The 115,343-nt window shown below is 60.1% G+C and carries 98 protein-coding genes and 3 pseudogenes (1 of these 101 running past the window's edge); 49 read left to right on the top strand and 52 right to left on the bottom strand.

Annotated features, from left to right (window positions below):
• The 5 genes from fliD to WM40_RS06850 all read left to right on the top strand — a co-directional run.
• Positions 1-1,426 carry the 3' portion of a flagellar filament capping protein FliD gene (gene fliD / locus WM40_RS06870; RefSeq protein ID WP_260843849.1) on the top strand. Its footprint begins 632 nt before the window's first position, so only the last 1,426 of its 2,058 coding nucleotides appear in the window; the start codon falls outside the window, past its left edge; the stop codon is at positions 1,424-1,426.
• 299 nt (positions 1,427-1,725) lie between these two features.
• Positions 1,726-2,172: a flagellar export chaperone FliS gene (gene fliS, locus WM40_RS06865; protein ID WP_024904077.1), complete on the top strand. Its 447-nt coding sequence runs from the start codon at positions 1,726-1,728 to the stop codon at positions 2,170-2,172.
• Between the two features lies 1 nt (position 2,173).
• Positions 2,174-2,509, top strand: coding sequence for a flagellar protein FliT (locus WM40_RS06860; RefSeq protein WP_024904076.1), 336 nt, complete (start codon positions 2,174-2,176; stop codon positions 2,507-2,509).
• A gap of 92 nt (positions 2,510-2,601) precedes the next feature.
• A complete protein-coding gene (fliK, locus tag WM40_RS06855; RefSeq protein ID WP_162199045.1) occupies positions 2,602-3,993 on the top strand; it encodes a flagellar hook-length control protein FliK in 1,392 nt (463 codons plus the stop codon).
• A gap of 176 nt (positions 3,994-4,169) precedes the next feature.
• Positions 4,170-4,538, top strand: coding sequence for an EscU/YscU/HrcU family type III secretion system export apparatus switch protein (locus WM40_RS06850; protein WP_046152565.1), 369 nt, complete (start codon positions 4,170-4,172; stop codon positions 4,536-4,538).
• Between the two features lie 4 nt (positions 4,539-4,542).
• Here WM40_RS06850 and fliE read toward each other — a convergent pair whose 3' ends face one another.
• Complete coding sequence (gene fliE, locus WM40_RS06845) at positions 4,543-4,872, bottom strand: flagellar hook-basal body complex protein FliE (protein WP_036010727.1); 330 nt, start codon at positions 4,870-4,872, stop codon at positions 4,543-4,545.
• 518 nt (positions 4,873-5,390) lie between these two features.
• Between fliE and fliF the strand changes: the two genes are divergently transcribed.
• The 13 genes from fliF to fliR all read left to right on the top strand — a co-directional run bounded on the left by fliF (position 5,391) and on the right by fliR (position 17,474).
• The gene (gene fliF, locus WM40_RS06835) at positions 5,391-7,175 is read left to right on the top strand and encodes a flagellar basal-body MS-ring/collar protein FliF (protein WP_046152510.1); all 1,785 of its coding nucleotides are present in this window, start codon (positions 5,391-5,393) and stop codon (positions 7,173-7,175) included.
• The gene (gene fliG / locus WM40_RS06830) at positions 7,165-8,160 is read left to right on the top strand and encodes a flagellar motor switch protein FliG (protein ID WP_024904069.1); all 996 of its coding nucleotides are present in this window, start codon (positions 7,165-7,167) and stop codon (positions 8,158-8,160) included. Before fliF ends, fliG begins: the two co-directional genes overlap by 11 nt.
• On the top strand, positions 8,153-8,800 hold the full coding sequence (fliH, locus tag WM40_RS06825; protein ID WP_046152509.1) for a flagellar assembly protein FliH: 648 nt from the start codon (positions 8,153-8,155) through the stop codon (positions 8,798-8,800). The genes fliG and fliH overlap by 8 nt, the downstream gene beginning before the upstream one ends.
• A complete protein-coding gene (gene fliI, locus WM40_RS06820) occupies positions 8,797-10,251 on the top strand; it encodes a flagellar protein export ATPase FliI (RefSeq protein WP_279612247.1) in 1,455 nt (484 codons plus the stop codon). Before fliH ends, fliI begins: the two co-directional genes overlap by 4 nt.
• Entirely contained in the window at positions 10,248-10,697 is a 450-nt protein-coding gene (gene fliJ / locus WM40_RS06815; protein WP_024904065.1) for a flagellar export protein FliJ, read from the top strand. Before fliI ends, fliJ begins: the two co-directional genes overlap by 4 nt.
• Positions 10,698-10,830: 133 nt before the next feature.
• A complete protein-coding gene (locus tag WM40_RS06810; RefSeq protein WP_081764988.1) occupies positions 10,831-12,483 on the top strand; it encodes a flagellar hook-length control protein FliK in 1,653 nt (550 codons plus the stop codon).
• A gap of 308 nt (positions 12,484-12,791) precedes the next feature.
• Positions 12,792-13,280: a flagellar basal body-associated protein FliL gene (fliL, locus tag WM40_RS06805; protein ID WP_036010690.1), complete on the top strand. Its 489-nt coding sequence runs from the start codon at positions 12,792-12,794 to the stop codon at positions 13,278-13,280.
• 10 nt (positions 13,281-13,290) lie between these two features.
• On the top strand, positions 13,291-14,304 hold the full coding sequence (fliM, locus tag WM40_RS06800; protein WP_024904062.1) for a flagellar motor switch protein FliM: 1,014 nt from the start codon (positions 13,291-13,293) through the stop codon (positions 14,302-14,304).
• Position 14,305: 1 nt separating this feature from the next.
• Positions 14,306-14,716, top strand: a complete 411-nt coding sequence (fliN, locus tag WM40_RS06795; protein ID WP_024904061.1) for a flagellar motor switch protein FliN — start codon at positions 14,306-14,308, stop codon at positions 14,714-14,716.
• Positions 14,713-15,435, top strand: coding sequence for a flagellar biosynthetic protein FliO (fliO, locus tag WM40_RS06790; protein ID WP_052738206.1), 723 nt, complete (start codon positions 14,713-14,715; stop codon positions 15,433-15,435). The genes fliN and fliO overlap by 4 nt, the downstream gene beginning before the upstream one ends.
• A gap of 2 nt (positions 15,436-15,437) precedes the next feature.
• Positions 15,438-16,391, top strand: a complete 954-nt coding sequence (gene fliP, locus WM40_RS06785) for a flagellar type III secretion system pore protein FliP (RefSeq protein ID WP_024904059.1) — start codon at positions 15,438-15,440, stop codon at positions 16,389-16,391.
• Between the two features lie 16 nt (positions 16,392-16,407).
• Entirely contained in the window at positions 16,408-16,677 is a 270-nt protein-coding gene (gene fliQ / locus WM40_RS06780; protein WP_024904058.1) for a flagellar biosynthesis protein FliQ, read from the top strand.
• Positions 16,677-17,474, top strand: a complete 798-nt coding sequence (gene fliR, locus WM40_RS06775; protein WP_024904057.1) for a flagellar biosynthetic protein FliR — start codon at positions 16,677-16,679, stop codon at positions 17,472-17,474. Before fliQ ends, fliR begins: the two co-directional genes overlap by 1 nt.
• Before the next feature lie 154 nt (positions 17,475-17,628).
• Here the strand turns inward: fliR and flgL are convergent, their stop codons facing one another.
• From flgL to WM40_RS06720, 10 genes are all read right to left on the bottom strand, one after another.
• The gene (gene flgL / locus WM40_RS06770) at positions 17,629-18,852 is read right to left on the bottom strand and encodes a flagellar hook-associated protein FlgL (RefSeq protein ID WP_024904056.1); all 1,224 of its coding nucleotides are present in this window, start codon (positions 18,850-18,852) and stop codon (positions 17,629-17,631) included.
• Positions 18,853-18,970: 118 nt separating this feature from the next.
• Positions 18,971-20,959 carry a flagellar hook-associated protein FlgK gene (gene flgK, locus WM40_RS06765; RefSeq protein ID WP_046152506.1) on the bottom strand — a complete coding sequence of 663 codons (1,989 nt, stop codon included), beginning with the start codon at positions 20,957-20,959 and terminating at the stop codon, positions 18,971-18,973.
• Positions 20,960-21,106: 147 nt separating this feature from the next.
• Positions 21,107-22,618, bottom strand: coding sequence for a flagellar assembly peptidoglycan hydrolase FlgJ (flgJ, locus tag WM40_RS32440; RefSeq protein ID WP_051504512.1), 1,512 nt, complete (start codon positions 22,616-22,618; stop codon positions 21,107-21,109).
• Positions 22,618-23,778, bottom strand: a complete 1,161-nt coding sequence (locus WM40_RS06750) for a flagellar basal body P-ring protein FlgI (protein ID WP_024904054.1) — start codon at positions 23,776-23,778, stop codon at positions 22,618-22,620. The genes flgJ and WM40_RS06750 overlap by 1 nt, the downstream gene beginning before the upstream one ends.
• A gap of 15 nt (positions 23,779-23,793) precedes the next feature.
• Complete coding sequence (gene flgG, locus WM40_RS06745) at positions 23,794-24,582, bottom strand: flagellar basal-body rod protein FlgG (protein ID WP_024904053.1); 789 nt, start codon at positions 24,580-24,582, stop codon at positions 23,794-23,796.
• A gap of 110 nt (positions 24,583-24,692) precedes the next feature.
• Positions 24,693-25,448 carry a flagellar basal-body rod protein FlgF gene (flgF, locus tag WM40_RS06740; RefSeq protein WP_024904052.1) on the bottom strand — a complete coding sequence of 252 codons (756 nt, stop codon included), beginning with the start codon at positions 25,446-25,448 and terminating at the stop codon, positions 24,693-24,695.
• 71 nt (positions 25,449-25,519) lie between these two features.
• Positions 25,520-26,758 carry a flagellar hook protein FlgE gene (gene flgE / locus WM40_RS06735; protein ID WP_024904051.1) on the bottom strand — a complete coding sequence of 413 codons (1,239 nt, stop codon included), beginning with the start codon at positions 26,756-26,758 and terminating at the stop codon, positions 25,520-25,522.
• Between the two features lie 154 nt (positions 26,759-26,912).
• A complete protein-coding gene (locus WM40_RS06730) occupies positions 26,913-27,689 on the bottom strand; it encodes a flagellar hook assembly protein FlgD (protein WP_051504510.1) in 777 nt (258 codons plus the stop codon).
• An 11-nt stretch (positions 27,690-27,700) separates the two neighbouring features.
• The gene (flgC, locus tag WM40_RS06725) at positions 27,701-28,135 is read right to left on the bottom strand and encodes a flagellar basal body rod protein FlgC (RefSeq protein WP_024904049.1); all 435 of its coding nucleotides are present in this window, start codon (positions 28,133-28,135) and stop codon (positions 27,701-27,703) included.
• 89 nt (positions 28,136-28,224) lie between these two features.
• Positions 28,225-28,794 (bottom strand): flagellar basal body protein, encoded by a 570-nt coding sequence (locus WM40_RS06720; protein WP_046152505.1) that lies wholly within the window; start codon positions 28,792-28,794, stop codon positions 28,225-28,227.
• A gap of 121 nt (positions 28,795-28,915) precedes the next feature.
• On the opposite strand from WM40_RS06720, the gene flgA reads away from it, so the two are divergent.
• The 5 genes from flgA (at position 28,916) to WM40_RS06695 (ending at position 32,855) form a co-directional block, all read left to right on the top strand.
• Positions 28,916-29,836 carry a flagellar basal body P-ring formation chaperone FlgA gene (gene flgA, locus WM40_RS06715; RefSeq protein WP_024904047.1) on the top strand — a complete coding sequence of 307 codons (921 nt, stop codon included), beginning with the start codon at positions 28,916-28,918 and terminating at the stop codon, positions 29,834-29,836.
• A gap of 319 nt (positions 29,837-30,155) precedes the next feature.
• Positions 30,156-30,536 carry a flagellar biosynthesis anti-sigma factor FlgM gene (flgM, locus tag WM40_RS06710; RefSeq protein WP_236693417.1) on the top strand — a complete coding sequence of 127 codons (381 nt, stop codon included), beginning with the start codon at positions 30,156-30,158 and terminating at the stop codon, positions 30,534-30,536.
• 139 nt (positions 30,537-30,675) lie between these two features.
• Positions 30,676-31,143, top strand: coding sequence for a flagella synthesis protein FlgN (locus tag WM40_RS27740; RefSeq protein WP_024904045.1), 468 nt, complete (start codon positions 30,676-30,678; stop codon positions 31,141-31,143).
• 214 nt (positions 31,144-31,357) lie between these two features.
• Complete coding sequence (gene flgM / locus WM40_RS06700) at positions 31,358-31,681, top strand: flagellar biosynthesis anti-sigma factor FlgM (RefSeq protein WP_052738204.1); 324 nt, start codon at positions 31,358-31,360, stop codon at positions 31,679-31,681.
• Positions 31,682-31,835: 154 nt separating this feature from the next.
• The gene (locus WM40_RS06695) at positions 31,836-32,855 is read left to right on the top strand and encodes a DUF2891 domain-containing protein (protein ID WP_036010671.1); all 1,020 of its coding nucleotides are present in this window, start codon (positions 31,836-31,838) and stop codon (positions 32,853-32,855) included.
• A 48-nt stretch (positions 32,856-32,903) separates the two neighbouring features.
• Here WM40_RS06695 and WM40_RS06690 read toward each other — a convergent pair whose 3' ends face one another.
• The 19 genes and pseudogenes from WM40_RS06690 to WM40_RS30010 form a co-directional block, all read right to left on the bottom strand.
• Positions 32,904-33,644: an RNA polymerase sigma factor FliA gene (locus WM40_RS06690; RefSeq protein WP_036010668.1), complete on the bottom strand. Its 741-nt coding sequence runs from the start codon at positions 33,642-33,644 to the stop codon at positions 32,904-32,906.
• A gap of 14 nt (positions 33,645-33,658) precedes the next feature.
• Positions 33,659-34,696 (bottom strand): MinD/ParA family ATP-binding protein, encoded by a 1,038-nt coding sequence (locus WM40_RS06685; protein WP_052738203.1) that lies wholly within the window; start codon positions 34,694-34,696, stop codon positions 33,659-33,661.
• A complete protein-coding gene (flhF, locus tag WM40_RS32435; RefSeq protein WP_052738202.1) occupies positions 34,689-38,078 on the bottom strand; it encodes a flagellar biosynthesis protein FlhF in 3,390 nt (1,129 codons plus the stop codon). The genes WM40_RS06685 and flhF overlap by 8 nt, the downstream gene beginning before the upstream one ends.
• Positions 38,075-40,174: a flagellar biosynthesis protein FlhA gene (flhA, locus tag WM40_RS06675; protein WP_024904041.1), complete on the bottom strand. Its 2,100-nt coding sequence runs from the start codon at positions 40,172-40,174 to the stop codon at positions 38,075-38,077. Before flhA ends, flhF begins: the two co-directional genes overlap by 4 nt.
• Positions 40,175-40,581: 407 nt before the next feature.
• Positions 40,582-41,799 (bottom strand): annotated as a pseudogene (gene flhB / locus WM40_RS06670) (flagellar biosynthesis protein FlhB); the annotation flags it as partial.
• A 347-nt stretch (positions 41,800-42,146) separates the two neighbouring features.
• Positions 42,147-42,899, bottom strand: coding sequence for a protein phosphatase CheZ (gene cheZ, locus WM40_RS06665; RefSeq protein WP_081764985.1), 753 nt, complete (start codon positions 42,897-42,899; stop codon positions 42,147-42,149).
• A gap of 85 nt (positions 42,900-42,984) precedes the next feature.
• Positions 42,985-43,380 carry a chemotaxis response regulator CheY gene (gene cheY, locus WM40_RS06660; RefSeq protein ID WP_024904038.1) on the bottom strand — a complete coding sequence of 132 codons (396 nt, stop codon included), beginning with the start codon at positions 43,378-43,380 and terminating at the stop codon, positions 42,985-42,987.
• A 181-nt stretch (positions 43,381-43,561) separates the two neighbouring features.
• Entirely contained in the window at positions 43,562-44,665 is a 1,104-nt protein-coding gene (locus WM40_RS06655) for a protein-glutamate methylesterase/protein-glutamine glutaminase (protein WP_036010649.1), read from the bottom strand.
• Positions 44,665-45,543: a chemoreceptor glutamine deamidase CheD gene (cheD, locus tag WM40_RS06650; protein WP_046152504.1), complete on the bottom strand. Its 879-nt coding sequence runs from the start codon at positions 45,541-45,543 to the stop codon at positions 44,665-44,667. Before cheD ends, WM40_RS06655 begins: the two co-directional genes overlap by 1 nt.
• Complete coding sequence (locus tag WM40_RS06645) at positions 45,540-46,565, bottom strand: CheR family methyltransferase (RefSeq protein WP_024904035.1); 1,026 nt, start codon at positions 46,563-46,565, stop codon at positions 45,540-45,542. The genes cheD and WM40_RS06645 overlap by 4 nt, the downstream gene beginning before the upstream one ends.
• Positions 46,566-46,824: 259 nt before the next feature.
• A complete protein-coding gene (locus WM40_RS28660; RefSeq protein WP_082102480.1) occupies positions 46,825-48,453 on the bottom strand; it encodes a methyl-accepting chemotaxis protein in 1,629 nt (542 codons plus the stop codon).
• 165 nt (positions 48,454-48,618) lie between these two features.
• A complete protein-coding gene (locus WM40_RS06635; protein WP_081764984.1) occupies positions 48,619-49,152 on the bottom strand; it encodes a chemotaxis protein CheW in 534 nt (177 codons plus the stop codon).
• Positions 49,153-49,359: 207 nt separating this feature from the next.
• Positions 49,360-51,698: pseudogene (cheA, locus tag WM40_RS06630) on the bottom strand (chemotaxis protein CheA).
• Positions 51,699-51,903: 205 nt separating this feature from the next.
• Positions 51,904-52,317, bottom strand: coding sequence for a response regulator (locus WM40_RS06625; RefSeq protein ID WP_024904030.1), 414 nt, complete (start codon positions 52,315-52,317; stop codon positions 51,904-51,906).
• 30 nt (positions 52,318-52,347) lie between these two features.
• Positions 52,348-53,355, bottom strand: a complete 1,008-nt coding sequence (gene motB, locus WM40_RS06620) for a flagellar motor protein MotB (protein ID WP_046152503.1) — start codon at positions 53,353-53,355, stop codon at positions 52,348-52,350.
• Positions 53,355-54,227, bottom strand: a complete 873-nt coding sequence (motA, locus tag WM40_RS06615) for a flagellar motor stator protein MotA (RefSeq protein ID WP_024904028.1) — start codon at positions 54,225-54,227, stop codon at positions 53,355-53,357. Before motA ends, motB begins: the two co-directional genes overlap by 1 nt.
• Positions 54,228-54,816: 589 nt before the next feature.
• Positions 54,817-55,353: pseudogene (flhC, locus tag WM40_RS06610) on the bottom strand (flagellar transcriptional regulator FlhC); the annotation flags it as partial.
• 22 nt (positions 55,354-55,375) lie between these two features.
• Positions 55,376-55,696: a flagellar transcriptional regulator FlhD gene (gene flhD, locus WM40_RS06605; protein WP_024904026.1), complete on the bottom strand. Its 321-nt coding sequence runs from the start codon at positions 55,694-55,696 to the stop codon at positions 55,376-55,378.
• A 150-nt stretch (positions 55,697-55,846) separates the two neighbouring features.
• On the bottom strand, positions 55,847-56,368 hold the full coding sequence (locus WM40_RS30010; RefSeq protein ID WP_157685082.1) for a hypothetical protein: 522 nt from the start codon (positions 56,366-56,368) through the stop codon (positions 55,847-55,849).
• Positions 56,369-56,725: 357 nt separating this feature from the next.
• Here WM40_RS30010 and WM40_RS06600 point away from each other — a divergent pair, with 357 nt between their 5' ends.
• Complete coding sequence (locus WM40_RS06600) at positions 56,726-57,994, top strand: EAL and HDOD domain-containing protein (RefSeq protein ID WP_024904025.1); 1,269 nt, start codon at positions 56,726-56,728, stop codon at positions 57,992-57,994.
• A 69-nt stretch (positions 57,995-58,063) separates the two neighbouring features.
• Here WM40_RS06600 and WM40_RS06595 read toward each other — a convergent pair whose 3' ends face one another.
• On the bottom strand, positions 58,064-59,080 hold the full coding sequence (locus WM40_RS06595; RefSeq protein ID WP_024904024.1) for a 1-aminocyclopropane-1-carboxylate deaminase: 1,017 nt from the start codon (positions 59,078-59,080) through the stop codon (positions 58,064-58,066).
• Between the two features lie 199 nt (positions 59,081-59,279).
• Between WM40_RS06595 and WM40_RS06590 the strand changes: the two genes are divergently transcribed.
• Positions 59,280-59,780, top strand: a complete 501-nt coding sequence (locus WM40_RS06590; RefSeq protein WP_024904023.1) for an Lrp/AsnC family transcriptional regulator — start codon at positions 59,280-59,282, stop codon at positions 59,778-59,780.
• Between the two features lie 3 nt (positions 59,781-59,783).
• Here WM40_RS06590 and WM40_RS06585 read toward each other — a convergent pair whose 3' ends face one another.
• On the bottom strand, positions 59,784-61,103 hold the full coding sequence (locus WM40_RS06585) for an Nramp family divalent metal transporter (RefSeq protein ID WP_046152554.1): 1,320 nt from the start codon (positions 61,101-61,103) through the stop codon (positions 59,784-59,786).
• 219 nt (positions 61,104-61,322) lie between these two features.
• Between WM40_RS06585 and WM40_RS06580 the strand changes: the two genes are divergently transcribed.
• A complete protein-coding gene (locus WM40_RS06580; protein WP_046152553.1) occupies positions 61,323-61,982 on the top strand; it encodes an N-acetylmuramidase family protein in 660 nt (219 codons plus the stop codon).
• Here the strand turns inward: WM40_RS06580 and WM40_RS06575 are convergent.
• Positions 61,941-62,621, bottom strand: coding sequence for a TetR/AcrR family transcriptional regulator (locus WM40_RS06575; protein ID WP_046152502.1), 681 nt, complete (start codon positions 62,619-62,621; stop codon positions 61,941-61,943). The genes WM40_RS06580 and WM40_RS06575 overlap by 42 nt on opposite strands.
• Positions 62,622-62,869: 248 nt before the next feature.
• Between WM40_RS06575 and WM40_RS06570 the strand changes: the two genes are divergently transcribed.
• Genes WM40_RS06570 through WM40_RS06560 form a run of 3 tightly spaced genes read left to right on the top strand, consistent with a single transcriptional unit; the run spans position 62,870 to position 69,173 of the window.
• Positions 62,870-64,069, top strand: coding sequence for an efflux RND transporter periplasmic adaptor subunit (locus tag WM40_RS06570; protein WP_157685740.1), 1,200 nt, complete (start codon positions 62,870-62,872; stop codon positions 64,067-64,069).
• The gene (locus WM40_RS06565) at positions 64,066-67,431 is read left to right on the top strand and encodes an efflux RND transporter permease subunit (protein ID WP_024904018.1); all 3,366 of its coding nucleotides are present in this window, start codon (positions 64,066-64,068) and stop codon (positions 67,429-67,431) included. Before WM40_RS06570 ends, WM40_RS06565 begins: the two co-directional genes overlap by 4 nt.
• Positions 67,428-69,173, top strand: a complete 1,746-nt coding sequence (locus WM40_RS06560; protein ID WP_052738200.1) for a TolC family protein — start codon at positions 67,428-67,430, stop codon at positions 69,171-69,173. Before WM40_RS06565 ends, WM40_RS06560 begins: the two co-directional genes overlap by 4 nt.
• A gap of 105 nt (positions 69,174-69,278) precedes the next feature.
• Here WM40_RS06560 and WM40_RS06555 read toward each other — a convergent pair whose 3' ends face one another.
• Positions 69,279-69,731, bottom strand: coding sequence for a hypothetical protein (locus WM40_RS06555; protein ID WP_024904016.1), 453 nt, complete (start codon positions 69,729-69,731; stop codon positions 69,279-69,281).
• 119 nt (positions 69,732-69,850) lie between these two features.
• A complete protein-coding gene (locus WM40_RS06550) occupies positions 69,851-71,782 on the bottom strand; it encodes a hypothetical protein (protein WP_157685079.1) in 1,932 nt (643 codons plus the stop codon).
• Between the two features lie 61 nt (positions 71,783-71,843).
• On the opposite strand from WM40_RS06550, the gene WM40_RS06545 reads away from it, so the two are divergent.
• On the top strand, positions 71,844-72,266 hold the full coding sequence (locus WM40_RS06545) for a hypothetical protein (RefSeq protein WP_036010572.1): 423 nt from the start codon (positions 71,844-71,846) through the stop codon (positions 72,264-72,266).
• A gap of 105 nt (positions 72,267-72,371) precedes the next feature.
• Here WM40_RS06545 and WM40_RS06540 read toward each other — a convergent pair whose 3' ends face one another.
• Complete coding sequence (locus tag WM40_RS06540) at positions 72,372-74,468, bottom strand: hypothetical protein (protein WP_046152500.1); 2,097 nt, start codon at positions 74,466-74,468, stop codon at positions 72,372-72,374.
• A gap of 277 nt (positions 74,469-74,745) precedes the next feature.
• Complete coding sequence (locus tag WM40_RS06535) at positions 74,746-75,759, bottom strand: zinc-binding alcohol dehydrogenase family protein (protein ID WP_046152499.1); 1,014 nt, start codon at positions 75,757-75,759, stop codon at positions 74,746-74,748.
• Between the two features lie 127 nt (positions 75,760-75,886).
• On the opposite strand from WM40_RS06535, the gene WM40_RS31230 reads away from it, so the two are divergent.
• Positions 75,887-76,927 (top strand): LysR family transcriptional regulator, encoded by a 1,041-nt coding sequence (locus WM40_RS31230; RefSeq protein WP_024904011.1) that lies wholly within the window; start codon positions 75,887-75,889, stop codon positions 76,925-76,927.
• Between the two features lie 4 nt (positions 76,928-76,931).
• Complete coding sequence (locus WM40_RS27730) at positions 76,932-77,870, top strand: LysR substrate-binding domain-containing protein (RefSeq protein ID WP_024904010.1); 939 nt, start codon at positions 76,932-76,934, stop codon at positions 77,868-77,870.
• Positions 77,871-77,875: 5 nt separating this feature from the next.
• On the opposite strand, the gene WM40_RS06520 is transcribed toward WM40_RS27730, so the two are convergent.
• The 3 genes from WM40_RS06520 to WM40_RS06510 all read right to left on the bottom strand — a co-directional run bounded on the left by WM40_RS06520 (position 77,876) and on the right by WM40_RS06510 (position 83,123).
• A complete protein-coding gene (locus WM40_RS06520) occupies positions 77,876-79,618 on the bottom strand; it encodes a hydantoinase B/oxoprolinase family protein (protein ID WP_330218154.1) in 1,743 nt (580 codons plus the stop codon).
• 160 nt (positions 79,619-79,778) lie between these two features.
• Positions 79,779-81,926 (bottom strand): hydantoinase/oxoprolinase family protein, encoded by a 2,148-nt coding sequence (locus WM40_RS06515; protein ID WP_096349157.1) that lies wholly within the window; start codon positions 81,924-81,926, stop codon positions 79,779-79,781.
• A 132-nt stretch (positions 81,927-82,058) separates the two neighbouring features.
• A complete protein-coding gene (locus WM40_RS06510) occupies positions 82,059-83,123 on the bottom strand; it encodes a hydroxyacid dehydrogenase (RefSeq protein WP_024904007.1) in 1,065 nt (354 codons plus the stop codon).
• Positions 83,124-83,515: 392 nt separating this feature from the next.
• Here WM40_RS06510 and hutG point away from each other — a divergent pair, with 392 nt between their 5' ends.
• Positions 83,516-84,340 (top strand): N-formylglutamate deformylase, encoded by an 825-nt coding sequence (gene hutG / locus WM40_RS06505; protein ID WP_024904006.1) that lies wholly within the window; start codon positions 83,516-83,518, stop codon positions 84,338-84,340.
• A gap of 62 nt (positions 84,341-84,402) precedes the next feature.
• Here hutG and WM40_RS06500 read toward each other — a convergent pair whose 3' ends face one another.
• The 4 genes from WM40_RS06500 to WM40_RS06485 all read right to left on the bottom strand — a co-directional run bounded on the left by WM40_RS06500 (position 84,403) and on the right by WM40_RS06485 (position 90,652).
• Positions 84,403-85,647 (bottom strand): saccharopine dehydrogenase family protein, encoded by a 1,245-nt coding sequence (locus WM40_RS06500; RefSeq protein WP_024904005.1) that lies wholly within the window; start codon positions 85,645-85,647, stop codon positions 84,403-84,405.
• Between the two features lie 392 nt (positions 85,648-86,039).
• The gene (locus tag WM40_RS06495) at positions 86,040-86,297 is read right to left on the bottom strand and encodes a hypothetical protein (protein WP_036010568.1); all 258 of its coding nucleotides are present in this window, start codon (positions 86,295-86,297) and stop codon (positions 86,040-86,042) included.
• A gap of 49 nt (positions 86,298-86,346) precedes the next feature.
• Positions 86,347-86,793: an Lrp/AsnC family transcriptional regulator gene (locus WM40_RS06490; protein WP_024904003.1), complete on the bottom strand. Its 447-nt coding sequence runs from the start codon at positions 86,791-86,793 to the stop codon at positions 86,347-86,349.
• A 100-nt stretch (positions 86,794-86,893) separates the two neighbouring features.
• Positions 86,894-90,652 carry a DNA translocase FtsK gene (locus WM40_RS06485; RefSeq protein ID WP_046152498.1) on the bottom strand — a complete coding sequence of 1,253 codons (3,759 nt, stop codon included), beginning with the start codon at positions 90,650-90,652 and terminating at the stop codon, positions 86,894-86,896.
• 117 nt (positions 90,653-90,769) lie between these two features.
• Here WM40_RS06485 and WM40_RS30005 point away from each other — a divergent pair, with 117 nt between their 5' ends.
• The 13 genes from WM40_RS30005 (at position 90,770) to WM40_RS06425 (ending at position 104,769) form a co-directional block, all read left to right on the top strand.
• Positions 90,770-91,090 (top strand): hypothetical protein, encoded by a 321-nt coding sequence (locus WM40_RS30005; RefSeq protein WP_157685078.1) that lies wholly within the window; start codon positions 90,770-90,772, stop codon positions 91,088-91,090.
• 16 nt (positions 91,091-91,106) lie between these two features.
• The gene (locus WM40_RS06480) at positions 91,107-92,378 is read left to right on the top strand and encodes a dicarboxylate/amino acid:cation symporter (RefSeq protein ID WP_024904001.1); all 1,272 of its coding nucleotides are present in this window, start codon (positions 91,107-91,109) and stop codon (positions 92,376-92,378) included.
• Positions 92,306-94,516 carry an ATP-binding protein gene (locus tag WM40_RS06475; protein WP_236693416.1) on the top strand — a complete coding sequence of 737 codons (2,211 nt, stop codon included), beginning with the start codon at positions 92,306-92,308 and terminating at the stop codon, positions 94,514-94,516. Before WM40_RS06480 ends, WM40_RS06475 begins: the two co-directional genes overlap by 73 nt.
• 4 nt (positions 94,517-94,520) lie before the next feature.
• Positions 94,521-95,861: a sigma-54-dependent transcriptional regulator gene (locus WM40_RS06470; RefSeq protein WP_046152548.1), complete on the top strand. Its 1,341-nt coding sequence runs from the start codon at positions 94,521-94,523 to the stop codon at positions 95,859-95,861.
• Positions 95,862-96,068: 207 nt separating this feature from the next.
• Positions 96,069-96,395, top strand: a complete 327-nt coding sequence (locus tag WM40_RS06465; RefSeq protein ID WP_024903998.1) for a DUF3649 domain-containing protein — start codon at positions 96,069-96,071, stop codon at positions 96,393-96,395.
• A 29-nt stretch (positions 96,396-96,424) separates the two neighbouring features.
• The gene (locus WM40_RS06460) at positions 96,425-98,149 is read left to right on the top strand and encodes a PepSY-associated TM helix domain-containing protein (protein WP_046152547.1); all 1,725 of its coding nucleotides are present in this window, start codon (positions 96,425-96,427) and stop codon (positions 98,147-98,149) included.
• The gene (locus WM40_RS06455; protein WP_024903996.1) at positions 98,146-98,490 is read left to right on the top strand and encodes a DUF3325 domain-containing protein; all 345 of its coding nucleotides are present in this window, start codon (positions 98,146-98,148) and stop codon (positions 98,488-98,490) included. The genes WM40_RS06460 and WM40_RS06455 overlap by 4 nt, the downstream gene beginning before the upstream one ends.
• Positions 98,491-98,605: 115 nt before the next feature.
• On the top strand, positions 98,606-100,108 hold the full coding sequence (locus WM40_RS06450) for an MFS transporter (protein ID WP_046152496.1): 1,503 nt from the start codon (positions 98,606-98,608) through the stop codon (positions 100,106-100,108).
• Positions 100,109-100,211: 103 nt separating this feature from the next.
• On the top strand, positions 100,212-101,021 hold the full coding sequence (locus WM40_RS06445; RefSeq protein ID WP_081764981.1) for a TetR/AcrR family transcriptional regulator: 810 nt from the start codon (positions 100,212-100,214) through the stop codon (positions 101,019-101,021).
• Positions 101,022-101,263: 242 nt separating this feature from the next.
• Complete coding sequence (locus WM40_RS06440) at positions 101,264-102,649, top strand: MFS transporter (protein WP_157685739.1); 1,386 nt, start codon at positions 101,264-101,266, stop codon at positions 102,647-102,649.
• A gap of 541 nt (positions 102,650-103,190) precedes the next feature.
• Positions 103,191-103,517, top strand: coding sequence for a hypothetical protein (locus tag WM40_RS06435; RefSeq protein ID WP_046152495.1), 327 nt, complete (start codon positions 103,191-103,193; stop codon positions 103,515-103,517).
• Positions 103,517-104,437, top strand: a complete 921-nt coding sequence (locus WM40_RS06430) for a dihydrodipicolinate synthase family protein (RefSeq protein ID WP_046152494.1) — start codon at positions 103,517-103,519, stop codon at positions 104,435-104,437. The genes WM40_RS06435 and WM40_RS06430 overlap by 1 nt, the downstream gene beginning before the upstream one ends.
• On the top strand, positions 104,437-104,769 hold the full coding sequence (locus WM40_RS06425; RefSeq protein WP_024903990.1) for a hypothetical protein: 333 nt from the start codon (positions 104,437-104,439) through the stop codon (positions 104,767-104,769). Before WM40_RS06430 ends, WM40_RS06425 begins: the two co-directional genes overlap by 1 nt.
• 191 nt (positions 104,770-104,960) lie before the next feature.
• Here WM40_RS06425 and WM40_RS30000 read toward each other — a convergent pair whose 3' ends face one another.
• Positions 104,961-106,067 carry a serine hydrolase gene (locus tag WM40_RS30000; RefSeq protein WP_157685075.1) on the bottom strand — a complete coding sequence of 369 codons (1,107 nt, stop codon included), beginning with the start codon at positions 106,065-106,067 and terminating at the stop codon, positions 104,961-104,963.
• 50 nt (positions 106,068-106,117) lie between these two features.
• Between WM40_RS30000 and WM40_RS30885 the strand changes: the two genes are divergently transcribed.
• On the top strand, positions 106,118-106,375 hold the full coding sequence (locus WM40_RS30885; protein WP_162199043.1) for a hypothetical protein: 258 nt from the start codon (positions 106,118-106,120) through the stop codon (positions 106,373-106,375).
• A 282-nt stretch (positions 106,376-106,657) separates the two neighbouring features.
• Here WM40_RS30885 and WM40_RS30880 read toward each other — a convergent pair whose 3' ends face one another.
• Entirely contained in the window at positions 106,658-107,677 is a 1,020-nt protein-coding gene (locus WM40_RS30880) for a serine hydrolase domain-containing protein (protein ID WP_162199042.1), read from the bottom strand.
• A 113-nt stretch (positions 107,678-107,790) separates the two neighbouring features.
• On the opposite strand from WM40_RS30880, the gene WM40_RS30875 reads away from it, so the two are divergent.
• Entirely contained in the window at positions 107,791-108,297 is a 507-nt protein-coding gene (locus WM40_RS30875; protein WP_201779126.1) for a hypothetical protein, read from the top strand.
• A gap of 374 nt (positions 108,298-108,671) precedes the next feature.
• On the opposite strand, the gene WM40_RS06400 is transcribed toward WM40_RS30875, so the two are convergent.
• The 4 genes from WM40_RS06400 to WM40_RS06390 all read right to left on the bottom strand — a co-directional run bounded on the left by WM40_RS06400 (position 108,672) and on the right by WM40_RS06390 (position 112,324).
• Complete coding sequence (locus WM40_RS06400) at positions 108,672-110,807, bottom strand: F-box protein (RefSeq protein ID WP_157685737.1); 2,136 nt, start codon at positions 110,805-110,807, stop codon at positions 108,672-108,674.
• 331 nt (positions 110,808-111,138) lie between these two features.
• Positions 111,139-111,468 carry an FUSC family protein gene (locus WM40_RS29990; RefSeq protein ID WP_413783798.1) on the bottom strand — a complete coding sequence of 110 codons (330 nt, stop codon included), beginning with the start codon at positions 111,466-111,468 and terminating at the stop codon, positions 111,139-111,141.
• On the bottom strand, positions 111,393-111,569 hold the full coding sequence (locus WM40_RS32430; protein WP_413783797.1) for an FUSC family protein: 177 nt from the start codon (positions 111,567-111,569) through the stop codon (positions 111,393-111,395). Before WM40_RS32430 ends, WM40_RS29990 begins: the two co-directional genes overlap by 76 nt.
• Positions 111,570-111,640: 71 nt before the next feature.
• Complete coding sequence (locus WM40_RS06390; protein WP_157685735.1) at positions 111,641-112,324, bottom strand: hypothetical protein; 684 nt, start codon at positions 112,322-112,324, stop codon at positions 111,641-111,643.
• On the opposite strand from WM40_RS06390, the gene WM40_RS06385 reads away from it, so the two are divergent.
• Positions 112,323-112,538, top strand: a complete 216-nt coding sequence (locus WM40_RS06385) for a hypothetical protein (protein WP_024905122.1) — start codon at positions 112,323-112,325, stop codon at positions 112,536-112,538. The two genes, WM40_RS06390 and WM40_RS06385, sit on opposite strands and share 2 nt — an antisense overlap.
• 275 nt (positions 112,539-112,813) lie before the next feature.
• Here the strand turns inward: WM40_RS06385 and WM40_RS06380 are convergent, their stop codons facing one another.
• Both WM40_RS06380 and WM40_RS06375 read right to left on the bottom strand, forming a co-directional pair.
• Positions 112,814-114,181 (bottom strand): cytochrome c, encoded by a 1,368-nt coding sequence (locus WM40_RS06380; protein ID WP_046152487.1) that lies wholly within the window; start codon positions 114,179-114,181, stop codon positions 112,814-112,816.
• Positions 114,182-114,184: 3 nt separating this feature from the next.
• Positions 114,185-115,343 (bottom strand): GMC family oxidoreductase (locus WM40_RS06375; RefSeq protein ID WP_046152486.1); only part of this gene is annotated, 1,159 nt, incomplete at its 5' end.

Below are 115,343 nucleotides of genomic sequence, written 5' to 3'. Positions count from 1 at the left end.
TAACCCGTATCGCCTGGTGCTGAGCAACGACAAAAGCGGCGCCACGCAGGCGATGCAGATTACCGCCAGTGGTGACGATGCGGTCGGCAAACTGCTGTCATTCGATCCGACGAAGACCGATGCGCAAGCGATGTCGCAATCAACAGCCGCGCAGGATGCCAAGGTGTCGGTCAACGGTATCGCGTTGACGAGCCCGACCAATAAGGTCAGCGGTGCGTTGAACGGCTTCACGATCCGCTTGTCGCAGCCCGGCAAGACCACGCTGTCGGTCAGCAACGACACCAGCGCCATCGAGAGCAACATTTCGAACTTCGTCGACAACTATAACGAGTTGATCGGTTCGGTGTCGTCGCTGACGAACTACGACTCGACGGACCCATCGAAAAACGGCCCCCTGCTCGGCGACTCCACAGCATCGAATATCAAGGGTACGCTGCAACGGATGGTCTCCGGCTCGTTGGAAGGCGGCAATGGCTACAGCACCATGGCCGATGTCGGCATTACGTTCAACGGAGACGGTACGCTGGCGCTGGACCCGCAAAAGCTGAAAGAGGCATTGAACAAGAACCTGCCGGCATTTGCCTCGCTTTTCGCCAGCAATGGCACCACGTCGGACAGTGGCGTGAATTTCCTGGCTGCGGGCCCGAAAGCCGCTGCCGGCAAGTACGACGTGATCATTACGCAAGCGGCCACCCAGGGCGAGGCCAAGGGTGAAATGAAAGCCGACCTCGGCGCCGCCGCGAAGGCCGCGCTGGACCTCACCGTCACGCTGAACGGCAGCATGCAGAATATTTCCCTGGCCAAGGGGACATACGATACGCCGAAGGATCTGGCCACGGCGCTGCAGAAAGCAATCAACGAAAATAGTGGTTTCACGGCAAGCGGCGCGAGCGTCAACGTCAATGCGGACGAAGAAGGCAAGCTCACGGTGACATCCACGAATTACGGCAAGAGTTCGAGCGTGGCCATTAGCGGGAACGGCGCGGTTGCACTGTTCGGCAAGGATACGATCAAAGGCACGCCCGGCATGGATGTGGCCGGCACGGTGGGCGGTTTCAAGGCAACCGGCAATGGTCAGACGCTCACCGGACAGGCCGGCACACCGATAGACGGCGTGACGCTGCAAGTCCAGGGAGGGGCAAAAGGCGCACGGGGCACGGTGTCGTATTCCGTGGGTTTTGCCGCGCGCCTGGACAACCTCGTCAATGATGTGACCGGCATGACGGGGTCCCTGTCGACGGCGACAAAGGCACTCGATAGCCGAGTGTCCAATATCGACAAGCAGATCACGAAGTTTCAATCACATCTGGACGAGGTCCAGTCGAACTACCAGCAGCAGTTCACCCGCCTGAATCAGTTGTCGGTAAAGATGAAGACTGCATCGAACATGTTGAATGCGCAGTTCAATTGGACCAGCAGTCATTGATGGCGGGTCGCGCTCCGGTGAAAATGGCGCATACGGTGAAAGAGGACACCATTGCCGTAATGCAGTAGAGGCACCTGTAAGACTCATCGGAATCCGTGGTGGGCGCAGAAAATGTGCCCAAAACAGAAACCGGCTGCAAAACAGGGGTAAAGTCGCGGCCCAGTTGGCCGTTTACCTGAATGTAGGCGGCAACAACGGAAAGTAAGCAGAACGGCGCGCAATATGCACGCTTCCTCGCTGAAAATCCCCTGCCGCGAAGCCAGTTTCAGACAGCCAGGATTCTGAAGGAGAAACGCAGCATGTTTTCCACGAGCCAGTTCGGTGCCAATGCTTATGCCCGCGTGGGTGCGCAGACCGGTGTATTCGGCGCCAGTCCGCAGCGCCTGGCGGTGATGATGTTTGAAGCCAGCCGCGCGGCCATCGTCCAAGCCCGCCTGCATATTCGCGCGGGCCGGATGGCGGAGAAAGGCGTGGCCATCAACAAGGCCGTCAAGATCATCGGCGGCGGGTTGAAGGACGGGTTGGACATGGAGCGTGGCGGGGATCTGGCGGTTCGGCTGGCAGGTCATTACGACGCGATGCTGTCTCGATTGACCCAGGCGAATCTTCAGAATGACGAATTGCTGCTGACGGAAGTGGATCAGATGTTAGCGGCGCTTGAAGACGTATGGCGCAAGGCACCGTTGGATGCCATGCCGTCGCCGCAGATGAATGGACAGGCGGTCGCACAGGCCGTAGGAGTTTGAGATGCACGGTTTTGACCAGTTGATCGAGCATTACGAGGAAATTGCACGCGTGACGCGAGAAATGCGCGATGCGGCATCCTCGGAAAATTGGGACGACCTGCTGACCATGCAGGAAGAGTACTCGCGGCTGGTCGATATGTTGGAAGCGAATGATGCGCAAGCACCGCTGGATCCGCAGCAGCGGGCCCGCAAATTCGATTTGATTCGTCGTATCCTGGATGACGACGCCCGCATCCGTGATCGCCTCGAACCGCGGCTGGCGCGCCTCTCGGCGTTGCTGGCCAGCGGTCGCCAGGCACGTGCGCTGCAGGGTGCATACGGTCGCGTGGCCGAGTAACCGCACCCCCCTCGTTCAATGCTGGGCGGGACATTCCCGAGGGGCCAGGGCCTCCTTCAAAATGCGCTGTCATGGCGCTGGTGAACCAGACGATGAACGCGATCGATCGTATCGGACAAAACCCGGTCCCGCTTCGCGTCGACCCTATGACAACGGGTGCGGCGGGCAGTTTGAGTACCCGCACCGCCGGGACAGGCGCGGGTTCCGTCGCGCAGCAGCAGACCGGCGTCGCCACCGGTGGCCCATCGATGCAAGGTGCCGTGCGGCTCCCCCCGGCGCCAGCCCCGGTGGCGTCAACCTACGCCACCGTCAGCAGCGATGCGCGCGTCCTGGATGCGCTGGCCAAGATGCCGAGCGAAGAACCGCTGATCCTGTCTGACAAGCCACTCTGCCCCGTACCGCCCGCCAGCATGACCACGCAGACGGGCGAACTGCCGGTCGTAGGCAGTCAGTTCACATCCTTGCTGGCGAAGGCACTAGTGCAATCGCTGGAAAACAGCGGTCTTTTCTACGAATCCCACCTTGCGCAATGGGCAAGCGGGCAACGGCCGCTTGCGGCGATCGAGCGCGAACCCCAGGCGCGGCTCGCCTCGTTGGCGCCACCCGGACCCGATGTTGCGCACGAGGCGTTACCCGCGCACGACACCTTGATCGCCAATGCGTTGACGGCCTTTCAATCGAATCCCGGCGCACTCGCCGGCAACAACCCTGCGCCGGCCGGCGATTGGTTCTCCCGCGTTGCCGATGTATTGCAAAACACGTTGAACGGCAATGCGAACACCAGCGGCAATGGCGGCGCATCGCATGGCAATAACCCCGCAAACGGGGGGGCCGGGGCCAATAATGCAAGCGGACACACACAAGGTGGCCTCGCCGGCATGGCATCGCCACTGCTTGAAGCGCTGTCGCACCTGTCGCCGTTCTCGAACCCGTCCGCGCCGGCCGCGACAGGCACCGCCGGTCATCCCCATCCCGCAGGCATCGCGGGAGCGCACAGCGCTACCGGACTCGATCCGAATGCGCTTGACGTCAACGGCATGCCAAACGCGCTCGCCCATGCCATCCATCCGGACGCGCTGCCGACGGTACGGCAGCAAATGGAATTGCTGCAGAATCCAACATTACGATGGACTGGCGAAGCCTGGCCTGGAACGCAGATGGCGTGGGAAATCGAACGTCGTGAAGAACCAGGCGCGCAGGCCAACCATGACGGACAGACCGAACCGTCGTGGCGGATGCATATCACGCTTGACCTGCCACATCTGGGCCCTGTCGACGCGGAGCTGCAACTGACGGGCGATCGCCTGATCACGCGATTGAAGGCGGCGCCCGACTGCGCGGCTGCGTTGCTGCACGACAGCGATCATTTTCGAGAAAGAATCGCCGGCACCGGCCTGGAACTGAAAGGCTTTGCGATACGCGAGCTGCAAGCGCCGCATGGCACGAGCGAGACACCCGACCAGGCTGGAGACAAGGCATCATGACCGACCCCAAAGCCACGCCCTGGACGGCGGACGGTGGTAGCGAGCCGCGTGCGGTAAAGCGCCCGACGGAGGCGATCGACACCGATTATCAGGTCCGCAGCGAAACCACACGATTGGGGCGGCCGGCCCCACTGCAATCCTCGCCCACCGGTCCGGCGGAATATGGTCCCGCCGGTTTGCCGTCGGACACGGACGCCCCGGCCTACGTCGCGGCGGCGGATGGCCCCGACCCACGGCGCAGCGCGGTCGCGTTGTCCTATGATCGCGGCGGCACCGGTGCGCCACGCGTTGTCGCGAAAGGATATGGCTTGATCGCAGACACGATCATCGCACGTGCCAGGGCGGAAGGACTGTACGTTCACCAAGCGCCGGAAATGGTATCGATGTTGATGAATGTGGCATTGGATCGGGAGATTCCGCCCGCGCTCTATCAAGCCATTGCCGAACTGCTGTCTTGGTTATACCGATTGGAGTCGGCAAGCGGTGGGGACATCAAAGCCGCACCGGGACACCGAGGGCAAACCTTTACCCCCGCGGCCCGGTGATCGGCTAGACCTGCATCTGCATGACATCGTTGTACGCGGCCACCAGTTTGTTGCGGACCTGCACTGCTTCCTGGAACTGGATATTGGCTTTTTGCATGTCGATCATGACATCGCTCAGGCTCGCGTCGCTGGCACCGGTCTCGAAAGCATGCGCCTGATTCACCGCCTTGGTCTGGTCGGTGCTCACCTTTTGCAACGCCGATTGCAGGGCTGTGGCAAAGCTGCCACCCTCCACCGACGGCGCGCCCGCGCCGATGCCCGCCGCACCGTCCAGCGAGGCCTTGCCGGCCGCCTGGTTCGCCATGGAGCGTAACTGCCCGAGTTGGTCGGCCATGGCCGCGCCACCGCGCGTGCCGCCCACGCCGCCACTACCATAAAGGCCTCCCGTCACGCCGTTCAGTCCCGTCAGTGGTGCCGCCATCGCCGTCGCTCCCTCATTCGTTCGCCGTGCCATGTGACCCGGTCAGGTGGTCCCGCCCAGATTCACACGACGTCCTGGACCGCCTTTTCCACCAATGACCGGCATCTTACCTGTTGCATCGGGCCTGCGAACCGGACAATTAAGACCCAAAACCCCCGCTTATCGACTGATGGGCCGTTGTACCCCCCGGCCATAATCTGCTCCATGTCGAAATCGGTCCGACAAGCGTGGCGCGACGTTCCCGCCATCCTCGCAATCGGACTGACACGGCAAAGTATGGGCTCCGGACGCATGATGCCGCACAGCGGCGTGCAGCACACGTCATAGGCCCGGACCATGAACCCGTAGTGCTTGCCCCGACCGTCATCCATGGCCTTGCAACTTGATCTCCACTACCGCAGCACGGCGTTTGAAGCCGGCGCGTTCGCGCGATGAGCACGCCGCCTGTCGCCGCCGGAGCGGGTGCCATGCCGCAAGCCACGGCCGTGACTGCTCCGGTACGTCCGGGTCAGACCGTGGACGTTCAGCCGGTGCAGCAACCGCTGATCGACCGCCTGCGCGCGAATCCGAAGATCCCGTTGATCATCTCGGCAGCGTTCGCGGTCGCGATGCTGGCGGCGCTGTATATGTGGATGCGCACCCCGGACTACCGCGTGTTGTTCAGCAATCTGTCGGATCGGGACGGCGGTGCGATCATCCAATCACTGCAGCAAATGCAGGTCCCCTACAAATTTGCCGAAGGCGGCGGCGCCATTCTGGTGCCGTCGGACTCGGTGCATGACGTGCGACTGCGTCTCGCGCAACAAGGTCTGCCGAAGGGAGGCTCGGTCGGCTTCGAGCTGATGGACAACGAGAAGTTCGGGATCAGCCAATTCGTCGAGCAGGTCAATTACCAACGCTCGCTGGAAGGCGAACTCGAAAGGACGATCGGAGCCATTTCCGCGATCCAGAGCGCGCGTGTGCATTTAGCCATGCCGAAGCAGTCCGTGTTCGTTCGCGACCAGCAAAAGCCATCCGCATCGGTGTTGTTGAATTTGTATCCCGGTCGCGCGCTGAGCGATGCGCAAGCGAGCGCGATCGTTCATCTGGTGTCCTCCGCGGTACCGGACATGCCGACGGCGAACATCACGGTCGTTGATCAGAACGGCAACCTGCTGACCGGCTCGCAGTCCGCACAAGGTCTGGATGCGCGCCAACTGAAGTATGTACAGCAGATCCAGGACAACGCCCGGCAACGGATCGAAGCCATCCTGGCGCCGATATACGGTGCAGGCAACGTCCACGCGCAGGTCAGCGCCGACATCGATTTCGCGCAAAGCGAACAAACGTCTGAAACATATCGTCCAAACCCGGCATCGGATGCGTCCATCCGCAGTCAGCAGACGACCATGTCGTCAGACAGCAGCAATGGCGCGAACAGCGGTGGCGTTCCCGGCGCGTTGTCGAATGAACCACCGGCAAACCCGACCACGCCCATCACGAATGCCGGCCCGAACGGCGCCGGTGCGCAAGGCGCCAGTGCGGTCACCACCGCCACGAATCAGGCAAATGCCGCCGGTCCAACGAGTGTACGTCGCGATTCGACCACGAATTACGAACTGGACAAGACGGTTCGCCATTCGGATCAGCCGATGGGCGGTATTATTCGGATGTCGGCAGCGGTTGTCGTGAACTACATGCAGAAGGTCGACGCGAAGGGTGTGAAGACGTTGCAGCCGGCCACCGCGGACCAGATCACGCAGACCACCGCGTTAGTCAAGGACGCGATGGGCTTCGATGCCAAACGGGGCGACAGCGTCAACGTCGTGAACGCGGCGTTCGACGGTTCGGATGCACCGTTGGCGGCGGCACTGCCGCTCTGGAAGCAGCCAGGCATGATCGACCTGGGCCTGCACATCGGCAAGTACGTGTTGGGCGGCCTGGTCGCGATGTATCTGTTCTTCGGGGTGTTGCGTCCGTCGATGCGCAAGCTGTTCCGTCCGGAACCGCCGCCGACATCGGCTGCCGCCGCGCTCGAAGGTGGCGGCGGTGCCGACGGCGCCGCGGCATTGACCGCCGATGTGACCACCGGCGATCCGGACGCCCGTGTGGCGATCGAGCAGAACAGTAGTGTCCATGCATATGAACGTGACCTGGAGTTTGCCCGCCAGATCGCGCGCTCCGATCCGAAGGTGGTGGCAACCGTGGTCAAGAGCTGGATAAGTGATGAACGCTGAAGGACTTCAACGTAGCGCCGTACTGCTGATGTCGTTGGGCGAGGACGAGGCCGCCGAGGTCTTCCGCTTCCTCGCCCCGCGCGAAGTACAGCGCCTGGGCGCCGCCATGGCCGCGCTCAAGGCGGTGTCGCGCGAGGATATCGGCAAGGTGTTGGGCGACTTCGTGGAAACCGCGCAACAGCACACCGCCCTGAGTCTCGACTCCGGCTCGTATATCCGTGCGGTACTGACCAAGGCGCTGGGCAACGACAAGGCCGCGGGCCTGATCGAACGGATACTCGAGGGCGGTGACACCAGTGGCATCGAAGGCCTGAAATGGATGGACTCGGCCGCGGTCGCCGAATTGATTCGTAATGAACACCCGCAAATCATCGCCACGATCCTCGTTCACCTCGACCGGGACCAGGCATCGGAAGTATTGGAATGCTTCACCGAGCGCCTGCGTAATGACGTGGTGCTCCGGATCGCCACGCTCGATGGTATTCAGCCGCAGGCGTTGCGCGAACTGAACGATGTGTTGACGAAGTTGCTGTCGGGCAGCGAGAACATCAAGCGCAGCCCGTTGGGCGGGGCGAAAACCGCTGCGGAAATCCTGAACTTCATGGGTGGCGTCAACGAGGAATCGGTGATCGAGAACGTCAAGAAGTACGACGCGGATCTGGCGCAGAAGATCGTCGATCAGATGTTCCTGTTCGAAAACCTGCTGGAAGTGGACGATCGCGGCATCCAATCGATCCTGAAGGAAGTGGAGTCCGAGGCGTTGATCGTCGCGCTGAAAGGTGCCCCCACCGAGTTGCGCGAGAAATTCCTGCGCAACATGTCGCAACGGGCGGCAGACCTGTTCCGCGAAGATTTCGAGACACGTGGTCCGGTCCGAGTGTCGGACGTGGAAGCCGAGCAGAAACGTGTTCTGCAAACCGTGAAACGCCTGGCCGATTCGGGCGTGATCATGCTGGGCGGCAAGGCCGACGAAGCCTATGTCTGACGGACTTATTCCCAAGGAACGTCTAAGCGCGTATCAGCGCTGGGAGATGGCATCGTTCGACCCGGTGCCGGAGCCTATCGAGGACCCCCTCGAGGCGCCCCGTGCCGCCGCGCGGCTCGAAGGGTATGCCGCCGGTCACGAAGAAGGCCATGTCGCCGGCTTCGAGGCAGGTCGCAGCGAAGGCTTCGAACAAGGCTTGTCCGATGCACGTGCCCACGCCGCGCAACTGGCCGGCTTGGTCGCCGCTTTCTCCAGCGCGATTGAGACGCTGGACGAACAGATGTCGGAATCGTTGCTGACGTTGGCGCTGGACGTGGCCAAGAGCGTCCTGCGCCAAACGGTGGACCTGGACCCCACCGCCATGCTCGGTGCCGTGCGGGAAGTATTGAGCGCCGACCCACCACTGGTAGATGCGCCGGTGTTATTGGTCAATCCGGCCGATCAACCATTGATCGATGCCTATCTGGCCGGCGACCTGGCCGCGGCGGGATGGTCGGTGCGGGCGGATTCGGCCATCGAACGCGGTGGCTGCCGTGCCAAGGCCGTCAGCGGCGAGATCGACGCGACGCTGGCCACCCGCTGGGCGCGCGTGGCCGCATCGCTCGGTCGTGAACAGCAATGGTCGGAGAACGGTCGATGAAGCCGGCTCGGATGCCCACCCCGCAAGCGCTGGCCAAGGCGGCTATTCCGGCGTCGGCCGCCACGTTGTTGGCCTCGCATCGCGAGGGCCATCTGACACGCTGGCGGATGTCGCTCGAAGCCGCGCAATCGCGTAGCGCGGAAGCGTTGCCATTGCGTGCATGCGGCAAGGTGGTGCGCTCCGCCGGACTGGTGCTGGAAGCCACGGGACTGAGGCTGCCGATTGGCGCGAACTGCTATATCGAATTGCCGGGCATGCGTGCCGGCGCCCGGGCGGAAGCGGAAGTCGTCGGTTTCCAGGGTGATCGACTGTTCCTGATGCCTACCAGCGACCTCTCCGGCTTGACACCGGGGGCGCGGGTGTTCGCAATGGAATCCGCACCGGTGGTGGGAGCGCAATTGAATGCAAAACGTCTGCCGGTAGGCATGGCGATGCTGGGTCGCGTGGTGGACGCCGCCGGCAATGTGCTGGATGACAAGGGGCCGTTGAACAACGAGGCGTCGGCGCCGTTGACCGGCGACGTGATCAACCCGCTGCAACGCGAGCCGATTCATGAAGTGCTCGATGTGGGCGTGCGCGCGATCAATTCGCTCCTGACCGTGGGTCGCGGACAACGGATGGGCCTGTTCGCCGGCTCCGGTGTTGGTAAGTCGATGCTGTTGGGCATGATGGCCCGCTTCACCAGCGCACAGGTGATCGTCGTCGGTTTGATTGGCGAACGGGGCCGTGAAGTCAAGGAATTCATCGAGGAAATCCTGGGTGAAGACGGTCTGGCGCGCGCGGTAGTCGTGGCGGCCCCCGCCGATGTATCGCCGCTGCTGCGCCTGCAGGGCGCCGCCTATGCCACGTCGCTTGCCGAGTACTTTCGTGACCAGGGGCTGGATGTGTTGCTGATCATGGACTCGCTCACGCGCTATGCCATGGCGCAGCGGGAGATTGCGTTGTCGATCGGCGAGGCCCCTGCGACGAAAGGCTATCCGCCATCGGTTTTCGCGAAGCTGCCAGCGCTGGTCGAGCGCACCGGCAACGGGCCGCCGGGTGGCGGGTCGATCACCGCCTTCTATACCGTCCTGACGGAAGGCGACGATCAGCAGGACCCCATTGCCGACTCGGCACGGGCTATTCTGGACGGCCATATCGTGTTGTCGCGCACGCTAGCCGAGTCTGGGCATTATCCGGCAATCGATATCGAGCAATCGATCAGCCGCGTGATGAATGCGTTGGTCGGTGAAGACGAATTCGACAAGGTACGCAAGTTCAAGCAGATGCTGTCGCGCTACCAGCGCAACCGTGACCTGATCAATGTGGGTGCCTATCAAAGCGGGCGCGATCCAATGCTTGATCGTGCGATTTCGCTGTATCCGCGGATGGAAGCATTCTTGCAGCAACGTGTGCGGGAACGCTGCGATCATCCCGAAGCGGTTGCCCAACTGGACATGCTGCTGTCATGAAGCAAGCCCTGCCCTTCACCACGCTGATCGACCTCGCGCAGCAGGAAGTGGACGCAGCCGCGCAGGCCCTGGGCGCATTGCAAAGGCAGCGAGACGACATGTTTGGCAAGCGTAAGAACCTCGACGGCTATCGCGTCGAATACGAGCAGCAACTCGCGCAAGCCGCCCGTGATGGCATGACGATGGGGCAGCGCCGGAATTACCAGGCCTTTCTTGGAACATTGGGGACGGCCATCGATCAGCAGCAAACGCAGGTGGAGATGCTTGATCGGAAGATCGAAGTCGCCCGTCTCCTATGGCAGCAAAAGAAACAGAAGCTCAGCTCGTTCGAAACGCTGGAAACCCGGGCGCGGCAGGCGCAAGAACAACGCACCGCCCGTTACGAACAACGTATGACCGATGAATTCGCTGCCCGCCGCGCACGCGAGATGCAGCGCGGCTTCTAAGTGTCGGACGTTCCGCCAAGGCGGCGTTCGACAGGGAGTGGCAGTAGCAAACTTGTACCGTTATTTCATTTAACCGATTGATTCTGTTTTTACCAGCGGCCTTGTATCGCTGGTTCCGTGAAGGAAGAGTCCCATGCGCTCCGATACCGCCGCTTCCCCGTCCTCTCCGATGGTTTCGCCGCTGCTCACGCAACCGGTGCCCACAAGCCTGACGAATGCCGACGATCGTGCCATTTCTCGCTCCGGAGAACGCTTCCGTGATGCGTTAGACGCGCAAAAGCGCGCGGCCGATGAGGATCGTCGCGACGCGCGTCAGGCACAGGCACATGCTGACGAGGCATCGCGCCAACAGGACATTACCCAACAAAACGCCTCGCAAAACGCCCGCTTGCAGCAGCATATCGCCGACACGACCGCGTGGCAGGCGCAGGAAGCGCGTGCGCGCGGCGCGCAGCAACAAACGCAGCAAGCCACCGAAGCGCGCGCCGCGGCCGATCGCGCGCAAGACAGCGCCGACGTGCAATCCGACACCGAAAAGGCCGCCGCCCAGACGCAGCAAGCCGACACGAGCGCCGCAACGGCACAAGCGGCCGCCGCAGCCGGCGCGGCAGCACAGCAACAAAACGGCACGCAAGTCACGGATGGGGCGGCAAAGGCCGATGACAACGCCGCAAATACCGACGGTACGGCCACGGTTGCCGCTGCGGGCGGTACGGCCGCAGGCGACGGCGCCGACGCGACCACCGCGACCTACAACAGCGCGGATGCCACCACAACGGGCATCGGGTCGACAAGCGCCGGCGCATCGGCACAAACCCAGGGGGATGCCGACGCCGACGACAGCGGTGATGCAGGTACGAGCGCGGCGAATGCCCCCTCGCTGACGGCAACGTCGGGCACCGTTGGCGCGGGGGCGGCCGCAGGCAACGAAGGCGGTAAGTTCACCATAGGCAATGCATTCTCCGCAAATGCTCCGACGGGAAGCGCAGCCGGCGCGACCGACACTGTCGCCGATAAGACAGGCGGAACCGATGGCATGAAGTCGCGCGACGACAAGATGCTCGCAGCCTTGGCAGGTGGCGGAACCGCATCGGGTACGGCCGATATCAGCGCGCAAGCCAATGCCGCCGCGACGGCCGATACATCGGCGCTAGGCGCGCAAGCCAATGCGCAGCCGGATCCATCGGTCGCGGCGGCGGCAATGGCAACGCCGACGCAGCAGGGGCCGATGCAATCCGTCGCGCAGCAGGCGGTGGCGCAACAGTCGCCCGCCTTTGTGCCACAACAGCTCGACACGCCATTCGTGGACGCGCGCTGGGCCGATGCCTTCAACCAGAACGTGATGACGATGTCGCGTCCAGGCAACGAACAGCGTGCGGAGTTGACGCTGAACCCACCGAATCTCGGACCGGTGCAGGTGGTATTGAACGTTGTCGGTTCAGACGCACAGGCAACCTTCGTGTCGCAGCATGCGCACGTGCGTGATGCGATTGAAGCCGCCATGCCGGCACTGCGCGAACGCTTTGCGGAAAGCGGCATGCAACTGCAGACGAACGTCGCACAGACCAATGGTGACACGCAGGCGCTTGCCAACAGTCTTGCGAACGCCGGATCTGGCGGTGCGCAAGGTAATGGCCAGAACGGCGCTGACCGTTCCGCCTATCGCGAGTCGGCGCGCATCGGTGCGGCGGCGGGCCGCCCCGCCTGGGGCAATACCGGAGCGGCTGCGACGCCAGCCACGTCACGCGGCACCGGCGCCTTGTCCGGTGTCGACATGTTTGCCTGATCAGCCCTCTGCGCGGCTCAAGCCAACCTGGGGCGCATCGCGATTAGCGGTGCGCCAGGGTGACTGCCCTGGGCTGCAGGACCGTTGTCACCACGCCGCCAATCGGCCGCCGCCCATGACACGATGTCGCGGCACGGTATCCCCGCGAGGCTGCCGCAACCGGCAGGCTGTCATAAAACGCCAAACTGACGCACCATTGCCCGTCTGTTTGTACGTTGCATCTTGCTGAGTCTCAGGCATCATGCCAACTTGAAGATTGCGCGACACGCGATGGGCGTGATTGCGGGACAGTCATCGAGGTCAAGATTATGAGTTCATCCGCGGCGCAAGGTGGGAAGGAAGTCAAAACCGGCAAAAGCAAGCTGGTACCCATCCTGATCGTCCTGATCGTGCTGTTGCTGGCAGGCGGCGGCGGTGGCGGTTATTTCCTGTACAAGCGATCGAGTCAGCCGGCCGTGCCGGTCGTGCCACCGCCCGTCTTCTTTGCGTTGGACCCGTTCACGGTCAACCTCGCAACGGATCCGGACAGCGATGGCAGCGATCACTATTTGCACCTGGGCCTGACGCTGAAGATCGGAAGCGCCGATGAGGAGCACAAGCTGACCGAATACCTGCCAGAAATCCGCAGCCATATCCTGTTGCTGCTGTCGTCGAAGAAGCCGTCGGACCTGGCGACCGTGGCGGGCAAGCAAAAGCTGTCCGATGAACTGCGCACCACGATTGAAAAAACGTTTGACCATGACAGCCATGCGCCGAAGGTATCCGGCGTGTTGTTGACCGACTTTGTGATCCAGTAATCCCACGGCCATGTCGACCGAAGAGTTTCTGTCACAGGAAGAAGTCGATGCGCTACTCAAAGGCGTCAACGGCGAATCCGATGCAACCCCCGATAGCGGCGATGCGGCAGGCATACGCACGTACGACATCGGCACGCAGGAACGGATCGTCCGCGGCCGGATGCCGACGCTCGAAATCATCAATGAACGATTCGCGCGGCTGTTCCGTGGCGGTCTGTTCAATTTCATGCGCCGCAGCGCCGAAATCTCGGTCGGTCAGGTCAAGGTACAGAAATACGGCGAATTCATCCGTAATCTGCCCGTTCCCACCAACCTGAACCTTGTTCACATCAAGCCACTGCGTGGTACGGCGCTCTTCATCTGCGACCCGCAGCTGATCTTCCTGATCGTGGACAATCTGTTCGGCGGCGACGGACGGTTTCACACGCGGATCGAAGGACGGGATTTTACGCCGACGGAACAACGCATCATCCAGAAACTGCTGGACCTGGTACTGGAACACTACGGCGCCTCCTGGAAGCCTGTGTTCCCGGTGGAATTCCAATACGTGCGCGCGGAAGTGCATACGCAGTTCGCCAACGTGGCAACGCCGAATGAAGTGGTGGTCACCACGACGTTTACAATTGAACTGGGACCGGGGGGGGGCCAGTTGCACGTGTGCACGCCGTACTCGATGATCGAGCCGCTGCGCGACCTGCTGAGCAGCCCGTTGCAAGGCGAAGCGCTCGAAGTGGACAAACGCTGGGTGCGGCTGCTGTCGCAACAGGTGCAATCCGCGGACGTGGAACTGCGCGTGGATCTCGCCGAGATGCGCAGCACGTTCCGAAACATCCTGGCAATGCGGGCGGGTGATGTGATCCCACTCGACATGCCGGACCAGGTCGTAGCGAAGGTCGACGGCGTGCCAGTGATGGAATGCGCATACGGGATCTTCAACGGGCAACACGCACTCCGCGTGTCGAAGATGATCCGAGCCAGTGATTCGTCCCGCGAAGGCGGTGGCGATGGGCAAGACGAGGGCTGACATGAGTGATACCGATCAGATGGACGACTGGGCGAGCGCGCTCGCCGAACAGCAGCAAAGTACCGCCGCGCAGGCCACTGCCACCACCGCCGCGACGGCCGGGGCGGTGTTTCAACCGCTAATCAACACTAATACCGAAGGAACGGCGCCGAACGATATCGAGATGATTCTCGATATTCCAGTGCAGTTGACGGTGGAGCTGGGCCGAACCAAGATCGCAATCAAGAATCTGCTGCAATTGGCGCAGGGGTCCGTGGTCGAACTCGACGGGATGGCGGGTGAACCAATGGATGTGCTCGTCAACGGCTGCCTGATTGCCCAAGGGGAAGTGGTTGTCGTCAACGACAAGTTCGGTATCCGTCTGACGGACGTCATCACGCCGTCGGAACGGATCCGGAAACTGAATCGATGACGACCGATGCGGCATCGCGCGCCGCATCCGCCTCGACTCATGCGCCAACCGATGGCGCATCGACCGGCGCGTCGTCTTCAGTCGACGGCGACACGACACCGGCCAGCACCGGCGCGTCGGGTAATCCGTCCACCACCAACTCGGGTGTCATGGGGCCGGTGGTTGCGTCGCATACGCGCGTGGACAGCGCGCCCGCATTGCCGGTCAGTAACGGCACGGCGTCTACCGCCGTCATCGGAAGCGCCGTGCCGTCGATGGGTGCCGGTGCGATGTTCCAGGCCGTATTCGGCTTGGCCGTCGTTATCGCGCTCGTTTTTGCTTGCGGGTGGATCGCTCGCCGTCTCGGCCTGAAGCCGACCATGCGACGCAGCGGCATTGTCAAAGTTGTCGGCGCGGCCGCGCTTGGCGCTCGTGAGCGGGTGGTGGTGGTCGAAGTGCGGGACACGTGGCTGGTGTTGGGCGTGGCCGCCGGCAGCGTGCGCCGCCTGCATACCCTGCCCGCGCAGGACGCAGCCATGCATCATGGTACGACAACACGAGGATCCGGAAACGAAAGCAGTACGCCCGCCAATGACACCGAGGCATCCCGCGCGGGAACCCATGCAACCGACGACAAGCCGCATGATGCATTACCCTCTTTTCAAACGGCGCTCGCCCGCCAGCTGAAAGACCGCCTGCAAGGCCTCGGCCGCTCTGGCAACCCTGGCGGCAAGGATTGAACATGTCCGCAGTTTCGTTTTTTCGCGGTGTGCTGCAACGCATGCCCACTCTGGATGCGACGTCAACGGCAAGCAATCCGCGGGCGCCCGGCGACGACTCCCCTGTCCCACGGGCATTCGAACGTTTGAACACCCTGCACGCCACACCGCGCGGGACGGGGTCATCCCGGACCCATGCGCCGCGTTGGCTGCCACACGGTGGATGGTCATGGCTGCTCATAACGGCAGTGTTGTTGCTGCTGGGTGTAGCGCTAGCCGGCAATGCCGACGCACAGACCGCCACGCTGCCAGCATTGAACAGCACCCCCGGCGCCAACGGCAACACCACGTATTCGCTGTCGGTACAGACGCTGCTCGTCCTGACGATGCTGTCGTTCCTGCCGGCGATGTTGCTGATGATGACCAGTTTTACGCGGATCATTATCGTACTGTCGCTGCTGCGTCAGGCCATCGGCACGACAACCACGCCGCCGAATCAAGTCTTGCTCGGCCTGGCATTGTTCCTGACGTTCTTCATCATGTCACCGGTGTTGGACCGCGCCTACCAGGATGCTTACCAGCCCTTCTCGACCAATCAGATCACGTTCGATCAGGCGATCCAACGCGGCGGTGTCCCGTTCAAGCAATTCATGCTGCGTCAGACCCGTGAATCCGACTTGGCGCTCTTCGCGAAGATCGCGAAAGCGCCGCCGATGAACGGTCCGGACGACGTGCCAATGCGTCTGTTGCTGCCCGCCTACGCGACCAGCGAAATCAAGACCGGGTTCCAGATTGGTTTCACGATCTTTATCCCATTCCTGATCATCGATCTGGTTGTCGCCAGTGTGCTGATGTCGATGGGGATGATGATGGTCTCGCCGGCCACCATCTCACTGCCGTTCAAGCTGATGTTATTCGTGCTGGTGGACGGCTGGAATCTGTTGATCGGCTCATTGGCACAGAGTTTTCTGACGTGAAACGGAGGCATGCGAAATGACGCCGGAATCCGTCATGACAATGGCCCACCAGGCAATGCAGGTGGCCTTGTTGCTGGCCGCGCCACTCCTGCTTGTCGCGCTCGTCGTAGGACTGGTGGTGAGCTTGTTCCAGGCCGCGACCCAGATCAATGAAGCGACGTTGTCCTTCATCCCGAAGCTGATCGCGGTGTTTGTCGCGTTGGTGATCGCGGGCCCGTGGATGTTGAATATGATGCTCGACTACATGCGTGCCATCCTGACCGGCATTCCGGGCGTGATCGGCTGATGATCACCGTCACCTATGCGCAGTTGCAAGCGTGGATGGGTGCGTTCATCTGGCCTTTCGCGCGCTTCCTGGCACTCATCACCACCGCGCCGGTTCTTAGCGATAATGCGATACCGGTTCGCGTCAAGGTCGCGCTCGCCGCACTTCTGGCCATTCTCGTCTCGCCCACGCTCGGCCCGCTACCAGACGTTCCCATCGGCAGCGGGCCGGGGTTGTGGGCATTGGGTGAACAGATCGTCATCGGTGGATCGATTGGCGTGGCGATGCGGATCGTATTCGGCGCGGTCCAGGCCGCCGGCGAATATGCCGGGCTGCAGATGGGCCTGTCGTTTGCGCAACTGATTGCCCCTGGATCCGATGGCTCGACGCTGGCTTTGTCCCGACTGCTGGACATCTTCGCCATGTTGATATTCCTGGCGATCGATGGCCATCTCCAACTCATCGCAACACTGGCAGCCACCTTCCAAACCATGCCGATACGTGCGAATGCCGTCGGTTTGCTTGGAACGGCATCGCATTGGCGCATCCTTGCGGAATGGGGAAGCGTCGTTTTCTGGGCAGGGTTGATGTTGTCGCTGCCGATTGTCGTCGCGTTGCTCATCGCAAACCTTGCGTTGGGTATCCTGAACCGCGCGGCGCCGCAGATCGGGATTTATCAAGTGGGCTTCGCCATCACCTTGATCACCGGCTTTCTGGTATTGCAGCTGATTCTACCCAACGCAGCACCCTTCATACTCCGGCTGTTCAATATGGGCATGGGAACGATCAGTCGCCTGACAGGCGCGGAAGGACTCTAGCGCCTCTTCGTGGAAACCGGACGGCGACAACAACGCTGGAGGAACCACGGCGGTTGATGACGCTGACGCTCGCACAGTGCCTCGCCGCCAAGTACTGCATGTGCTCGGCCAAGGCCGGTCCGCTGCCGGCCTTGCATGCGCGTGGTTCCAACCCTTACTTGATCAAATCGAACAACGACAGGTTCTGGACCTGCATGAAAGTCTTCTCCGCGGCGGTCAGCGAGTTCTGCAGTTCACTGAACTTGCTGTACGTGGAGACAAAGTCGGAGCCGGTCAGGTCGTTCAACTGCGTTTGATACTGCGTACCGCTGTCGGTATTTTGCGTGCTGAGCGTGGCGACTTCCTGCTCGCGCGCGCCTACGCCGGCCTGCACCGTCAGTACGTTGTCCAACGCGTTTACCACTTGCTGGTTCGCCGTCGACAGTGCATTCGCCAACCGTGCGTTGCCTTCCGAACCCGACGTCGCGTTGCGGATCATCTTCGCGGCTTGCGTCAAGGTGCTGAAGATATCCATGCCGGCGCTCTGCGGACTTTGCATCCGCACCGTGTCACCAGGCTCGGGCGTGCCGTTGATCGTGATGCTTTGCCCCGCGAACACGATTGCCGAACCCGTATCGAACGGTTGGTCCTTCGCGATATCCGCTTTCGTCGTCTCGTCGTGGATTGTGTAGCGCAGTCCGCCGTCCTTGCTTTTTGCGAACGAGATCGAGAAATCGTCGTTGTACGCGGGATCGTTCATGTCGCGCGATGAAATGGGTGACGCCAGTGCGTTTCCCGTGTTCGACGCCGGTGCCGTCACCACACGCGACGCGCCTACCGAGACGCGTTGGAAAATATTGCTACCGACGTTGCCGATCGTGATCTGGCGCGTGTCAGTCACCTGTACCGCGCGCTGCCCCGGGCTACCCATGTAAATACCACGGCCATTCGCATCGGTGGAGAACGGTGCGGTACCGGTGTTGTAGCCACCGAACAGATAGTTGCCTTCGCTGTCCGTCGTATTGGCCATGCCCAGCAACTGGTCGCGCACTGATTCGAGTTGCGTCGCCAACGCGGCACGCGATGTCTTGTCCAACGACGTATCGCCCGCATTGACCAACAGCGTTTGGGCCTGCTGCACCAACGTCGTCACATTGCTGAGCGTGTTGTCCTCCAGCTGCAGTTGTGACTTCGCGATATTCAGGTTGCTGGCGTATTGCCCCAGTTTCGCCGTCGTCTCGGTCATGCGCACGGCGGACGCCGCGGCCTGCGGATCGTCCGCGGCCGTTGCGACGCGCTTGCCACTGGCGATCTGTTTCTGCAGATCCGCCAGCGACTTCTGTTGACTGTCGATCGTGTCGAGGCTGTTCGAATACAGCGTGTTCGTCGCGATACGCATGATTGTTTCTCACTGCCCGCCATCGCGGGCCTGCTTGCGGCCACATTCGCTGCCGCCCGTCCTGACCCCGATCGGGGAGGCACGGCGGGACTACCCCGTTGTTGTTATCGTCCGCCGCTTAACGCGCCAGATCGAGAATGGTCTGGAACAACGTCTCCGACGTCGAGATCACCTTGCTGTTCGCCTGATACATCTGCTGGTACTGCATCAAGTTCGCTGCTTCCTCGTCAAGATTGACCCCTGACACTTCCTGCTGCTGCGCTTTCAACTGTGACACCAGCGTCTCCTGCGTCGCGTGAGAGATCGATGTCTGCGATGCCAGCGATCCAACCTGTCCGACGTAATCAGCGTACCCGCGTGTCAACGTGTCCCCATTGACCAGATTCGCATTCTGCAGATTGCCGATCTTGACGATATTGCTGCCATCGCCGCTCAGCGCCGCATTCCGCGACACGTTAAACGTATCACCGTTACGCGGCGTGCCGTTGACCTGCATCTGCATGCCGCCGAAATCCAGCACCGCGCCCGCCACGAATGGCACGTTATTCGCGGGCGCCTTGAACGTACGCTTTTGTTCCGCACCGCCAGCACCCCCCGGTACCGTCACCGTCACGTCCGCGTCCTTCGGAAAACCGGAAAGCGATGCGACGCTGGCCCCGGTCTTTGGATCCGTCCTGGCTTCAACCGTCAACTTCACATCCGGAACGGCCCGGCCATTCAGACCTTCCAGCCCTTTCAATGCGATCGAACCAGTACCGTGGTTGCCGGTGGCGGCGGAGGTGACAACGGGTTGCGCAGCGGCAATTGCGCTGCCCTCGATGGTGGCCATCGTCAATTGCGTGCCGGCTGACCGCGTCGGCATGATCTTGAACGAATCGCCGGCCGCCATCGGGCCATGTAATGTGTACTCGACACCATCGACCGTCGCGGGCCAGTTGCTGACCTGCGTCTCCGTACCGGTACGAAGGTTGGCCAATGTGTAGGCGTGACCATCATACGACAGGATGTAATCATCGCCGGTCAGCTTGGTGGTATCGCCAAATCTGGCATCCAGCGTTGCGGCACTGCGATTATGTTCGTTCGCGGTAACGCTCGGCTTGTCCAGATTGAACAACGCGCGACCCGGGTGGCCGGTCATGTCCACGCCCTGGGCGTTCTGCTGGTTGACGCCGCCGGCAAACGCCGTTGCAACCCGGCCAAGCTGGCTCTGCGCCGGGTCCAGCATCTGCGAGCGGAACGTCAACAGGCCGCCCAGCTTGCCACCGGTCAGCGTGCTTTCATTCAGATAGCCGGGCTTGCCGTCAGTGCTGTCCGAACCCACCGCGCCACGGTAACCCACCGTCAATTCGGAGACATCGGTCGGCGAGCGCACCGCCGATAAAGCGAACGTCTGCGAGCCCAGCACCAGCGGCTGGCCGGTGCCAGTGAAGACACTGTAAGAGCCGTCGGCCTGCGTGGTCATGTTGACATTGACCAGCTTGCCGAGGTTGGCGAACTCCTTGTCACGTTCGTCCAGCAGCGTGTTTGGCGGCTGGCCCTTGGCGCTCTCCGCGGTAATCTGGCGATTCAGCCGCGCAATCGCCGTGGCGGCCAGGTTGATGTCGGATACCGTGCCTTCGATCTGCGTATTGATACTCGATCGCTGCACATCCATCTGCTCGGCGGTCTGGTGCACGGCATTCACCACGGCCTGCGCGCTGCCCATCATCGCGTTTCGCAATGCCGTATCCGACGGATTGCCGGACAACGCCTGCGCCGACGAGAAAAAACCACTCATCGTGTTGGAAATGCCGTTCGACGGATCGCCCACCAGGGCATTCAACGATTTCGCTTCGGTGTTGTAGGTTTCCAACGCGCTGTTCTGGGACTGCGCGGCATCCAATCGGGCAGACAACGCGTCACTGTAGTTCCGCTTCACCGTTTCGACGTCAACGCCGGTACCGACGAATCCGCCACCGGTATAAATGGTAAAGGACGGCTTCAGCAGTACCTGCTGCCGGCTGTATCCCGGCGTGGAGGCATTGCTAATGTTCTGACCCGTCGTGGTCAGCCCGTACTGTGCGGCATCTATACCGCTCAGTCCGATATTGGAGAGTGAATTGCTCATCGATCCATCCCGCGCCGTCGTTCGCCTTTTGCCGCCCTGGTTGCCATTCGCGCCAAATACGCGATGCCCGTGACGATGTATGACGACTCGACGGGCTCACCACCGTTATCGGCGGTGGTGCGCCGAACTTTAGGAAAAATTTTTCCGTCAGACCATTTGCTTGATGATCGCAAGCAGCTTACGTGCGTAATTCGGGTCCGTCGCATACCCGGCGCGCTGCATGCCATGCGCAAAACCGCTTGCGGTCTGCGAACCGCGCAGCGCCTGCGCGTAGCGCGCGTTGCCGGTCAAGACATCCGCGTAGTCTTGCAGCGCCTCCTTGTACGAACCATAGACCCGGAACTTTTCGTTCATCTTGTGCGGACGACCATTGATGTATTCGGTCGTCGTTGCCGTCACCGTCGGTCCCTTCCAGTCGTCACCCGCCTTGACGCCCAACACATTGTGCGTGCGCTCGCCACCGGCGCCGCGGATCTCACTCTTGCCCCAGCCGGATTCCAACGCGATCTGCGACAGGATGAAATGCGACGGAATGCCCGTTTCACGGCTTGCCGCCTCCGCCGCCGGCGTCAACCGCTGCAAAAAGGCATTCATCCGCTCCGAACCGTTACGGATCTGAATCGGTTTGGCTTCCTCGGCGTGCAATGCCGCGGGCGCCTCGGCGCCAAACGCCTGCGCATTGTCAAGCGACGCACCACGCGATACCGGGGCGTACGCCTGCGCACCGGCGGTCAGCGGACTCCCTTCGGTGTGGGACGGGCGCCAGCCGGCAGCAATGGCCGCGGCTTCCACCGCCGCCACGCGCTCCTGCGTCGACAGCTTCGAGCGGTCATACATATTCATGTCGGCAAACCGCGCCGAGATCGCCGGATTCGCCGCCGGGTTGATCATTGCCACACCGGGCCCGGCGCCCTGCATATGCAATGCGGTGGCGGCGCTCAGACCCATGCCGCCCATGGCCGCCATGCCCTGCTCGCCGCCCGCGTTGCTGCCTTCGTAGGCCGCGTTCGCCATGGCGGCGGCCTGCATCGCGCGCGACGCGGCCGCTGCCACCCCGGCCGTGCCGCTCGCCGACGGCATCGCGCCCACTTGATCGGGACGTTGCGCCGCGTGCGCGGCGTTGCCTCGCAGCGCCGGGTTGGCCCCGCGCGCCTGTTCCGCCGTTTGCGCGGCAGCCGGTGCGCCAAGCGCGCTGGTACCGGCAGCCGCACCGGCGCCCCGTAGGCCACGGGCGTCGAATGCGTCCGCGCTCTTCAGCCCTCCGGCAACGCGTTCGGACGCGCCATGGTTTTGCTTGCTGAGCTGCTTGAGCAGCGTGTCGGCCAGGCCAACGCCCTTGCCCGACAGATCCTGCGCGAGCTGCCCGTCGAGCATCGATGTATAGGTCTTGCCGTCCTGGCTGTCGAGCACGCCGCTTTGTGGCGTCGCATCGCGCATGCTTTTCAGCATCATCGACAGGAACGTCGCATCCACTTGCTTGGCGACCGCCTTTTCGGCAGCCGCCGGATCATTGTGCGCGGTCCGGCGCAGCGCATCGAAGCCCTGAACATCGAGCGAAAACCGTTGGGACAGATCGCCACCGCCGGCCGGGCTCATGGCACCCATCGCCCCCATCCCGCCCGTCCCACCGAGCACGCCCGACGACTTCATATCGTTCATCAGATGATCTCCAGATCAGCGTTCAGCGCACCCGCGGCCTTCATCGCCTGCAGTATCGACATCAGGTCAGCCGGCGTCGCGCCCAGCGCATTCAGACCCCGCACCACATCCGCCAGGTTCGCGCCGGCGCCGACGATACGCAACGCGCCGCCTTCCTGCTTTACCTGAACATTGGACTGTTGCGTCGTGACCGTGTTGCCCTGTCCGAACGCATTCGGTTGGCTGACTGCCGGCGTTGTATTGATGACCACCGACAAGTTGCCGTGTGTCACCGCGCAGGTCTGCAACGTCACCAGGCGATTCATCACGATCGATCCGGTCCGTGCGTTTAAAACGATCTTCGCGATGCCGGCGTTCGGCGTGATATCGAGGTCCTGGACGCCCGCGATGAATGCCACCTGCTGCGAGGAATCCATCGGCGAATGCAAACCGACCGTGCGCCCGTCCAACGGATAAGCGGTATTAGGACCGTAACGGCCATTCACCGCATTCACGACCTTCATCACATTTTCGAAGTTCGTGTCGTTCAATTCCATACGCATCGTGCCGTCGGCGGCCAACATCGTCGGTACGCCACGCTCGACGGTCGCGCCGCCACTGATCTTGCCTACCGCCAACTGATTGATCTGCACGCTGCTGCCGTTGGCACCGCCTCCCGCACCACCCACCAGCATATTGCCTTGGGCAACGGCATACACCTGACCGTCGGCCCCCTTCAGCGGCGTCATGATGAGCGTACCGCCCCGCAGGCTCTTCGCCGTGCCAAGGGACGAGACCGTGATGTCGATCGTCTGACCCGGCCGCGCGAACGACGGCAGCGATGCCGTCACCATGACCGCCGCCACGTTGCGCAGCTGCATGCTAGTGCCGGCCGGCACCGTCACGCCGAGCTGCGTCAGCATGCTCGACAAGCTTTGCGTCGTGAACGGTGTCTGCATCGTCTGATCGCCCGTGCCATCGAGGCCGACCACGAGGCCATAGCCGATCAACGGGTTGTCCCGTACGCCCTGGATCGTCGCCAGATCGCGCACACGTTCCGCGTGCGCCGGCGCGACGAACAGCGACAGCAGTGCCACCGATGCAGCGACCGACGCCAGCACGCGCGCGGCGAACCGTGCAAGACCGGAAATCGAAAACGAGGATGGTACGAAACGCGACATGATCCAGGCCCGCCGTCAGATTTGCATTTGGCTCAGCGTCTGCAACATCTGATCCGATGTCGTTACCGCCTTGCTGTTGATTTCATATGCGCGTTGGGTCTGGATCATATTGACCAGTTCCTCGACGACATTCACATTGGACGCCTCGACATAGCCTTGCTGCAGCGTACCGACTCCGTTGGCACCCGGTTGACCCACCTGCGGTGCGCCCGACGAGGCGGTCTCCGAGAAAAGATTGCCGCCGTTTGCCTGGAGACCGGCCGGATTGATGAAGGTCGCCAACTGCATCTGCCCGACCTGCGCGGTGGCGGCCGAACCCTGGTTGGTCACCGTTACGCTGCCGTCCTTCGCCACGGTGAACGAAATCGCCGTCTGCGGAATGGTGATGGCAGGGACAACCGGATAACCATCCGCCGTTACCAACTGACCGTTCTGATTCGTCTGGAAGGAACCGTCCCGTGTATAGCCGGTCGTGCCATCAGGCATTTGCACCTGAAAGAAACCCTGGCCTTGAATCGCCAGATCTCGCGAGTTGCCGGTCTGCTGGAGATTGCCCTGCGTGTACAGCCGCTCGCTGGCGATTTGGTGGACGCCCGTACCCATTTGCAGGCCGGACGGTACGGTGGAATCCGCGCTCGATGCCGCGCCGGGCTGACGCACGGTCTGGTACAGCAAGTCGCTGAACACCGCACGCGAACCTTTGAAACCTGTCGTACTGACGTTCGCCAGGTTATTCGAGATGGTATCCATCTGCGATTGCTGGGCGTTCATCCCGGTGGCGGCGATATACAGAGAGCGGTTCATGCTGGGACTTCCTCGCGGCGGGCCGCGTAACTATTCAATTCGTTCGGAACGCGGACAGGGTCCGCGCAACACAAAGCGCCGGCGTTATCGCCGATCACCGATGGCATCGATCAGCCGTTACTGAAATTCAGCAACTGATTGGCTTGCTGTTCGTTCGTCGACGCCATGTCCAGCATCTTCATATGCATCTGGAAACTGCGGGCGTTATCGATCATCTGCACCATCGCCGTTACCGGATTGACGTTACTGCCTTCCACCGCTTCCGGTATCACCCGAACCGTTGGGTCCGGATTCACCGCCTGGTTGTTGGCCGTGCGGAATAGCCCATCGTCGCCCCGTTTCAACTCCTGATCTTGCGGATTGACCAGTCTCAGCTTGTCTACCACCTGAATATTCGTTGGATCGCCACCCGGCGGCAGCGCGGACAGCGTGCCATCGGTGGAGATTTCGAGCCGCGAACCGGGCGGGATTGCGATCGGACCGGTTCGCCCCATCACCGAATGGCCCGAACTGTCCACGAGCTGGCCTGCATTGTTCACATGCAGGTTACCCGCGCGGGTGTACGCCTCGCTGCCATCGGCCGTCTGCACCGCCAACCAGCCGCTACCCGAAATCGCGACATCCATCGGGTTGCCAGTGCGCTGCACCGGGCCCGGCGTATAGTCGGTGCCGGGATTGGTCGTCAGCGCGTAGGTACGGGTAACGGCACCGCCCGACGTGGCCGTCTCCACCGGCACGGACCGGTAAGCGGACAACTGCGCACGAAAACCGGTGGTCGACACATTCGCGAGGTTATTCGCGATGGTCGCCTGCTGGTCGAGCGCTTGCGAGGCGCCACTCATCGTCACGTAGATCAGTCTGTCCATCTTTACGAATCCGGGTAGGTAGTACGCTGGGGTACGGCGCTTACGGCGTCAGTCAGGCACGCTGTTTATCGTTACAGGTTCATCAGCGTCTGGTCCACCGCCTGTTGGGTCTTGATCGTCTGCGCATTGGCCTGGTAGTAGCGCTGCGCCGTGATCAGCTCGACCAAGGACGAGGTCAGATCGACGTTCGCGGCTTCGGTCGCGCCGGACTTCAACGCGCCGAGCGGGCCGGTACCGGCAACGCCCATCTGCGGCTGGCCCGACGTGGAGCTTTGCGCAAACATGTTGTTGCCCAGGTTCTGCAGGCCATCGGCGTTCGCGAAGGCGGTAAGCGCCACCTGACCCAGCACCATGCTTTGGCCGTTCGAATAAGTCCCCGTCAATTTGCCCGCGTTGTCGATACCGAATGACGACAGCGAACCGGCGGCATAACCGTCGCTCGTGACCGACGTCGCGACGAAGTCCGCGCCGAACTGCGTCATTTTCGAGAAGTCGAGCTTCAACGGCTGGGTGGCGGTGGCGCCATTGTCCAGTTGCAGCTTGACGTTTGCGTCCTTGCCCGATACCAATGCGCCGCTCGTATCGAAGGCCAGATGATCGACCGGCTTCTGTCCGCCGGCCGTGCTTGTGCCACCTACCGGCTTGCCATCCAACGTCGCGTAGACATTCCAGGTGGACGCCTCGTTCGACGTCTTCTGGTAATACATGTTCAGCGTATGAACGTTACCCAGTGAATCGAACACCTGCGCCGTGGTGGCGTTGTTGTAGGAAGTGGTATCGGACGGGTCGAAATGCATGTTTTTCGGGACACGTGAAGCCGAATTCAGGTTGGCTTCCGCCATCACCTTCGTGCTCATCTTCGGATCCACCGAACCACTCGGGATCGACAACGGCACGGCCGTCGACGTATTGAGCAGACCTTTCTTGTCCGCCGCATAGCCCATCAGCTTCAGGCCTTGCGCATTGACGATATTACCGTCCTTGTTCAGCGTGAATTGGCCGTTACGCGAATAGTTCGTCGTACCGTTGTTCGACAACGTGAAGAAGCCGTTCCCGTTGATCGCCATATCCAGCGTCTGGCCGGTTTCCGTGATCGTACCTTGCGTGAAGTTCTGCGCGATCTTCGACACGCTGGTACCAATACCGGCTTGGTCATTCGTGCTGGTGTTCATCGCGTTCGCATACATCGCCGCGAATTGCGCCTGGCTTTGCTTATAGCCGACGGTATTCGCGTTCGAGATGTTGTTGCCGATCACATCGAGGTCTTGCGAGGCCGCGGACAAACCGCTCAGCGCCTGGGAGTAAGCCATGACTGCCGTCCTGGATACGTAGTTAATGCAAGTTGAACAAAACCGGACCGATGCGGGCGGCGCGACTGTCTTCAATCCGCGCGGTTCTTGGCATACGACCGGAAAATCTGAGGTGCCGCGGTACGACGGGTGCTACCGGTAATACACAATCGCCCTACAGAATCTGGGATACGCTCGACAAACTGGTGGTGCCGCCGTTATTCAACTTCAGGCCCGCCGACCCGTTCGGCTGGGCGATCACGCTTTCGACCTTGGCCTGGGACAATGCCTGGGCGGAAACCGGATCGTCGCCATTGGTGGCGCTGACCTTGAACGAGTACTTGCCATCCGGCAACGCGATACCCTGGTCGTTCTTGCCATCCCACGACAGGGTGTTCACGCCACTCTGCTCGCCCGACACCTTCATCGAACGCACCACCTTGCCGGTCTCGTCGGAGATCTTGACCTGCACGTCCTTAGCCGCCGCGTCCAGGTTGACGCCGAAGGCACTGGCCTTGCCCTTTTCCAACGCGATGTCATGCCCGTTTGCAATCACGCTCTTGCCGATTAGGTTGCTCGCCTGCACCTGTTGCCCCGCGTTCAACTGCTTGGCCAGCGAGGTCATCGTCGCGTTCAAGCCGGCAATGCCCGATACCGTATTGATCTGCGCCAGCTGCGAGGTCATCTGCGAGCTGTCCATCGGGTTGGTCGGGTCCTGGTTCTTCATTTCCGTCACCAGCAAGCGCATGAAGGTGTTCTGCAGATCCTCCCCCGTCTTGCCCGCGCCCAAGGCCTTGCCTTCCGCACTGGTTGCGGTCGCACCACCGGTGGCGACCGGTGCCGCCCCACCTTCGCCCGGTGCACGGCGACCGGCGCCGTTGACCGCGTCCAGTACTTGTGGCGAAAGACCGCCATTCGTGGCGGCCGAGGCCGCATTGGAAATCGTGTTCATTCGTGCTTTCCTTACTGACCGAGGGTCAACGTCTTCAACATCAGTGATTTGGCCGTGTTCATCGTCTCGACGTTGGCCTGGTAGGAGCGCGAGGCGGAAATCATGTTAACCATCTCGCGTACCGGGTCGACGTTCGGCATCGTCACATAGCCGTTCGCATCGGCCGCCGCATTCGATGGGTCGTAGACGACCTTCATCGGCGACGGATCGTTCACAATCTTGCTGACCTTCACGCCGCCGATATCGGCCGCCGGGTTCCCCGCGCCGCCGCGACCTTGCGCCAGCGGGTCCACTTGAAACACCACTTGCTTCGCCACATACGGCTTGCCGTCCGGACCGGCCACGCTGTCCACGTTGGCCAGGTTACTGGCCGTCGTATTCAGACGTTGGGATTCGGCATTCATCGCGGAACCCGCCACCCGGAAGATGTTCATCATCGAAGACATCGCACCACCCTCACCGTTTTTACGACCCAGACCGCTACCACGCCATCGCTTGCCGCCATCGCGCCTTACCGCCACGCGCATGCCGTCCGTCAACCGCCGTTACCGCCACTCACCGCCGTCAACATCGTCTTCAATTGCTGATTGATGACGGTCAGGCCCGTCTCGTAATGCAACGCGTTGTCCGCGAAGTTGACGCGCTCGCTATCCAGTTCCACCGTATTGCCGTCCATCGCCGATTGATACGGCGTGCGGTAGGCCGGCGTGCCGTACGTGACACTTGCCGCGGCGGCCGCGCCGGCAACCCCCGCAAGATGCCCAGGGTGGGTCGCATCCATTCTCAGACCGCCGTTGCCGGCCGCCCCGCCCATGCCACCATTGCCTTCCGGGCGCGCCATGGCCAGATAACCGGTGGTTGCCGCGCTACCGCTGTTCCAGACCGGCCCGGACTTGCCGGCCGCGTCCGTACCCAACGCACCCTGCAACGTTTTCGCGAAGTCGATGTCCCGCGCCTTGTAGTTCGGCGTATTGGCGTTGGCGATGTTGCCCGACAATAATTGCTGGCGGTACGCGCGCAAATCCAGCGCTTGTCGGCCGAAATTGAATTCCGCGTCGAGTTTGTCCACGTACCGCCCCTTTTCCTTTTCAGGTATGGAACGCATCGTACGGGGAAGGCGGTCTGGGCAATTCGAGGATAAAGGGGGGTTTGGCGCTTCATTTCGGCCGATACCCCGTTGCCCGCTCTCCCTACAATCCGCTCTAACTGAAAAACCGGAGCAGCCAATGCGCGCCGCTACCCCTGTTCACCTGATCGGCCAGACCCTCCACGCCTTGTTCGGCGCGAGGTCGGCACGTTTCACACGCACGGCACGCCGTGTGCACAGCGGGTCTGCCGCGATGGCCGCAGCACGGTTGACCGGCGCGCGGTCTGGACGGACGGCGCGTGCATTGCCGGTTGCCGCGGTACATCAAACGGGACGCTCACCGTTGTCATCGGGCGACGCGTGGGTAACGGCAGCGATCATGGGTGTCGCCGCGGCGCTGCTGGGTGTTGCACCGCACGCACACGCGCAAGCCGCCAGCGCGCAGGACCCCGCATTGATTGTCCAGGCCGCGGAACGGTTCCTGGTGCAGCAGACCGAAGGATTGCCCGGTCGCGTGACGATCGCCGTCACGCCGCCGCAGCCACAAGGCTTGGCGGCCTGCCCGGCGCTCGAAGCATTCCTGCCGTCAGGCACGCGCATGTGGGGCAAGGTCATGGTCGGGGTACGTTGTACAGATGCCCGTCCATGGACGATTTACGTGCAGGCACGGGTCGGCATCATCGGCAATTACTACGTGGCGTCCCATGGCCTGAATCCGAATACGGTCATCGGACCGAACGATTTAATGGTGCAGAACGGTGATCTGACCACGATGCCGACGGCGATCGTCACCGATCCGACGCAGATCCTGGGCACCACGACGATGAACGCCGTGATGGCGGGCATGCCATTGCGTACTGACTCTGTACGAGCGGCGGTCGCCATCCACTTCGGGCAGATCGTCAAGCTGATCGCCCAAGGCAACGGGTTCGCGATTTCGTCCGAAGGCAGCGCCATGGCCAATGCGTCCGCCGGCCAGCAGGTCAAGGTGCGTACGGCAAACGGCGCGATCGTCAGCGGCATCGCGCAGCCCGATTCCTCGGTCAATATTCCCCTCTAAACCGCGACCAGGCCGCCATCAATGTGCCCTCCCCCTTACCGGTTGTCGATGCCGATCAGCCCGCTTGCGACCACTGCCGCCATCGACACGCGCATGGCGGTCATACCCGCCCAATGCATGCGTGACCATGGTGTGTGGTCAGCGGGCGGCCTTGATTTCGCACGACAATTATTTGGCAGTCGCGGCTTTCCTGATACACTGGAGGCTCATTCAGGAGAGCACTGTTTGCCTGCCGCGTTGACGTCGATAGCTTTTCGGACGTTTTTCTCGGTGGCAATGCCTATATCAGGCGGTGCGAACCACGCTGATGGGAAATGCCGTGAAACTCAACGCGAATCCAAACGACGCGTCGTTGCGACAAGATACGCTGCAACGGCAAAACGCCCGGACGCGGTCGAATCCTTCCGGGGAGGCGCCTGCCAGTGCCGCCAATGTGTCGGCGCAACAACAGAATGCCGCACCGTTGAACACGGGTGGCACCGGTGCAACACGGACCATGGGCGGCGATGCCCGGGTATCGGGCCGCACGACCCAATTGATGGCAGCGGCGAACGATCCGCGCAACGACGTGGACATGGAGCGCGTCGAATCCATCAAGGCTGCGCTGGCGAACGGTACATATCAAATCGATTCATCTCGTATCGCGGACGGCATGCTTCGCGGTTCACGCGAATTGATGTCGCCAAGCGGCGCGATCTAACTACTCTGACGTTTGTTGTTATTCCCCAGCGGCCGATAGGGCCGCTGCAGGCCGTTGTGTTTTCGCCGCTGCCGCTCTTGCCCGCCTGTGCGTCGCATGTCACGCTGCCGCCCTTCCGTTTCCTGCCGGATTCCCTGTGATGACGCCGACACCCTCGCCAAACTACGCCACGCTTCTCATCATTCTCGATCACGAGATCTCCGCGTTGCGCCTTTTCGTCACGACCTTGCAAGAGGAACAGCAATTACTCGCGCGCAGTACCGATGTCTCCACATTACCGGATCTCGTGGCGCGCAAGACCGAACTGTATCGCCAGTTGACCGACCTTGGCCGCCAACGCACCTCATGGTTTGTCGCCGGTTCGCTGTCGGGCATGCAAGCCTTGCTGGATCGAATTCGAGAGGCCGAGCCGGCGGTTCACGCAGAAATCGCCGAAAAATGGGAAACACTGCTTGGACTTGCGCGTACCGCCCGCGCCAGCAACGAAACCAATGGCCGCCTCGTGAGGACGCGGATGGTGTACAACCGCTCGGCACTCGATGCCATCCGGATGGCCAGCGGCACGATGGCACCATCGACTTATGGTTCCGATGGACGGATGGGATGAGGGTCCCATCGCGGGACTGATGTATGAAAACGATTTTATCGTCCGAGACAAGATGTCACACACCGTATTTCTGCGTAATCAATCAGGCGTTCGTCAACCGTTAAATTACAAAATGTCTGCTCAATTAACGGCGTGTTGCTTAAATCCCCCGGAAATTACTAAAGTTCGCCTCAGGTAGGCCGTTACAGCAGGAAACGTCCCTTGGGGAACTGCTGTGAAACTCAATCCATCCTCGGCGGGCCAAACGCCCGCGGCCTTGCAAAAGCCGACTGTGGGCGGGCAGGCCAACTCGGCGGCGGCGCCCCCGCCGAGCCCTACCGTACTGGCAAGCACCACCGCGGCTAGCGGCAGTGTATCTTTCTCGCCAATGACCGCAGCGTTGTTGGCCGCCGCCAGCGACCCGAGCAATGATATCGACATGCCACGCGTGGACGAGTTACGGTCCGCCATCGCTAATGGCACGCTGCGCATCGACGCCGAGAAAATCGCTGACGGGTTGCTCGTCACCACCCAGGAACTGATTCAGATGCCGAGCTGATCAGCGCGCCAGCGGTGCTGCCGAACGCGTCGGGATTGCCCGCGCACAGCGCCGTGGTTCCAACGGCTGATGTGTGACCGCTTATCGCCCGGGGCACTCGGCGGTATAGTAGGCCTCTGACGAACCACCGCGCCGTGTGCGCCCTCGTGCCGAGATGCTAACTGCCGACGTCGCCTCCCAATTCTCCTCCATCGCGCTGCGCCATGTGACACGCGAATATCCCAATAGCCTGCTGCATGTCCTGGTCAATGACGACGACGCCGTCTCGCCGCGCCAGCTCCATCCGGTGTTTTATGGCAGTTACGACTGGCACTCGTGTGTGCATGGTTATTGGATGTTGGCGACGCTGCTCGACCGGTTCCCAACGCTGCCGCAACGTCATGAAATCCTCGCGACGTTTGACACGCATCTGACGCCGGCTCGCGTAGCCGGCGAGGTACGTTATTTCGAACGGCCAACGGCGCAAGGGTATGAGCGACCGTATGGCTGGGCATGGTTGCTGGCCTTGCACGGCCAATTGCATCGGATGAGCGGAACCGCTGACGCCGACGCGATCCGTTGGCGCGACGCATTGCAACCGCTGGCCGATCTGCTGGTGGCCCGCTTCACCGCGTTCCTGCCGAAATGCACCTATCCATTACGCGTGGGCACGCACTTCAACACCGCGTTTGCACTCGCGTTGGCGCTCGACTATGCACGGGACACCGCCAATGCGCCGTTCGCGGCGCTATTGAAAGATACTGCCGTGCGTTGGTACGGTGAGGACCGTGGATACCAGGGATGGGAGCCTGCCGGCGACGAATTCCTGTCACCCGGCTGGATGGAAGCGGAATTGATGCGGCGCATCTTGCCCGCGGACGCGTTCGTGTCGTGGTTCGACGCATTCCTGCCCAATGTACGGCAACGCCAACCGGCGGCGATGTTCGTGCCGGCAACGGTAACCGATCGCAGCGATGGCAAGCTGGCGCATCTGGATGGCTTGAATCTCAGCCGTGCATGGTGCTTACGGCAGATCGCGCAAGGGCTACCCGGCTCGGACACGCGCCGTGCGCTGTTGGCCGAGACGGCGAACGTGCACCTGACGCAGGCGTTGGCGCAAGTCGAAGGCGATTATATGGGCGAACACTGGCTGGCCACGTTCGCATTGCTGGCGTTATTGGCGGAGCGGCACTGAGACCAGCCATGCCGTACGTGCGCGCATGCGCGCACGCTCACTTTCGCCCTATGACGTCACCGGCGCGAAATCCCGCATTTTCGCGCGCAGCCGGCCCACGGCCTGGCTATGCAACTGGCAGACGCGCGATTCACTGACTTCCATCACCGCGCCGATTTCACGCAAATTCAAACCTTGCTCATAGTACAAGCTGAGTAACAGTCTTTCCCGTTCGGGCAAGCGTTCGATCGCCTCGATCAGGGATTCACGGAACGCGCCGTCCATCAAGCTTGCCAGAGGATCGGTCTTGTCCACGCAGTGACGATCGAGAAAAGATTCGTCACCGCCTTCGCGCTCGAAATCCTCGTAATAAAACAGCTGGCTACCGTGCAGGTCCTGCAGCATGGACTGGTATTCGCCTAGCGGCAGCTGCAAATGCTCGGCCACCTCGGACTCGGTCGCCGACCGGCCCACGCGCTGCTCGACCTCATGCACCGCACGCTCCACTTGTCGCGACGAGCGACGCAGGCTGCGCGGCAACCAATCGTTCTCGCGCAACTGATCCAGGATCGCGCCGCGAATACGTTGGCTCGCGTAGGTCTCGAATTGCGCCCCGAGTTCGCCCTTGTAGCGGTTGGCGGCGTCGAGCAAGCCGATCATGCCGGCCTGAATCAGATCGTCCAGATCGACGCTCGATGGCAGCTTGGCAACGATATGCAGTGCGATCCTTCGCACCAGCGGCGCGTAGCGTAACGCCGTATCGTGCATCGACTGCTCGTTTTGCGTTAATTTGCCTTGGGCAGTGTACATCCGCGACTCCTTCGTCACGCAATATGCGCAGGCACCGCGTGCCGTTGCGTCGCCGCGGCCATTGCCTGCGGACCATTCCCGTAATCCTGCTGCCGACCCGTCATGCCGTCATCTTGCTGCGCACCGCGCACGGGGGCATGCATGCCGTCCACCGCACCCACGCTTGCCTGGGACTGTTGCTGCCGCCCATTCCCGCTACCCTGCTCATCAGTCGCCACGGAGGATGCGCCGCCGTCAGCCGGAACTGCACCGCTCGACGCCAACGGCCGCCACGGCCAATGAACGATTTCCGCACCCACGCGGCGATAGTCGATCGCCGCCGGCGCGGTTGGATACGCCGTTACAACGCAACCGCCCAATGCATCGGCACGCCCCAATCGGTCCGCATCACGCGAGATGACGCCCGCGGGTGACAGGGAGATCGCGAGATACCGCCTGGCGACACCTGATAGGTTCTGGTAAGCGTTTTGCGCGTCGAGTGGTTTTGCCACTCGATTGAACAACAGCCGGAATTGCTGGATACCTTGTGCGAAATGCAGCCGCTTGATTAATCCATACGTACCCGGCATGGCCGCTGGATCAGCGTCGACAACGATCAGAACGTCGTGCGCCTGCGCCGCCAGAGGGGTCAGCGTACCGGTTTCATCAACGCGTGCATCCACCAACACGATATCGAGCGCGCCATTCATCGCCGCGGCCTGTTCATCGCCGCGCCAATGGCGCAATCCGACGGAATGGCCCTCCGCGTCAACCGGGGACCCAAGCGTCGGCACCCCACGTTGCGTTTCGTCATCGAACGGTGACAATACATCATCCAATCCGAACCGCTGCTCGACGACATCAGCGAGCGTGACGGGATATTGACCGACGCGCGCCTGTTCATCGATCACCAATGCACGCTTGCCATGAAAGCGCAAGGATGCAGCCAGATTGCGGGCGGCCGTCGTCGCGCCCGCGCCCTGCGCCGCGCCGAGAACGGTCACGATGCGCAGCGGACGGCCCGCCACCAGACGGCGTAGCCCTTCGGCCTGGTCGATAACGAACTTATCCATGCGAACTTCCGTAGTGTGCCTCGGCGGGCGACGGCTGGCCGGGCGAACGCGGACCATCGACGATTCCCTGAGTCGAGGTCGACCGTGCCGCACGGTCATTCTCACCAGCAAACAACATTTCCAATGCCTCCGCATCCGGCTGGAATGGTGATGTACGATGCGGATCGCTGAAAGCATTGTCGATCAAATAGCCACGGCGTGCCACTCGTAGATCCTCCGGCACCTTTTGTCCGTTGGACACGTAATGCACAGGCAAGCGGTGACGCATGACCGTGTCCAGCGCCGCGCCGATCCCGTTGGATTCGTCCACCTTCGTGATGATGCAGCCACTCAAGCCACCGTCCGCTTCCCCCGCATTACCGCCTGCCGCCGCATTGATCGCGGAACCGTAAGCACGAACCACCTCGTTCAACGTGTCGCCGTGGCTCGTCGCGTTCAGGAGCAGCAGGCGCTTGACCGGCATTTGCGCGCCCCGCAGCATCGCGACCTGTTCCGATACGGCCCGGTCACGCTGACTCATGCCGATCGTATCGATCAGCACCATATGCTTGTTCCGCAGTTCCGACAGCACCAGGCTCAGATCCGATGCATCCTTCACCGCATGCACCGCCACACCGAGGATGCGGCCGTAGATCCGCAACTGTTCGTGCGCACCGATACGATAGGAGTCCGTCGTGAGCAAGGCCACGCGGTCCGCGCCATGGCGCATGACCGCACGCGCGGCCAACTTCGCCGTGGTGGTCGTCTTGCCTACACCGGTCGGGCCCATCAGCGCGAACACGCCACCACGCTCCATCAACGCGTCTTCGTTGTCCAGCACCGGCAGGTTACGCTCGAATGTCGCCTTGACCCATGCCAGCCCTTCTTCCGGCGTGTGGACGGCCGGCAGTTTGTCCAACATCAGCCGCACGAGCTGTGCCGAGAACCCGCAGGCCAGCATCATTTGCGTGACGCCGTTGCGCACCGGGTCCCGGCGAATCCGCTCGCTTTGATCGATCGCCTCGAGTTGCAAGCCCAATGCGCCACACAGATTACGCATTTCCTCCAGCACGGCAGTTGCGCTGCGCGGACTCGGGTCATTCGTCATGGACGCCGTGATCGCAGGCGCGGATGCCGACGCTGGCGTCGTATCGGCAGGGATCGACGATGACGCATCGGCCGCGCTGTCACGCGCCTCCTCCACGTCTACGCCGAATGCGTCGTTCAGAAATGTTCCTGTCGCCGCCGACGCGGTGGCAGGTGCGGTATCGTCCGTGGCAACGCCCGCTTGCAAAGCCGGCGCCGCGGCAGGCACGGCATCCGCAACCGATGCGGTCGCCGCATCGCTGATATCACGCGATTGCGGTGCCGTTGCAAAGGACGCCGGCAAATCGGCGTTATCCGGCAAATGCGATGCCAATGCCGGCAACGACGGCGTCGCACGAAGGCCGCCTATCGGGTTACCGATCGCCGGGTTCGTATGGGGGAACGTGGCAAAAGACGCCTTGACACGTGTGTGCGCCGCGTAACGCGTCGCGCCGTATTCGCGTGCCGCCATCATCGGCGACGCTCCCTGTGATGTCACCGGCGTCGACGTGGCCGATATCGTCGTCCCCGCCCGGTCCGCGGCAGGTGCGGTATCGACATCGACATCATCGCGCATCGCGCTTGCCACTTGCCTGGCGACGTCGTCGTTCGACGCACCCACGCGAAGGCCCCCCGGTGGTGTATCACGCTCCATCAACGCGGATTCCGGCAGCGGCGTGCGATCTTGCTCTTCCCGCGGCATGCTCGCCGGACGCACCACCACCTCCCCCGGGTTACCGAGTCCTCGCGCCATGGCCTCGCTGGCCGTCATCGGCGTCGCCGCCGCGTCGCCATGGCTCAGGCCAGCCGCATCGCGTGCCGGCCGGATTGCCGTCGGAAGGACGACACTGCTGTCATCCCGTTCGGCACGTGACAGGCCGAGCACATTAGCCTGCATGGATTCCTCGCCATCCCGCTCCGGTCGCGCCAAGCCAGCCACACCAGACAAGTGCCGCCCGCGTTCGGCTGCGCGGGCAAACGGCACGACGGGTGCCGGATCATCCTGCGTCATGTGCGTCCCATCGGGTTGCGCCGCGTCTGCGTGCGAGACATGCCCGTCATAATAAGCCGCCTCGTCGTGCGCGGAGTGTTCACGACCACCGTACTCGTTCGTCTCAAAATTCGCGTAGGCGTCATGCCCGTAGTGCGCGGCGGCATCCTGTCCATCGCTAGCATCGCCGTAGGCGACATCACGCCTGATGTCATCCTCACGGCCATCCAACAGCGCGCCGTTCACCGGCGACGGATCGGACGACCACGCATCGGCCCCAGCAGATGCCGTGCGATCCGGCCGGCCAACGTCGGCTTCCGTGGTGACATTGTGCCCGGGTTGCCTGGGTGACCTCGCTTCGCCGGTCCAGCCGGCGTCAGCCATCCGTTCGGCCCCCGGTTGTCCCGGCCCTTCCGAAACATCGTTCGACAACCCCGCGGCGGCTTCCGCCTCCGCGCGTGCGCGACGTTGCTGAAGATACGCAGTCTGGGTCGCGCGGTGCACATACGCCAGCGCCGATGCACCATCATCACCCACCGCCTTCGCGGCCAGCACGCCTGGCAATGCACGCGTGCGATCACGGCCATTCGTATTGTCCGGATGCATCAACGGGCTATGCAGCCCCGGGGCGGGACGATATGGCGCGGGGGCGCGCGGCCCTTCCTGCACCGACACTTGCCGTGCGTCTTCCCGTGTCTCGACCGGACGCGCCAGTCGACGATCGCGGTCGCTGCGCTCGGCCATCGGCGCTTCGTCGCGCGGTGTAAAACGACGCCCCTGCTGACTATGCGACGGGCCCTCGAAAGTGGGTTGGAGCGTAGGGAACGCACGGCGCGCGAAACCACCTGGCAAACCTTCACTCGCCCCCGCCGGACGGGCCTGCTGCAACAGGCTGGCGGCCGCCATACCGGGTTGCCCGGCCGATCCACGCCCTGATTCGGGGGAAGGCAACGCACCAGACACCCCGCCACGTGAAGCAAACGCATTACCTTGGAACGGTGCGTGCGGCGCCGTGCCGAATGCGGACGGACCATAGCCCTCGAAGGGTTCGACATCGTCGAACGGATCAGCCTCGATCGGCAGCCCTGACGCGCCGCGCAGCGAGGGTTCAATGCGCACCGGCGTCTCGGACGGACTCACCGGCGCGGCGGAAGGCGCCGTCGGCGCCTCGACGATCCCGCTCAGGGTGTCTTCCGTCAAGGCGACCAGTTCCACGCCACCGTCCACCACGCGATTCGATAACACCACCGCGTCGGCGCCGAGTTCGGCGCGTACCAATTTCAGGGCCTCACGCGACGAGGGAGCGAAGAATTTACGGACTTTCAAACCTGACCTCCGATCGTGGTCGTCACGCGGATCGTACGGCTATCCGGTACTTCCGCATAGCTCAGGACCTTCAATTGCGGCATGCTACGGCGCAGGAAACGGGCAAGCAAGGATCGCAATCCGTGCTGCACCAGCATCACCGGAGGGAAACCTTGATTCTGCTGCTGCAACAACGCATCCTGCGTTTGCTGCAGCAGTGTATTCGCCAGCCCCGGCTCCAGGCCGCCACCGTTGCCATTCGACAACGCCTGGGACAGGATACGCTCCAATCCCGGCTCGAGCCCGATCACGTACATTTCGCCATTGCCCGGCGCAACTTGCTGGGTGATCGCGCGCCCCAGGGCCAAACGTACCATCGCGGTCAATTCGTACGGGTCGCTGACCTTCGGCGCGTGCTCGGCCAATACATCCAGAATAGTACGCATATCGCGAATCGGCACGCCTTCGTCCAGCAGCCCTTGCAAGACCTTCTGCAACGTCGTCAGCGTGATCACCTTTGGCACCAGGTCTTCGACCAGCTTCGGCGCGTCGCGTGAAATCCGATCCAGCAATTGCTGTACTTCCTGACGGCTCAGCAATTCCGATGCATGCGACGTAATCAGGTGATTCAAATGCGTTGCCACGACCGTACCGGCATCCACCACCGTATACCCCAGCAATTGGGCCTGCTCGCGCATGCCGATATCGATCCACACCGCCGGCAAGCCGAACGCGGGATCGCGCGTGGGCGCACCCTGCAACGGCCCGCTGACCTGGCCCGGGTTGATCGCCAGCCACTGGCCGGGAAATGCGTCGCCGGTTCCCACCTCGACGCCGTTCAACGTGATCCGGTAGGCATTCGGCCGCAATTCCAGATTGTCCCGGATATGCACCACCGGTGCCAGAAACCCTATTTCCTGGGCGAATTTTTTGCGAATGCCCTTGATCCGCTTCAGCAATTCACCTTCCTGGGCAGCGTCCACCAGCGGGATCATCCGATAGCCGATTTCAAGACCGAGCGGATCGACCAGTTGCACATCGTCCCAGCTGGCTTCCGTATTTTCGGCATTGACCGCATTTTCTATAACCGGCTTCGGTGCGGCAGCTTCCGCGGCGCGGCGCTCGGCAAGTTGGCGCATCTTGCGCGCCATGAAAAACAATCCACCACCTAGCAGGCCGAAAGCGAGGTGCGGCATGCCTGGAATCAAGCCCATCCCGGCAAGAATACCGCCAGTGATCGACAGCACTTTCGGGTTGGTGAACAACTGACCGGTGATTTGCGTGCCGACATCTTCCTCGGTCGCCACGCGGGAGACGATGACGCCAGCCGCCGTCGAAATCACCAACGCCGGGATCTGGCCGACCAAGCCGTCACCGATCGTCAACAGCGTGTAGTTCGTTGCGGCGTCGCCAATGGCCATATTGTGCTGGGCCACGCCGATGATCAAGCCACCGACGATATTGATCGCCATGATCAGGAGCCCGGCCACCGCGTCGCCGCGGACGAATTTCGATGCACCGTCCATCGAACCGTAGAACTCGGCTTCCTGCGCCACGGCGACACGGCGCTTACGCGCGTCGGTCTCGTTGATCAAACCCGCGTTCAGATCGGCATCGATCGCCATCTGCTTACCCGGCATCGCGTCCAACGTGAACCGCGCAGACACTTCGGCGATCCGGCCCGCGCCTTTCGTGATCACCATGAAGTTGATGATGACAAGGATAGCGAACACGATGATCCCCACCGCGTAATTGCCGCCCACGAGGAAGTGGCCAAACGCCTCGACCACCTTGCCTGCGGCATCCGGGCCGGTATGGCCTTCCATCAGCACGATCCGCGTGGAAGCGACGTTCAGCGACAGTCGCAACAATGTGGAGAACAGCAGCACGCTCGGGAACGCCGCGAAATCGAGCGGTTTCTGCGTGTAGAGACTGACCAGCAGCACCATCACGGCCAACGCGATGTTGAACGTGAACAGCAGGTCGAGGATGAACGCCGGCAGCGGCAGGATCATCATCCCCAGGATCATGATGATCAGGATCGGGCCGGACAGCGCCCGCAGATTGCTGCCGGCGCCACCCGCGGGAATGCCCAGCATCGCAGTGAGGCGATTCATGCGGCGCTCCGGGCCACGACCGGCATCTGTTCAGCACAGCGGGCGTGCGCGCGCGGGCGCCGGGCGCCGTGTGGCGTCTGTTCGGCATCGCGTAGGCTGGAATGGCGCACTGGGGGTTCTCCGCTGAGACGCTCAGGAGGGCGCGTTCCGCGACAATCGCGGGGTACCGCGTTCGACCGCGGCGTTAAAGACGCACTCCGACGGAATGCATTATTACGGCAGCGCGCTAGCAGCGATCGAACGATAAGGTGGCTGAAATGCCCTTACTTCTGCGGATCACGGGCAGACGCGCCACGAGAACCACCGCCTGCCGCGCCAGCTTCGCGAATACTCGCCGGATCGACATCACTGACGCCAGCGGCGGCGTCACCCATTCCTCCGGCAGTCCGTCCCGTCCGGCCCACCCCGGCACCCGCGGCGGTGCGGTTGCCAGCTTGCGTGGCGGCATCGAGGCTCGCATCGTCGAGATTGCCGTCGCTTCCAGACAACGACTCCGCGCTGACGGCCATTTCCTCAGGCACCACCACCGCGTCGGGTTGATCGGGATACTGCCCCCCTTCCGCATGCCAGCGCCGCAACTGGAACACCCAGGCCAGCACCTCCGCCACGGCCCCATACAGCGCCGCCGGAATCTCGCGATTCAACTGCACATGCTTGTACAGAGAACGCGCCAAAGGTGGCGCCTCGAGGACCGGGACGCCATTTTCCCTGGCAATTTCCTTGATACGCTCGGCAACGAGGTCGGCCCCTTTGGCGACGACGCGTGGCGCGCGCATGCCGGCGTCGCTGTAGCGCAACGCCACGGCGAAGTGGGTTGGGTTCGTGATGATCACGTCGGCCGTGGGGACCTGCGACATCATGCGGCGGCGGGCCATCGCGCGTTGTTGCTCTCGTATCTTCGCCTTGATGTGGGGGTCGCCCTCGTTTTCCTTGAATTCGCGCTTGACCTCCTCCTTCGTCATTCGCAACTTCTTCGCATGCGACCAGAGCTGATACGGAACATCGGCGAGCACCAGCAGCAGCATCGAGCCGACCGTGGCCGCGCAAACCACGCCCACCATTTGCGCCGCGTGCGGTAAGGCCGCACGAACCGGTTCACCCAGCAGCCCGATGACATCCGCTTTGTAATGGAAGGCGACCATCGTGGCCACCGTGCCGACCAACACGCATTTGGCAATGCCCATGCCGAGCTGCGCCAACGCGTGCGTCGAGAACATCTTGCCCAGGCCGGAAATAGGATTCAAGCGGCCAAAATTCGGCGCCAACGGCTTTGTCGTCAGCAGCCATCCGCCCAAGGCCATCGGCGACATCAGCGCAACAACCGTCATGGCGAGCAAGATCGGCCCGATTGCCTGCGCGGCCAGCAATACCGCGTCACTGATCCGATGCAACATCTGCATGGGGTCCTGGCTTGCAGCGCGATCGAAAATGAACGCATGCTTGAACAGTCTCTGGAACTGGCCAAGCATCGAGCCACCCGTCATGTAGACTCCGCCGAACCCGACGGCCAGTAGCGCGAACGTCGACAACTCACGCGAACGCGCAACCTGTCCGTCCTCCCTGGCCTGCTCCAGCCGTCGGGGCGAGGCTGATTCGGTTTTTTCGAGATCGCTGTCTTCTGCCACGCGCGCTCCGTAGCGGACGGAAGGCAGCCCCGATGGCCACGCTGTCTCCGTCTCGTCCTGTGCCGTCTGATCGACTCAAACATGTCGGCAACCCAATGTGCCTTGATGGGCGAGGCTTCCGACTGCTGGCATTATCAGGGGCGGGACGCAACCACCATCCAACGATCAGACAAAAAAAGACGGCGCATTTCCCGAGATCGGGCCGTGCGCCGTTGGAGTGAGAACCGGTGTTGTCATTCAATCGCCTCTTGCGATGGCCGAACCGATGGCGCATCGACGTTGAGACGAGATGAATCGCAAAGCAAAAAAACCACGTGGAACCGGCAGAGCCGGTTCCACGCGATTGATCAGAAACCGAGTTCGGTCAGTAGATCGTCTACCTGGCCTTGGTCGGTAACGATATCGGTACGTCCTTCCGTGTTGATCTGTGGACCGTTCAACAACGACGGCTCCTTGTCTTCGGTCTTGACGCCGCTCACGATCTTGATCAACTCGGCGCGACGTTCCGGCGAGATGTTTTCCAACAACACGCCCAGCAATTGCTGTTCGATGTGGTGCACCACATCCATCACTTTCTTGATCACCTGGCCGGTCAGATCCTGGAAATCCTGGGCCATCATGATTTCAAGCAATTGCGCATTGATCGTCGCCGACTGCGAGGACGTGGTCTGCAGGAATGTGCGGGTTTCCGTGACCAGCGCGCGCGAGGCATCGATATCTTGCGGCGCGTCGTACCATTTCTGCCAGCGACCATCCAATGCGTTGGCTTCCTTGTTCAACTTGTCTGCCAGAGGCATGGCGACATCCGTCGCGTTCAACGCACGCTCGGCGGCTTGCTCCGTCATCGCCGCGATGTACGTCAAGCGATCACGCGCGTCGGGAATGACTTCCGCAGCCTGTTCGACTTGCTTGTCCAGCCCCAGTTCACGCATGCTGTCGCGCAGCATCCGCATCAGTTGCCCGATACGAGCCGTCATCCGTTCGGCGGGATCCGCCGAGTCGACGCCCGTGCCCGCATCATGGCCCGCCGCCGCGGAGACCGCGGGCGCGGCCGTAGCCGCAGGCTGGGCGGCAACGCTTGCTGGCGGCTCCGCTTGCATTTCGGTTTTTACATCGCCCTTTACGGGCGGCGCCCCGAACAGTTCGTCATCGATATCCACGACCGCATCCTCGCGCTTAGTCATCTCACGCCCCAGCCTTCGCCATCTTCTCGCGGATCTTCGAGATCTTTTCGTCGAGAATCGCAGCGGTGAACGGCTTCACCACATAGCCACTCGCCCCGGCCTGCGCCGCGGCAATGATATTTTCCTTTTTCGCTTCCGCGGTGACCATCAACACCGGCAAATGTGCGAGTGCCGGATCGGCGCGGATCGCCGTCAACATCTGCAGGCCGTCCATATTCGGCATGTTCCAGTCGGAAATGACGAATTCGTACGAGCCTGCCTTCAGTTTGGCGAGGCCCATCGCACCGTCTTCCGCTTCATCGACGTTGCTGTAGCCCAATTCCTTGAGGAGGTTCCGCACGATGCGACGGATCGTCGGAAAATCGTCCACCACAAGAATTTTTATCGAAGTATCCATCGTTTGCGCCTCTAAAAACCTGTACTTAATCTCAAATTAGTGTGCGCCCTATCCTGCCGGCCGGCGGGTGCGACGTCGAATGTGTAATCCAAACCGCCTGGACTCACCCGTCTCGCGCCGTTTCATTGGATATCGGCAGTAATCCACGTGATCTTGAGAGCAAATTGCACTCAACCGCGTACTATACGCGATGTGCGCGCTCACCCATCGACAGCAACTTCTGCATGACGTGATGCGTCATCTGCTGCAATGACACTGACTCACAGGCCGCGCCGATCAACACCGCCTCACGGGGCATACCGTACACGACGCAACTCGCTTCGTCCTGCGCAAAAGTATAGGCACCGGCGCGACGCATCGCCCCCATGCCAACCGCGCCATCCTTGCCCATTCCTGTCAGCAATACGCCGATGGCGTTCTTGCCGGCAAATTCCGCGACCGAATTAAATAGCACGTCGACCGATGGACGATGGCGATTAACCGGTGCCGCATCGCTTAACGTCGCAACATAGTTCGCACCGCTGCGTGCCAGCGACAAGTGGAAGTCGCCAGGTGCGATATACGCATGCCCGGGAAGCAGCCGTTCTCCATGCTCGGCTTCCTTGACGGAAATCCGGCAAAGCGAGTCGAGCCGCTTCGCGAACGACTTCGTGAAGCCCGCCGGCATGTGCTGCGTGATCAATACGGCGGGTGCATCCGACGGCAGCGTCAACAATACTTCCTTGATTGCTTCGGTACCGCCGGTGGATGCGCCGATCGCAATCAATTTTTCCGTCGACACCAGCATGTTGCGCAAAGGCGAGATCGTCGGCGCGGCACTGCTGGCGGCGGCCGCGCCATTGGTCGCCGCGGCCGGTCGCGCCGTCAACGGACGCACCTTCGCGCGTGCTGCGGCGCGGATCTTGTCAGCGATCATGTCGCTGTAATCCAGCAATCCGTCGCGAATGCCGACTTTCGGCTTGGAAACGAAGTCCACCGCACCCAATTCCAGAGCGCGCATCGTGATTTCAGAACCACGCTCGGTCAGCGAAGACACCATGACCACCGGCGTCGGACGCAGGCGCATCAATCGCTCGAGAAAATCCAGCCCGTCCATGCGGGGCATTTCCACGTCAAGCGTCAATACATCCGGATTGTGCTGTTTGATCAGTTCCCGTGCGACCAACGGATCCGGCGCTGTCGCGCAGACCATCATGTCAGGCTGGTTGGAGATGATCTCGGTCATCAGGCTGCGTACCAACGCGGAGTCATCAATGCAAAGGACACGAATCTTCGGGGTAGACATCACATCGTCTCAATAATGGTTTTTGTTAACGGCTGCGGCGGCGTCGCACCGCCCGCGGGCGCCGTCGCCGGACGACGGATGAAAAGCTCGACGCGCGACTTCGATGCAGCCGCGGCGGCACCGGACGCGGGTGCGGCGGCGCCAGTTGCTGCCGCCGGCTTGCTGGCACCGGTCACCGCCGCCGTGGGTGGGAGAGACGTTGCCGGACGAGCAGCCGCGCGCGCCGCGCTCGCGAAGACCTGGATCGTATCCGGTGAACGGCGTGCATGCCGATCCCGCATTGCCCCCATTTCCTCGGACATCGCACGCTCGCGTTGGGCGAGCTCGATCTCGGCCGTATGGCTAACAGGATCGGTGACGCGGACGTCCAGCGGGAGCTTGCGTACCATCGCCTTGCCGCTGCTTGGCATGAAGGCGACTTTGCGCGGGTGTTCCCCCTGCAAGTCTTCGGCAACGATACGAATCCCTTCCAGCGCCAGATAGCGACGGACGAATCGCGAATTGTCATCTCCGATGTTCAGCGTGTGCATGCGCTTCAACACGGCCGCGCCCCCGAATACCTTGGCTTCGAGAGAGGCACGTCGTGCGCCGCGCTTGATGAGCTCGTTGATCAACACTTCCATCGCGAACGAGCCATAGCGCATGGCATCAGACGACGCACGGGACGGATCGCCTCCACCGTCCGGCAACATGAAATGGTTCATGCCGCCCAGGCCCGAATACGGATCACGGATACAGGCGGAAACGCAGGAACCCAGCACCGTGGTGAGCACCATGTCATCGCTGGTGACAAAATATTCGTTCATCAACAGCTTGACGCCGGGCTTGCCGAAATCCATGTCCTGGTAAAAATGATTGGCCTGCGGCAGGGCACTCATCTGCGACTACCGGCGAGCGCCGCGGCGCGGCTTTCGCCGGCCGCCAACAAATTCGAGGTCGACGCCGGTTCTTGCGTGCGCTCGTAGACGGTCTGCCCCTTCAAGCGGAACGCCGATGTCATATACGAGAAGTTTTCCGAGTGTCCCGCGAACAACAAACCACCCGGCTTGATCAGCGGTGCAAACGTCTCGAGAATGCGTGCTTGCGTTGGCTTGTCGAAGTAGATCATCACGTTGCGGCAGAAGATGACGTCGAACGGCGCTTGGCGCTGAACCTGCTGCCACGGTGGCGCAATCAGGTTGCACTGTTCGAACGTGATCATCGAACGCAAGGCATCGTTGACGCGCACGCGGCCTTCGCGCGAACCGGTGCCGCGCAAGAAGAATCGTTGCAGGCGGCCTGTCGGCAGGCCTTTGACCTGATCCGCCGTATAGATTCCGGCGGAGGCGGTGGCCAGTGCCTGTGTGTCGATATCGGTCGACAGTACCTTTGCCTGGGTCTGACGTCCTCCTGCCTCCGCCAGCGTCATCGCGATCGAATACGGCTCCTCGCCAGTGGATGCGGCACAACACCATACGTTCAACGGCGACGTATGCTTGGCGGCGAATTCGGAGAGGATGGGGAAATGATGACCTTCCCGGAAGAAGGCCGTCAGATTCGTCGTCAGCGCGTTCGTAAACGCTTCCCACTCCTGTGGGTCACGACTGCGCTCGAGTCCGTCAAGATAGTCCGAGAACGAACGGATACCGAGCGCCCGGAGACGACGCGCGAGACGGTTGTACACCATGTCGCGCTTCTGGTCGGATAACGAGATACCGGCTTCACGATAGATCAGCGCACGAATGCGACTGAAGTCCTCGGCGGTGAACGGAAAGTCACGCGCCGCTTCCAGGTCGCTGCTGGAGATGCCGGTCACGGCGAAGGCGCCGTTCTGGTTGCCACCGCCAGTCGCACCGGACGGCTGTGCATTCGTGCGGGACGAGAGGGAATTCAAGCTGGGCCGAGTGCGGAACGCAGTCATGTCAACGCATCATTTCAAGACAACCGTTAAATCGGTTCGGACTGGCGGCACGCTACGGTGCGCTTGCACCTTCACCGCCACCCGAACACATTTTTGAGCGGCCATCGGCCTGCTCATCGCATCACGCGCCTCGCTTCAGCCCCCGCCCTTCGCGCATGCGCCGGTGCCCGATGCGGGACCGATCACGCTGGTCAGCCCGCGTGGATGATCCCGTCGATGTTCTAAACCGGTCCCCGTTGCCAAGTACTACTCGTTCAAATCAGAACGACTCCCACTCACCTTCAGCGGCCGTCGGCTTGAACGCACGACTGGCGGTGCCAATTGGCGCCTGCTCGCTTGCCGGGACATCGCTGCTTGGCAACGGCGGGCGCGTTGCTTTCGCGGCGCTCGCCGGCTTTGTCGACGAAACTGGCGTCGACGCCGTCACCGAGGTAGCGGCGGCCGTGACCGCAGTCCGTGCCGCGGTTTCCGCACTGCCCGCCGAGCTACCCGCTTGCCGTGTGATACGACCGGCGACGCGCGCCTTGATCTTTGGTTTTGCCGACATTGCGGACTTGACGCCCGCCGCTGCCGTCGAACGCGGCTTTGGCGCCGAAGATTTCCGCGGAGCGGAGGTTGCCGCGGCGGGCAACGGTCGCGATACGCCCGGATGCATCGCGGCACTATCCAATCGATAATGGCCGAGCGCCGAATTCAACTGCCGCGTCTGCTCCTCCAGCGAGGCGGCCGCGGCTGCGGCCTGCTCCACCAGCGCTGCATTTTGCTGCGTGACGCCGTCCATCTGCGTCACCGCCTGATTCACCTGCTCGATGCCACCGCGCTGCTCCTCGGACGCGGCACTGATCTCGCCCATGATGTCGGTCACGCGACGCACGGCCTGCACGATTTCATTCATCGTCTCGCCGGCGCGCGCCACAAGCGTCGAACCGCTGTGTACTTTTTCGGCGGAGTCGCCAATGAGCGCCTTGATTTCCTTCGCGGCCGCCGCGCTGCGCTGCGCCAGGCTGCGCACCTCGCCCGCCACCACGGCGAATCCACGCCCTTGCTCCCCGGCGCGCGCCGCTTCCACCGCCGCGTTCAGCGCCAGGATATTTGTCTGGAACGCAATGCCTTCAATGACGCCGATGATGTCCACCACCTTGTCGGAACTGGCGGTGATACCTTGCATCGTCACGACCACCTCGCCGACCACCTCACCACCACGCGAAGCAATCTCGGAAGCATTGGCCGCCAGCTGACTTGCCTGGCGGGCATTGTCGGTGTTCTGACGCACCGTCGAGGTCAGGTGATCCATGCTTGAAGCGGTCTGCTGCAGGGACGCCGCCTGTTGCTCGGTACGCGACGACAGGTCGGTATTACCGGCGGCGATTTCCCGAGCGCCCACTTCGATACTGTTTGCACTCGACTTCACCGTGCGCAGGGTAGACGAGAGACCGTGTTGCATGGCGTCGATCGCTTCGAACACGCGACCCATCTCGTTCTGCGATCCCCGACCATACGCGTTCTCGACGCGTTGCGACAGGTCACCCGCGGCAATCCGATGGAACAAGCCGGTGGCCGTATCCAGGGGCGCGATCACCTGACGACGCATCAGCCACAGCGTGATCAGGCCGAAAGCGACCGCCGCGATCAACGCAACGACAATCGCCACATCCAGCATGACAAGGCGGGCATGCGCCGTCTGCAATGCCGCATCGCTGGATGCTTGCAACGCGCTTCCCGCGCTACCCATCTGCTGCGCAGCCTGCGACGCATCCCGCGCCATCGCCTCGATCGCGCTCGTTGCCGAGCGTAATGCCAAAAAGCCCACGGCGCTGCCGCAAACCAGCATCAACACGAAAATACCCACCACCGCCTGCAAGGTGGCCCGGATCGTCAACTTGTTCATTTCTGGCCCGTGCTCCGGTTCCGGTCCTGCAAATCACTCACTGCCTTGCGCGAAAACGCGAGGCATCGCATGCAATGTCATGGTCACAGCTTAACGCCGGGGCCGATGGACAAAGCCTCGAACAGAGAGGCTTTTCCGTTGCCTTTCAGGCGACCCGACGTTCGATCACGCCGCGACGTGGTCCATCAGCGCCATTTCATCACTGGTCATCAAACGTTCGATGTCCATCAGAATCAACAGTCGATCGTCGATCGTGCCCAGGCCCGTCAGATACTCGGTGTTTAATACCGAACCAAATTCCGGCGCCGGCTTGATCTGAGCCTTCGTCAGCGTCAACACGTCCGACACACCGTCGACGACCATGCCGACCACGCGCTGCGCGACGTTCAGGATAATCACAACGGTCTGGTGATCGTATTCGACGGTACCCAGATCAAACTTGATCCGCATATCGACGATCGGCACGATGACGCCGCGCAGATTGATCACGCCCTTGATGAAATTTGGCGTATTGGCAATACGGGTCACCACTTCATATCCGCGAATTTCCTGGACTTTCAGGATATCGATCCCGTATTCCTCCCCCCCCAACGTGAATGCGAGAAATTCTTGCGCGGCACCGTCGCCTTGCAAGTGGTGTTCGATGACCGCAAGCGGCGCAGCGCCGCGCTGGCTGGACTGGACGAGTTCGGTGCTCATATACCTTTCCTTTCCCTTGGATTGCGCCACGCTTTTCTCGTGACGCACTGTCATACCGATTGAAAATTCACTTCTACAAGGCGGCCCGACCTTCAGCCGGACCGCTGCCCTACTCGTGTGCTGAACGGCACGTCGTAAGCGTTAGCGGCATTTTCCGCATGAAACTTGAATGACTGACGAAAAAAACAGCGCTGTCGCGTTCCGCCCTCAATGATTGACAGGCAGGCTCATCAGTTCATCGCGGCCATTACGGTTCAATGCCGGCACATCCAGAATCAATGCGACACTGCCGTCGCCCAGAATCGTCGCCGCCGAAATACCAAAGACCTTGCGGTAATTGGTCTCGAGATTCTTGACCACGACCTGGTGCTGCCCCAGCAATTCGTCAACCATCATCGCGAAGCGTTTGCCCTCGGCCTGAACGATGACGACGATCGCCTTGGTAGGATCCATCCGCGCATCTTCGACTTCAAATACCTTGTGCAACGCGACGATCGGCAAATATTCGCCACGCACGCGCAGCACACGACCATCCTCGCCTTGACCGGCAATCGTGAAGATCTCGTCGTTCGTCGGCTGCATCGATTCCATGACCGAATTCAGCGGCACGATAAACGTTTCCCCGCCTACCTTGACCGACATGCCATCCAGGATGGCCAGCGTCAACGGCAGGATGATGCGAGTGGTTGTGCCGTTACCGGGGCGGGTCTGAATCTCTACATGCCCCCCCATCGACTGGATGTTACGCTTCACGACATCCATGCCGACGCCACGACCGGAGATATCCGTCACCTGCTCCGCAGTAGAGAAGCCAGGCATGAAAATCAACTGCGCCACTTCGTCATCGGTCATCGCATCGCTGACCGCCAACCCCTGCTTCTGCGCTTTCGCGAGAATGCGCTGCCGATTCAGTCCGGCGCCGTCGTCGGATACCTCGATGACAATATTGCCGCCCGCGTGCTCAGCGGAAAGCACCAATTCGCCCGCGGCTTCCTTACCGGCGGCCAGACGCACGTCCGGTGTCTCGATCCCATGATCCAGGCTGTTACGGACCAAGTGGGTCAGCGGGTCGATGATGCGTTCGATCAGGCTCTTGTCCAACTCGGTGGCCTGACCAAACGTCACGAGGTCGACCTTCTTGCCGAGCTTCGATGCGAGATCGCGAACCAGACGCGGGAAGCGGCTGAAAACGTAATCCATCGGCATCATCCGGATGGACATGACCGCTTCCTGCAGGTCACGGGCATTCCGTTCCAATAACGCCATGCCGTTGAAAAGACGGTCATGCACCACGGGATCGAACTTGGACGCCGTCTGCGCCAGCATCGCCTGCGTGATTACCAGTTCACCTACCAAGTTGATCAGGTGATCGACCTTCTCAACACCAACGCGGATCGAACTGCCCTCTTGCGCGCCACCGCTTGGTGCGTTCCGCGTCACGGTCGCCCCTGCCTGCGGCGGCGCGGCGGCCGGGGCGGCAGCCAATGCGGCCCCCGTCTGTGCTGCCACGGCCGGGACCGCCCCGGTTGCCGCGGCGACCGTATTGGCAACATCGGTCTGAGCGAATACCTCGGCGGACTCCGCGCTCACGGCGGCATCCACCGCAGCGGCCGCGGCGGCTTGCGCCTCGCCACCTGGTGCGACGTTCGCCGCGGCCGCTGCCGCCGCCGCGCCGCCATGGTCATAGCTCACTTCGATCTGGTCTTCATCGATCACAAAGCAGCAGACCGCAATGATGTCGTCAGGCGAGCAATCGCTTTTCAACCAGACACTCAATACATTGCCAGCTTGAACCCGGGCAGTGACCGTACCCAAGTTCGACAGCTCATCGACGAGCAGCGACTGGTCGCCGTCCTTGACATCGATCAGCCGGATTTTCAGATTGCCATGCTCGCCACCACCCGCCCCCGCAGGCGCGGCCGCAGGCGCCTCAGCGGCGGCAACCGGAGCCGACGTCGCGCCTGCCGCCACGGCCGGCGCAACAGCCACGTCCACGCCGGCAATTTCATGCAATTGGCGAATCACATGTGCCGGCGCGGCCGCTGGATCATCCGATTGGTAAGGATCCGGTCCCGCAGCGACAGCCGCGGCCACCGGCGCGGAGGCGACCGGCGCCGCAGCCGGTGCCACGGGTGCCGGCGCCGCCACGGGTGCCTGGCTGACAGCCTTCAACTTTTCGCCGAGCGCGACGCCAAGCGTGCGATCGGGTTCGACGGTGCCACCCGATTCGCGATATGCGCGAAGTTGCACTTCCAGCACGTCCTCGATTCGAGGAACACATCGACCATGTCCGTGCGCAGCGCTAATTCCCCTGTGCGGGCCTGATCCAGCACGGATTCGAGCACGTGCGTGGTTTCGGCAAGCACACTGAAACCAAAAGTGGCGGCACCGCCCTTTATCGAGTGGGCGGCGCGGAAAATCGCGTTCAATTGTTCCGGATCCGGATGCTGTACGTCGATGCCGAGCAGCAAGCGCTCCATCTCGGTAAGCAACTCGTCCGCTTCGTCAAAGAACGTCTCGTAAAACTGGGTAATATCGAGCGACATGACCGTTGGATCTTCCGGCTATATAACTGTTTGTTTCGCCTGCGCGGGGTGTCCGCACCGGACTGTGCCATCCGCGGCGGGAGCATCCTGTACTGCACGGACACCCCCACACCGCTGGCGCTTACGAGGGGTAACGGCACGACCGGGCAGAAACTTCAATCGCTTCGTGAAATTCTTTGCTTAAAAAAAAGAATTTTGACGTGAATCAAGAACCTATCGCGCCACGGACGCTGACCAACACCTCGGTCAGCACCTGCGGGTCCAGCGGCTTCAACAGCCAGCCCGTGGCGCCGGCCTCGCGCGCTGCCGCCTTGAAGTCCTCGCCGTCCTCGGTGGTCAACAGCAAGATCGGTGTCTCGGCATAGGGCGCCAGGTGACGCAGGCCCGCGATCAGTTCGAGGCCGGTCAGGCCCGGCATATTGTGATCGGTCAACACCAGATCGAACACACGCCCTCCCACCGCGGTGGCCGCCACGGCCTTGGCGAGTCCTTCGCGGCCATCCTCGGCCAGCGTCACCTGATAACCGGCTGCCTCCAGCGTGGCGTCAAGGATCAGACGCATCGCTGGAGAATCGTCCACGGCCAGCACCGTAGGTTTTGTCGTGATGTCTTGGTTCATGATCTGCTCGCGATCTACTTGTTTGGCGCCTCAAGGCGCGACTTGGGTTCGAGAAGCGCCGATCGCCGCCGACTGCGCCTCGGCACTACGGGTATTGTCCAATACAGCCGGACGGGCACGGTCATTGATCAACTGGCGCTCCGCGCGCCGGTTCAATACCAGGATACTGATACGGCGATTGCGCGGATCGTAGGCATCGTCCGGATTGAATTGATTGGTATCCGCCAGACCGATCACGCGCAAGACACGGTCCTGCGACATGCCACCAGAGATCAGTTCGCGACGCGACGCATTGGCGCGATCGGCCGACAATTCCCAATTGGTATAGCCGTTTGCCTTACCGGCATACGGCGTCGCATCGGTATGACCTTCCAGGATCAGCCGATTCGGCACCTGGTTCAAGACAGGGCCCAGCTCCCGGAGGATCGCGCGCATATATGGCTCCACCTCGGCACTCGCACTGGCGAACATCGGTCGGTTTTTGGAGTCCACGATCTGGATGCGCAGACCATCTCGCGTGACATCGAGGACGATCTGGTTCCGGAATGGCTTCAACGCCGCGTTATGGTCCAGGGCATCCTCTATTCGCGACTGCAGGCTACGCAAGTTATCGTCCTCGGCTTCCTTCTGCAGCACGGCGTCCGGAGAAGGCACCGCATCCGACGTCATGCCAGGCGCGGATATCGGTTTGCCGGTGGGATCATGCGATGTCGGGTCGTTGATCGCCCGCGGGCCGTCCACCTTGCGCTGCTCACCGTCACGACGGGTAATGTCGGTGCCGCCCCCCTTCAAGACGCTGCGGCCATCGGCAGCGCGGTCGCCGCCGAGCAGTGACACCTTCAATGGTTGCTTGAAATAATCGGCGATGCCGTCGAGCTTGGCGCCGTTGACGGAACCGAGAAGCCACATCAATAGAAAAAAAGCCATCAACGCGGTCATGAAATCCGCGTAGGCGAGCTTCCAGCCGCCGCCATGCGACCTGGCTCGCACCGGGCCACCGCGACGGATGACGATGGGACGTTCGGGCCGGTTGTCCATCAGCGCGACCTCAATTCTTCCTTGACTTCCTTCACATGGGCTTCCAGCTCGGCGAACGTTGGACGCTCACTGCTGAACAACACCTTGCGACTGAATTCCACCGCTACCGACGGCTGATAACCATTCAGGTTGGCGAGAATGCCCACCTTGATACATTGCAGCACCTTCGTGGACTCGTCTACCCGCTGCTCGACCAAAGAAGCAAGCGGCGCAACAAACCCATAAGCCAGCAGGATGCCAAGGAACGTGCCGACCAATGCCTGCGCCAACAAGACGCCGAGTTCCGCAGGCGGCAGATTCGCCGATGCCATCGTATGCACCACCCCCATGACCGCGGCGACGATACCGAACGCCGGCAAGCCGTCGGCGGTCTTGTGCAGGCACTGCGCGGGCACTTCCCCCTCGGCATGATGCGTCTCGATTTCCTCATCCATCAGGTTTTCGAGCTCGAACGCATTCATGCTGCCGCTCACCATCAGCCGAAAGTAGTCCACCAGGAAATCGCGAATGACCGGATTGCCGCTGATACGCGGATAGGCCTTGAAGATGGGGCTGGCGTCAGGGTCCTCGATATCGGATTCGAGCTTCATCAGCCCTTCCTTTCGCCCCTTTGCCAACAGGCGATACAGGATCGCCATCAAATCCATATATAGTTGCTTATCGTAATGGGTGCGCCGCAGCAGCGTTGGCAACACCTTGAAAGTCGCACGTATCGACTTGCCGTTGTTGCCCACGATGAAGGCGCCCAACCCCGCGCCCGCGATCATCAGAAATTCGGCGGGCTGCAGCAGTGCGGCGAGATGCCCGCCGACCAGCGCATAACCGCCGAATACCGAGACCAACGTCACCAGATAACCGACAAAAACCAGCACACCGTTCCCCTTATGGTGCAAATCCCGCGTATTTCAAGGTAGGGGGACCGCATGTCGGATTCCCCTGAACACCATCCGTCACGCGCGCTGCTCGTGACGCTCCGTGAGGCCATCAGCGTCGCGCACGGGGTCTGCCCTCAAGCGCCCGAGTCTAGCAGGGTGTTACGGCTGTTAAGGGGAATTTCTGAAGGGTGTTTCATGCCTAGAGCGGCGACAGGACTTGCGCGGTTTGTGTTACCGCATCCTCCGCGAGGTCGGCCATGGTCACCGCATCCACCGGCATCGTGACATCGGCGTTGATCACCGCACGCATTGCGGCGTCCACGCTGGCATCCATCGCGCGTCGCGATTGGGCACGAGTGGCCTTCGCCACCTTCGCGACCTGCTCCAAACCGTCACGCCTGGCGACGCCGGTAGGCTTCGCCGTGTCCGGCGTCGCCAGGGCATCGCCGAGCGCATCGTGCGGCAACAACGCAGCGATCACGGCATTTTGCTCGACCAACGCCTCAAGCGTGGTAGCGTCGCTGTCGGCAAGCGCTTCCAATGCATCGGTCGTCAACACGTGTTCCGCCATCGCGTCCTCGGCCATCGCTTCATCGGCGGCAATCCGCCCAGCACGTGTCTTTCCGGCACGTGATGGCGGCTGGCAGAGGCCACACACCATGCCGTGCTTAGGATCATGTGCATGCACGACGAATTTCCCGCCGCAGCGCGAGCACGGCGCCGATTGAAGCATCCCGCTATCGAAGAAACGCAACAGCGTCCATGCCCGGGTCAATCCCAGCACCGCTTCACCGCCATGCAGCGCGACGTGCTCCAGGTACAGGCGGTAGGCACGGATGGTGGCCTGGATAGGCTCGCAACCGGCTTCGTCCACCATGAAGCGATACGTGTTGTAGAACATTGACGAATGGATGTTCGGCTGCCACGTCATGAACCAGTCGGTCGAGAATGGCAGCATTCCCTTCGGCGGCGACACGCCGCGCACTTCCTTGTAGAGCTTGATCAGGCGCTCGCGGCTCAAACCTACTTCCGCTTCAAGCACCTGCAGTCGCGCACCCAGTTCGATCAGTTCGATCGCCAACGTGATTTCGCGCGCTTCGAGGACGACACTGCGGCTGGCCATGGCTGTCAAATGTAAAAGTTTGTTAGCCGAGCTGCTCAGCAGGCTGTCCTGCAAGCAGAATAGCGGTATGCGACGAAGCGGAGTCTACGCTTTTGGTCGTGTGCGTCAGCGATGACAGCAGTGCGTGATCGTCGAAACGGAAGCGGCAAAGCAGTTGGCTGGACGAAGCGAGACGGACCGTCTGCGACAGCGTCAAGCTGACCAGCACATCGGCGATCTGCTCGGAAACCCCCAGGCGGAACATGCCCATCGCCTTGTCGTCGCGCAGCAAACGCTGGCAGAGCATCAAGTACGACAGATTGACTTCCCTGAGTTCATCTAGTGTGGAATTGCCGTTACTCATGTTCTGTCCCCAGATGGAGAAGAGGTTGACCGTCTTCAGCGCACTGTCGCTCGGGTCAGCCGGATTCCGGACATCGCCTTGTTTGCGTCTCGTGCTGCAGTGAAGCCATTGTGGCCAACCGCACGAGCGGCGCATATCGGAAGAAGATGCCTATCTGAGTACAGCGTTTTTCTCACACGCTGTAAGAACTTTTCCTACATTTCCCTTGGACTTGCCCGGTAAAACCACGCGAACCCTTGTATTTACGGGTTCCTGACAGTCCGGACTAACGGCCTGGTTGCGCGAGACTTTAGGGGCAATTTCAGAAATTTTTTCGACATAACGCAAAATACGGTAAAACGTGCTGAAATATTTTCTAACGCAGTAGCAAATTCGCCACGTTTGTCGCTGTTTTTTCACGACATCGCGCTGGAAGCCCCGTAATACGGTCGTTTGAATGATCGTGCGACAGACGGTCGCAGCATACTCAGGCGCGCACAAAAGGTCAAAGTTACCGAAAAACGAGAATTTGCCGAGACCTGAGCGACTGCCCTTCAGAATTGCCGTGTCGCGGCCGATAAACAGCACAGCTTGGAGAACACATCCGCGAAGTTCGCAACGTGCGCCAGTATGGGGCTGGACGTTGCGGAAACTGCGTTTCGCCGAAAGGCGCCCCGCACCGGGGGTGGGCATCGAGGAGATATTTCGATCTACCAGTTTCGCGTCTCGCGACGTCTGGGCAGGCAATGTTCACACAGCGTGAAAAGCGCTGCGTGTCGGGCCACCGCCTGACGCCGCGAAGCGACATCCGCCACGCGTAAAAGCGGAGGTGGATGCGCTGATCGGGTAATGTGTGTCACGATTACGGGCCGCGCGGAATAACCATTTCCGCCAGCAGTCCGCGCAGTGCTCGTGACGCCCGTACTTGAGCGCACGCTACCCATGCGAACGCGCTTGCATGGCAGCACCCTGGCAGAAACAGTAGTAGTGGGCGAAAGAACCGCAAGCGTTCCTGGCCGCATTGAAAAGAATCGCATGCGAGAACCCAAAATGACGAACATCGATCCGGCCCGTGCCGGAGACGCGGCGAACGTCTACCTTGGCCGTCAGCCAATCATCGACCGGAATGGGTCGCTGGTAGGCTATGAGCTGCTGTACCGCAGCAGCTCGCGCAATGCCGCATTGGTTGCCGACGACACTGAGGCAACATCGCATGTGATTGCGACGATGCTCGGCGAATTTGGCATGGGTACCGTTCTTGGCGCTGACATTGGCTATATCAACGTCAACCGCGACATCCTTTTCAGCGATCTGCTGTCGGTACTGCCACCGCGATTGTTCGTGCTGGAAATCCTTGAATCCGTCGAATTGGACGAAGCGCTGCTGGCACGCTGCAAGGAATTGCGGTCTCTTGGATTCCGTCTCGCGTTCGACGACGTTTCCATCAACAGCGTCGAGGCGCTGGCGTATCTGCAGCACGTGGATGTTGCAAAGATCGATTTTTTCCGGTGCTCGAAGACGGACCTGCCCAAGGTCCTTGCGATGGTCAAGCGCGCCGGCTGCATCGCGTTAGCGGAAAAAGTCGAGACATTGGAGGCGTATAACCTCGCGCGGTCGCTGGGGTTCGACCTCTTCCAGGGCTATTTTTTCTCGCGCCCGGAAGTCTTGTCGTCGCGCCGACTGTTGACGGACCGTGTACCGCTGTTGAACCTGCTCGGGCTTCTGGGACGCGATGCTGGCGTGCAGCAGATCGAATCCGAGATCAAGCGCATTCCAAAACTGATCGTGCAATTGCTGCGCTTTGCCAACAGCGGTGCATACAGTCTTGCACGGCCGGTCACGTCGCTGCGCGAAGCCACGCTTGCCGTGGGCATTCGCCAGATCTCGCGTTGGACACAGCTGTTGCTGTATGCAAATAGCGACGACAACCCGATCCGTACCGATCCGTTGATCCAGATGATCGGCATGCGCGCCCGCTTCATGGAATTGACAACCGAATTTCTGTACCCGGGCGAGGACGACTTTGCGGATCAGGCATTCATGACGGGCGTGTTCTCGATGGCCGAATCGATGTTCGGTTCGGCGAATATCGATGTGATGCGTGAGTTGCGTATCCCGCCGGTCATCGCCGCCGCGATCGGACCGGAACGGCAAGGTAAGCTGGGCGCGTTGCTCGCCTGCGCGGAAGCGGTGGAACGCAGCGAGGCCGAAGGTATCGAAGCCGCCTGCGAGCGCATGCCAGGCATGGAGCCTGAAGATGCCGGCCGTATCAGCCTGGCGGCGCTACGATGGATCACACAGTATTCGCTGAGCGTGTGAACGGATGCGCGGCGGGGTAGGTGACGGACATCCAACCTGCCTGAACAGGCCATCGGAACGCGATGGCACTCAGCCGTTGCGGAACAGGAAACTGTATCCGTTCAGCGCCGGCACACCACCCAGATGGGCGTAGAGCACCTTCGATCCTTCTGGAAATTCGCCGTTGCGCACCATCTGGATCATGCCGTCCATCGACTTGCCCTCATAGACAGGATCGGTCAACATGCCCTCCAGCTTTGCGCAGAGACGGATGGCCTCCAACGTCCCTTCATTGGGAAGCCCGTATTCCGGTCCGCCGAAGCGCGTATCCAGAACGACATCGTCTGCCGTGATGTCTTGATCGAGATCCACCAGCGCCGCGGTGTTTTTCGCGATCCGGAGAATCTGTTCATGCGTCCTTTCCGGCTTCGCCGAGGCATCGATGCCGATGACACGCCGGGCGCGGCCGTCGTCAGCGAAACCCACCACCATCCCGGCCTGCGTGCTGCCGGTGACCGCGCACACCACGATATAGTCGAATTTGAAGCCCAGCTCGGCTTCCTGCTGCCGAACTTCTTCAGCAAATCCGACAAAACCAAGGCCACCCAAGGGATGTTCGGAACAGCCCGCTGGGATGGGGAACGGCTTGCCGCCCTCCTCACGTACGCTTTGCATCGCGTCTTCCCAACTCTTTCGTATCCCGATATCAAAGCCGTCGGCGACCAGCCTCACATCAGCGCCCATGATGCGTGACATCTGGATATTGCCGACACGGTCATACACCGCGTCCGAGTAATTCACCCAGTTCTCTTGCACCAATACGCACTTCATCCCGAGGTGTGCCGCCACCGCTGCGACTTGACGCGTCTGGTTGGACTGAATGCCACCGATGGACACCAATGTGTCGCATCCCTGCGCCAATGCCTCGGGAATCAAGTACTCGAGCTTGCGCGTCTTGTTCCCTCCGAAGGCAAGTCCACTGTTGCAGTCTTCCCGCTTCGCATAAAGCGCGACTTTCCCTCCCAGGTGCGCACTCAGTCGCTTCAGCGGATGGATGGGCGTGGGACCAAACGTCAGGGAATATTTTGGGAAGCGCTTCAGGTTCATTGGAAAGTCCTCTATGGATGATCGCATCGTGCTGGTGCGCATACGTCAAAAGCGGGTGCGTTGCCACGGTGTGGCACAGAGGAAATCCTACCGAAAATGCCGAGAAATTTGCTTGCGAAGAAATGAAGCTTTCATTAATTTATCTGCATAATATCGCTATATTTTTTTTCTAAATTTTGTTATTTCGTGCTTTCACGCAATGAAAAAATCCACAGACAAGCTTGATGCGCCCCTCTCTGCCGAATCCATGGATCGCGTTGATCGCCAGATCCTGAAGCAATTACAGACGGATGCTTCGATATCGAATGTCGCGCTCGCGGCCAGGGTCAATCTCAGTGCGCCCGCATGCTTGCGGCGCGTGGAAAGATTGAAAGAGGCTGGTTTGATTCGCGCCACCGTGGCGCTGCTGGATGCCAAGAAAGTGGATGCCGGGACGATGGTGCTCATCGGTGTGTTGCTCGACCGATCAACACCCGAATCGTTCATGGCGTTTGAGAAAGCCGCCCGTAAAGTACCGGGGTGCATGGAATGCCATGTGGTAACCGGGGAGTTCGACTACTTCATGCTGGTGCGTACACGCGATAACGACAGCTTCAACAAACTCCATGCGGACCAGTTGTTGTATCTGCCAGGCGTCCGTCAAATACGCTCGTTCATGGTGCTACGCGAAATATTGTCGACCACCGCGTTTCCGATCTGATGGTCAGCTGAAGGTCTGCACCACGAGCCAGATGTTCGCCAGCGTAATGGCGGCGAACAAGCCCCACGCAACGTGCCTTGTCAGCCAGCTGTTGGCCAGCGGACCCATCACGCTCCGGTCATTGGTCATCCGGATTAGCGGCCACAACACGAAAGGCAATTGCAAACTCAGCACGACCTGACTTGCAACCAGCAACATGCCCACCGCATGCTCACCCACCCATGCAACGCCGATGAAAGCGGGGATGAGTGCCAGACCCCGTGTGATCAGCCGACGCTGCCAGCACGGAATTTTCAGATGCAGGAAACCTTCCATCACGACTTGCCCCGCTACGGTGCCCGTGAACGTCGCGCTTTGCCCGGACGCCAGCAACGTTAGCGCGAAAAACGTGGCGGCAAGTCCCGTTCCAACGATGGGTGCCAGTAGTTTGTAAGCATCCTCGATCTCTGTCACGGTCTGATGTCCCGTCGCGTGGAACGCCGCACCTGCGAGGATCAGGATTGCGGCGTTGATTAACATCGCCAATATCAAGGAGCCGATGGTGTCCATGCGGAGCAAGCGGATCGCGTCCCGCTTCCGAGGCAGCGTGTTCCCGGCAACACGCGTTTGCACGATCGAGGAATGTAAGTAAAGGTTGTGCGGCATCACGGTCGCCCCGAGTATCCCGATTGCCAGATAGACCGGCTCGCGCGACGACAACGTGTGCCATGACGGCACGAGGCCCGCTGCGACGGACGGCCAATGCGGCTTGACCAGGATCAATTCGACCACATAGCCAATGCTAATGGTCGCGATCAGTCCTAGCATGATCGCTTCCAACTGCCGGAAGTTCTTTCCCTTTAACCCCAGGACGATGAACGTATCGAGTGCCGTCAGTGCGATGCCCCACGCCAATGGCACACCAAGCAGCAAGTGAAACGCCAAAGCACCGCCAAGCACCTCTGCCAGGTCGCACGCGATGATCGCGATCTCCGCGAGCAACCATTGCCCCTTCGCAAGCGCAGGGCTGTAGCGGTCACGAGACAATTGGGCGAGGTCCCTGCCGGTGGCCACGCCGAGGCGCATCGCCAGACACTGCAGCACCATCGCCGCCACACTGGAGAGGACAACGACAAACAGCAGGCGATATCCGTATTTCGACCCCGCCTCGATATCGGTCGCCCAGTTTCCCGGGTCCATATACCCGATAGACACGAGTAACCCTGGACCGACGAATTTCGCCAAGCGTGACCAGAACGGTGCATCCGCTGATATAGGTACGCTGCCGCGTACTTCCGAGGGACAAAACGGCGCCGTTGCCGTCGTCGGAAACTTGATGGGCAGTTTGAAAATAGCCAATTGGAAAAAGACGTTCGTTTATGAGATGGCGGTGTCGCGTCAATGACATTGCCGCCGGGTACCAACCTTATACCGAATAGCCAGTCAATCGACGATTTCGCATTGTCTTATATTGCACGATCACGCGTGGGGTTACGGTCTCTCTTCGACAACGACAACCCGACGATCGCGCCACAACGGCGTGGCGTTCTACTCCTCTGCGCAATGACAACTTCAACCACATCTGAATCCCGCAACGGTGTCGGCCAGACGACGATTGACTTACTCAGCGCGGCATTGCAAGTGGACGCGGCCGCGCTTCACGCAGTCTGGTCCGTGGAATCCGCCCGCGCGTCATTCCAGGCGGACGGGCGCCCCACGATTCTTTTCGAGCGACATATCTTTTGGCGACGACTGGTGGCATACGGCACCGATCCACAGATCCATGCCGCACGAGAACCCGGCCTGGTGTCGCGCGCACCAGGTGAATACGGCAGCGCCGCGAGCCAGCACGCGCGACTCGCCCGTGCAGAAAACATTCATCGCGCCGCGGCGCGTGAATCCGCGAGTTGGGGGGCATTCCAGATCATGGGATTTCATTGGCGCGCGTTGGGCTATGACAGCATCGATACATTCGTCGATGCGATGTACCGCGACGAGGCGGCACATTTCGATGCGTTGGCGCGCTTTCTCCGTCTAGACCCTCGCCTGCTGCCGGCACTGCGTGCGCAAAATTGGTCGACGTTCGCCTTCGCCTACAACGGGCCGGCATATCGAAAAAACCGTTACGATGAAAAGCTGGCACATGCCTATCAGCAATTCAAGGCGACAACCGAGTCTCTTTCATCCGGCGGCGCGCCCCAGCAGGGATTCAAAATAGTGTGACAGCACAGCGGCCATCATAGGCTCGGTGACGGTCTCAGGGTCGGCCAGATGGGTCAGATTCATGCCATCGCACATGGCGATCAGGCCAATGGCCAATTGCTCGGCCGGCAGTACGATCAGCGCTCGGGCCGTAGAGGATATCTCCGCCCCCCCCTTTTCGTTATTTACCGCACTGCCCCCTACGCGCTCGCGATACGCCTCGACAAAGTCGGCAATCACCGCATAGCCTTCCGCCATCAATTCGCGCAACGTTTCGCGGAAAGACGGATCCCGGATGGCCATTAGTTTGGCCTCCATCCATCCCAAAAAGCAAATGCGATTGCAGCGCAGGTTTTGGTAATACGCCAGAACGGCCTGCTCCAGATCCAGTGGTGGCAAATCCCCACTGAAGACCTGCGCCAGTTCGTCTATCAGCCGTTGCTGTTCCCGCCTCAATAACGCGAGTAGCAGCGCCGCCTTGTCGTCGAAATTCGAATAAAACGCCCCGCGACTGAACCCCGCCTCCGCGACGACGTCTTCCACCGATGCCGATGCCAACCCCTGGCGCTCGACCAGCACAGCCGCGGCGTCCAAAAGGCGTTCACGCGTCAGGGCGCGGCTGGCTTCCCGACTGAGTCGCGGATTCGGTTTTTTATTCATCGCGAGATAGTAGCGTGAAAAAATAAAAGATACATTATATTCAGATTCATATTGTATCTGAATATAATGTGTATTACTATCGAAAACTGCCGATACCCGACCTGGAGACCGACGTGCCGCTTATCCATGAAAACTCGCGGAATTACCCGCACGTTCGCCGGGACGCACGCTGGTGGGTCGCGTTGGCGGATAGCAATCGGGGCGACCTTTCGGCGAGGCGGCGGCTCCGAAGCGTCTTACCTTGGACCATGGCTTTCCTGGCAGTAGCGGGCATGACGGCTTGCGACAAAACCCCACCGCGGGAGACAAGCCCACGCACGGTGATTACGGCGATCGCCGTTGGCAGCGCCGCGACGACGGCGAGCGGCACGCAGGGTGCCACCGGCGGGAGATTTTCAGGCGAGGTGGCGGCGCAGATCGACACCGCGTTATCGTTTCGGGTGAGTGGCCTGATGGTCGCGCGCCCCTTCCAGGCCGGCGACCGGGTCGCACAGGGTGCGGTGCTCGCGCGACTCGATGCCGCGGACGCGCAAGCCCAGGCGAAGGCCACTGACACGGCGGCCCGTACCGCGGCCGACAATCTGCGGATCGCCACGATCCAGCGCAATCGTGACCAGAAACAGGCGGATGCGGGGCTGATTGCCCCCGCCGAGCGCGAACGGAGTGAGCAGCAATATCTGTCAGCCATGGCGGACAACGCACGCGCGCAACAACAAGCGACGGCAGCGCGAAATCAATTGCGCTATCAGCAGATCATCGCGGAACGGGCCGGTGTCATCACCGATGTCCGCGCGGAGCCCGGGCAGACCGTTTCGGCCGGACAGGTCGTCTACACCATGGCCATTGACGGTCCGCGTGATTTCATCGCCCAGGTTGCCGATACGACAGTGGCATCGTTGCAGGTCGGCATGCCGGCGAGTGTCGTATTGAATGCTCTGCCCGAGCGGCGATTTCCGGTCCACGTCCGTGAAGTCGCTGCCGCGGCCAATCCACGTAGTCGCACATACGCGGTCAAGCTCGCTTTCGATCGCGAGGACCCGGCGGTCCTGCTGGGCATGAGTGGCACCGTTCTGCTTGACGGCGCCGCGCGCGCGAAGGCAAGCATGGACGAAAACGCGCGTGCACAGGCCGGTACAATCCCGCATGGCGAAGCGACAGGTGTGATCGTTCCCGCCACGGCGCTGTTCCACGTACAGCAGTCGCCGGCTGTCTGGGTCGTGGACCCCAATACGCACGCGGTGGCATTGCGACCCGTGGAAGTCGCGCGGTACGGGGCGAACGAGGTAACGTTGCGAGGGGGACTTCGTGCCGGTGAACAAGTGGTGGCGCGCGGCGTCAACGTCCTGTCGGCGGGCGTGAAAGTAACGCCCCATCTGGACGACGGACGCGCGATCCTGTCAAAGCCGGCGGTGACGGCGAAGTCGGCCAGCGAGGGCGCGTCGCAATGAGTACGTCTGATCGTGGCAACCTCTCCGCGTGGACATTACGGCATCAGTCGTTTGTCATTTTCGCGCTCGTCCTCGTCACGGTGTTCGGGGTGTTGTCCTATTCGCGGCTATCCCAGTCCGAGGATCCACCCTACACCTTCAAGACCATGGTCGTACGAACGATGTGGCCAGGCGCCAGCGCCGAGCAGGTTCAATCGTTGGTAACCGATAAGATCGCACGGACGTTACAGCAGACGCCCGATGTCGATTTCCTGCGTGCTTATTCGCGTCCCGGCGAATCCACGTTGTTTTTTACGATCCTCGACAGTGCCCCGAGCAGCAGCGTGCAGGACACGTGGTATCAGGTGCGTAAAAAAGTGGGGGATATGTCCTATACGCTACCGCAAGGCGTGCAAGGACCGTATTTCAACGACGAATTCGGTGATGTCTACACCAACGTCTACGCGTTGCAGGGAGACGGTTTCTCACCAGACGAATTACGTGCTTATGCGGACGCGCTTCGCTTCCAGTTATTGAAAGTGCCAGGCGTGGCAAAGGTCGATTATTTTGGCGACCAGCGTCCGGAAATCGATATCGAAATCGACAACGCCCGACTCGCCCAACTCGGTATCGCGCCAAACGATATTGCCGCGGCGATCCGCGCACAGAATGCGGTCAGTGCGGCGGGCACCATCGATACGTCCGAGGATCGCATCACGGTACGGCCATCAGGGCAGTTCGGCCCCTATGCGCCGGCCGCGACGCCCGCCACCGCCTCGGGCGACGTTCGCCAACAACCGTACGACCCCGATGCCACCGCCCGCGCCGCGCTGGGTAACGTGCTGCTGCGCGCGCCTGCGGCCAACACCACCGCGACACAGGGTGGCGCAAGTGGGACGGCCGCAGGCGCGACATTCCGGCTAGGCGATATCGCCACCATCCGGCGCGGGTATGCCGACCCGCCGTCGGAAACCATGCGCTTCGGCGGCAAACCGGTGCTGGGAATCGGCGTCACGATGGTTCATGATGGAGACGTGATCGCACTCGGCCAGGCACTCGACGCGAAAGTTGCCGCGTTACAACCCACCCTGCCCGCGGGCTTGTCGCTGCTGCCCGTTACCAGCATGCCGCACGCCGTGTCCAGCTCGGTTTCCGAATTTATCCATTCGGTCGCGGAAGCCGTGATTATCGTTCTCCTGGTCAGCCTGGTGTCGTTGGGATGGCGCACCGGCATGGTGGTCGTCATCTCGATTCCGCTGGTGCTGGCCGCGACGGCACTCGGTATGTCGGTTTTCGGCATCGGCCTGCACAAAGTGTCACTCGGCACACTGATCCTGGCATTGGGCTTGCTCGTCGACGATGCGATCATCGCCGTCGAAATGATGTCCGTGAAATTGGCGCAAGGATGGGAGCGCGGCAAGGCTGCGGCCTTTGCCTACACCAGCACCGCCTTTCCGATGCTGACCGGTACGCTCGTGACGGTTGCAGGCTTCCTGCCCATTGCACTCGCGCGCTCGGGGACCGGCGAATACACGCGATCCATCTTCGAGGTGTCGGCGTTGGCGTTGTTGCTGTCCTGGTTATCCGCCGTCATCGTCGTACCCCTGCTCGGATACCACCTGCTCCGCAAGAAAGCGAAAGCGAATACGCCGCGGGATGTGTCGTCGAACCCGGACACGCAGGCACCGTCCGCGGCGGACCATGACGGCGCTTACGACTCCCGCTTTTATCATCGCCTGCGTCATTTGATCGGCTGGTGCATCACACGGCGCGGGCGCGTGCTGCTAGGCACGGGCATTGCGTTTGTATTGGCGCTGGCAGGTTTCAGCCTGGTATCACAGCAATTCTTCCCGAGCTCCAATCGCCCTGAATTGCTGATCGATCTGCGATTGCCCGACAATGCGTCATACGACGCCACGCTGACGCAGGTGAAGCGCCTGGAAACCATATTGCGCGACCGGCCCGCGCTCGCCCAGCACATCACCAACAGCACGGCTTTTGTCGGCAGCGGCGCGCCGCGCTTTTTCCTCTCGCTTGACCAACAACTGGCGCAACCCAATTTTGCGCAGTTCCTGGTTACCGCAAAGTCCGCGGAAGACCGCGAGGCATTGGCCGAGGCGCTGCGTCCCATCCTGCGCGACAGCTTCGGCTTCTTGCGTACCCGCCTCACGCGCCTGGAAACCGGGCCGCCCACCGGTTATCCGGTTCAGTTCCGTATCAGCGGCGACAACATCACTACGGTCCGACAGATCGCCGACCAGGTGGCCGCACGCATCGGCACCGATGCACGGGTGCGAGACATTCAATTGGACTGGGACGAACCCGGCAGACGCGCCCTTACCTTTGATGTGGACCAGGCAAAGGCACGCGCCGTAGGCGTCAGCTCGCAGGACATCGCGCAGTTCCTTGCAATGACCGTGGACGGCTATCCTGTCACGCAATGGCGCGAGGATGACCGTCTGGTACCGATCGTCTTGCGCGGTCCACGCGATGAGCGACGTGACCCGGCACGCCTGATGCAATTGTCGATGCCGACGCCACAGGGCCCGGTACCGCTCAACGCGCTCGGGCGCTTCGTGCCGGGCCTGGACTACAGCGTGATCTGGACGCGCGACCGGCAACCGGTCATTACCGTGCAAGCCGATGTGGTCGATGGCGCTTCAGGTCTGAACGTGATGGCCGTACTGGACAAGGAATTGGCACCGATTCGCGCGGCGCTTCCCGTCGGATATATGGTGAAGGCAGGGGGACCGATCGAGGAGAACGCGAAGGCGCAGGGCTCGATCTTTGTCCAATTGCCGCTGTTCGGCCTTGTCGTGCTGGTGTTGCTGATGATGCAGCTACAAAGTTTCTCCCGCACCCTCCTCGTTATCTTGACCGCGCCGCTCGGCCTGATCGGCGTGGTCGCCGCCTTGCTACTGTTCCATCAGCCTTTCGGCTTCGTCGCCATGCTCGGCGTGATTGCCATGTTCGGCATCATCATGCGCAATTCGGTCATCCTGGTGGACCAGATCGAAACGGATATTCGCGCAGGCCATCCGCGCCTGGATGCCATCGTCGATGCCACCGTGCGCCGATTCCGTCCCATCGTACTGACCGCCGCCGCCGCTGTGCTGGCCCTCATTCCGTTATTGCGTAATAGCTTTTTCAGCCCGATGGCCACGGCCCTGATGGGCGGCATCACGGTCGCCACCTTGCTGACCGTGTGCTTTGTTCCTGCCTTGTATGCAGCATGGTTCCGCGTCAAACCGGACGAAACGAACGAGGCCAGGCGTAATCTGCCTGATGACGATGGAAACGGAGGCAACGCATCACGGGCCGGGACCGCGCCCAGATCGCATCCATCCGATGATGGACTTCCCGTAAAAGGAGCGGACGCATGAAACGCACGCTACTGCCACGCCCCGGTGCACGCCATGCAGCCGACCACCGCACGGATTCTACAAGCGCGCCTCGCCCCGGCCTGTTCGCACGCCAGCGGCAAAGCCATCCCATTCACCGCGACGATGCGCCGACGCCACCACGGCAGCCACACGCCACGTACCTTGCTTGCGCGCTATTCGCGTGCGCGCTGCTGGACGGCTGTACACATCTGGTCCCCGATGCCACGCCGCCCCAGGTCACCGTGCGTGACGATCAGGGGGTCTTCCGCGCACCTGATGTCGTTGTACCCGCGGTACCCGTTATCGCGCCCGCCGCGTCGATGCCCGCCGATAGCACTGCCGCAACGAAGACGGCACCCTGGTGGCATCGTCTCGGGCAGCCTGCATTGGCAGCAACCGTCGACGAAGCATTGGCGCGAAATCCCGGCTTGGACGGGACAGAGAAACAGCTCGCGGCCGCCCGTCACGTATTGCAGGCAGCCATCGGTAATGCGACGTTGCCGTCGGTCGATCTCGGCGCCGACGCATCGCGCACGCGTGGGCCTGGCATTCCGACCATTGGGCCCGACGGGACCCTGCAGAAATCCGGGACAGCGTTCTACGACGATTGGTCGACATTCGTCAGCGCATCCTATGACGTCGATCTCTTCGGCGCCACACGCCTGGACAATGAAACACGACGTAAACAGGTCGACACGGAAGCCGCGCAGCGCGACGCGGCACGCCTGGCGTTGGCCTCTCGCGTCGCCACGACGACGATCACGCTCTCCGCGCTCCAAGCCCAATGGCAAAACGCCGTCCGCACCGCCGCGCTGTCCGACGCCGACTTGGAAACCACGCTGCGCCGTGCGGCACTCGGCGCTGTCAATGACGATGCGGTGCTGTCGGCACGGATGCAGGCCGACTCGGCACATGCAGCGGTGGCGGCGGTGGAGACACAACGCGCAACCGCTCGCCACGCCTTGGCAGCACTGCTCGGACGCACACCGGACGCGGCGCCCCAGCCGCTGCCGTTCAATACACACCGCGATCCGGGAAGCAATGGAGACGGCACACTCGCCCCGGGCGGCGCGCCCATGAATCGGACCGCCCTGGACAGCACGGGCACGAATGCGGCAAACGCGGGGCCACATGGGGCAAACGGTGCCGGCATCCCGATTCCGACTGTCGTGCCATCGGAACTATTGGCGCAAAGGCCGGACATTCGCGCCGCCACGGCAGCGTTGCAAGGTAGCGCGATGGCGGTAGGGGTTGCGCGCGCGGCGATGTTGCCGCAGTTGAAACTGACCGCACGGCTGGGCCGTGGCGGCTTTCTCCAACCTGATTTGTTGTCCGGACCCGCGTGGATCTGGTCGGCGGCAGCGCAACTGAGCGCGCCTCTGTTCCACGGCGGCGCCTTGCGGGAACAAGTGCGCGGGGCGCAGCAGACATTCGAGGCAAGCAAGGCGCAGTATCGGCAAACGGTCTTGCAGGCCTTCCAGCAGGTCGCCGATGCATTGTCAGCGTTGGACGCGGATCGCACGCGTATCGATGCATTGGAGAAGCGTACGGCGTCCGCGGAGCGCAGTACGGACCGCCAACGAGAAAAGGCACGCCTCGGGGCGGTGCCGACGACGACCGTGCGAGCCGCGGAACAACAGGCCTTGTCCGCGGAGCGCGATTTGATCGACGCACGTGCCACGCAATGGCAAGACTTGATCAAACTGTACGAAGCGATCGGCGCCACGGTGCCGGCCGCGTGACATTTTCACCATCAGACGCAGCATGGCACGTCTGCGAAAGCATGAAGCAATTGGCATCCAAGGCCGCGTAACGTCGGAACGCAATGCACATGTTGGCGTAAGCGACTAAGCACTTACGTGTTCGTTCATCCAGGTGCTTTCGGCCAGGTCGAACAGTCCGGCGCAAACCTCGATGGCCACGTCAGGCGCAACCGCGTTCATCACCGTCACGGCGTCCAACGCCGTGGCGATCACCTGCATCGCCGTTTGCTGTTGCCGCAATGCGGCGAGCCGCGCCACTTCGTGACGGCACCAACGGTTCAATTCGTCGATCGCGGCCCACACCTGCGCAGGCGCCGAGGCACCATCAAAACGTGGCATGGGTCCGTAAGCGAGTGCGGGGCCCGCGACGCCCGGCATCGCGACCATCCGCTCGCGGACGGCTTCCCACTCGTCTGCAAGCGACAGGGCAACGTCTAACGACGGGCAATCGGGCGACCCGATATCCCCTTTCGGGATTGCCAATGCCATTGCATCATGCACTAGACGGAGCCGGGGGTTGATTCGATTCGACGGCATTATGGATATCTCTTTTCCAAACATCGCCGCATGCGATCGTCGGTACGCTTCGCGAGGGCTCACTTCCCCTGTGTCGCGGATGCGGGAATAAGGTTCCAGTACTGCCTGGATTGCGCGCGTTATCGATGTCGCGGAGAGATGAGATTGCTGCCGTATGACTGCATCATCCGATTGCGCAAGCTGTTCGTCACACCAAAGACATCACGACGCTGCTCCAGCAAGACATCAGCCGACAGTGTCTCCTGGATCTTCCACACCGCCGCCTCGAAATCATGCCGTCCTCGCGGGTCATTGAACCCGATACGCGACAGCAATTCATCAATCGGTATCGACGACGCCAACAGCGTTGCCGCATAATGTTGCAAGACATTATCCCGAAGCACGGACTGCATCTCTCGCGATAAGCCAAAACGTTTGCAAAACGCGACCCACCGCTCGGACGGTGTGCGGCCGTCGGGAAGCTCCTCCCAATACGCTGCCACCTCTCTGCAAATCCATCTCGAAAAATGCATGGAGGGCGCGATGAAACTGGAGCCCTCGTCACAAAGATAGGTTTTCAGGACGGAACGCAGCGCGTCCGGATCAAATAATCCGTAGAGCGCTTGGTTACGCTGTGGGTCATAAGCACCCAGAGTATTCAGCGCCGCCCCCCAATCGGACGGCGGAAGCAAGGTCTGCATGCAGACGAATGACTCGTAAAACACGTCCCGCATGCCCACGGCATCGGCGTGGCCGAGCGTCGCCCACATTTGGAGCAGCGCCGTGAATGCCCGTCCCGCAAGCGCGGATCTTCCCGTTTCCACGCATCGCGGCACGATATTAATTGCCCAGAATGTCGCCTGTTCCAAAATGACAGTACGTATTTGTTCATCGAACCAGGCAAGATGTTTTGCGCCTTCGAGGCGGCACGCCAAACGGTGCATCAGTGCGGGTTGCGCCTCCCACTGCATGCCATTGACCATGCCGAAAGATCTATACCATTCCCGGCCATCTTGTATCTCCGCGACGAAATCATGCAGCACCAGAAAAAGGTCGACCGTTGTCTGACTCGGCAATGCCTGCACCGTGTCCATTTCCATTGCCAAGATATAGGACCGGGCAGCATGAGAAACACGCTCGCTCATCGCACCGGTCTTTTTTAAAAGAACCCGCCACGAACCGTCCAGCCGAAGATCAGGCCCGATCATTGCCAGCAGGTGCAGTTCGGCGTCATGCCAGACCGAACTTTCCGCACGTTCATCCCATTGACGGCAATGGTCTTCCAATGACAACGCCCTGCCCCGTTGGGACACGCCATCGACAACACGCTTCGCGATCCTGTACGCTATTCGGTCCGCAATTCTCGCGTGCTGCGCACGGCTGACGCCAAAGCACACCGTCAGCCTTTTCGCGATATGACATCCCCGCAGCCGAAACAGCAACATGCTTCCAATCTCGGAAGCCAGCAGATCCGACACTTTCGGTAGCTCGCCGCAAAAACGTCGGGTGAAATCGAGCACATACTTGGAAATCAGTTGATCATGGCCTCCCGCCTCCAGCAACACCTCAAGCACCGGCGGCCATTGGGCAAGCGGCAAAGGCGTCAGTTGCCGTAAGACTGCATGCACGGTTGCATACGACCTGATATGGTCTCGCGGCATGGTCGCGTGGTAGTCGGCAAGCAACCAATCAACCATCATCGCATTCATGACGTCGGGGGACTGACGTCGGAGCCATTCCCAGGATTGCTTGATAGACTCTTGCCACATCCGCCACACCACTTCACTATTACTTCCCTTGATAACGACCATCCTCGCGGCAAGTTGTCGTAGTAACGCCGGATGGCACCTATCAGGCAATTTCTGGATATTGCACAATGCACCAACAGCGTCGATCTCCTCGGTTGCGTCCTTGATTCGATGCACGACGCACGAGATATGCAATCGATTCAGCCGCTTGTCGCACAACGACAGCAGCATTCTCGCCTCCCATGGCAACCGTTTCATCAGTCCCAGCAATGCATCGTCCGACAGACCGGTGAGCGTCGCGTCTTCAGGAAACAACTCGCTCAACGGAACATCATAGGACAGTAAAACCACAGGCGCGCCATGCTTCCAATGTTGAGAGATATGGATGTCCGGCGTCGTGGCGGGCGCTTGCGGTGACGGCGGGTGCGGCGGACGTCTATTCGAAGGTAATAACACGCGCCTTCGCTTGCGCCACGGACTGACCGTTTCGGGCGTCGTACGCGATGGAGACTGGGTAAGTGATCTGATGACTGTAGACGCGGAGGAAGGGGATGGTGGTGGTGATGGTGATGACGATATCGGTATTGCTGAAGAAGCTGGCTCAGGGCTAAACGACGACGAGCGCCTTCGCGCCGGCGTTTCAATTGAAGATGGGAGAGGCGTAAGACTTGGCGATGGCTCCTTAAGTGGCGTGTCGTTAGCCGGGTCGTCCAGGACACCGGCCGGCCAGAATGGAGATGCCACTGTCCAGCTTGAATTCATGCTTAAGCTCCAATTGCAAATAGGTATCCACGGCGGCGTCTTCTAAAGGATCAGGCGGACGAACGCAATACGGCGCCGGAACAGCGCTCGACCGCCGAGTGAATGCCCGCGGCCGATTTCACACGTCTATCAGGCGATCGGACACCGTGCGCTATCGCCGCCGCCGCCGAAGCACCTCGCCACCGAACCGCGCCGTGATTCTTTCGCGTAATCGATCCGTCAAGCCGAAGACATGAAGGCGCCTTGCCAGGGTCGTATCATCCGGCAAGGCGCTCTGGACGTCCCAGCATGCTTCTTCAAACTCATGCCGTCCCTGCGAATCATGGAAGCCGGCGCGGGACAGCACTTCGTCGAACGAAGTAGGTGCCTGTGCGAGGTTGCGTGCATAGTGCTGCAACACATCGCGACGTAGCTGCGTTCTCATCTCCCGTGGCAGGTCGAATCGACTGCAGAACGCGTGCCATCGCTCGACCGGTCTGTCGCCATCGGGTAGCGCGTCCCAATATGCTGGAACCTCTTTGCAGATCCATTTCGCGAAATACGGTGACGGTGACATCAAGCAGGAATGCTTATCGCAAAGAAAACGCTTCAGCAGCGCATTTAATGCTACCTGGTCTACCAGTCCGAATAAATCGCTACCGTGCCGATGATTGAACAGGCCCACACTATCGAGCGTCGGTCCCCAATCGGGCGGCGGGAGCGCGACGGGCAAGCTGGAAAATGCCTCGTGGAAAACGTCTTCCTTTCCTTTCCGGTCGACTTCACCAAGCGCCGCCCACAAGCTCAGCAATGCAGCAAACGCTCTCCCACCCAATCCGGAACGCCCGTTTCGCGCGCAGCGCGGTACGATCTCGATCGCCCAGGCAGAGGCACTGTCCAACAAGGAAACCCGGTCTTCGTTATCAAACCAGGCACGGTGTTCGACCGGAGCGAGTCGGCACGCCAGACGGTGCATCAGCGCCGGCTGCGCTTCCCATGGCATTCCCTCAACCATCTTGTAGCTTTTCTTCCATGCATCAGCGCCCTCCACTTCGCCAAACGATTGGTGGAGCGCCAGAAACAGATTGTGCTGCGTCTCATTCGGCAACGCTTGAAGCGTATCGCTCTCCAAGGTCAGAATATGCCGCCGCGCGGCCATCATGACACGGTCGGAAGTTGCGTCACTTTTCTCCAAAAGCACCCGCCAGGAGCCGTCCGAGCGCATACGCGACCCGAGCATCGACACCAAATGGCGCTCGGCAAGACGTTTCACGTCACTTCCCACCCGCCTGTCCCACCGTCGGCATCGTTCATCCAGAGATCCTGACATGTACAACGTGCGCGGCGATTCCACGACGTGCTTGGCAATCGCATATGCAATGTTGTCGGCAATACGCGCATGTTGCGCGTCGCTAACGCCAAAATGCAAAGACATCGCTTTCGATACATTTCTGGTATGCAAACGCAAGAGCAAGGTACTTCCCAACTCGAAGGCGAACGTATCCGACACGCTTGGCAACGTTCCTTGAAAATACTTCGCAAAATGATCGATGTATCGTGTTACCAGTTGGTGATGTCCGCCAGCGGCTACGAGTACCTCCAGGATAGGGGGCCATCGGATCAGCATTAGTTTGCTCATATCCATTAATACCGCTTGCACCAAGGCATGCGGCTTGACCCGATCTCTCGGCAGAATCGCCCCGTATGCGGCTATCATCAAATTGACGATGGCTTCGCCTTGCAATTCATCAGGCTGACGGACAATCCAATGCTGAGATCGCCTGATGGATTCACGCCACATCTGGAGCACCATCTCGCTGCCGCTTCCCTTGATGCCAATCATTCGCGTTGAAAGTTCGCGAAGCAATATAGGGTGCCGTGCTTCCGCCATACGCTTGATGCCGCACATCACATCGATCATGCCAACCACATCCGTGACACGCTGGATTCGATATATGGCACAGCCCAGGCTTAATCGATACAGTCGCCTACTGCAGATGGACAACTGAACCAGGGAGTCCCATGGCAAGCCTCCCGTGACCACAATCAGACGGTCCGCTGGCAACTCAGACAGGCATGACGCTGCCCCGTATGTCGTCGCTTCCTCGCTTGGGTCGGCGAGCGGCACTGTACGTACGCGGCTTGCTTCAGGCGAGGTGATGTAGATATTCGGTTTCTTCGCGGTCGTTGGCGAATGCATCACGCTTGCCCACTCGTCGAGTTCACGGAACGAAGGGCGGATGAGCACGTCCGTCGAACCACTATCCATTTCCACACTCCCAATTGACGCGATGGCCCGGGGGACGCGTGCGTCACAACGGAGTTGCACAGAGGAACCGCTGGCGGAACGGGCACGCGAACGTTTAGTGGTATGGAGAATAACGGATGCAAAGCGCAACGGCGATGCAGTGGGCCACTTGCATTCGCGTGGTGCTGCAATACGGCGCCTAACGTAATGAGACGAAGAGGCCCGGACGGACGGAACCGCCAGTCCGGTCTTACAGTTCGCCCGGTTTCAATCCGCCAGGCGTGATGCGCACGCGTGATTACTTCGCGACCAGCACAACCTTGCCGATCATGTCGCCACGTTCCACCAGCGCATGCGCCTGCTTCAGGCTGGCGGCATCGATGCCATCGATGCGTTGCGTCGCCGTATGCCGGAGCACGCCGCGATCCACCAGTTGCGCCGCGCGTCGCAACAATGCGTGTTGCCGCGCGATCGTCTTCGTCGTATAGATTGATCGGGTGCACATCAATTCCCAATGGATCGCAATCGACTTCGACTTGAACGGGCTGATATCGAGGTTCTCCGGATCATCGATCAAGGCGAACTGCCCTTCCGGACACAGGACCTCGGCAATCTGCGGCACGTGGCGAGCGCTGTCGTTCAAACCGGCGACGTGACTGACATGCGCAAACCCAAGCGCCGCAAGCTGCGGTTGCCACGGCTGATGGTGATCGATGGTATGATGCGCGCCGTGGTCCAGTACCCAATCACGGCTTCGTGGCCGTGACGCCGTGCCGATGACGGTCAGGCCGGTCAAAGCCCGCGCCAATTGCGTCAGAATCGATCCAACGCCACCCGCCGCGCCCACTACCAGCAAGACGTTATCTTCCGTGGGGTCGGCCCTTTGCACTTCCAGGCGATCGAATAACAATTCCCATGCCGTAATCGTCGTCAGCGGCAACGAGGCGGCATCGGCGAAATCAAGTGTGGTCGGCATCGGTCCGACAATGCGCTCGTCAACCGCCTGCAGCGCCGCGTTACTGCCTGCGCGCGTGATATCGCCCGCATACCATACGCGATCACCAACCTTGAAACGGGTGGCGAGCGGGCCCACCTCCTTGACGACGCCCGCCGCGTCCCATCCCGGAATACGTGCGGTGCCTTCCGAGGGCGTGGACCCGCGACGCACCTTCGTATCCACCGGATTGACCGAAACCGCCTTGACCTCTACAAGTAGGTCATAATCGCGCAATGTTGGCACAGGCAGTTCCAAATCGACCAGCGCATCGGCGCGATCAAGGGGACCGGCTTGATAAAAACCCACTGCTTTCATCGTGTACTCCTGGTAGGCGCGCCCCAGCCTCGGGCACGGGGCGCATGTGCGATGGCACCATGATGAACGAGGCCAACGGTGAAAAACAGCCGTCTGGCACGCAAACACTTTCCGCGAATCGCAGAAAATGATCCGACTTGATGATGTTGCCATCTTTGTCCAGACCGCGGACGCCGGAAGTTTTTCACTCGCCGCCCGACAAATGCATATTTCGCCAGGTCTGGCGAGCAGCGCCGTTCAGCGTCTGGAAAAAGCACTTGGCTGCCGGTTGTTCGTGCGCTCCACGCGAACGATGCATCTCACCGATGACGGCGCACGCTATCTGCCGCATGCGCGTGCCATGCTGGCGGCGCAAGCGTCGGGCCAGCACGCGGTTCGGCGGGACGGTGCACGCGTCGCCGGACCGCTACGGCTGTCAGCACCATCGGATTTCGGTCGCAACCTGCTTGCGCCATGGCTCGACGCATTCCAAGCACTTCATCCCGAAGTCTCCATTCAATTGCGGCTGAGCGACCGGGCCGTCGACCTGTTCGCACAACCGTTGGACGCGGCGATCCGCTACGGCACCCCGTCCGATTCAGGCCTGGTTCTGATGCCTCTGGCGCCGCAGAATCGACGCGCACTCTGCGCCTCACCCTCCTACATCGCACGTCATGGCCCGCTTGCCAACATCACGGATCTGGCATACCACAATTGCCTGCGGTTCATATGGGGTGATCAAGTGCATGAACGCTGGCGTTTCCATCCGTCGGCGCGCACGCTGACGCCTCCCCGGACCGGGAACGCCGTGCAAGACGCTCGCACGCCATCGTCCGAGGTGTTCAAGACGGTCAGCACCGGCATGCCGGACGAGGCGGGCATGTCGTCGTCGGATACGCGTTCCAGCTCGCAGGACTGCGTGGTGGAAGTCCGGGGGGACCGGATCTGCGACGATGCCGATGTGGCGCGCCGCTGGGCCATCGACGGCCGCGGCATCGTCTACAAATCCCGTATCGACGTGATGGACGATTTACGCGCGGGCCGCCTCGTCGAACTGGTCCCCGGCGATTGGTGTGAACCCGCGCCTTTGAACCTGCTTAGTGCGGAACGGTCAACACTGTCGCCCTCCGTGCAACAATTACGGGACTTCCTGCGGTCACGTTGCCTTGAACACCTTTCGCGAGCCTGATGCCATGCCCTCGTCACCGTCGCTGACATCGTTGAAGGTCTTTGAAGCAGTCACTCGCCATGGCTCGATCCGCCAGGCCGCGCTCGAACTGGACCTGACCCCACAGGCGGTCAGTCATCGCATCAAGACCCTCGAAGAGACGCTTGGACGCGCGTTGTTCGTACGCCGTGTCAGCAGCGTCACACCAACCCCGGCCGCGCGCCTGTTGCAGGAACATGTCAGTGCCGCGATGAAATGCATCGACGACGGCCTGGCGGCGCTGACGCGAATGGACAGCACGCAGAAGCTATCGATTCAGGTAAGTCCGTTTTTTGCATCGCATTATCTGATGCCCGACCTGAGTGCTTTTACGCAGCGCTATCCTGACCTGGACCTGCGCATTTCCATTGCAGTCGAGATGCCCGACATGAAACGGGCGGAACTCGATGGCGTCGTGCTATGGGGATACGGCGGCGCAGGCGACATGTTTTTCGAAACCACGCTTGTCGACGATTTGAAGGTCATCACCTATAGCGCTGACCTGGCCGAAAAAAAACCCATCCACACACCGACGGACCTGCTGGATCACACGCTGATTTCGCCTTTGGCCGATACCTCCCTGTGGCGCCATGTGCTGTCATTGATGCAACTGCAGGATGCGCCGGCCAGGCATCTGCTGCAGATTCACACGCACAGCGCGATGCTCGACGCCACGGTGAGTGGGCTTGGCGTTGGCTTGTTGTCATATCCGGATGCCATCGCGCTGATCCAGCAAGGCAGGTTGCTGGCGCCGTTTGGACTCGACTATCTGAAACGCCTGCCGGCCACTGAAATGCCGCGCTTCACCCTCGTGCAATTACAGGATGCGCCACCGTCGGAGATCATGCAGGCGTTTGTGGCCTGGCTGCGGGAGATCGTACAACGCGACGCGGCGCGCGACCATGCGGTGACCAAGACCCCATGACATGGTCAAAAAACATGGGGGTAGTCATGGACGGCTTTTTCCCGAGAAAGGTAGCCGTGATCGATATCGCGCTGTACCAAAGAGGCCGGTCGGGCGGCGGCATTGCCATACCCGCCGCCGCCAGGCAACGCCAGCACGAGACGACGCCCTTCCGGTATCCGCTGCGTGCCTTTCGCGCGCAGCGGGGTACCATCGTCCAGGCTTACCGTGCCCGGAGCGCCGGACGCTCCACCATGATGTCCCCGTGCGGGATAGACGACGCGTTCGAACATCGCATTGAGGCTGAACACGAACCCCTCCTTTGCGCCGATCTCGATACGCTGGCCCAGTCCGCCACGCCACCGCCCCGCGCCACCGGAATCGGGACGCAACTCCTTGCGCCAGACGACAATCGGCCCGATGCTTTCGGTCACTTCGACGGACATCGTCTGCACGCCGCTCGGAAACGCCGTTGCACTCAGGCCGTCGCTCGACGGGCGGGCGCCGGTCCCGCCGCTATTGAAAACGAGCATCTCATGTCGCAGGTTACGCGTCTCAGGACGCACCCCTTCGAACTTCATCTGCAGATTCCATAAGGCGCTCGCGCCTTCCGCCGGCACCAGGTCCGACACCAACGCCTGCAACGCACCCAGGGTCACATCAGGCAGCAGATGGCCCAGGACGTGACGCACGGCCACCGCATGCGGCCGCGGCGCATTGAGAATGCAGCCCTCCGGGGCGGTAATCTGAAACGGCCGCAGCGATGCCCAGTTGTTCGGAATCGCCGGCGCGATGGCACATTTCAACGCGTAGCAGGTATAGGCCTTGGTATAGGTCAGCGGAACGTTGATGCCATATGCGCTGGGCCCGGAAGTGCCGGTATAGTCGGCGCGCATCGTGTCGCCTTCCGCGCTGACAGTGACCACCAGTTCCACCGGCTGGTCGTAGCCATCGACGGTCATGCTGTAGGTATGCGCGCCGCGTGGCAGTGCGGCAATGCGCTCGCGGGTGGCCCGCTCGCTGTTTTCGAATATGAAGGCGGCGAGTCCCTCGATATCGTCGAGGTCGAACTCGTTCATCATGTCCATCAATCGGCGACGGCCGGTGTCATTGCACGCGGCCAGGGAATGGAAATCGCCCACGACCTGATCCTGTTCACGCACGTTCGCCCGCAGGATGTCGATCAGGTCGCGGTTGATCTCGCCGGCACGGAACAACTTCATCGGCGGAAAGCAGATGCCTTCCTCATACACTTCCCGCGCATCCGGACCGAAACCACGGCCACCAATATCAACGACGTGCGCGGTGGAGGCGAAATAACCGATCAGCGTGGGCGCGCTTCCCGAGGCACCACCACGCGGCGTACGGAATACCGGTGTCACGACCGTAATGTCATGCAGATGCCCGGTCCCCATCCAGGGATCGTTGGTCATCAATACATCTCCTGGCGACAACGTATCAACAGGGAAGCGTTCACAGAAATGGCCCACCGCATCCGCCATTGAATTGACGTGCCCAGGCGTGCCGGTCACTGCTTGCGCGACCATCCTGCCCTGGGCATCGAACACGCCTGCCGACAAGTCACCAGCTTCGCGCACGCTAGTACAGAACGCGGTACGAATCAACGTGATAGCCTGCTCCTCGACCACCGAGATCAGCCGGTTCCACATGATCTGCTCACGCACCTTGATGGCCGTACCGCCTTGGCCGCCCGTCTTGCCTGCCGCGTCACCCATACTGGCGGTACTCCCCGTTCCGTTGCTGTCCATCGCTTTACTCCCCGGCCAAAGCCGTCTTTTCGGTCTTTATCAGCCACATCGATGTGGCGACGATCCCAAGGGGTGTCCGATGACACCTACCGCCATATCGCGGCAAGGTCCCACACTACATGCCGTGACGAACTAATCATCTCGGGCCTGCCGGGCCACGTCAGGCCTGATGGCGTTGAATCAATAGGCAACGATCCCGTTGCAGCGTCACGCTGAAGCCCTGGGGCACCAATGTCGACGTCTCGTTTTCCAGGACAATTGCCGGCCCGTCCAAGCGCCATCCCACGCGTAGACTATCGCGATGATGGATGGCGCACTCGTGGAAACCCCCGCGTTTCGCGTCGAATACGGGCCGCCGTTCGAGCGGCCGCGGCGCCTCTTCGCCGTCACATGCCACACCCGCGATCTCCGTCACGCGCGCGGGCACGGGGACTTCCGTGCGAAGCGACAATGCCCAGCTGACCACTTCGACATCGAGCCCTTCAACCTCATGTCCGAAGAGCTGCACATACACGGCGATAAAGGCCGCACGCAGGGCTGCAACGTCGGTACCCGCTTGGAAATACCCCACCGCAACCGGAACGGGAATCTCCCATCCCTGCCCCGCATAGCGCATGTAGGCGCGCAATTCACGTACCGTGGCGCCGCCATGTCCTGTCTCCGCGACGAAGGCGGATACCTCGCGTTCCATCTCATCGATCAGCGTATTGACCATCGCCACATCAAACTCGCCGAGCCGCATGACGGCGCTACGCAGCGATTCATAGCCAAAAGGGGCACGCAGAAACCCGATCGCGGAACCGACGCCGGCTCCCGGGGGCACCAACAGTCGGTCGATGCCGAGTTTCTCGCAAAGGCGGCCGGCATGCAGCGGCGCGGCACCGCCGTAGGCGATCATCGTGTAGCCGGCAAGCTCGCAGCCGTTTTCGACCGCATGAACACGAGCGGCATTGGCCATGTTCTCGTCGACCATCTCGGCAACGGCGCATGCCGATTGCACCGCGTCCCCGCCGAGTTGCGTGGCGATGGCCTGCTCCAATGCGCGACCAGCGGCCAGCCCGTCGAGGGCCATCGTACCGCCGGCAAACCGCGCCGGATCGAGTTTGCCCAGTACCAGATCGGCATCGGTCACCGTCGGCTTCTCGCCCCCGCGACCATAACAGGCGGGACCGGGCTCCGATCCAGCGCTTTCCGGCCCCACCCGGACCTGGCGCATTTCATCGACATGGGCGATCGAACCACCGCCAGCGCCAATCTCGACCATTTCGATGACCGGAATCGAGATGGGCATGCCGCTGCCCTTTTTGAAGCGATAGGTCCGCGCAACCTCGAACGTCCGCGCGGTCTTCGGACGCTGGTGTTCGATGAGGCAGATCTTCGCCGTGGTGCCGCCCATGTCGAATGACAGCACATGATCCAAGCCATAACGCGCGGCTACGTCGGCGGCATAAATTGCGCCGCCCGCGGGTCCGGACTCAAGCAATCGAACCGGGAACATCGCCGCGCTGCGTAGCGACATCAGTCCCCCGCCCGAATGGATCATGTACAGCGGGCAGCCAATGCCCTCCTTCTGCAACGCGGCGGCGAGCCGGTTCAGATAGGACGCCATCAATGGCTTGACGTATGCGTTGGCGCACACGGTATTGAATCGTTCGAATTCGCGAATCTGCGGTGATACCTCCGATGACAACGACACGGATAGGTTCGGCAACGCCGCCAGCAAGCGATCGCGCACCGCCCGCTCGTGTCCGGGATGCCGATAGCTGTGTATCAGCCCAACGGCCACGCTGTCGAAACCCTGCTCTGCAATCCCGGCGATCACCTTGTCAAGGCCATCGAAATCGAGCGGCACCAGTTCGTTCCCTTGCGCGTCCATTCGTCCAACCACCGTGAAGCGGTCACAACGCGGCACCAGCGGCGCGGGGAGCATGATGCCGAGATCGTACTGTTCGAACCGGCTTTCCGTGCGCATCTCGATGACATCGCGGAACCCTTCGCTGGTGATGAAAGCGGTACGCGCGCCACGGCGCTCGATCAGCGCATTCGTCGCGAGGGTGGTGCCGTGAATGATCGACTGAATGGCGCCGGGTGCAATGCCCGCGAGCGACGCAGCGCGAAGCAGCCCCGCAAGGATGGCCCGTTCGGGACCCGCGTAGTCCGTCAGGACCTTAGCCGAAAACAATCTGCCGTCACACTCAAGCGCGACATCGGTAAATGTCCCACCGATGTCGACACCGGCGCGAATCGATGTAAAGGCGGTTGTCTTAGCGGCGGCGGATACGGAATGGGAACCTGCTGTCGTCGTCACCGGTTGCTCCCCTGCATAAGTTTGTCTGATTCGAATCCATCTTGCTTCGAGGAACGGAATCAGGCAATCAACGACAAAATTCCCCGGGGGTAAATTAAATTTGCCCTATAGCCTTGCAACGCGTCGAAGTTGTCATTTTCCCCAGCACGTGTCGGCACTGCCCACGTCTTGTCGAGGTGAGCCGGCAGCGCTTCGCGTGGCACGTCGATGCGCCCACACTTCCGGATTCACCAGATGTCGCGGCCGTTCGTCACGCAATACGGCGACAACCTGTTCTACGGCAACGGTAATCGTCGCGACCAATGCTTCCTGCGTGGCGCCACCGATGTGAGGGGCGCAAACAAGGTTGGTCTCGGGCGACAATGCAAGTAACGGTGAATCCGCAGGCGGCGGCTCCTGTTCGAAGACATCGAGACCCGCGCCGAACAGGCGTCCCATCCGCAACGCCTCCGCCAGAGCAGCTTCATCGATCAGCGTCCCGCGCGAGGTGTTGAGCAGAATGGCCGACGGCTTCATCAGCGCCAGCGTGGCGGCATTGATCATATGCACGGTATCCGCACGTGCGGGGCGATGCAGGCTGACGACGTCCGCACGCTCCAGCAGTTCCGGCAGCGTCTCGACCCATTCCATACCGTCGGTGGCAAGCTGCGCACGCCGCGTGGCATCCAGACTGGGAGACCAGACGCAAACGCGCATGCCGAAGCCATGACGCGCTATATTGGCAAACGCGCTGCCAATCGCCCCAAATCCGGCTATCCCAAGAACCTTGCCGTACAATTCATGCATGGTGTGCGAAAAACGGAACTGCCAGTCACCACTACGGCTGGCATGATGCGCTTGCGGCACCTTGCGCGCCACCGCGAGCAACAGCGCCATCGCATGTTCGGCAACGGATCGCCCATTCGCGCCCGGCGTGTTCGTCACCGCAATGCCGCAATGCGTGGCATGCGCGACATCCACTTTATTCGTACCCGCGCCATGGTTGCCGACGACCCGCAACCGCGGCGCGTGATCCAGAACCCATGCCGGCATCCCGGCATCGCGGGTAATGACGGCGTCGGCGTCGGCGATTTCCCCCGCGATACCGTGCATTGTCGTGGCGCTTGCCTGTCGTACCGCAATGCCCGCCGCCGCCAGTAATTCCCACCCGATGGGATGGACCGGTTGTGTAATCAGGCACGACCACCTCTCACGCATGATTCGGCGTTTCCTTGTTTTCAAGTAAATGCATCAAGTCAACAGCAGGCACGCCAGCAAATGCGCGCCTTTCTCAAAATCCGGGAACAGCATGCCTCGCTGGCAGGCGACGACGGCGTCGCCGCGAATGAATGGGGCAGCGATGACACGGGAGAGGAAGAAAGGGACATCGTTTCGTTGGGCGCTCCGATAAGGCGACGTAGTTGCGTTACGTTGTTTTTACGTAAGTGAGTAAGGGCGTGTTGCAGGGATGATAACGTCGAAGGACCGCTGCCGCGCACTAAAAACAAAATGCGTGCTTTGCCATTCAGATATTGTCGGATGCCGTCCTCCGTCGTCACCGGGTTATGATGCGCTATGCGATTTGCTCGTGCCACACCGTTTGAAAGCTCATGAAGACTGGCTATACGTTGCACCAAGGCGACAGCGCCTTGCTGATTTCCATTCCCCACGTGGGTACAACGATCCCGGAAGTGCTGAAGCCCGTATATTCGGCTGCCGGTCTGACGGTTCAAGACACCGACTGGCATCTGGATAGGTTGTACGATTTCGCCCGGGAGATGGGCGCCACGATATTGTGTGGGGAATACTCCCGCTATGTCATCGACCTGAACCGCCCGCGCAACGACGAAAGCCTCTACCCGGGGAAGGTCACCACCGGCCTGTGCCCGACGGAAACATTTCTTGGCGAGGACATCTACCTGCCAGGCCAGGCGCCCGACGCCGCGCAAAAAGCAGCGCGGGTGAACGAATATTGGCACCCGTATCACCATACCTTGATGCAGCAAATTACCCGTCTGCGCGAACGGCATCCACACATCGTGGTGTGGGAAGGACACTCGATCAAAAGCCATCTACCACGCCTGTTCGATGGCAAGCTATGGGATTTGAATCTGGGTACGGCCGATGGTCGTAGCGCGGCGACATCGGTATCCGATGCGGTGATGCACGCGGCGGGATCAGACGGTGCCTATACGTCGATACTGAACGGGCGCTTCAAGGGCGGCTACATCACACGCCATTACGGCAAGCCTGACCAGGGTGTGCACACGGTGCAGTTGGAGAAATGCTGGTCGACCTACATGCACGAAGACGCACCCTATGACTACGCGCCCGCCATCGCGGCACGCCTGCAACCGCTGCTGCGCAAAATGTTGCAGGCCGCCGTCGACGCCTTGCCGACAACGCACGTGCCGCCACCGGCCTATCCGGACTGATGCCGGAAAAGGCAGCTGTGCAAAGGGGATGGAGAGAGGACATCGGTGGACGCGCGCCAAGTCTATGCGGCAAAGCACGTGATACCTTCATGGCTTCCCGTGATGGCTGCAGTGGCCGTCCGATTGCCGTCACTCGCCGCCATATTCACGCCATTGTTCGCCGCGCGCATATCGTTGCCGATACTCGCAAGATCGTAGGCGGCACCGAATCGATTCGCGAGGAACACGTCCAGATCGACCTGCTCTTGCGCAATGAAACCCGATTGTGGCAATAGTTTTCGCCGGAAAAGATCCACCGCCGCGCAGACACCCGCCGCGGTCGTGATCTGGATGGCGCTCATCGAATGACCCGATGGCGCATCGGTGCTCACCGCCGTCGCGCCCGAACCAAACCATCCCTCCTGGCAATGCCGCGCGACGATCTTGCGCGTAAAGATCTGCTCCATGTAACGCCCGTTGCGTATTCCATTGACCGCCACGAAGACCAGCACGATATCCTGCTCGGTTGCCGGCACCGCGTCCTGCAATAGCGCCTTCAATGCCGCCGGTTTTTGCGACAGCTTCATATCGTCCAACAAGAAGCGCATCAATGCGCAATGTCCAGGGTAGCGAACTGATTTATAGTCGAGCGTCCGGACCTTGCCCGCAAGCGTTTCGCAAAGCGTTCCGAGTCCGCCTGACGTGTTGAAGGCTTCGTATTCCACGCCATCGAGCGAAAAATGCTCCAGCCCTTCCATCGGTGCCGCGTCGGTCAGGATGCCATCGCGAATGGCTGCACACGGGTGCCGATATTCGTTGATCAGCCCGTCTATGCTCCACGTGAGGTTGTATTTCAACGCGTTGGTCGGAAACTGCGGCAACGCGCCGACGCGCATCTTGATATCGTGCACCACATCGAATCGACGACTCAAGCTGTGCGCCGCGATGCCGATAAAGCCGGGTGCCAGTCCGCATTGCGGCATGAAGGCGGTCGTCGCATCACGCGCAAGCGCACGAATGGCGCGGGTCGCCTGCACGTCCTCGGTAAGATCGAAGTAGTGCGCACCCGCTGCCGCCGCCGCGTGCGCGGCGGTGATCGCCAAGGAAAACGGCAACGCATTGATAACGGCGTCGTGCTCTCGCGCAAAGCCCGTCACCGCGGTTCCATCCGAAACGTCGATTACCGTCGTGCCGACGTTGGTGTCCGCGAACGCGCCCAAGGCCGTCTCATCCCGGTCCGCCACCGTCACCTGATAGTCACCGCTGTCCTGCAGCAACCGCGCAATCGTCATGCCGATGTGGCCCGCGCCCAACAATGCGATCTTCATGGCGTTCTCCATTTTTCGGGTCAAGGAGTGATGAAGCCTGTATAGGACCGACTTACGGGCCGACACGACTGGATGACTTCATTCTACGGAGAAACATTGACGGAAAAAATGCTGAAATTGACGAATAGACGAGTACTTCTCGCCATTTCGACGACTAACATCGACGTTTTGTCAGAAACGGATCGAAATTCGTCAATTGATCGATGTCTTGCTGTGCCGCCGACAGAACAAGACGATATTGATCGGCGAGGCAAAACGGGTAGTCATTGGAAAGAAAATAGGCGCACGGAATACGCTCGAACGAGCGACCGGTTTACATCGTGAAGCGTGTTTCCGGGCCGGCTGCGCCAGCAGTGCGACGCGACGGTCGCCGGGAAAAACAGCGGGGGCGTTCAGCGGCGCGTACGAAGCTGTTCCATCAACTCGGCAGTGACACGCGACGCAGGTCCCGGACGCTCCATCCGCGCATCCATGCCTTTTTCAAACAAGGTCGCCCCGACGTTCAGCAGACACTGGACGTCTTCGAGGGAAAGCTTGTCTTTATTCTCGGCGATCCAGGTCGCAAGATCGGAGATTGCATCATCGACCAAAGGCGCCTGATCGTTTGCGAAGCGGCGCTCGAACATCCTGATTACATCGAATGGGGTCATGCTCTGGCCTCCTGCATCTTCTTCCTAGCGTAGCACAGCGAAGCCCGTATTAACGCTCGATCTTTCGCGCCAGGATAATCGAGGTCGTCGTGCGAGCCACGCCTTCGATTTCCGCGATGTTGTCCAGCAGGGTGTCAAGCCTTTCCGGTGAACCGGCACGCACCCAAGCCACATAGTCGAACTCACCGCTCACCGCGCAGAGCAGCGTAATTTCCGGCATCCGCTCAAGCTGTTTCAACACATTCCGGCCGGACTTCGCCTGTACGACGATGCCTACATGCGCTTGCAGTGCGTGGACGTCGATATCCTTTCCCAAACGCACCCCATACCCCGCAATGATGCCATGACGTTCCAGACGGGTGATACGCGACAACACCGTGGTGCGCGCGACACCCAGCTTGCGCCCCAGGTCAGCAGCGGATTCCCGTGCATTGGCCTGCAGCAGGGACAGCAGTCCGAGATCGATGTCGTCCAATTCGTCGAAGCGCAAACTCATCGCGCGCAACCTTTCAAGATCACACCTGGGACCGTACGAGGCGGGCCGGCATCCCGCATGCCGTAAGGTGCGTCGCGCAACGCGATGCGCGGGACAGGCGTCATGCCGACCCCTCCGGCACCAGCACGTCGCGGCTGCCGTTATGACCCATAGACGACACGATCCCCGCGCTCTCCATCTGCTCGACGAGCCGAGCGGCGCGGTTATAGCCAATCCGCAGTTGCCGCTGCACTGCCGAGATCGAGGCCTTGCGCGAACGGATGACGAAGGCGACCGCTTCATCGTACAGCGGGTCCGCCTCGGTATCGCCGGTACCGCTTTCCCCGTCGCCGGACGCGCCCTCCGTGCCAGGCCCTTCGAGAATGCTGTCCTCGTAATTGGCCTCGCCGAACTGTTTCAGATATTCGACGACACGATGCACTTCCTCGTCCGCGACGAACGCGCCATGCACACGCTGCGGGTCACCACTTCCCGGCGGCAAGAACAACATATCGCCCTGCCCGAGCAGACTCTCGGCCCCCATTTGATCGAGGATCGTCCGCGAATCAATCTTCGACGAGACCTGGAACGCCACACGGGTAGGAATGTTGGCCTTGATCAGCCCCGTGATGACGTCGACCGAAGGACGCTGGGTCGCCAGCACGAGGTGGATACCGGATGCCCGTGCCTTTTGCGCGAGACGGGCGATCAACTCCTCGACCTTTTTGCCGGCGACCATCATCAGATCCGCCAGCTCATCGATGACGACGACGATCATCGGCAGCGGCGGCAACGGTTCGGGGGCATCAGGCGTCAACGAGAAAGGATTCTTCACGCGATTCCCAGAGGCGATACCGGCCCGGATCTTCTGGTTGTACCCCGCCAGATTACGCACCCCGACCGCTGACATGAGACGATAGCGCTTCTCCATTTCCCCCACGCACCAGTTGAGCGCGTTGGCGGCCAGCTTCATATCGGTGACCACGGGCGCGAGCAAATGCGGAATACCCTCGTACACCGAGAGTTCCAGCATCTTCGGATCGATCATGATCATCCGTAATGCTTCAGGCGTCGCCCTGTACAGCAGCGACAGGATCATCGCGTTGACGGCCACCGATTTACCCGAACCGGTCGTACCGGCCACGAGCATATGCGGCGCCCGGGCCAGGTCCACGACGACCGGCGCCCCGGTGATGTCCTTTCCCATGGCAATTGCCAACGGCGAATCATGCCGCTGGTAAACATCGGCGGCGAGGATTTCCGACAAGCGAATCATCTGACGCCGTGTATTCGGTAATTCGAGACCCATGCAGGTCTTGCCAGGGATGGTCTCCACCACGCGGATGGATGTCAGTCCCAGACCGCGTGACAGATCCTTCATCAGATTGACGATTTGGCTGCCGCGCACGCCCGTTGCCGGCTCGACCTCGAAACGCGTGATGACCGGTCCGGCGGAGGCACCGACCACGGTCACCGGCACCTTGAATTCGCGCAAGCGCTGTTCGATCAGTTGCGCCGTCTCATGCAACGTTTCATCGGACGCCTGTTCGACCGCTTCGGCCGGTGCTTCCAATAGGTCCAGTCCCGGCAATTCCACCCGTGGCGCTTCCGGCAACAGGCTCGAAAAAGCATCGATCGTCGCAGCGCGCGGCGCTGGATCTGCTGCAGGCGCGGCAGGTAAGACCGCCGCACCATTCGTGGACAGCCCGCCACGCGCCGCCAATGCCGCTGCATTGGCGGCCTGAATAGCCGCCGCATCGAACGAGGCGGCATTGACAGCCTCAGGCAGTCCGCCTCGGGCGGCAAGGGCCGGCGTCAACGCCGCTCTATTTTCAAGGTCGGCGTCGCCACGCTCTTCGTCATGCGCTTCGCCGGCAGGACGCACCACGCGCGCGATGCCAGGCGCCGCCGCGGCAACACGGCCTCGCCAATCGGTCGCGCCGGGATCGCTCGCGAGGGAAGCTGCCGCATCGACAACCCCGGTGACATCCAACGCAGTGTCAACATCAGGTGCGGCAGGAACGTCCGGCTCATCCCGCGGTGGCACGTCGATGCGCGTATCGGTGGACGCGCGCGACATCGTTACCTCGGGGTCGGACGAGCGCGGTGCGAACACCTGGCTCACAGGCTCGGGTATAGACAGCGGTCGACTGACAGCGTCCGATTCGCGTGGATTTTCCCAATCACCGTGCGCATCGTCGGATGCCGCATCGGCTGTTGTCGGCGCTATCGCGGACGTCGGCACCTCTGACGAACGCAAATAAGACGAGCCGGTCGGCGTCGACGTTGGAACAGATCCGGCGAGCGGCGAGGGCGATACATTGACAGGCGACGCCCTGGCAGGAGCCGATGCGCTCCCAGCCCTTTCGGACGATGACACCGTCGGCTCATCATCCGGCGGACTGATCCAGACGTATGGCACGCGCGCATCGGCCTCGTCCCCGTCCGAAGAGAATGGCGCCGACGCACCGACCGTCATGCCGCCAAAACCAGGCTCACGTTTCTGATCTGGCCGTGCGGCAACCGTGTCCCCGGCTGCGGCATGCGGCGCAACCGCGGACACATTCTCACGGATCGTTGCATCCACGGGCCGCACCCCTACTGCTTCGGACCCTGTACTCACAGCAGGCACGGTACCTTTCCGGAACGCCGTGACGCCGTCCTGGTGGACCATGATCGGTGGACGCCAGGTGGGCTCACGTCGTACTTCGGCGGATAATGGGACACCCGCCACGGCCGACTGGGCGGTGGTCGGCCCCATGGATGAACGCGATGGCACCCCAAGCCCGGGCAGCACGCGGCCTGATGCGTCGACCGGCCCGCCCACGGCCTTGCCGTTTGCCACACTGGCGTTCCCGACAGTCGCTAGCGTCGTCGGCTTGCCCACCAGCGATTTCGCCTTCGACGTCCCGGACTCGGACGACTTGCCGGCATCTGCCCGCATACCGCTTCCCGGTGGCGTGAAATGCGCAGGCGCGGCCGCGCGTTGCGGTTCGCCGTATCGGCTTACGGCGGGGTTCGATGGCAACGGCATCGGTTGCATCGATGTGAGTGTCGCCGCACCATACCCATTACGTGCACCATGCTTCACCGCCTGACCTCGCGCGGCCGTGGCGCCTGGTGCCCACGGTTGCAATTTGCTCGCACCGGTACGACGCCCCGCGGCATCCTTGCCCCGCGCCGACTGCTGTGCCGCGCGACGCCAGTCATACACGCCCGGCGGAACCGGCGATGCAACCGTGCGCCCGCCCGACGACGCGGTCGATCCCACGGTGCCGCTATCAAAGCCGCCATGCTTGGTGCTAGCGCCAAACACCCCGAGACTTTTCGAACCGGACAATGCCGTTGATCCAACGCCGATAGGAGGCATGTTTGCAGTTGTGGCGGCTGCCATCCCAATGCCGGCAGCCCCCCTTCCCGCGGCGCGCGCACCATGCGGGGACGGGTGCTCCCTCTCCGAATCCCCCCCACCGCGCTCAGCCCATGCCTGCACGCCCGCCGGCGCCCCGATGCCTAGCGAGCCAGCTAAACGCACGATCGCGGTCGCTGTACGACGCCACCCCAAACCGAGAGACCAAGGCAGCATGGTGATCCAGACTCCGAGACTGACGGCAAGCGCCCCGGGGCGGCTTAATACGATGCTGAGCCAGACAGCACTGCCCTGGCCGACCGATCCGGCACCGGGACCGCGCAACAAGCCATCGACGATACTGGCGCTGAGTACCGTGAGGATCAGCGTCGACGCGAGGCGTATCACTGCAGCGGCGCCATAGCGCGCATCGCCGCGCATGGCACCCAGGATAAAACGACCCAGATGCCATAGGAACGGCAGGAAAAACACGGCGGATAGGCCAAAAAGACCAAGAACGACTTTGAACATGCGACAGAGAGACGTAGCGGAAGACGCGGCAACCATGTGACGGTGGGCGACGGGACCGCGAGGCAGCACGAAGGTGCGCAGCAACACGAACAGCGAGTTTACCCGTTTGGCTCTCGTTTGACTTCCGACCCGTGGAGAAATTGTCGGACGCACCTGATTGCCGAAGCAGTTACATTTTCCGACTTTCCAGAACCAATCATCGATGGATTTCCGAAAAACCGTAAAAAAAGTGGCATTTATGCATTAAATGTTCGATGTGACAAGGGTTTAGCCCGATTCGTGAAATACCATAACGTTTGTTCAAATAGCGCCGCGCCATTGGGTAATGCGGTTTTTTGGGACAACGCCCCCATGGCCCGTTCCATTCAGTGGCAGCGCCCGAAACGCAGCGGCAACCGGGGAACCATCCGGACGCGCGGTGGACTCAGCGCCTATTGACCTCATTGGAGTTGTCGTGAAACAACCGTTCTACAAAGTCCTGTATGTCCAGGTACTGGTCGCCATCGTGATCGGCATACTGCTGGGCCATTATTCACCCAACCTGGCCGTTGATATGAAGCCGCTCGGGGACGGTTTCATCAAACTGATCAAGATGATCATTGGTCCCGTGATCTTCTGTACGGTTGTGACCGGTATTGCCGGCATGCGCGACATGAAGAAAGTCGGTCGCGTCGGTGGTAAGGCCTTGCTGTACTTCGAAGTGGTCTCTACCTTCGCCTTGGTGATCGGCCTGGCGGCAACGCACATCCTGCGCCCAGGCGTTGGCTTCAACGTCGATCCGAAGACGATCGATGGCGCGGCGGTGGCTTCCTATGCGGCCAAGGCGCATGGCCAAACCACGACGGACTTCCTCCTGCACATCATCCCCGACACCCTGGTATCGGCGTTCTCACAAGGTGAGGTGCTGCAAATCCTGCTGGTGGCCATCCTGTTCGGCAGCGCACTCGCGGCGGCAGGCGAAAAGGGACATGCCTTGACCGAACTGGTCGAGAAGTTTTCGGCCGTTTTCTTCGGCATCGTCCGTATCATTACGAAAGTCGCCCCGATCGGTGCATTCGGCGCAATGGCGTTCACGATCGGCAAATACGGCGTGGCGTCGCTGATCCCGATGCTGAAGCTGATGGGCACGTTCTACCTGACATCGATACTGTTCGTACTGGTCGTGCTGGGTGCGATTGCGCGCGCCGTCGGTTTCAGCGTGATACGCTTCGTTGCGTATATCAAGGAAGAAATGCTGATCGTGCTGGGCACGAGCTCGTCGGAAGCGGCGTTGCCGCAACTGATGCAGAAACTCGAACGCCTGGGCTGTTCACGCTCGGTCGTCGGCTTGGTGGTGCCCACCGGCTACTCGTTCAACCTGGATGGCACCAACATCTACATGACGATGGCCGTGCTGTTCATCGCACAGGCGACAAACACCGATCTGAGCTGGGGCCAGCAGTTGACGCTGCTCGCGGTGACGATGCTGACCTCCAAGGGCGCCAGCGGAGTCACCGGCGCAGGCTTCATCACCTTGGCCGCAACGCTCGCCGTGGTGCCGACCATCCCGCTGTCCGGCATGGTACTGATCCTCGGTATCGATCGCTTCATGAGTGAGTGCCGCGCGTTGACGAACATCGTCGGCAACGGGGTGGCAACGATCGTCGTATCGGCATGGGAAAAGGAACTGGACCGCGAGACATTGAATCGGGAACTGAAGCACGAAACGGCGACACAGCGCGCCTGACGCCTGCCGACCCTTCCGTGGTCGATGACGCCGGAACGGCGTCGGCGCCGGGTGGGCGCCCTCCTTTGACGTCCATCGCCATGCGCCCGTCCTCCTCTCCTGAAAGCGCCGGCTTGCCGGTGCCCTTCATCCGGTCTCGCGCACCGCAGCGCCGTTTCCACATCACTGTCCTGCTGGTGCTGCTGCTCCTGCTGGCGGTAGCGTGCACGGCAACGTGGTCGATCAGTTGGCACCGCGGCATCGATGCATTGCGCGAGCGCGCGACGTTCCGCGCGGAGCGCGTCAACGCCAACCTGAAGGCGACACTGGACCGGTACGCGCTACTGCCTTATCTCGTTTCCACGCACCCGTATATTGAGACACTGCTTGCCAGTCCGCCGGGCAGTCCCGCCAGGCAGGCGGCGGTCGCGCGTGCCAATGCTTTCCTAAAGCGGGTGAATCACGAAGCGAAGGCCAACGCGACGTATGTGATCGACGCCAGCGGCGTGTGCGTCACGGCGAGCAATTGGGACCAGCCCAACGGATTCATCGGCTTGCACTACACTTTCCGCCCCTATTTCACCGATGCACTGAAGGGGCGCACCGGTCGCTTCTTCGCCATCGGCACGAGCAATGGCGAACCCGGTTATTACGTGTCGCAACCTATCCGGGCGCCCAGCGCGTCAGTCGACCCCGACGACGCGCACAGCGGACCGATCCTCGGCGTGGCGGCGGTGAAACTGGATCTCCAGTGGTTCGAGCAGACTGATACACAGGATCCCTTGATCGCAACCGATGAACACGGCGTGATTTTCCTGTCATCGGAACCGGACTGGAAATACCATACCGTGCAACCCCTCAGCACGCCGATCCGCGAGTCCATCAGGATGTCACGACAATACGCAACGCAACCCTTACCGGCGCTGCCAGTTGTCGTCGACCGCGTCCTGAGCAACGACACCGAGTTGGTCCATATCGGCCCGAACGCCCGCTATCTGGCGAGCCGGAGCCGCCTGGCCGAGCCGCATTGGGAGTTGACCACGTTCACGTCGCTGGACCCGGTCATCGCGAACGCGAACGATGCGACGGTGATCACCGCGTTCAGTGGCATCTGCCTTTACTTGCTGGGTTTCTATTTGCACATCCGCCGGGCGCGCGTGCGGGACATGATACGCAGCGGGACCCTGCTGCGTGCGGCCTATGCAGAGTTGAACCGACGTGTAGCCGAACGTACCGCCGACCTTTCGGCCGCGAACGCGCTATTGCAGACGGAAGTCTCCGAGCGTACGCGCGCCGAACAGGAACTGCGCAGTGCGCATCGCGAGCTGATGCAGACCAGCAAACTCGCCGCCCTTGGGCAGATGGCGGCGGGCATTACCCACGAACTTAACCAGCCGCTGGCGGCGTTGCGGACATTCTCCGACAACACGCAAATCTTGTTGCAACGAGGCCAGCAAGAAGCGGCGCAAGAGAATCTGCGCGCGATTGGCGCGCTGACGGAACGGATGGGGCGCATCACCAATCAACTGAAACTGTTCATCACGAAAGCGCGACCGCGCGACACGAGCGCGCCGCTACCGCGCGCGATCGCCAATGCGTTGATGTTGCTAGAGGCACGGCTGCAAACCGTGCGGGTGAGCGTCTGGTACGATCCGGTGTGCGTGCTCGACGATCACGCTCCGCACACGCCGGTCATTCATGACGGCCTCATGCCGCTACCGCTCGACACCCGTCATGGTGAAGCGCAATCGGGCGCCCCGGACTGGGTTGCACGTTGCGACCAGTTACGGCTGGAACAACTGCTGATCAATGTAATAGGCAACGCGGTGGATGCACTACGCGGTCACCCCGATCCATCGATCGATATCGTCACGACAATCACCCCGGCACATGTGCGGATCGTTATTCAAGATAATGGACCTGGCATCGATGACGAACACTTGCCGCATTTGTTCGAACCGTTCTACACCACCAAGGAGAACGGTGAAGGCATGGGATTAGGGCTGGCCATCTGCGCCGCCATTGCCTCCGAGCACGGCGGCACATTGCATGCCTCGAATCGGCCGGCCAATCAACACGGTGGCGACATGCACGGCGCGATTTTTGTACTGACACTGCGGCGTGTCGTCGATGTGGCCGATGCCCCCGATACCAAGTGAAATGATGCAAGACGGTCTGACAGTACTATTTGTGGAAGACGACGAGTTCGTTCGCCGAGCCAATATGCAGAGCCTGCAATTGGCCGGCTTCGACGTCAGCGGTTTCGCCAATGCGGAAAGCGCGCTGGCGCGCATCGACGCGACCTTGGCCGGCATCGTCGTTTGTGACGTCAAACTTCCCGGACTCAGTGGGCTGGACTTGTTGGCGGCATGCCGTGAACGGGCACCGGATGTCCCGGTGATCCTTGTCACCGGCCATGGCGATATCACCATGGCCGTACAGGCGATGCGTGACGGAGCCTACGATTTCATCGAAAAACCGTTCTCTGCCGAGCGGCTTGTCGAAACGGTCCGGCGCGCACTGGCGCACCGACAGCTATGGCTTGAAAATCAGGCCCTGCGCCGTCAATTGATGGTCAACGATCCCGTCGGTGCTCGGCTGGTGGGACAAAGCATTGCCATGACCCGCGTGCGGGAATTGATCGCCAATGTAGCGGACACCGATGTCCCCGTGCTCATACAGGGTGACACCGGCACGGGCAAGGAGGTGGTCGCGCGGCGATTGCACGCGCTATCGCCGCGGGCGGAACGCCCGTTTATCGCACTGAACTGCGGCGCGTTGCCCGAAGCGCTATTTGAAACCGAGATGTTCGGCTATGAGCCTGGCGCGTTTCAAGGTGCGGTGCGGCGGCGCATCGGCAAGCTCGAACACGCCTCCGGCGGTACGCTTTTTCTCGATGAAATCGAAAGCATGTCTCCCGCATCGCAGGTCAAGCTGCTGCGGGTATTGGAAGACGGCCTGATCGAACGGCTGGGCGCGAACGATCCGATACGCGTGGATTGCCGCATCATCGCCGCGGCCAAAGGCGACATGGCAACGCTTGTGGCCACGGGCACATTCCGCAGCGATCTGCTGTATCGATTGAACGTGGTAACGATTCCCTTGCCGTCCCTGAACGCGCGGCGCGACGATATCGGCCCCCTGTTCGACTATTTCGTGCTGGAGGCAGCGGTGCGCTACCAAAGGCCCGTTCCGGTGGCCGCCGAACAACGACGCGCAGGCTTGATCCAGCGGGACTGGCCTGGCAATGTGCGCGAGTTGCGCAACGCGGCGGAACGTTTCGTATTGGGTATTCCGGACGGACCGACCACCGATGCCGCGCAAGATCCGGCCTTGTCCTTGAAAGAGCGCACCGAGATGTTCGAAAGTGCTGTTATCGCCGACGCGTTGCGTGAAAACAAGGGCTCGGTCAGCGCCACTGCCGCCGCCCTGCAGTTACCGAAAGCCACACTGTACGAAAAGCTGAAGCGCTACAGCCTTCAGGCCAAGGGGGATACGGGCTGAATGGTGCTGCGGCGGCATTCCGCTTGCAACACCCACGGGACCATTCGCCAGGGCACGGCGAGGACGACGATTTCGCGGCCTCTGGTCGCATCACGTCGCCTTTTACTTGATCGCACCACGTCAAACGGTAATAATTCTCATTTTCTTATACAGCAACCCTGGCCTGCGGTCGGCCGGTGCTGCCATCTCGCCAGGAGTCGGATCGCCTTGTCCCAATCTCGCCCGTCCACCGGCCGCCCCCCGCCGTCCACGCGTCCGGCCGGCATCACGCCGCACTATCGTATCGGCGTGGTGGCACGCATGATCGCTGCGGTCGGTGGCGGATACGCCATTGCCGCGCTGAGCGCCGCGTGCCTTGCCCATTGGGGCGGGTTGCCGCGCGGCGATGCCGTTGCATTGGGGATGGTCGCGAGTTTCGCCGTGATGGCCTGCGTCGTCGTCTGCGTATTTGCAGCCCGATCTGCCGCACGTGCCTGCGTAGGCGTGGTGGTCGCGTGCGCCCTGTTGTTCGCGCTGTTGCACCTGCTCCGATGACCCATGATGCATCAACGGCGCGACCCGCGATGAGCAAGAAACCGAAAGCGGCAGCGGCCGCCGGCGGAGAAAAGCCACGCGGCTTCCGGCAATCGATGGCCTGGCTACATACCTGGGCCGGGTTGCTCGTGGGGTGGATATTGTTCACCGTATTCGCCTTGGGTACGGCGTCGTATTACCGCACGACCATCACGAACTGGATGCAACCCGAGCGACTGCTGCCGGCAACCACGCCGGTGCATGGCGACCCGGTCACGTCGACTGCCGATAGTCATGTCACGCGACCGATGAACCAGCAGGCACAACTGCAGGTGACCACGCAAGCAACGCGCTGGCTCACCCGTCACGCCGCCGCCGCGACGCGCTGGACGATTGCCCTGCCGGGTAGCGGCGTGACCAACGCCACCGTGTCATGGGAAGGCCCTGACGGCTATCATTCCCGCATCCTTCCGGGCGTCAAGGGGCTGACGCCGCGCCAAACGGAAGGTGGGGATTTTTTCTATGACTTCCACTTCCAGTTGCATTACCTGCCCATCGGTGTTGCCCGTTGGATCATCGGCATCTGCGCGATGTTCATGCTGGTTGCCATTATCAGCGGCATTGTCACGCACCGACGCATCTTCGTCGACTTCTTCACGTTTCGGCCGCGTAAGGGACAACGCTCCTGGCTCGATGCGCACAACGTGACGGGAGTGCTGGCGCTGCCCTATCACCTGATGATCACCTATACTGGCTTGGCAACATTGATGACGATGCTGATGCCATGGGGGCTGCAAGAGCGCTATGCGGCGCAAGACGGCATGCTTCCGTTCTATAGCGAGGCCTACGACTTTAGGTTGGCCGGCATGGCATCCGGACAAGCCGCGCCGCTGCCGCCAATCGCGCCGCTGTTGGAACACGCCATGACGCGCTTCGGCGAGCACGAGGCCGCGACGATAGTCATCGACAACCCCGGTGACGCCGCCGCACAAATCAAAGTCAGTCGCGGCAGTGACGCTCGCCTGTCGGCCGCTCCCCAATCCATCACGTTCGATGTCCACGGCAAGACGGTGACCACGTATGACGCTGACAACGCCGTGGCCGACACGGTGGGCGTCATGTATGGCCTCCACGAAGCGCGGTTCGCATCACCGGGGCTACGCGCGGTGTTCTTCCTGTCGGGTCTGGCCGGTACATTGATGGTCGCCAGCGGGCTGATCATATGGACCAACAAGCAGCGTCAGAAACGCCTGTCGCACGGCAATCGTTTTCACCTCGGGCTGTGGTTCGTGGAACGGCTGAATCTTGCCACGATCGGAGGGTTGCCCCTGGCCATGGCCGGCTTCTTCTATGCCAATCGGTTGATTCCGGCGCTGCAAGCGCATCGGGCCGCACTGGAAATCCAGGCGTTCTTTGCGGTCTGGGCCGTTGCCGCAATGCATGCCTTTCTATGTCGCGGCCGCGCTGGATGGATCATGCAAAGCGTTGCAGGTGCCATGGCGTTCACGTTGCTACCGGTCATTGATCGCTTGACCGTCGGTGCCTGGGTCATGCCAGGCTTCGATATCGCGCTGCTGGCTGCCGCGGCGGTGCTTGGTGCCATGGCATGGTTCCTGGTCAAAAAATCATCCGGACCGGACCTAGACCGCATGGCACGTGCCAATCAAACCGATCGCCACGAGGCGTTATCAGGCCCTAACGCAACCGAAGGCCGGCGGCCCGCAAGCTCGGCACTCCCCCATTTACCGGCGCGCTCCGCGTCCGAATCACGATGAACGACGCCATCGCGCTCGCCCTGGCCCTGACACCCGCCATTGGCGGGTTTGCCGTATTGAGCATGACGATGAGCCGCCACCAGGAAACCTTGACCGGCACCACGCTGCGCAGGCCGGTCAACCGTACCCTGCAAGCCGTGGCCTCGATCCTGCTCTGTCTCGCGCTGGCGGCCTGCATCCGGCATTGGGGCGGCCCGATCGGCGTAGTGGCATGGCTGGGGGTCCTGACCGCCGCCGCGCAAGCGCTTGTCCTCGTACTGCGCTACGTGCCTCGCATAGCGCTTCATCTCGCCTGGCTATTGCCGATCTCAGGCGCCATCATATGGCTGGCCGTCCGTTGATCCACCGTTCGTCGTCCCGATGAAATCGGGTCTGGTATCCGTATAAGGCTTTGCTATACTCCCGCTGCATGCCAGCCTTACAGAAACGGCGTGCATCCCGGAGACATCAACGATCATGGGTTCGCCCAACCAGACATCCGGTGCGGAACACGCACCCGGCACCGCGCATTCGCGCGAGACGCCAGAAGTTTCGCCTTCTGTTCACGTATCGGCATCCCAGCCGGGGCAAGACCAGCATCATGCGGCGGTTGCGGCCAGCCTTCTATCCGCGCGCCTGGATCGCCTGCCGGCCACGCGAACCATATGGCGTTTCGTCGTGCTGCTCAGTCTCGGTTTCTTTTTTGAGATGTACGACCTGCTGTTCACCGGGTATATCGCCCCAGGGATTGTCAAGAGCGGCATACTTTCCGCCACCACACCCGGCTTGTTCGGCAATAACGGCGTGGCAGGCTTTATCGCGGCGTTGTTTTCGGGACTGTTTATCGGCACCATCGCGTGCGGGTTTCTCGCCGACCGTTTTGGTCGTCGTGCCGTCTTCACCGGGTCGTTGCTCTGGTACAGCGTGGCCAATGTCGTCATGGCCTTCCAGGACACGGCATTGGGCCTGAACCTGTGGCGCTTCATCGCCGGCATTGGCATTGGCGTCGAGCTGGTGACCATCGGCACCTATATCGCGGAACTGGTACCCAAGCAGATCCGTGGCCGTGCATTCGCCTGCGAGCAGGCGATCGGCTTTGTCGCGGTGCCATGCGCGGCGATCTTGACCTACCTGCTGTCCGAGGTGCACTTCCTCGGGCTGGAAGGCTGGCGCTGGGTCGTGCTCATCGGCGCCCATGGCGCGATGTTCATCTGGTGGATTCGACGTCAACTGCCGGAAAGTCCACGTTGGCTCGCCCTGAAAGGCCGTACGGCGGAAGCCGAGCGCATCGTTGCCGATCTGGAGACCCGGGTAGCCAGCGAATATGGCAAGCCGTTACCGCCGCCATTGGCCCCGGAACCGGTGGGCGAACGCAAACGCTTCCGCGATATCCTGCAAGGCGTCTATCGCAAACGTACGACGATGCTGGTGCTATGCAATGTATTCCAGACCGTGGGGTACTTTGGTTTTGCCAATTGGCTGCCAACGCTACTGATCTCGCATGGCGTGACAGTCACGCGTAGTCTTGCCTATTCGAGCATTATCGCCGTGGCCGCGCCCATCGGCCCGATGATCGGGCTATGGATGGGAGATCGCTTCGAACGCAAGAGCATGATCGTGTTCATGGCGGGTGCGATCATGGTGTGCGGACTGCTGTTCAGCCAGGTCACCGGTAGCGTGCCGTTGATCGTGACCGGCGTATTGATCACGCTGGCGTGCAATATGATGTCGTTCAATCTGCATGCCTACCAAACCGAATTGTACCCAACCGCAATTCGTGCCCAGGCAGTGGGTTTCGTGTACTCGTGGAGCCGGTTCTCGGCAATCTTCACGGCGTTCGCCATCTCCGCCATCTTGCACGGCTTCGGCGTTGTGGGTGTTTTTGCCTTTATCGCTGCTGCCATGCTGATCGTGATGCTCGTGATCGGTCTGATGGGGCCCAGAACCCGCGACATTGCGCTGGAAAAAATCTCGCACTAATCAATCAACAGCGTGGTGGTTCCAGCCTATCCGGCGCGGCAGATCGCGAGAAATACGCATACAATGTGTCATATATCTCGATTTGCCGCACCGCACAACCGGTATGCCCGACGCTCCACTGAATTCCTTTTCTGACTCTGAGGCCACCCCGCCTAGTGTGACGCGTGCGGACGCCCCATCCGGTGCCGCGACTGCCTCGTCGAACCCATCGCAGGATTCGTCCGACCCCGTTGTCCCGCCACCGACCACGGCAAAAGGACGTCCCAAGCGAAAGAATGATCCGGAGTTGACGAAGCAGAATATCCTCGAAGTCGCTACCGAGGAGTTCGCGACGAACGGCCTTGCCGGCGCGCGCGTGGATGCCATTGCGGCAAAGACCCGCACGACGAAGCGGATGATCTATTACTACTTTGGTAGCAAGGATGAGCTTTATCAGGCGGTTCTCGATCAAGCCTATGGGGGTATCCGGCATAACGAGGAGGAGATGCGCCTGATCGAACAACCGCCGATCGACGCCATGCGCGCCTTGGTCGGATTAACCTTCGACTATCATGAAGCGCATCCCGATTTCGTGCGGCTGGTCAGCATCGAAAACTTCCAGCAGGCCACTTTCCTGAAGCGGTCGGAAACGAGTCGGGGACGCAATGCCACCGCGATTCAACTGCTTGAGCAGATTCTCGAGCGTGGGGTGCGTGCCGGCTGCTTTCGCGCGAATGTTGATGCTATCGATCTGCACATGCTAATGAGCAGTTTTTCTTTTCACCGGGTCTTGAACCGATACACGTTCGGCACCTTATTTGGCCGCGACCCATTGCTGCCGAGTCAGCGCCCCGCCCATCGACAGATGTTGATCGAAGCAGTGCTGGCGTACCTCCGCCCCGATGCGATCATACCGTCCCAGTCGGCATCATGATGGAAGATCGACGCATCCCGCATTTATCGGGATATTTTTGCGGAAAACCCGCATCATAACGCTATGGATCTGGCATTTTTCGCAAAAAATGCGGCGTTCGTACGCAACGCGCATTTCCCTTGCCATCACAGTTCTTTATAATCGCCGCGAGGTCTTGCTTTGCGGGGGCCGCCTTCAAGACGTAAAACCCGGCTATGACTAATAAAGATTGCGGGACGAGATACCAGCCGATGGAAAAGTCGATGCGCAGCATAGCAACCCAAAGTCCCGCGAACGCGACCGATGGCTTGATAGCGAGCGCTGACAGCGAGACGGGAACCGTGGGCGTACCGATGAAGGCGGCATTGCCGTCGCACAAGGAACGTGTCCAATCGGCCGTGGCGGTGGTGGTGGGTAGCGCGCTGGAATGGTACGACTTCTTCTTGTACACATTGCTCGTGGGCAGCGTGATGTCCGCAAGTTTCTTTCCGGCTACCGATCAGTTTGCTGGCACGGTAGCCGCTTATGCCACGTTCGCCGTCGGCTTTGTGGCGCGCCCCTTTGGCGGCTTGCTGCTGGCGACATTATCGGACCGCTTTGGCCGGAAACGCATCCTCGTCGTCATCCTGTTGCTGACCGGTGGCAGCAGTTGCCTGATCGGCCTGCTACCCACCTATGCATCGATCGGCCTGGCCGCGCCGCTCTTGTTATTGTTCTTGCGCATTATTCAAGGCGTGGGCGCTGGCGCTGAATTCGCCGTGGCGGCGGTGTATGCCGTTGAAACGGGCGCAGCAAGAAACAGTGGTGTGCGCGGCGCGCTGCCCGCAACGGGTGTGTATGCCGGCATGTTGTTGGCATCGGCAGCGCTCGGAGTGTTTTCCTGGTTGACCGGACCGGCGTTTGCGGACTGGGGCTGGCGCATCCCGTTCCTGTTCAGCGGGTTGCTGCTGCTCGCAGGCGTCTGGATTCGACGCAACCTGAGTGAAAGTCAGGCATTTCATGCGGCACAAGTTCTGCAACCAGACGCAACGCGGAAAAGCACCGCAGTGCGGGCACTATTGCGAGACGAATGGCGCGGGGTCGTGTTTGTGGTAGGCGCGCAGTTCGCGCAAGCCGGTCTCGGTTTTCTATTTTTGACCTTCACTTCGTACTACCTCACGGCCACCCTCGGCATGCCGCGCGCAGTCGCGTTGCACGCCACGTTGATTGCCGCCGCGGTGGCCGTGGTCACTGCGCCGTTATTTGGCGCGCTGGCGGATCATATCGGTGTACGACGTTTCTTTATGGTTGCATTATTGTTTTCGATCGCTGCCAGCGTGGCGTATTTCCCGTTGACCGCCACCCGCTCGCCCACGTTGATCTGCCTGGCGATGGTCTTGACGATCGGCATCGGCGTGAACGGGTTGCTCGCCGTACAGGGAGCGTTGTTCTCGGCGCAATTTCCCGCCGCGGTACGCGCCAGCGGCGTGGCGCTGGGCCGCGAACTCTCCACCGCCGTTGTGGGTGGGCTAACGCCAATCCTGGCCATCTACATGTTGCGCGGGGCCGGTGCGACAGGCGTGGCCGCCTTGGCCGTCGGACTGACGTTGATATCCTTGCTTACCGTGACGTTCTGTCATGGAAAGAATACGATGCGGCATGGCGCGTAAAACGCTATTCATCCTTGCTTCTGTGTAGATAGCCATTCACCGCTACCAGGTAAGTGGGATCCCTGTTCCCACGTTCATATAATACTTACACCTCTAATATATTAGGTGTACTGACTTAATTTGCCACTACCCATTTCTCTTTTTTTGCAGAGTTAGACGATCTAACGCGTGCACGGTACTTTTATTAGTCAAGGCTTAAAAAATTTGAAAGCTCGCGCGGCTTAAGGTTTTGACGGGTAATGGCGATTGAGTGATTTGCGAGGTACATCATTGCAAGGTGCATCTGTGGTATGACGGCGAATCCTTACACCAGCAAAATCCAGAGCAGATACAAAAAAAGCACCGTCGCTTAAGCGGTCCTATTTTTCAAGCACGAAAATCTTTACAGGTTCTTGATACATCGACCCGCGATTTTTACGCCAATTTGATGTGCGTTGGCGCTACGATTTCACTATCGCATCGTACTGCGGCAGAGAAAGATTAATTGAAGTGATATTGGGGTCGCCGTACCAATCCCAATGGCAAAGCGAGGAACGGCATCATGCATTTGTCGAGCAAAACCAATTCAGAAAGGCATTTCCTTCCTACGGTTCCTATAACGCCATTTGATGCATACGTCGTTGAAGTGGTGGTCGAGGAGCACGAGGGAGATAAGAAACGCGCCCAACTCAAGAAAGTGTTTGGATCATCGATGGGTGCGCGAGTACGCCACGCAACGCTCTTTCCAATACACATTCACTTCACGTTCGACATTCCCGCAGCAGGCATGAAATCAACTCTTCAAGCGCTGATGACGCTTATCCCCAACGCCACTATCAACCAAATTTACCCGCGGGAGTTCGAGTACAGTCCGCGACGGAAAAAGTAATGATCTCAGGTATGTGGTTACCCTTAGTCACGCCATTCAAGCATGGCAAAGTGGACGTTGCTGCATTACGACATCTGGTGCAGCACTATGCCGGTACAGGTATCAGCGGGTTTGTCGCGCTGGGCACGACAGGTGAATCAACCCTTTTGTCACGGATTGAGCGTAGCGAGGTATTGGACACGATCTTCGACGCTGTCCCGTCCGGTATGCCGGTCTATATTGGTGTCAGTGGATTGAGCACATCGGAGATGTGTGAATCGATTCAAATTTATGACCGCTTTCAGCCTGATGGGTATCTGGTCCCTGCTCCTGCCTACATCCGGCCCGATCAAGACGGCTTGATCTGGCACTTCTCGACAATCGCCGATGTCGCAAGGAAGCCGATCATACTGTATGACGTTCCACTGCGCGCAGGCGTCGCACTGGCACCAGAAACCGTAGAGAAGCTGCTGTATCGGCACGAAATCACGGCGATCAAAGCATGTGTGCCCAGCAGCTTCAGCGCCTTCGGGAAACTCCCTCTCAGCATGCTGTGCGGGACGGATAATGCACTTATCGAATGCCTGCAAGCAGGCGGCAGCGGCGCCATTCTCGCCAGTGCCCACGTCTTCCCGGAAGAACTCGTTTCCATTGATCGAGATATCCGAGCGTCGCTGTCGGGCAGGACCTCTTCCGGCCTTGAACGTCGAAGAAACGAAGCATGCCTGGACTTCGATGGGCTCTCGGACATCATCCGCCTGCTTTTCTCGACGACCAACCCTACCGCAATAAAAGCATGCCTGGCATTGCAAGGACTTGCGAGCGCGGAGACGCGCGCACCGCTGGCCACCGCATCAGAAAAGCTCATGAGGCAGTTAGCGCACGCGCTCGCTCAGCTAAACAACCTCGAACCGTTACCATTGGCTTTCTCGGATAAATGATGAACTTCCCAACCCTGGCCTCGCACAATCAAGAAGAAGCAAAATCGATTCTCTCGGACGATGCATTGCCTGCAAACGCATTGCAGCGACGCGTATTCCTGGATGTCACGCTACTGAACGATTATCACGGTAAGGTCCATACACCACGCGAAAGCCTCAGCCAATTACTGCACTCCCCCCTCGGCGTCTACATTGCCAGTATCAGCGTTGCCGGAGAAGACTTGATCGTGCGATTCGACATTGCCGCATCGGACGTGGACTTTACGTTGCACATGCTGATCAGCGCATTACCAGATGCCATGATCGGGCGCCTGCTTTCACGCAGCGTATAGGATGTCGATGCATCGACAGTTGATGCGACCTGCGACGTCGCATCAATTTGTCACCGGATCGAATTACTCGGAACAAACTTAATAACATCAGCGTTTGGCCTGGAAAGTCTTTTCGGATCTCATAGAACTAATGTCCAGATGACCGGCGACATATACTGGACGATTGAGTTTATAAAGACGGATTTAGAATTCTAATGTAAATAACTCTTTGTTATCGTCCATGCGATCTTTTTTTGCAGAGCTTGAAAGGCTTCATGTAGCTCTTGCGCTTGTTCTATATCACGGTTTGCGACCCCACTTTGCAAAACATAAACCAGTCCTTCGTCTGGCATGACGATTATTGCCTGACAACTGTTTCGAAGCGAAACGTCGGCAGTCAAGTCGATACAATCATTTTTGTACCACGCATTAGGTAAGATGCTGCTGTGCTTTTTTTTCATTTCTTCGACCATGCCTTGTGCGAATCGCGCAGTATCAGAAAGTGAGAGCGCAATTCCCGGAAAAATCAATTCCCCACTATTTTGCATTTCCGACGCCCATGCGCCGCCCCCCATTTTGAATGGCTGCATGACCTTCACAGATAAGTAATCACTTAGCCCGTCATAGCCGTGCCGGCGTACAGTAGCGTCCAACACTTCAGCAAGAACTTGAAAATCACCGGGATTGTAGTTATACGTCTCTCCATCAGCCAATGAAGGGTCAGCCGGAAAGGTTGCAAGAAAGGACAATGTGGCACCACGCTCACCGAGCTGGCCGGATCGAATAAGTTGTTGTAAATCATCCGCATCCTTCCCGCCACTCTGCCATTTCACACCCGACTGCATTTTCAGCAATTGGTACACCGTTGCCATGCTGTAAATCGGCCCCGCGTTATGCCCTATTACATCACCCGTCCGCGTATCCAAAGCAAGCAAACCATCCTGAAGCGCCGCCCCCACCATCGTGGCTAGGATAGATTGCGTGACGTCGATAGTTTGCAACCTCATATTGACGCTACTGTTCATGCCGTATTTCTCAATTAATGCTTCTCCGTTCAACAGCACCATCAGCCCTGCAACTTTATGCATGTTCATAAACTCGCGTATTTCATTCTCGATAGACGATATATGAGCCGCGCTCGGGCTTCGGGTAAATGTCCGAGCTTTCCCGACGCCAATAATGCGACGATGAAAAAGAAACTGCCCTAAACCCGGATCACCTTCTTTTTGATCTTGTGCCAGGGTTTCAGACTCATCCAAAGCTTTCTTTGGTACTGCCTCTGATGGCCCCGATACTGGAATCGATGTTGAGGCATCCATAGGCTGCGCCTTGGGTGTGGGTGTGGGTGTGAGTGTGGGTGTGAGTGTGGGTGTCGGTGTCGGTGTCGTTGCTGGTGTCGTTGCTGGTGCCGTTGCTGGTGCCGTTGCTGGTGTTGGTGTTGGTGTTGGTGTTGGTGTTGGTGTTGGTGTTGGTGTTGGTGTTGGTGTCGGTGCTAATGCCGTTGCTGCCGGTTCCGCGTCGCGACTACCAGGAGAACACCCAGTCGATACCAAAACGCTCAACACTATCCCTAATGATGTCCGAAATTTTCGGAACGTCTGCCTGTTGTCATCTATGTTCATATTAAAAACACTTCCTCAAGAAAAATCACCCATATGCCTGAATACATCGACATCAACATATAGAAAATAATTTTATATATAGGATAACTAATATATTTACTTTCTATTAAAATCCGTACATTTCGCACTCTTGCCATAGAGCGTTAGGCATATTTCGGTAAACTCATGCTACTAACGCGAAGTACACTTCCATTAGAAATAGTTGTCCCGGCGTGAGGAAACAAAACCGTACAAGTTGTACGTCATCACAATCCGATCAGTGGCACGCTAAGCAGTAAATTTGTGAACTAAGGTGTCAAAAAGTCATCAACACGTTCCGCAGATATTTTCTTTTCAATATCTAAATTTAGTTTAAAAAGATCAGCAAACAGCGTTGCTATCTGCACATCGTCTTCAGCAGCCCATGCACTTTGCAAGACATAGATCAGTCTCTTACTTGGGAGGATAATGATTGCTTGCCCTCCAATCCCTTGAGCATAAAAAAGAGCATCTGGCGCAATAAAGCTTGAGCCATGCGTTTTCCAAAGATAGCCAAACTTCGGGTTCGCACCGTGCCTATCACGTGAACTAAGAGGATGAGGATCCAGATAAGCGGCATACTTCCATCCCAGTGGCAATATGCTACTGTCGCCTTTCTTAAATTCCTCAAGAATGCCTTGCGCAAAGCGTGCATTGTCACGCAGCGTCAAGCTGATTCCTGAAAAAATCAGCTCTCCGCCATCCTGCGTCTCCGACACCCATGTGCCGCCCTCCATCTGAAACGGCTGCGCAATCTTCTTCGACATGTAATCGCTCAAACCATCATAACCTCGCCGTCGCACCGTCGCGTCAAGCACTTCAGCGAGCATTTGCACATCACCAGCGTTGTGGTTGTATATATTTCCACCAATCAATGCGGGGTCCGCATCAAGCGATGCAAGGAACGCCAACGTCGCGCCACGTTCGCCCTTCTCACCTGCCCGGACCATATCTCCAATACCGCCCGGCCGCGCCCCATCGAGCTCCCATTTCACGCCTGACTGCATTCGCAGCAATTGCTCGACAGTCGCCATGCCATACACCGATCCAGCCTTGTCGCCCAAGACATCGCGTACCCGCGTTGTTAAAGAAAGCAGATCCTCCTTAATAGCAAGCCCCACCATCGTGGACAGAATAGAGTATGTGACGCCGAACGTCTGCCACCTTGAATCGGCGTAGTTTCCCAAGCCATATTCTTCCACCAGCGTTTTGCCGTCTTTTAGGGCCATAAAACCTGCAACCCGGTTCAAATCCATAAAACGACGGATTTTATTGTCGATGCTCAGCAACTTTCTCGCATTTTCACCTCGCGAAAATTTTCGCCCTTTCGGCACGCCAACGACGGGCCGGGTAATCAAAAACTCATGCGCGCTTCGATACGTTTGAGGGCGTTCTGCAGGAGTTGCATTCCAAAGCGAATACCCCAATCCTGGTGTTGGTGTTGGTGTTGGTGTTGGTGTTGGTGTTGGTGTTGGTGTTGGTGTTGGTGTTGGTGTTGGTGTTGGTGTTGGTGTTGGTGTTGGTGTTGGTGTTGGTGTCGGTGTCGGTGTCGGTGTCGGTGTCGGTGTCGGTGTCGGTGTCGGTGTCGGTGTCGGTGTCGGTGTCGGTGTCGGTGTCGGTGTCGGTGTCGGTGTCGGTGTCGGTGTCGGTGTCGGTGTCGGTGTCGGTGTCGGTGTCGGTGTCGTTACTGGTGTCGTTACTGGTGTCGTTACTGGTGTCGTTACTGGTGTCGTTGCTGGTGCCGTTTCTCGTGCCGTTGCTGGTGTTGGTGTCGGTGCTAATGCCGTTGCTGCCGCCGTGGCTGCCGGTTCCGCATCGCGACTACCAGGAGAACACCCATTCAACACCAGAGCAGTCAATGCCATCCCAAATGACATCCGAAATTTCCAAAACGTTTGCGCGTTGTTAACAATCTTCATATAAAATAATTTTTTCAAAAAAAATCTACCGGGAGCATTTTTCTTCATCGTGAAAATGATATTTTTATATTGATCACCTACCCTGGAATTATTTTCAAGTAAAAAAATAACTTCCACGACAAAGAAAGTGAATGCGAAAATCGGAGACCACTGCATGATTGACGAATACACAAAAATACGAACCCATCACGTCCACCCTGACCCACCATCCAACAAATACTCAAATAATCGCGTGATTGACATGCGAAAACTTGTAATTGCAGCTATATCGTTGCTTACCTAATTCGTATTTCTCCATAGGGAAAGATTAACCCCCCCTAATTCTTCTAACATTCACGACCATTTTATTAAATAAAATAAGATTTTATATATTAATCCTATCATCAATATCGCGAATATTATATCCAAATTGATAAATTACTTCCTCAATTGTGGATGCATCGCCGATCATTGCTCTTTCACCAAAATCGAAGCCTGGCTCGATCTCAGTTGTCGCGTATTCAGCAAGGATCACAAAGTCCGGATCGTATGGACGCCATCTCGAACACTGTTCATCAAAGGCTGCACCGGGTGCAGATGGAAGCTTCAAATGAAGCTCCCTTGCGATGCGAATATCTATCTCGGATTTCTGTTCTAATGTATTTAGGCCAAAATGCGTTTGCATCCTTGCTCTGATCGCTTCCCCGTCAAGCTTTGAGCGAAAAAATAATGCCGATGCCAACTCGCACGCGAGTAATTGAGGTATGTCGCTCAAGGTTCCATCAAATTCTTCAGCAAACAATTGAATTTCCTTTCTTAGCATATCATAAGGAATGCTATTTATTAATGAATAAAGCATTTCAGGCCAAAAAGCTTTGTCGTTTCTCTTTAACAGGTCCAGAGGCGATATCGCACAATCTTCGAACGATCCAGATGCGATATGACGCGCAACGACCAAATCAATTAAAGCAATAGCTTCCGATAATTTTTGCGGTGTTGCCCCGATGCGAGCTTCATTTCCTGAAATAACTTCGTATAGCTTCTTTCCATCAAAGTTATCGCAGTTACCAAGTTTCCAATGGTCGGAAATTGATTTATTGCGAACAGACATGCACGACACCAGCGCTCGGAGCAAGCCCGGCTGCTGCGCAACTATGCGAACAGCCTCAATACTGGTGATTGCCTGGATAAACAACAAGCGCACCGGCGTTCCAGTCCGGAAGCTTTCGATCTTCGAGATAGCCGTAAAAATTGATTGGAATTGAGAGCGCAGAAGATCGTAAAAAGGCTTGCTGACCAAGCTAAGGGTAAATATTGAACGCGCAGGAAGCAAGTTAGCTAGGGCGCAAATAAATCTACCAGGGAATTTTTCAAGATCTATGCTAAGTGCGGAAACGACCACTTCCGGACCTTTGACGGGATTTGCATACGCATGCCAAGGATTCAGAAAGTGAAATGCCCGATTAAACCAGCCTGGAGATTTTTCAGACTTCCGTATTGGTAAAACATCGATTTGCGCTCTCTCACCGAAGTTATAATGAGGTTTTATGGCGAGCGTCGCCTGTTCTGCCTGGATTACAAAACGCGTGTTGCAAGCACGCCATCTCGAACATTCCAGATCAAAGTCCGGCCCTGGCGCTTCCTTACAATGCTCATGAAGTTCCGAGGCAATACGCTGATCGACAATAGACCACTGCTTGTCCGTCGTCACGCCAAAACGCCTGCGCATTATCGCCTGAACCATATCCCCTTGATGCTTTTTGTTAAAAAACAGTGCTGATGCCAAGGCCCCTGCAAATGAATCAGAAATATTTTCTGGCAGACCGTCATAATTTTCAAAAAATAACGTTATCGCATCTTTCAGATCATATGCTGGAATGTTCTCAGTAAGGGAATTAAGCACTGCCACCCAAAATGATTTTTCAGTTTGCTGCAGCAAATTAAAAGGTGTTATCTTGCAATGCTCAAAGGACTTAAATATGGCATAACGCGCAACGATCAGATTAACTAAATCAAGGGCTTGCGATAAAGAACATGGTGGAAGTTTTATCACGCTTTCTTGTTCGGAAAGAACAGCGCTAAAAGCTTTTCCTTTAAAGAAAGCTAGATGCCTATGCCCGTGTCGGTCATCTGAACCACTCCGGTTACCGTCTGGTATTGTCAACACAAGCGCTCTTAGCAGCGCTGGCTGCTGGGCACGAATGCGAACAGTCTGAATACTGTTCAGCGTCTGCATGAACAGAGCCTCTAGAGGCTCACTAGTCCGAAATCTTCCGATGTTCGATATAGCCATAAAGCTTGACTGAAACTGCGACCGCAACAATGTATAGTATTTGTTGCTAACTAGACTAAGGCTGAATAGTGAACGTGCGGAAAGCAAGGAAGCAGACATGCAAAAGACATCACTGGGCAACTCATCCAGCTTACCCTGTCTCACAGCCACAACCTTTTCTTCTAATTCTTCATCGTCATCCGTATTCCCTAAATACAGAGGTGCTACGGCATCAAATAACACTCGCATGATCTGCATTCCAAAATAAATAGATAAATAAAGAAAGCGCTTACATCGCAAAACTATAGTTGCATGACTTGGGACATTCGTCTCACTGCTCATTTGCGGATTAGACCATGTACAAGGTTTGACATGCCGCTTTTACGAATCAAGCTTCGTTGGAATAGTGACGTCTTCGCCTTATCAAGTGAAAAGCCGAATCTGCCTACAGTTACGAACGCAAAGGCGACATCTTGAGGAAAACACTAAATAGTAGTCTTGACAAACATGAGGCCTCGACCAATCGGCGTTACCTCGACATGCCGCGCCTTGCGCAAGGCCTTTTCAAAATCGAATAAGGTTAGTCCATTCCCGGTCGACGATTGGCATTAAGTCCGATCGCCTTGAGAAGATAGTCAATAACGAGTGCCATGCCGCAACCGATCAGCGTTGCGCCAATCCGCTCCTGGTACAAAGCGATCTCCGGAGCAATTTGTCCGGGATCGACCAAACCAAGCATGCAAACGATGTAGGCAGTCAGGGCCGCGCTGAAGAAGAGATAGCTGACGCGATTCAACGCGTAGGCAGATAAGGCGCACAGACTCGTCGCGATAATCAACCATCCCGGACTCGGGCGAAGAAAAAAATCGCGAGTGTTACTAGCGTTGCCCCCGTGACAGTCCCTATACAGCGCTGCAGCACACTGTGGAACTCTTCCTTCAAAGATGGTTTGAGCACGACCAACGCGGTCATAGGTGCCCAATAGCTATGTTGTAGCTTCAACATATGCACGGCCAGACTGGCGGCAGTACAAGCCAGCGCCGCGCGCAATGCCGTGGCCAGCGCACCACGAGTATCACTTCTTAAAGATTGAGACGGTAAGATCGGCGGGATCGCACGCGGCCAGAACAAAAAGCCGCCCCCAGAAATCCGATCTGAACCGCCCCGCCGATACCCACCATTAGCGCCCGTTGCGCCGCGTAGTCGGTCGATACGCCGAACGTTCCAGAACCATGAACGAGTTCACCGAATTGCGGCAAGATCGCCTGCAGCATTAGGCCAAAATCAATTGGAAAAGATGAGTTAGCAACACTGGCATTCCCACTATTGCTACCGGCAAAACTACCTGCGACGAATAGCGCGATCGCGGATTGCTGACAAATCCAGGTCAATCCCGGCCCGCGTATCGCAGCCCACCCGCCCAGTGCCGCCCAAATCGCGCTTGCCAACAGCATCGCCGTCAATGAGGCACCGATGCGTGAACCAATCCACGTGGACAACATCATGCCGAGGCACGCAAGTAGCATCGGCATGATCGAAATTCGCGTAAAACGTTGCAGCGCCCCTAAGCCGACAGTGAACGCGCCCCCGGCGACGACCAGCATCGGTACCATGTGATTTGTAATCTGACCGATCCACAGGCATACAGCGATGGTCGGCCAGGCCATTAACCCCGTCCGCCACAGGCACTGCTGCCATTCGGGCGAGAAAAGATTGTCCCACGGAGCCTGGGACGGTGCGGGAGTCTTGTTCGAATGTTCGCGCATGTCGGAAAAGAAGACAAAAGCAGCGCATGCCGCCTTCGTTGTTCACCGTAACATGTATTTTGACAACACAAGCCTTGTGTCTTTAAATCAAGAGATTGATTACATCGCTAGCGTCGGCCTGATGGCATTGATCAATACGAAGGTCTTGTTTTCCGGATCATTATCGTACTGCTTCTCACGCCAAGCACTTAAAGACTACCGCAACGGTATCTGACTGGCGCTCGACGATAAAGTACCGCCCCATCGTTCCCGTGCAAAGGAAATAGGTTGCGGTTCCGGCCAATATGACTCGTTTGGGTCCATGACCCAATACTGATACCCGTAACCATGGCATCCTCTTCACTCGTGGCCGTACACGCCAGCAGGAATATACGCCTGCCTATCACAGCCCTCGTGCAATACGCTCGCACCGTCGATAAAAACGCAGGTAAAAAAACCCCGATATCGCTATCGGGGTGTGGTGTGTCGCGGCTGCTTGCGTCTCAAATTTTAAGGTTGTGATCCTAACTGCGGTGGCGCTTTCAGACGCGTACGCAGCTTCGTTGCATCGGCGGCCGTAATCGCATCGGCCGCGTTACCCCAACTATTCCGAATATACGTCGCCACGGCCGCCACCTCTTGGTCCGACAGTTTCCAGGCAAACGCAGGCATTTCCGCGCTCGTCGGATTGCTCGCTGTAGCGGCACCGCGCCCGCCCATCAAGATCGTTCGGATCACGTTGTTGGCACCCGGCGCTTGCACGCCCGGATTGTTTGCCAGGGATGGCACCATCGCCTCGACACCCTCGCCGCTCGTCTTATGACAGGCAGCGCAATTGCTTTGATAGATGTCATGTCCCAACACCATCATGGCGTCCGTTTGCTGCAGCGGTGTCGGCCGCTTTCTGTCAGACCCGGGCAAGCTCTTCAAGTAAGTGGCAATTGCGCTCAGGTCACCTTCGGTCATATGCTGCGTCGAATTCGTCACTGCCTCGCCCATCGACCCTGCCGCGACGCTGATGCGATTACCCCCCGTATGCAGGTAAGCCACGACGTCCGCGTTGCTCCAACTGCCAATACCGGTATAGGTATTGCCGGTGATCTCGGGTGCATGCCAACCCTCGAGGTCATATCCTTGCAGATAATCCGTATCGCCCCCGAGGAAGTTCTTGCCGCTGTGGCAAGCCGTGCAGTGACCAAGACCGTCAACCAGATAGGCGCCACGGTTCCACTCGATCGACTGTTTCGGGTCCGGCGTGAAAGGCGTCGGATTGAAGAACAGCAGATTCCAGAAGAAAAGTGATTGGCGAATATTGAACGGGAACGGCAACTGGTTTGCGGGCGGTGCTTCGGCTACTGGCGCAACCGTCTTCAAATAAGCAAAGACGTCAAGCAGGTCCTTGTCGGTAACGCGCGAATACAAGTTGTACGGCATCGCCGGGTACAGCAACTTGCCATGCGGCGCGACACCATCCTTGACAGCATGCAGAAACTGCGCGTCCGTCCAATCGCCAATGCCGTACCGCTTGTCCGGCGTAATATTGCTGGACACAATGACGCCGAACGGGGTATTCAAGCCCAAACCGCCAGCAAACGGCTTGCCGCCCTTCGCCGTATGACAAGCGATACAGTCCCCCGCTTGGGCCAGGTACAAGCCCCGCTTGATCGGATCGGCCTCCTTACTGCCATCATTCGCGCCGTATTGCGTGATCTGATCCAGCAGCGCGGTATCAACCGGCGCATTGGCACGCTGGTGCGAACGCCAGGCAATCAAGCCGCCAAGAATCACGGCCGCAAGGATGATCAGGATAAAAATCACGATCCCGATGCGGGCGGCGCCAGACCGGCGTGGCGAGTGTTGAGTAGGTTGTTGCGCCATCGTCTAGACCTTCACCAATGCGCCAGGTGCCTTCAGATACTGATCCCGAATGGCTTGCGCGGCATGTAACGTCAGCGCGGCCACCGTACCCGTCGGGTTGTAGCCGGCATTGTTCGCGAACGCCGATGCGCCGCAGACAAAGGTGTTCGGTACATCCCAGCTCTGCAAATACTTGTTGACCGCGCTGGTCCGCGGATCATCGCCCATGCACGCCCCGCCCGTGGTATGCGAAGACAGATTGGTCATCGGCGTGTACGGCGCGGCCGTCGGCTCTGAACGCTCGATTGTCTCGGCGTTCATCGCCTTGGCGATCTCCATGGACTTATCCGCCATGAACTTGCCCGAACGCTTGTCGTTCTCGTTCCAATCAAACGTCACTCGCAGCAACGGCTGGCCATGACGATCCTTGTATTCCGGATCAAGGTCGAGGAAGACGTCTCGATGCGGATAGCTGTTGCCCATTACATAGATCGAATTGTAGTTCTGGTAGGCCTTCTGGTAAGCCTTCTTCCAGCTTGAGCCCCACGCCGGCGTGCCCTTGGGCACCCCTCCCGACAAACCGATCGGCCGGCCATTCGTCGAGTGAATCAGCGCCGTGCCGCCGCCAATGAAGTCGAGATTCGAATGATCAAAGTTATCGCCATTGAAATCGTCGATCGATTGCGCCAGTGCACCCGCACCGATAAACGGGTTCAGTTGCTGATCCTTCAGCCAAAGTGATGCACCCGAGATGGTCTGATACGCATAATTGCGACCCACGACCCCTTCACCGGTATCGCGGTTATAGGGTTTGCCGATGCCCGAAAGCAACATCAGTCGAACATTATCGAATTGATAAGCCGATAGCACGACGATATCTGCGGGCTGTTCCCACTCCTGTCCGTCGTTATCGATGAAGGTCACGCCAGTAGCCATCTTCTTGTCGCCAGTCAGGTCGACGCGCAACACTTCGGAATCAGGAATCAAGCTGAAGTTCTTCCGTGCCATGAGTGCCGGTAACACGCACGCTTGCGGGCTGCTTTTAGACCAATTGCCACAACCGAAGAATTCACAATAGCCGCAATATGTGCAAGGCGCCATCTTCACGCCAAGCGTATTCGTATAGGCGCCGGAGGTATTCCCGGCAGGTACGGCGAACGGATGATAGCCGAGATCCTTGGTC

The sequence above is a fragment of the Robbsia andropogonis genome, from assembly GCF_000970345.1.
GTDB classification, from domain to species: Bacteria; Pseudomonadota; Gammaproteobacteria; order Burkholderiales; family Burkholderiaceae; genus Robbsia; species Robbsia andropogonis.
The sequence above is the reverse complement of the archived record's forward strand: the minus strand, read 5'-3'. Positions and strand labels throughout refer to the sequence as shown.

What these genes read in the sequence shown, in the direction of transcription:
- fliS (WP_024904077.1), top strand. Translation starts at nt 1,726, where the DNA reads ATGTTTTCCACGAGCCAGTTCGGTGCCAATGCTTATGCCCGCGTGGGT.
- WM40_RS06860 (WP_024904076.1), top strand. Translation starts at nt 2,174, where the DNA reads ATGCACGGTTTTGACCAGTTGATCGAGCATTACGAGGAAATTGCACGC.
- fliK (WP_162199045.1), top strand. Translation starts at nt 2,602, where the DNA reads ATGAACGCGATCGATCGTATCGGACAAAACCCGGTCCCGCTTCGCGTC.
- fliE (WP_036010727.1), bottom strand. Translation starts at nt 4,872, where the DNA reads ATGGCCGACCAACTCGGGCAGTTACGCTCCATGGCGAACCAGGCGGCC.
- fliF (WP_046152510.1), top strand. Translation starts at nt 5,391, where the DNA reads ATGAGCACGCCGCCTGTCGCCGCCGGAGCGGGTGCCATGCCGCAAGCC.
- fliG (WP_024904069.1), top strand. Translation starts at nt 7,165, where the DNA reads ATGAACGCTGAAGGACTTCAACGTAGCGCCGTACTGCTGATGTCGTTG.
- fliH (WP_046152509.1), top strand. Translation starts at nt 8,153, where the DNA reads ATGTCTGACGGACTTATTCCCAAGGAACGTCTAAGCGCGTATCAGCGC.
- fliI (WP_279612247.1), top strand. Translation starts at nt 8,797, where the DNA reads ATGAAGCCGGCTCGGATGCCCACCCCGCAAGCGCTGGCCAAGGCGGCT.
- fliJ (WP_024904065.1), top strand. Translation starts at nt 10,248, where the DNA reads ATGAAGCAAGCCCTGCCCTTCACCACGCTGATCGACCTCGCGCAGCAG.
- WM40_RS06810 (WP_081764988.1), top strand. Translation starts at nt 10,831, where the DNA reads ATGCGCTCCGATACCGCCGCTTCCCCGTCCTCTCCGATGGTTTCGCCG.
- fliL (WP_036010690.1), top strand. Translation starts at nt 12,792, where the DNA reads ATGAGTTCATCCGCGGCGCAAGGTGGGAAGGAAGTCAAAACCGGCAAA.
- fliM (WP_024904062.1), top strand. Translation starts at nt 13,291, where the DNA reads ATGTCGACCGAAGAGTTTCTGTCACAGGAAGAAGTCGATGCGCTACTC.
- fliN (WP_024904061.1), top strand. Translation starts at nt 14,306, where the DNA reads ATGAGTGATACCGATCAGATGGACGACTGGGCGAGCGCGCTCGCCGAA.
- fliO (WP_052738206.1), top strand. Translation starts at nt 14,713, where the DNA reads ATGACGACCGATGCGGCATCGCGCGCCGCATCCGCCTCGACTCATGCG.
- fliP (WP_024904059.1), top strand. Translation starts at nt 15,438, where the DNA reads ATGTCCGCAGTTTCGTTTTTTCGCGGTGTGCTGCAACGCATGCCCACT.
- fliQ (WP_024904058.1), top strand. Translation starts at nt 16,408, where the DNA reads ATGACGCCGGAATCCGTCATGACAATGGCCCACCAGGCAATGCAGGTG.
- fliR (WP_024904057.1), top strand. Translation starts at nt 16,677, where the DNA reads ATGATCACCGTCACCTATGCGCAGTTGCAAGCGTGGATGGGTGCGTTC.
- flgL (WP_024904056.1), bottom strand. Translation starts at nt 18,852, where the DNA reads ATGCGTATCGCGACGAACACGCTGTATTCGAACAGCCTCGACACGATC.
- flgK (WP_046152506.1), bottom strand. Translation starts at nt 20,959, where the DNA reads ATGAGCAATTCACTCTCCAATATCGGACTGAGCGGTATAGATGCCGCA.
- flgJ (WP_051504512.1), bottom strand. Translation starts at nt 22,618, where the DNA reads ATGAACGATATGAAGTCGTCGGGCGTGCTCGGTGGGACGGGCGGGATG.
- WM40_RS06750 (WP_024904054.1), bottom strand. Translation starts at nt 23,778, where the DNA reads ATGTCGCGTTTCGTACCATCCTCGTTTTCGATTTCCGGTCTTGCACGG.
- flgG (WP_024904053.1), bottom strand. Translation starts at nt 24,582, where the DNA reads ATGAACCGCTCTCTGTATATCGCCGCCACCGGGATGAACGCCCAGCAA.
- flgF (WP_024904052.1), bottom strand. Translation starts at nt 25,448, where the DNA reads ATGGACAGACTGATCTACGTGACGATGAGTGGCGCCTCGCAAGCGCTC.
- flgE (WP_024904051.1), bottom strand. Translation starts at nt 26,758, where the DNA reads ATGGCTTACTCCCAGGCGCTGAGCGGTTTGTCCGCGGCCTCGCAAGAC.
- WM40_RS06730 (WP_051504510.1), bottom strand. Translation starts at nt 27,689, where the DNA reads ATGAACACGATTTCCAATGCGGCCTCGGCCGCCACGAATGGCGGTCTT.
- flgC (WP_024904049.1), bottom strand. Translation starts at nt 28,135, where the DNA reads ATGTCTTCGATGATGAACATCTTCCGGGTGGCGGGTTCCGCGATGAAT.
- WM40_RS06720 (WP_046152505.1), bottom strand. Translation starts at nt 28,794, where the DNA reads ATGCGTTCCATACCTGAAAAGGAAAAGGGGCGGTACGTGGACAAACTC.
- flgA (WP_024904047.1), top strand. Translation starts at nt 28,916, where the DNA reads ATGCGCGCCGCTACCCCTGTTCACCTGATCGGCCAGACCCTCCACGCC.
- WM40_RS27740 (WP_024904045.1), top strand. Translation starts at nt 30,676, where the DNA reads ATGACGCCGACACCCTCGCCAAACTACGCCACGCTTCTCATCATTCTC.
- WM40_RS06695 (WP_036010671.1), top strand. Translation starts at nt 31,836, where the DNA reads ATGCTAACTGCCGACGTCGCCTCCCAATTCTCCTCCATCGCGCTGCGC.
- WM40_RS06690 (WP_036010668.1), bottom strand. Translation starts at nt 33,644, where the DNA reads ATGTACACTGCCCAAGGCAAATTAACGCAAAACGAGCAGTCGATGCAC.
- WM40_RS06685 (WP_052738203.1), bottom strand. Translation starts at nt 34,696, where the DNA reads ATGGATAAGTTCGTTATCGACCAGGCCGAAGGGCTACGCCGTCTGGTG.
- flhA (WP_024904041.1), bottom strand. Translation starts at nt 40,174, where the DNA reads ATGAATCGCCTCACTGCGATGCTGGGCATTCCCGCGGGTGGCGCCGGC.
- cheZ (WP_081764985.1), bottom strand. Translation starts at nt 42,899, where the DNA reads ATGCAAGCGGAGCCGCCAGCAAGCGTTGCCGCCCAGCCTGCGGCTACG.
- cheY (WP_024904038.1), bottom strand. Translation starts at nt 43,380, where the DNA reads ATGGATACTTCGATAAAAATTCTTGTGGTGGACGATTTTCCGACGATC.
- WM40_RS06655 (WP_036010649.1), bottom strand. Translation starts at nt 44,665, where the DNA reads ATGTCTACCCCGAAGATTCGTGTCCTTTGCATTGATGACTCCGCGTTG.
- cheD (WP_046152504.1), bottom strand. Translation starts at nt 45,543, where the DNA reads ATGAGTGCCCTGCCGCAGGCCAATCATTTTTACCAGGACATGGATTTC.
- WM40_RS06645 (WP_024904035.1), bottom strand. Translation starts at nt 46,565, where the DNA reads ATGACTGCGTTCCGCACTCGGCCCAGCTTGAATTCCCTCTCGTCCCGC.
- WM40_RS28660 (WP_082102480.1), bottom strand. Translation starts at nt 48,453, where the DNA reads ATGAACAAGTTGACGATCCGGGCCACCTTGCAGGCGGTGGTGGGTATT.
- WM40_RS06635 (WP_081764984.1), bottom strand. Translation starts at nt 49,152, where the DNA reads ATGAGCACCGAACTCGTCCAGTCCAGCCAGCGCGGCGCTGCGCCGCTT.
- WM40_RS06625 (WP_024904030.1), bottom strand. Translation starts at nt 52,317, where the DNA reads ATGAACCAAGACATCACGACAAAACCTACGGTGCTGGCCGTGGACGAT.
- motB (WP_046152503.1), bottom strand. Translation starts at nt 53,355, where the DNA reads ATGGACAACCGGCCCGAACGTCCCATCGTCATCCGTCGCGGTGGCCCG.
- flhD (WP_024904026.1), bottom strand. Translation starts at nt 55,696, where the DNA reads ATGAGTAACGGCAATTCCACACTAGATGAACTCAGGGAAGTCAATCTG.
- WM40_RS30010 (WP_157685082.1), bottom strand. Translation starts at nt 56,368, where the DNA reads ATGCCCACCCCCGGTGCGGGGCGCCTTTCGGCGAAACGCAGTTTCCGC.
- WM40_RS06600 (WP_024904025.1), top strand. Translation starts at nt 56,726, where the DNA reads ATGACGAACATCGATCCGGCCCGTGCCGGAGACGCGGCGAACGTCTAC.
- WM40_RS06595 (WP_024904024.1), bottom strand. Translation starts at nt 59,080, where the DNA reads ATGAACCTGAAGCGCTTCCCAAAATATTCCCTGACGTTTGGTCCCACG.
- WM40_RS06590 (WP_024904023.1), top strand. Translation starts at nt 59,280, where the DNA reads ATGAAAAAATCCACAGACAAGCTTGATGCGCCCCTCTCTGCCGAATCC.
- WM40_RS06580 (WP_046152553.1), top strand. Translation starts at nt 61,323, where the DNA reads ATGACAACTTCAACCACATCTGAATCCCGCAACGGTGTCGGCCAGACG.
- WM40_RS06575 (WP_046152502.1), bottom strand. Translation starts at nt 62,621, where the DNA reads ATGAATAAAAAACCGAATCCGCGACTCAGTCGGGAAGCCAGCCGCGCC.
- WM40_RS06570 (WP_157685740.1), top strand. Translation starts at nt 62,870, where the DNA reads ATGGCTTTCCTGGCAGTAGCGGGCATGACGGCTTGCGACAAAACCCCA.
- WM40_RS06565 (WP_024904018.1), top strand. Translation starts at nt 64,066, where the DNA reads ATGAGTACGTCTGATCGTGGCAACCTCTCCGCGTGGACATTACGGCAT.
- WM40_RS06560 (WP_052738200.1), top strand. Translation starts at nt 67,428, where the DNA reads ATGAAACGCACGCTACTGCCACGCCCCGGTGCACGCCATGCAGCCGAC.
- WM40_RS06555 (WP_024904016.1), bottom strand. Translation starts at nt 69,731, where the DNA reads ATGCCGTCGAATCGAATCAACCCCCGGCTCCGTCTAGTGCATGATGCA.
- WM40_RS06545 (WP_036010572.1), top strand. Translation starts at nt 71,844, where the DNA reads ATGTCCGGCGTCGTGGCGGGCGCTTGCGGTGACGGCGGGTGCGGCGGA.
- WM40_RS06540 (WP_046152500.1), bottom strand. Translation starts at nt 74,468, where the DNA reads ATGGATAGTGGTTCGACGGACGTGCTCATCCGCCCTTCGTTCCGTGAA.
- WM40_RS06535 (WP_046152499.1), bottom strand. Translation starts at nt 75,759, where the DNA reads ATGAAAGCAGTGGGTTTTTATCAAGCCGGTCCCCTTGATCGCGCCGAT.
- WM40_RS31230 (WP_024904011.1), top strand. Translation starts at nt 75,887, where the DNA reads ATGATCCGACTTGATGATGTTGCCATCTTTGTCCAGACCGCGGACGCC.
- WM40_RS27730 (WP_024904010.1), top strand. Translation starts at nt 76,932, where the DNA reads ATGCCCTCGTCACCGTCGCTGACATCGTTGAAGGTCTTTGAAGCAGTC.
- WM40_RS06520 (WP_330218154.1), bottom strand. Translation starts at nt 79,618, where the DNA reads ATGGACAGCAACGGAACGGGGAGTACCGCCAGTATGGGTGACGCGGCA.
- WM40_RS06510 (WP_024904007.1), bottom strand. Translation starts at nt 83,123, where the DNA reads ATGCGTGAGAGGTGGTCGTGCCTGATTACACAACCGGTCCATCCCATC.
- hutG (WP_024904006.1), top strand. Translation starts at nt 83,516, where the DNA reads ATGAAGACTGGCTATACGTTGCACCAAGGCGACAGCGCCTTGCTGATT.
- WM40_RS06500 (WP_024904005.1), bottom strand. Translation starts at nt 85,647, where the DNA reads ATGAAGATCGCATTGTTGGGCGCGGGCCACATCGGCATGACGATTGCG.
- WM40_RS06495 (WP_036010568.1), bottom strand. Translation starts at nt 86,297, where the DNA reads ATGACCCCATTCGATGTAATCAGGATGTTCGAGCGCCGCTTCGCAAAC.
- WM40_RS06490 (WP_024904003.1), bottom strand. Translation starts at nt 86,793, where the DNA reads ATGAGTTTGCGCTTCGACGAATTGGACGACATCGATCTCGGACTGCTG.
- WM40_RS06485 (WP_046152498.1), bottom strand. Translation starts at nt 90,652, where the DNA reads ATGTTCAAAGTCGTTCTTGGTCTTTTTGGCCTATCCGCCGTGTTTTTC.
- WM40_RS06475 (WP_236693416.1), top strand. Translation starts at nt 92,306, where the DNA reads ATGGGAAAAGGAACTGGACCGCGAGACATTGAATCGGGAACTGAAGCA.
- WM40_RS06470 (WP_046152548.1), top strand. Translation starts at nt 94,521, where the DNA reads ATGCAAGACGGTCTGACAGTACTATTTGTGGAAGACGACGAGTTCGTT.
- WM40_RS06460 (WP_046152547.1), top strand. Translation starts at nt 96,425, where the DNA reads ATGAGCAAGAAACCGAAAGCGGCAGCGGCCGCCGGCGGAGAAAAGCCA.
- WM40_RS06455 (WP_024903996.1), top strand. Translation starts at nt 98,146, where the DNA reads ATGAACGACGCCATCGCGCTCGCCCTGGCCCTGACACCCGCCATTGGC.
- WM40_RS06450 (WP_046152496.1), top strand. Translation starts at nt 98,606, where the DNA reads ATGGGTTCGCCCAACCAGACATCCGGTGCGGAACACGCACCCGGCACC.
- WM40_RS06445 (WP_081764981.1), top strand. Translation starts at nt 100,212, where the DNA reads ATGCCCGACGCTCCACTGAATTCCTTTTCTGACTCTGAGGCCACCCCG.
- WM40_RS06440 (WP_157685739.1), top strand. Translation starts at nt 101,264, where the DNA reads ATGCGCAGCATAGCAACCCAAAGTCCCGCGAACGCGACCGATGGCTTG.
- WM40_RS06435 (WP_046152495.1), top strand. Translation starts at nt 103,191, where the DNA reads ATGCATTTGTCGAGCAAAACCAATTCAGAAAGGCATTTCCTTCCTACG.
- WM40_RS06430 (WP_046152494.1), top strand. Translation starts at nt 103,517, where the DNA reads ATGATCTCAGGTATGTGGTTACCCTTAGTCACGCCATTCAAGCATGGC.
- WM40_RS06425 (WP_024903990.1), top strand. Translation starts at nt 104,437, where the DNA reads ATGAACTTCCCAACCCTGGCCTCGCACAATCAAGAAGAAGCAAAATCG.
- WM40_RS30000 (WP_157685075.1), bottom strand. Translation starts at nt 106,067, where the DNA reads ATGGATGCCTCAACATCGATTCCAGTATCGGGGCCATCAGAGGCAGTA.
- WM40_RS06400 (WP_157685737.1), bottom strand. Translation starts at nt 110,807, where the DNA reads ATGCGAGTGTTATTTGATGCCGTAGCACCTCTGTATTTAGGGAATACG.
- WM40_RS06385 (WP_024905122.1), top strand. Translation starts at nt 112,323, where the DNA reads ATGTCGGAAAAGAAGACAAAAGCAGCGCATGCCGCCTTCGTTGTTCAC.
- WM40_RS06390 (WP_157685735.1), bottom strand. Translation starts at nt 112,324, where the DNA reads ATGCGCGAACATTCGAACAAGACTCCCGCACCGTCCCAGGCTCCGTGG.
- WM40_RS06380 (WP_046152487.1), bottom strand. Translation starts at nt 114,181, where the DNA reads ATGGCGCAACAACCTACTCAACACTCGCCACGCCGGTCTGGCGCCGCC.